Annotated in this window: 99 protein-coding genes (1 of these 99 running past the window's edge); 51 read left to right on the forward strand and 48 right to left on the reverse strand. The window is 71.8% G+C overall.

What is annotated here, in order from left to right; genetic code table 11:
* The first annotated feature begins 128 nt into the window (after nucleotides 1-128).
* The 4 genes from IE272_RS26645 to IE272_RS26660 all read left to right on the forward strand — a co-directional run bounded on the left by IE272_RS26645 (nucleotide 129) and on the right by IE272_RS26660 (nucleotide 5,280).
* Entirely contained in the window at nucleotides 129-1,103 is a 975-nt protein-coding gene (locus tag IE272_RS26645; protein WP_190008342.1) for an LLM class flavin-dependent oxidoreductase, read from the forward strand.
* Nucleotides 1,104-1,234: 131 nt separating this feature from the next.
* On the forward strand, nucleotides 1,235-3,268 hold the full coding sequence (locus IE272_RS26650) for an ATP-binding protein (RefSeq protein ID WP_190008344.1): 2,034 nt from the start codon (nucleotides 1,235-1,237) through the stop codon (nucleotides 3,266-3,268).
* Between the two features lie 88 nt (nucleotides 3,269-3,356).
* Nucleotides 3,357-3,860, forward strand: a complete 504-nt coding sequence (locus IE272_RS26655) for a GNAT family N-acetyltransferase (protein ID WP_190008346.1) — start codon at nucleotides 3,357-3,359, stop codon at nucleotides 3,858-3,860.
* A gap of 121 nt (nucleotides 3,861-3,981) precedes the next feature.
* Nucleotides 3,982-5,280, forward strand: a complete 1,299-nt coding sequence (locus IE272_RS26660; RefSeq protein WP_056708095.1) for a serine hydrolase domain-containing protein — start codon at nucleotides 3,982-3,984, stop codon at nucleotides 5,278-5,280.
* A 124-nt stretch (nucleotides 5,281-5,404) separates the two neighbouring features.
* Here the strand turns inward: IE272_RS26660 and IE272_RS26665 are convergent, their stop codons facing one another.
* Nucleotides 5,405-6,202 carry a PepSY domain-containing protein gene (locus IE272_RS26665; protein ID WP_079044125.1) on the reverse strand — a complete coding sequence of 266 codons (798 nt, stop codon included), beginning with the start codon at nucleotides 6,200-6,202 and terminating at the stop codon, nucleotides 5,405-5,407.
* Between the two features lie 197 nt (nucleotides 6,203-6,399).
* Here IE272_RS26665 and IE272_RS26670 point away from each other — a divergent pair, with 197 nt between their 5' ends.
* The 6 genes from IE272_RS26670 to IE272_RS26695 all read left to right on the forward strand — a co-directional run bounded on the left by IE272_RS26670 (nucleotide 6,400) and on the right by IE272_RS26695 (nucleotide 11,503).
* The gene (locus tag IE272_RS26670; RefSeq protein ID WP_057668036.1) at nucleotides 6,400-6,648 is read left to right on the forward strand and encodes a DUF6296 family protein; all 249 of its coding nucleotides are present in this window, start codon (nucleotides 6,400-6,402) and stop codon (nucleotides 6,646-6,648) included.
* Nucleotides 6,649-6,833: 185 nt separating this feature from the next.
* A complete protein-coding gene (locus tag IE272_RS26675) occupies nucleotides 6,834-7,595 on the forward strand; it encodes a DeoR/GlpR family DNA-binding transcription regulator (protein ID WP_050361640.1) in 762 nt (253 codons plus the stop codon).
* A complete protein-coding gene (gene pfkB, locus IE272_RS26680; protein ID WP_050361639.1) occupies nucleotides 7,592-8,539 on the forward strand; it encodes a 1-phosphofructokinase in 948 nt (315 codons plus the stop codon). The genes IE272_RS26675 and pfkB overlap by 4 nt, the downstream gene beginning before the upstream one ends.
* 111 nt (nucleotides 8,540-8,650) lie before the next feature.
* On the forward strand, nucleotides 8,651-10,693 hold the full coding sequence (locus IE272_RS26685) for a PTS fructose transporter subunit IIABC (RefSeq protein ID WP_190008348.1): 2,043 nt from the start codon (nucleotides 8,651-8,653) through the stop codon (nucleotides 10,691-10,693).
* Between the two features lie 47 nt (nucleotides 10,694-10,740).
* A complete protein-coding gene (locus IE272_RS26690) occupies nucleotides 10,741-11,010 on the forward strand; it encodes an HPr family phosphocarrier protein (protein WP_047174978.1) in 270 nt (89 codons plus the stop codon).
* 61 nt (nucleotides 11,011-11,071) lie between these two features.
* Nucleotides 11,072-11,503 carry a protein-tyrosine phosphatase family protein gene (locus IE272_RS26695; protein WP_050361637.1) on the forward strand — a complete coding sequence of 144 codons (432 nt, stop codon included), beginning with the start codon at nucleotides 11,072-11,074 and terminating at the stop codon, nucleotides 11,501-11,503.
* Here the strand turns inward: IE272_RS26695 and lepB are convergent.
* The 3 genes from lepB to IE272_RS26710 form a co-directional block, all read right to left on the reverse strand.
* A complete protein-coding gene (lepB, locus tag IE272_RS26700) occupies nucleotides 11,500-12,222 on the reverse strand; it encodes a signal peptidase I (RefSeq protein ID WP_050361636.1) in 723 nt (240 codons plus the stop codon). The two genes, IE272_RS26695 and lepB, sit on opposite strands and share 4 nt — an antisense overlap.
* 93 nt (nucleotides 12,223-12,315) lie before the next feature.
* Nucleotides 12,316-12,606, reverse strand: coding sequence for a hypothetical protein (locus IE272_RS26705; RefSeq protein WP_050361635.1), 291 nt, complete (start codon nucleotides 12,604-12,606; stop codon nucleotides 12,316-12,318).
* A gap of 111 nt (nucleotides 12,607-12,717) precedes the next feature.
* A complete protein-coding gene (locus IE272_RS26710) occupies nucleotides 12,718-13,227 on the reverse strand; it encodes a mycothiol transferase (RefSeq protein ID WP_050361634.1) in 510 nt (169 codons plus the stop codon).
* A gap of 82 nt (nucleotides 13,228-13,309) precedes the next feature.
* Between IE272_RS26710 and IE272_RS26715 the strand changes: the two genes are divergently transcribed.
* On the forward strand, nucleotides 13,310-13,675 hold the full coding sequence (locus tag IE272_RS26715) for a DUF1801 domain-containing protein (RefSeq protein WP_007458423.1): 366 nt from the start codon (nucleotides 13,310-13,312) through the stop codon (nucleotides 13,673-13,675).
* Nucleotides 13,676-13,703: 28 nt separating this feature from the next.
* On the opposite strand, the gene IE272_RS26720 is transcribed toward IE272_RS26715, so the two are convergent.
* From IE272_RS26720 to IE272_RS26750, 7 genes are all read right to left on the reverse strand, one after another.
* Nucleotides 13,704-14,732: an alpha/beta fold hydrolase gene (locus tag IE272_RS26720; protein WP_057660827.1), complete on the reverse strand. Its 1,029-nt coding sequence runs from the start codon at nucleotides 14,730-14,732 to the stop codon at nucleotides 13,704-13,706.
* 158 nt (nucleotides 14,733-14,890) lie between these two features.
* Entirely contained in the window at nucleotides 14,891-15,124 is a 234-nt protein-coding gene (locus tag IE272_RS26725) for a hypothetical protein (RefSeq protein WP_190008351.1), read from the reverse strand.
* 6 nt (nucleotides 15,125-15,130) lie between these two features.
* Nucleotides 15,131-15,805, reverse strand: coding sequence for a TNT domain-containing protein (locus IE272_RS26730; protein WP_056708076.1), 675 nt, complete (start codon nucleotides 15,803-15,805; stop codon nucleotides 15,131-15,133).
* 184 nt (nucleotides 15,806-15,989) lie between these two features.
* Nucleotides 15,990-16,505 carry a lytic polysaccharide monooxygenase auxiliary activity family 9 protein gene (locus tag IE272_RS26735; RefSeq protein WP_050361632.1) on the reverse strand — a complete coding sequence of 172 codons (516 nt, stop codon included), beginning with the start codon at nucleotides 16,503-16,505 and terminating at the stop codon, nucleotides 15,990-15,992.
* Nucleotides 16,506-16,779: 274 nt separating this feature from the next.
* Nucleotides 16,780-17,484, reverse strand: coding sequence for a DUF4230 domain-containing protein (locus IE272_RS26740; protein WP_057668039.1), 705 nt, complete (start codon nucleotides 17,482-17,484; stop codon nucleotides 16,780-16,782).
* A 132-nt stretch (nucleotides 17,485-17,616) separates the two neighbouring features.
* Entirely contained in the window at nucleotides 17,617-18,717 is a 1,101-nt protein-coding gene (locus tag IE272_RS26745; RefSeq protein ID WP_098891496.1) for a winged helix DNA-binding domain-containing protein, read from the reverse strand.
* Between the two features lie 68 nt (nucleotides 18,718-18,785).
* Complete coding sequence (locus IE272_RS26750) at nucleotides 18,786-19,355, reverse strand: DinB family protein (protein WP_057660833.1); 570 nt, start codon at nucleotides 19,353-19,355, stop codon at nucleotides 18,786-18,788.
* Between the two features lie 100 nt (nucleotides 19,356-19,455).
* Here IE272_RS26750 and IE272_RS26755 point away from each other — a divergent pair, with 100 nt between their 5' ends.
* The gene (locus IE272_RS26755; RefSeq protein WP_050361629.1) at nucleotides 19,456-20,478 is read left to right on the forward strand and encodes a helix-turn-helix transcriptional regulator; all 1,023 of its coding nucleotides are present in this window, start codon (nucleotides 19,456-19,458) and stop codon (nucleotides 20,476-20,478) included.
* Here the strand turns inward: IE272_RS26755 and IE272_RS26760 are convergent.
* On the reverse strand, nucleotides 20,451-21,248 hold the full coding sequence (locus tag IE272_RS26760; RefSeq protein WP_056708070.1) for a DUF4389 domain-containing protein: 798 nt from the start codon (nucleotides 21,246-21,248) through the stop codon (nucleotides 20,451-20,453). The genes IE272_RS26755 and IE272_RS26760 overlap by 28 nt on opposite strands.
* 112 nt (nucleotides 21,249-21,360) lie before the next feature.
* On the reverse strand, nucleotides 21,361-22,104 hold the full coding sequence (locus IE272_RS26765) for a VanZ family protein (protein ID WP_190008458.1): 744 nt from the start codon (nucleotides 22,102-22,104) through the stop codon (nucleotides 21,361-21,363).
* A 148-nt stretch (nucleotides 22,105-22,252) separates the two neighbouring features.
* Between IE272_RS26765 and IE272_RS26770 the strand changes: the two genes are divergently transcribed.
* The gene (locus IE272_RS26770; protein ID WP_050362214.1) at nucleotides 22,253-22,753 is read left to right on the forward strand and encodes a tetratricopeptide repeat protein; all 501 of its coding nucleotides are present in this window, start codon (nucleotides 22,253-22,255) and stop codon (nucleotides 22,751-22,753) included.
* 156 nt (nucleotides 22,754-22,909) lie between these two features.
* Nucleotides 22,910-23,593 (forward strand): YoaK family protein, encoded by a 684-nt coding sequence (locus IE272_RS26775; protein ID WP_073960532.1) that lies wholly within the window; start codon nucleotides 22,910-22,912, stop codon nucleotides 23,591-23,593.
* A gap of 223 nt (nucleotides 23,594-23,816) precedes the next feature.
* Here IE272_RS26775 and IE272_RS26780 read toward each other — a convergent pair whose 3' ends face one another.
* Together IE272_RS26780 and rpmG are read right to left on the reverse strand one after the other, a co-directional pair.
* Nucleotides 23,817-24,077, reverse strand: coding sequence for a type B 50S ribosomal protein L31 (locus tag IE272_RS26780; protein WP_050361626.1), 261 nt, complete (start codon nucleotides 24,075-24,077; stop codon nucleotides 23,817-23,819).
* 64 nt (nucleotides 24,078-24,141) lie between these two features.
* A complete protein-coding gene (rpmG, locus tag IE272_RS26785) occupies nucleotides 24,142-24,306 on the reverse strand; it encodes a 50S ribosomal protein L33 (protein ID WP_032794160.1) in 165 nt (54 codons plus the stop codon).
* 310 nt (nucleotides 24,307-24,616) lie between these two features.
* Between rpmG and IE272_RS26790 the strand changes: the two genes are divergently transcribed.
* Nucleotides 24,617-26,044, forward strand: a complete 1,428-nt coding sequence (locus tag IE272_RS26790) for a PP2C family protein-serine/threonine phosphatase (RefSeq protein WP_073960531.1) — start codon at nucleotides 24,617-24,619, stop codon at nucleotides 26,042-26,044.
* A gap of 51 nt (nucleotides 26,045-26,095) precedes the next feature.
* Here the strand turns inward: IE272_RS26790 and IE272_RS26795 are convergent, their stop codons facing one another.
* The gene (locus IE272_RS26795) at nucleotides 26,096-27,586 is read right to left on the reverse strand and encodes a DNA-binding protein NsdB (protein ID WP_056708052.1); all 1,491 of its coding nucleotides are present in this window, start codon (nucleotides 27,584-27,586) and stop codon (nucleotides 26,096-26,098) included.
* Between the two features lie 231 nt (nucleotides 27,587-27,817).
* Between IE272_RS26795 and IE272_RS26800 the strand changes: the two genes are divergently transcribed.
* The 3 genes from IE272_RS26800 (at nucleotide 27,818) to IE272_RS26810 (ending at nucleotide 32,482) form a co-directional block, all read left to right on the forward strand.
* Entirely contained in the window at nucleotides 27,818-28,954 is a 1,137-nt protein-coding gene (locus tag IE272_RS26800; protein WP_050361623.1) for an aminoglycoside phosphotransferase family protein, read from the forward strand.
* A 476-nt stretch (nucleotides 28,955-29,430) separates the two neighbouring features.
* On the forward strand, nucleotides 29,431-30,105 hold the full coding sequence (locus tag IE272_RS26805; RefSeq protein ID WP_050361622.1) for a transglycosylase SLT domain-containing protein: 675 nt from the start codon (nucleotides 29,431-29,433) through the stop codon (nucleotides 30,103-30,105).
* A 163-nt stretch (nucleotides 30,106-30,268) separates the two neighbouring features.
* Nucleotides 30,269-32,482 (forward strand): terpene synthase family protein, encoded by a 2,214-nt coding sequence (locus IE272_RS26810; RefSeq protein WP_190008353.1) that lies wholly within the window; start codon nucleotides 30,269-30,271, stop codon nucleotides 32,480-32,482.
* A 76-nt stretch (nucleotides 32,483-32,558) separates the two neighbouring features.
* Here the strand turns inward: IE272_RS26810 and IE272_RS26815 are convergent, their stop codons facing one another.
* The 7 genes from IE272_RS26815 to IE272_RS26845 form a co-directional block, all read right to left on the reverse strand.
* Nucleotides 32,559-33,116 (reverse strand): TetR/AcrR family transcriptional regulator, encoded by a 558-nt coding sequence (locus IE272_RS26815; RefSeq protein WP_050361620.1) that lies wholly within the window; start codon nucleotides 33,114-33,116, stop codon nucleotides 32,559-32,561.
* Between the two features lie 55 nt (nucleotides 33,117-33,171).
* The gene (locus IE272_RS26820; RefSeq protein ID WP_190008355.1) at nucleotides 33,172-34,419 is read right to left on the reverse strand and encodes an MFS transporter; all 1,248 of its coding nucleotides are present in this window, start codon (nucleotides 34,417-34,419) and stop codon (nucleotides 33,172-33,174) included.
* A 216-nt stretch (nucleotides 34,420-34,635) separates the two neighbouring features.
* A complete protein-coding gene (locus IE272_RS26825) occupies nucleotides 34,636-35,136 on the reverse strand; it encodes a hypothetical protein (protein ID WP_003971159.1) in 501 nt (166 codons plus the stop codon).
* A 76-nt stretch (nucleotides 35,137-35,212) separates the two neighbouring features.
* Nucleotides 35,213-36,379, reverse strand: a complete 1,167-nt coding sequence (locus IE272_RS26830) for a thiolase family protein (RefSeq protein WP_050361618.1) — start codon at nucleotides 36,377-36,379, stop codon at nucleotides 35,213-35,215.
* A complete protein-coding gene (locus IE272_RS26835; protein ID WP_190008357.1) occupies nucleotides 36,372-37,424 on the reverse strand; it encodes a thiolase family protein in 1,053 nt (350 codons plus the stop codon). Before IE272_RS26835 ends, IE272_RS26830 begins: the two co-directional genes overlap by 8 nt.
* Complete coding sequence (locus tag IE272_RS26840; protein ID WP_190008359.1) at nucleotides 37,425-38,372, reverse strand: Zn-ribbon domain-containing OB-fold protein; 948 nt, start codon at nucleotides 38,370-38,372, stop codon at nucleotides 37,425-37,427.
* A gap of 43 nt (nucleotides 38,373-38,415) precedes the next feature.
* Nucleotides 38,416-39,216 carry a crotonase/enoyl-CoA hydratase family protein gene (locus IE272_RS26845; protein WP_050361615.1) on the reverse strand — a complete coding sequence of 267 codons (801 nt, stop codon included), beginning with the start codon at nucleotides 39,214-39,216 and terminating at the stop codon, nucleotides 38,416-38,418.
* A gap of 166 nt (nucleotides 39,217-39,382) precedes the next feature.
* On the opposite strand from IE272_RS26845, the gene IE272_RS26850 reads away from it, so the two are divergent.
* A complete protein-coding gene (locus IE272_RS26850; RefSeq protein ID WP_190008361.1) occupies nucleotides 39,383-41,005 on the forward strand; it encodes an acyl-CoA synthetase in 1,623 nt (540 codons plus the stop codon).
* Nucleotides 41,006-41,311: 306 nt separating this feature from the next.
* Here IE272_RS26850 and IE272_RS26855 read toward each other — a convergent pair whose 3' ends face one another.
* Both IE272_RS26855 and IE272_RS26860 read right to left on the reverse strand, forming a co-directional pair.
* Nucleotides 41,312-42,583, reverse strand: a complete 1,272-nt coding sequence (locus IE272_RS26855) for an APC family permease (RefSeq protein WP_190008363.1) — start codon at nucleotides 42,581-42,583, stop codon at nucleotides 41,312-41,314.
* Nucleotides 42,584-43,333: 750 nt separating this feature from the next.
* A complete protein-coding gene (locus tag IE272_RS26860) occupies nucleotides 43,334-44,857 on the reverse strand; it encodes an alpha/beta fold hydrolase (RefSeq protein WP_190008365.1) in 1,524 nt (507 codons plus the stop codon).
* Between the two features lie 210 nt (nucleotides 44,858-45,067).
* On the opposite strand from IE272_RS26860, the gene paaK reads away from it, so the two are divergent.
* The 4 genes from paaK to IE272_RS26880 all read left to right on the forward strand — a co-directional run bounded on the left by paaK (nucleotide 45,068) and on the right by IE272_RS26880 (nucleotide 49,024).
* Nucleotides 45,068-46,363, forward strand: a complete 1,296-nt coding sequence (gene paaK, locus IE272_RS26865; RefSeq protein WP_056708019.1) for a phenylacetate--CoA ligase PaaK — start codon at nucleotides 45,068-45,070, stop codon at nucleotides 46,361-46,363.
* 134 nt (nucleotides 46,364-46,497) lie between these two features.
* Nucleotides 46,498-47,376: an ABC transporter substrate-binding protein gene (locus IE272_RS26870; protein ID WP_056708016.1), complete on the forward strand. Its 879-nt coding sequence runs from the start codon at nucleotides 46,498-46,500 to the stop codon at nucleotides 47,374-47,376.
* Complete coding sequence (locus IE272_RS26875) at nucleotides 47,373-48,254, forward strand: amino acid ABC transporter permease (RefSeq protein WP_190008367.1); 882 nt, start codon at nucleotides 47,373-47,375, stop codon at nucleotides 48,252-48,254. Before IE272_RS26870 ends, IE272_RS26875 begins: the two co-directional genes overlap by 4 nt.
* The gene (locus IE272_RS26880) at nucleotides 48,251-49,024 is read left to right on the forward strand and encodes an amino acid ABC transporter ATP-binding protein (protein ID WP_056708014.1); all 774 of its coding nucleotides are present in this window, start codon (nucleotides 48,251-48,253) and stop codon (nucleotides 49,022-49,024) included. The genes IE272_RS26875 and IE272_RS26880 overlap by 4 nt, the downstream gene beginning before the upstream one ends.
* A gap of 88 nt (nucleotides 49,025-49,112) precedes the next feature.
* Here IE272_RS26880 and IE272_RS26885 read toward each other — a convergent pair whose 3' ends face one another.
* Together IE272_RS26885 and IE272_RS26890 are read right to left on the reverse strand one after the other, a co-directional pair.
* Nucleotides 49,113-49,853 carry a response regulator gene (locus IE272_RS26885; protein ID WP_190008368.1) on the reverse strand — a complete coding sequence of 247 codons (741 nt, stop codon included), beginning with the start codon at nucleotides 49,851-49,853 and terminating at the stop codon, nucleotides 49,113-49,115.
* Nucleotides 49,850-51,157, reverse strand: coding sequence for a sensor histidine kinase (locus tag IE272_RS26890; RefSeq protein WP_190008370.1), 1,308 nt, complete (start codon nucleotides 51,155-51,157; stop codon nucleotides 49,850-49,852). The genes IE272_RS26885 and IE272_RS26890 overlap by 4 nt, the downstream gene beginning before the upstream one ends.
* 211 nt (nucleotides 51,158-51,368) lie before the next feature.
* Between IE272_RS26890 and IE272_RS26895 the strand changes: the two genes are divergently transcribed.
* Together IE272_RS26895 and IE272_RS26900 are read left to right on the forward strand one after the other, a co-directional pair.
* Nucleotides 51,369-52,076, forward strand: coding sequence for an ABC transporter ATP-binding protein (locus tag IE272_RS26895; protein WP_050361606.1), 708 nt, complete (start codon nucleotides 51,369-51,371; stop codon nucleotides 52,074-52,076).
* Complete coding sequence (locus IE272_RS26900) at nucleotides 52,073-54,421, forward strand: ABC transporter permease (RefSeq protein WP_190008372.1); 2,349 nt, start codon at nucleotides 52,073-52,075, stop codon at nucleotides 54,419-54,421. Before IE272_RS26895 ends, IE272_RS26900 begins: the two co-directional genes overlap by 4 nt.
* A 20-nt stretch (nucleotides 54,422-54,441) precedes the next feature.
* Here IE272_RS26900 and IE272_RS26905 read toward each other — a convergent pair whose 3' ends face one another.
* A complete protein-coding gene (locus IE272_RS26905; RefSeq protein ID WP_190008374.1) occupies nucleotides 54,442-55,941 on the reverse strand; it encodes an acyl-CoA synthetase in 1,500 nt (499 codons plus the stop codon).
* A gap of 154 nt (nucleotides 55,942-56,095) precedes the next feature.
* On the opposite strand from IE272_RS26905, the gene IE272_RS26910 reads away from it, so the two are divergent.
* Nucleotides 56,096-58,510 (forward strand): acylase, encoded by a 2,415-nt coding sequence (locus tag IE272_RS26910; RefSeq protein WP_190008376.1) that lies wholly within the window; start codon nucleotides 56,096-56,098, stop codon nucleotides 58,508-58,510.
* Nucleotides 58,511-58,682: 172 nt separating this feature from the next.
* Nucleotides 58,683-59,546 carry a phosphotransferase family protein gene (locus IE272_RS26915; RefSeq protein WP_190008378.1) on the forward strand — a complete coding sequence of 288 codons (864 nt, stop codon included), beginning with the start codon at nucleotides 58,683-58,685 and terminating at the stop codon, nucleotides 59,544-59,546.
* 62 nt (nucleotides 59,547-59,608) lie between these two features.
* Here the strand turns inward: IE272_RS26915 and IE272_RS26920 are convergent, their stop codons facing one another.
* A complete protein-coding gene (locus IE272_RS26920) occupies nucleotides 59,609-61,159 on the reverse strand; it encodes an acyl-CoA synthetase (RefSeq protein WP_190008380.1) in 1,551 nt (516 codons plus the stop codon).
* The gene (locus IE272_RS26925; RefSeq protein ID WP_190008382.1) at nucleotides 61,156-62,265 is read right to left on the reverse strand and encodes an NAD(P)H-dependent flavin oxidoreductase; all 1,110 of its coding nucleotides are present in this window, start codon (nucleotides 62,263-62,265) and stop codon (nucleotides 61,156-61,158) included. Before IE272_RS26925 ends, IE272_RS26920 begins: the two co-directional genes overlap by 4 nt.
* Nucleotides 62,266-62,489: 224 nt before the next feature.
* On the opposite strand from IE272_RS26925, the gene IE272_RS26930 reads away from it, so the two are divergent.
* Nucleotides 62,490-64,421: a serine hydrolase domain-containing protein gene (locus IE272_RS26930; RefSeq protein WP_190008384.1), complete on the forward strand. Its 1,932-nt coding sequence runs from the start codon at nucleotides 62,490-62,492 to the stop codon at nucleotides 64,419-64,421.
* A gap of 69 nt (nucleotides 64,422-64,490) precedes the next feature.
* Here the strand turns inward: IE272_RS26930 and IE272_RS26935 are convergent, their stop codons facing one another.
* Nucleotides 64,491-65,579, reverse strand: coding sequence for a LacI family DNA-binding transcriptional regulator (locus tag IE272_RS26935; RefSeq protein WP_032794174.1), 1,089 nt, complete (start codon nucleotides 65,577-65,579; stop codon nucleotides 64,491-64,493).
* A 226-nt stretch (nucleotides 65,580-65,805) separates the two neighbouring features.
* Between IE272_RS26935 and IE272_RS26940 the strand changes: the two genes are divergently transcribed.
* From IE272_RS26940 to IE272_RS26990, 11 genes are all read left to right on the forward strand, one after another.
* Nucleotides 65,806-67,077: an ABC transporter substrate-binding protein gene (locus IE272_RS26940; RefSeq protein WP_050361599.1), complete on the forward strand. Its 1,272-nt coding sequence runs from the start codon at nucleotides 65,806-65,808 to the stop codon at nucleotides 67,075-67,077.
* A 135-nt stretch (nucleotides 67,078-67,212) separates the two neighbouring features.
* Nucleotides 67,213-68,055 carry a carbohydrate ABC transporter permease gene (locus IE272_RS26945; protein ID WP_050361598.1) on the forward strand — a complete coding sequence of 281 codons (843 nt, stop codon included), beginning with the start codon at nucleotides 67,213-67,215 and terminating at the stop codon, nucleotides 68,053-68,055.
* Entirely contained in the window at nucleotides 68,042-68,971 is a 930-nt protein-coding gene (locus tag IE272_RS26950; protein WP_050361597.1) for a carbohydrate ABC transporter permease, read from the forward strand. Before IE272_RS26945 ends, IE272_RS26950 begins: the two co-directional genes overlap by 14 nt.
* Nucleotides 68,972-69,043: 72 nt before the next feature.
* A complete protein-coding gene (locus IE272_RS26955) occupies nucleotides 69,044-69,808 on the forward strand; it encodes an SDR family NAD(P)-dependent oxidoreductase (protein ID WP_056707997.1) in 765 nt (254 codons plus the stop codon).
* Nucleotides 69,796-71,589 carry a heparinase II/III domain-containing protein gene (locus IE272_RS26960; RefSeq protein ID WP_229897682.1) on the forward strand — a complete coding sequence of 598 codons (1,794 nt, stop codon included), beginning with the start codon at nucleotides 69,796-69,798 and terminating at the stop codon, nucleotides 71,587-71,589. The genes IE272_RS26955 and IE272_RS26960 overlap by 13 nt, the downstream gene beginning before the upstream one ends.
* 3 nt (nucleotides 71,590-71,592) lie before the next feature.
* Nucleotides 71,593-73,587, forward strand: a complete 1,995-nt coding sequence (locus tag IE272_RS26965; RefSeq protein ID WP_050361595.1) for a hypothetical protein — start codon at nucleotides 71,593-71,595, stop codon at nucleotides 73,585-73,587.
* 3 nt (nucleotides 73,588-73,590) lie between these two features.
* Nucleotides 73,591-74,232, forward strand: coding sequence for a hypothetical protein (locus tag IE272_RS26970; RefSeq protein ID WP_229897683.1), 642 nt, complete (start codon nucleotides 73,591-73,593; stop codon nucleotides 74,230-74,232).
* Nucleotides 74,229-75,311 carry a DUF1565 domain-containing protein gene (locus IE272_RS26975; protein ID WP_050361594.1) on the forward strand — a complete coding sequence of 361 codons (1,083 nt, stop codon included), beginning with the start codon at nucleotides 74,229-74,231 and terminating at the stop codon, nucleotides 75,309-75,311. The genes IE272_RS26970 and IE272_RS26975 overlap by 4 nt, the downstream gene beginning before the upstream one ends.
* Entirely contained in the window at nucleotides 75,308-76,459 is a 1,152-nt protein-coding gene (locus IE272_RS26980) for an SGNH/GDSL hydrolase family protein (RefSeq protein WP_190008460.1), read from the forward strand. Before IE272_RS26975 ends, IE272_RS26980 begins: the two co-directional genes overlap by 4 nt.
* Before the next feature lie 8 nt (nucleotides 76,460-76,467).
* Entirely contained in the window at nucleotides 76,468-78,885 is a 2,418-nt protein-coding gene (locus IE272_RS26985; RefSeq protein WP_229897687.1) for a polysaccharide lyase 8 family protein, read from the forward strand.
* 4 nt (nucleotides 78,886-78,889) lie between these two features.
* A complete protein-coding gene (locus tag IE272_RS26990) occupies nucleotides 78,890-79,864 on the forward strand; it encodes an acetylxylan esterase (protein ID WP_078961411.1) in 975 nt (324 codons plus the stop codon).
* A gap of 9 nt (nucleotides 79,865-79,873) precedes the next feature.
* Here the strand turns inward: IE272_RS26990 and IE272_RS26995 are convergent, their stop codons facing one another.
* The 3 genes from IE272_RS26995 to IE272_RS27005 form a co-directional block, all read right to left on the reverse strand.
* Nucleotides 79,874-81,493, reverse strand: a complete 1,620-nt coding sequence (locus IE272_RS26995) for a phytoene desaturase family protein (RefSeq protein ID WP_229897689.1) — start codon at nucleotides 81,491-81,493, stop codon at nucleotides 79,874-79,876.
* Nucleotides 81,494-81,645: 152 nt separating this feature from the next.
* Nucleotides 81,646-83,850, reverse strand: coding sequence for a serine/threonine-protein kinase (locus IE272_RS27000; protein ID WP_190008388.1), 2,205 nt, complete (start codon nucleotides 83,848-83,850; stop codon nucleotides 81,646-81,648).
* On the reverse strand, nucleotides 83,832-84,785 hold the full coding sequence (locus tag IE272_RS27005) for an oxygenase MpaB family protein (protein WP_050361589.1): 954 nt from the start codon (nucleotides 84,783-84,785) through the stop codon (nucleotides 83,832-83,834). The genes IE272_RS27000 and IE272_RS27005 overlap by 19 nt, the downstream gene beginning before the upstream one ends.
* A 269-nt stretch (nucleotides 84,786-85,054) precedes the next feature.
* On the opposite strand from IE272_RS27005, the gene IE272_RS27010 reads away from it, so the two are divergent.
* The 4 genes from IE272_RS27010 (at nucleotide 85,055) to IE272_RS27025 (ending at nucleotide 89,478) form a co-directional block, all read left to right on the forward strand.
* On the forward strand, nucleotides 85,055-85,888 hold the full coding sequence (locus IE272_RS27010; RefSeq protein ID WP_050361588.1) for a DUF8832 domain-containing protein: 834 nt from the start codon (nucleotides 85,055-85,057) through the stop codon (nucleotides 85,886-85,888).
* A 114-nt stretch (nucleotides 85,889-86,002) separates the two neighbouring features.
* Nucleotides 86,003-86,533 carry a carboxymuconolactone decarboxylase family protein gene (locus tag IE272_RS27015; RefSeq protein ID WP_056707988.1) on the forward strand — a complete coding sequence of 177 codons (531 nt, stop codon included), beginning with the start codon at nucleotides 86,003-86,005 and terminating at the stop codon, nucleotides 86,531-86,533.
* 80 nt (nucleotides 86,534-86,613) lie between these two features.
* A complete protein-coding gene (locus tag IE272_RS27020; protein WP_190008390.1) occupies nucleotides 86,614-87,888 on the forward strand; it encodes an MFS transporter in 1,275 nt (424 codons plus the stop codon).
* Between the two features lie 156 nt (nucleotides 87,889-88,044).
* Nucleotides 88,045-89,478: an MFS transporter gene (locus IE272_RS27025; protein WP_190008392.1), complete on the forward strand. Its 1,434-nt coding sequence runs from the start codon at nucleotides 88,045-88,047 to the stop codon at nucleotides 89,476-89,478.
* Nucleotides 89,479-89,543: 65 nt separating this feature from the next.
* Here the strand turns inward: IE272_RS27025 and IE272_RS27030 are convergent, their stop codons facing one another.
* On the reverse strand, nucleotides 89,544-90,299 hold the full coding sequence (locus tag IE272_RS27030; RefSeq protein ID WP_190008394.1) for an alpha/beta fold hydrolase: 756 nt from the start codon (nucleotides 90,297-90,299) through the stop codon (nucleotides 89,544-89,546).
* A 197-nt stretch (nucleotides 90,300-90,496) separates the two neighbouring features.
* Nucleotides 90,497-91,987 carry a SulP family inorganic anion transporter gene (locus IE272_RS27035; protein WP_190008464.1) on the reverse strand — a complete coding sequence of 497 codons (1,491 nt, stop codon included), beginning with the start codon at nucleotides 91,985-91,987 and terminating at the stop codon, nucleotides 90,497-90,499.
* Between the two features lie 445 nt (nucleotides 91,988-92,432).
* Here IE272_RS27035 and IE272_RS27040 point away from each other — a divergent pair, with 445 nt between their 5' ends.
* The 3 genes from IE272_RS27040 to IE272_RS27050 all read left to right on the forward strand — a co-directional run bounded on the left by IE272_RS27040 (nucleotide 92,433) and on the right by IE272_RS27050 (nucleotide 94,917).
* The gene (locus tag IE272_RS27040) at nucleotides 92,433-92,837 is read left to right on the forward strand and encodes a MerR family transcriptional regulator (RefSeq protein ID WP_179890835.1); all 405 of its coding nucleotides are present in this window, start codon (nucleotides 92,433-92,435) and stop codon (nucleotides 92,835-92,837) included.
* Between the two features lie 75 nt (nucleotides 92,838-92,912).
* Nucleotides 92,913-94,142 (forward strand): hypothetical protein, encoded by a 1,230-nt coding sequence (locus IE272_RS27045; RefSeq protein ID WP_190008395.1) that lies wholly within the window; start codon nucleotides 92,913-92,915, stop codon nucleotides 94,140-94,142.
* A 4-nt stretch (nucleotides 94,143-94,146) separates the two neighbouring features.
* A complete protein-coding gene (locus IE272_RS27050; RefSeq protein ID WP_229897697.1) occupies nucleotides 94,147-94,917 on the forward strand; it encodes an alpha-ketoglutarate-dependent dioxygenase AlkB in 771 nt (256 codons plus the stop codon).
* On the opposite strand, the gene IE272_RS27055 is transcribed toward IE272_RS27050, so the two are convergent.
* The 5 genes from IE272_RS27055 to IE272_RS27075 form a co-directional block, all read right to left on the reverse strand.
* Complete coding sequence (locus IE272_RS27055) at nucleotides 94,914-95,357, reverse strand: PaaI family thioesterase (protein ID WP_190008400.1); 444 nt, start codon at nucleotides 95,355-95,357, stop codon at nucleotides 94,914-94,916. The two genes, IE272_RS27050 and IE272_RS27055, sit on opposite strands and share 4 nt — an antisense overlap.
* A gap of 39 nt (nucleotides 95,358-95,396) precedes the next feature.
* A complete protein-coding gene (locus IE272_RS27060) occupies nucleotides 95,397-96,068 on the reverse strand; it encodes an enoyl-CoA hydratase-related protein (RefSeq protein ID WP_056707976.1) in 672 nt (223 codons plus the stop codon).
* A 37-nt stretch (nucleotides 96,069-96,105) separates the two neighbouring features.
* Nucleotides 96,106-96,684 (reverse strand): TetR/AcrR family transcriptional regulator, encoded by a 579-nt coding sequence (locus IE272_RS27065; protein ID WP_007446894.1) that lies wholly within the window; start codon nucleotides 96,682-96,684, stop codon nucleotides 96,106-96,108.
* A 173-nt stretch (nucleotides 96,685-96,857) separates the two neighbouring features.
* Nucleotides 96,858-98,954, reverse strand: coding sequence for a PP2C family protein-serine/threonine phosphatase (locus IE272_RS27070; protein WP_229897699.1), 2,097 nt, complete (start codon nucleotides 98,952-98,954; stop codon nucleotides 96,858-96,860).
* Between the two features lie 285 nt (nucleotides 98,955-99,239).
* On the reverse strand, nucleotides 99,240-99,980 hold the full coding sequence (locus IE272_RS27075; protein WP_190008402.1) for an SDR family NAD(P)-dependent oxidoreductase: 741 nt from the start codon (nucleotides 99,978-99,980) through the stop codon (nucleotides 99,240-99,242).
* Between the two features lie 259 nt (nucleotides 99,981-100,239).
* On the opposite strand from IE272_RS27075, the gene IE272_RS27080 reads away from it, so the two are divergent.
* Nucleotides 100,240-101,202, forward strand: a complete 963-nt coding sequence (locus IE272_RS27080) for a hypothetical protein (RefSeq protein WP_190008404.1) — start codon at nucleotides 100,240-100,242, stop codon at nucleotides 101,200-101,202.
* A gap of 144 nt (nucleotides 101,203-101,346) precedes the next feature.
* Here IE272_RS27080 and IE272_RS27085 read toward each other — a convergent pair whose 3' ends face one another.
* From IE272_RS27085 to IE272_RS27095, 3 genes are read right to left on the reverse strand one after another with little or no spacing between them, the layout of a single operon-like run.
* Nucleotides 101,347-102,093 (reverse strand): DUF4097 family beta strand repeat-containing protein, encoded by a 747-nt coding sequence (locus IE272_RS27085; protein WP_229897701.1) that lies wholly within the window; start codon nucleotides 102,091-102,093, stop codon nucleotides 101,347-101,349.
* A 24-nt stretch (nucleotides 102,094-102,117) separates the two neighbouring features.
* Nucleotides 102,118-103,485: an FtsX-like permease family protein gene (locus tag IE272_RS27090; protein WP_229897703.1), complete on the reverse strand. Its 1,368-nt coding sequence runs from the start codon at nucleotides 103,483-103,485 to the stop codon at nucleotides 102,118-102,120.
* Entirely contained in the window at nucleotides 103,482-104,183 is a 702-nt protein-coding gene (locus IE272_RS27095; protein WP_229897705.1) for an ABC transporter ATP-binding protein, read from the reverse strand. The genes IE272_RS27090 and IE272_RS27095 overlap by 4 nt, the downstream gene beginning before the upstream one ends.
* 195 nt (nucleotides 104,184-104,378) lie before the next feature.
* Between IE272_RS27095 and IE272_RS27100 the strand changes: the two genes are divergently transcribed.
* Both IE272_RS27100 and IE272_RS27105 read left to right on the forward strand, forming a co-directional pair.
* Entirely contained in the window at nucleotides 104,379-105,551 is a 1,173-nt protein-coding gene (locus IE272_RS27100) for a sensor histidine kinase (protein WP_229897707.1), read from the forward strand.
* A 33-nt stretch (nucleotides 105,552-105,584) separates the two neighbouring features.
* Nucleotides 105,585-106,253, forward strand: coding sequence for a response regulator (locus tag IE272_RS27105; protein ID WP_050361576.1), 669 nt, complete (start codon nucleotides 105,585-105,587; stop codon nucleotides 106,251-106,253).
* Between the two features lie 260 nt (nucleotides 106,254-106,513).
* Here IE272_RS27105 and IE272_RS27110 read toward each other — a convergent pair whose 3' ends face one another.
* Entirely contained in the window at nucleotides 106,514-107,140 is a 627-nt protein-coding gene (locus IE272_RS27110; RefSeq protein ID WP_229897711.1) for a potassium channel family protein, read from the reverse strand.
* A gap of 282 nt (nucleotides 107,141-107,422) precedes the next feature.
* On the opposite strand from IE272_RS27110, the gene IE272_RS27115 reads away from it, so the two are divergent.
* Together IE272_RS27115 and IE272_RS27120 are read left to right on the forward strand one after the other, a co-directional pair.
* Complete coding sequence (locus IE272_RS27115; protein ID WP_003971094.1) at nucleotides 107,423-108,046, forward strand: CBS domain-containing protein; 624 nt, start codon at nucleotides 107,423-107,425, stop codon at nucleotides 108,044-108,046.
* Between the two features lie 121 nt (nucleotides 108,047-108,167).
* A complete protein-coding gene (locus tag IE272_RS27120) occupies nucleotides 108,168-108,860 on the forward strand; it encodes a response regulator (protein ID WP_308433878.1) in 693 nt (230 codons plus the stop codon).
* A gap of 6 nt (nucleotides 108,861-108,866) precedes the next feature.
* On the opposite strand, the gene IE272_RS27125 is transcribed toward IE272_RS27120, so the two are convergent.
* The 3 genes in view from IE272_RS27125 to IE272_RS27135 are tightly spaced (at most 57 nt apart) and all read right to left on the reverse strand, a layout consistent with a single transcriptional unit that may run on beyond the window.
* Nucleotides 108,867-110,615 (reverse strand): sensor histidine kinase, encoded by a 1,749-nt coding sequence (locus IE272_RS27125; protein WP_190008408.1) that lies wholly within the window; start codon nucleotides 110,613-110,615, stop codon nucleotides 108,867-108,869.
* 57 nt (nucleotides 110,616-110,672) lie between these two features.
* Nucleotides 110,673-113,321 carry a cation-translocating P-type ATPase gene (locus IE272_RS27130; protein ID WP_308433879.1) on the reverse strand — a complete coding sequence of 883 codons (2,649 nt, stop codon included), beginning with the start codon at nucleotides 113,319-113,321 and terminating at the stop codon, nucleotides 110,673-110,675.
* A gap of 10 nt (nucleotides 113,322-113,331) precedes the next feature.
* On the reverse strand, nucleotides 113,332-114,179 hold the 3' portion of the coding sequence (locus tag IE272_RS27135; protein WP_190008412.1) for a universal stress protein. Its footprint extends 13 nt past the window's final position; only the last 848 of its 861 coding nucleotides appear in the window; its start codon lies beyond the right edge, outside the window — the gene reads right to left on this strand; its stop codon occupies nucleotides 113,332-113,334.

Genomic DNA, 114,179 nt, shown 5'->3' on the forward strand with positions numbered 1-114,179 from the left:
GACAGAGCCTCCCGGCCGCCGTCCCGTCGGCCTTGAGGTGGATCGCTATCTTCATCTCCTCAGCACCGGAACGGGGCGGCGGGCGCTCTGCTCGCCCTCGCCCGGCCGCCGACCGAAGGAGAACAGCTGTGCTTTCCCCCGCCACCGACCGGACCGTGGGCGTCCTGCTGCCGCGCGACCTGCCCGCCGACCGGATCCTGCCGTACGCGCGACGGGCCGAGGAGCTGGGGTTCGGCGCCCTGTGGGTGGTCGAGGACCTCGGATTCCGCGGGGGCATCGCCCAGGCTGCCGCCGTGCTGGCGTCCACCGACCGCATCCGGGTCGGCATCGGACTGCTGCCCGCCGGGGCCCGCAACGTGGCGTTCGCGGCGCTGGAGATCGCGTCCCTGGCCCAGCTCTTCCCCGGCCGCGTCGACGTCGCCGTGGGGCACGGCATGCCCCACTGGATGCGCAGCGTCGGCCAGTGGCCCAGGAGCCCGCTCACGCTCCTCCGCGAGTACGTCGACGCCCTGCGGGCCCTGCTGCGCGGCGAACTCACGCAGCGGCGCGGGCAGTACGTGCACCTCGACGGCGTACAGCTCGACCCCAGCGCACTGCCCGACGTCGTGCCCGACATCCTGGCGGGCGTCCGGGGTCCCAAGTCCCTGGCGCTCTCCGGCGAGGTGGCCGACGGAACGGTCCTCGCGGAGCCGGTCGCCCCCGAGTACGCGCGGGCGGCGCTCGGGCACATCGCCGCCGGCCGCCCCCACCGTCTGGTCGCGTACAACATCGCGGCCGTCGACGCCGATCCGCTCACCGCGCTGGCCGCCGCCCGCCCCGGTCTGGAGTGGATCGGCGAGTCCGACTGGCACGCGCACATCGCCCCGCTCCCGTTCGCCGACGAGCTGGCCGCGCTGCGGTCCGGGTGCGCGAGCCGCGAGGAGTTCGCCCGGCGCCTGCCCGACGACTGGGTCGCCCGACTCGCCGTGGCCGGGTCCCCGGAGGAGGCCCGTGCCCGTCTCGACGGGCTGCGGGCGGCGGGCGTCACCGACATCGTGCTCGCCCCGGTCGGCCCCGACCCGGTGGGGGCCCTGGAGTCACTGGCCACGGTTCTCGGCGCCTGAGGACGTAGGCACGCCATCCCCTTTCGGCGTATGCCACTTGCCGAACGAACAGGATGCATTGTCGGCCGTTTCTGACTGCTTTTCGCTATGAACGGAGGCGGTGGGTCACGGCGAGGCAGGATGTCCCCGTGATGGGCAACCTCCCCGTCGTGACGACCAGCTTCGTCGGACGCGACAACGAACTGGTCAGCGTCGAACGGGCACTTCGAGATCATCGGCTGGTCACGCTCACCGGCCCCGGCGGGGTCGGCAAGAGCCGGCTGGCCCTGCGCACCGCCGAGCGTGCCCGGGACGACTACGCCGACGGCGTCTGGTGGGCCGACCTTTCCCATCTGCACGACGAGCAACTGCTCGCCACGACGGTCTGCGACGGCGTCGGGCTCCTGGACCACAGCCCCCGTCGGCCCGTGGCCGCGCTCGGTGAATGGCTGTCCGGCCGACGCCTGCTCCTCGTTCTCGACTGCTGCGAGCGGATCGTCGGCCCCTGCGGGCAGCTCGTCGCCGAACTGCTCGCCTCGGCCCCGGGGCTGACGGTCCTGACCACCAGCAGGGAACCGTTGGGCACGGCGGACGAGAAGTGCGTCGAGGTGCCCCCGCTCTCCGCGGGCGACGACGGTGACGAGGCGGTCCGGCTCTTCCACGAGCGCGCGGCCGCCGTCGCCCCGGGCCTCTCGCTCGACGACCCCGGGAGCGCCGCCGCCGTCGCCGAGATCTGCCGTCGGCTCGACGGCATACCGCTCGCCCTCGAACTGGCCTGCGCCCAGCTCCGCGAGAACAGTGCGCAAGAGATCACCGGGCGGCTGGCCTCCCGGATGGAGGAGCTCACCGACGACACCCTCTGGCCCCGCCGGCACCGTGCCCTGCGCACCACGATCGGCTGGAGCCACGAGCTCTGCGCACCGCTGGAGCGGCTGCTGTGGGCACGGCTCTCCGTCTTCCGCGGCGTCATCACGGCTCCGGACGCGGAGGCGGTGTGCGCGGGCGGGCCGCTGGACGCCGGGGCCGTCGCCCCCGCCCTGGAACGCCTGGCCGACCAGTCCGTGCTCCGCCGCACCGGGGACGGCTACCGGATGCTGGACACGCTCCGCGAGTACGGGGCGATGTGGCTGGCGGAGCTGGCGGAGGACGCGCTCCTCACGGACCGGCACGCCCGGCACTTCGCCCATGTCGCCGTCCAGGCGTACGCGGGCTGGCTCGGGCCGTCGCAGGTCCTCTGGTACCACCGGATCGCCGACACCCACGCGGACCTGTGCGCGGCCCTGGACCACCTGCTGGCCGAGGACCCGGAGATGGCGATGGAGATGGCCGGGTGCGCCGGTCTCTTCTGGAGCTGCTGCGGCCATCTGCACCAGGCCCGTTCGTATCTGGAACGGGTGCTCGCCCTGCCGCTCTCCGCCGGTCCCCACCGCACCCGGGCACTGTGGGCCCTGGGCATCACGCTGACCCTGCAGGGCGAGCACGAGGCGGCCCGCCGCATCGGCGAGGAGTGCCGGCACGCGGCACAGCGCGACGGGGCCCCGGAGGCCGCGCTGCTCGCGGCCCACTCCATGAGCTTCACGTATCTGATGATGGGCCGGCCGCTCACCGCGTACGCCGTCAGCGACCGCGCGCTGAGCCAGCACGAGGGCGACCCCGCCGACGCGCCCTCGCAGCTGCGCTGCCGGGTGATACGCCTGTTCGCCCTGTCCGCGCTCGGCCGGCTCGACGAGGCGTACGAGGAGGCCATGCGGCTCCAGCGGATCAGCCTGCGGTTCGGCGAGCACTGGGCGCGGGCCTACGCCGATCACCAACTCGCCCTCATCCACCTGCTCCAGGGCCGTCCCCGTCATGCCGAGAGCCACGCGCGCGCGATGCTCGCGAGCAAGCACGAGCTCCATGACAGCCTCGGCATAGCGCTCGGCCTCGATCTGCTCGCCGGGTCCATCGCCGCGCAGGGGAACGGGGTGGCCGCGGCCCGTGCCTCCGGTACCGGACACACCTACTGGCGCATGATCGGCCACCCGCACCGGGGCACCCCGGAGCTCGGGGCGATCCGCGAGCAGTGGGAACTCCGGGCCCGGCAGGCCGCGGGCGACTCGGCGTACGAGCGGGCCTACCGGCGCGCCTCGGCCGACGACGCCGAACGCGGCCTGGCCCACGCGCTGGAGCGTGGACATCCCGGATAACCGGAGCCGCCCGGACGCCGGGCCGCGGCTGCGGCTGCCGCACGCCGGGCGCCGGACACCCCGACGAGACACCACTTAGCATCCCCGTATGACGTCCATCAGCCGGCTCCGTCCCGACCATGCCGAGGCCCTGCTCGCCTTCGAGCGGGAGAACCGGGCCTACTTCGCCGCGTCCATTCCCGACCGGGGCGACGACTACTTCGCCGCCTTCGCCGAACGCCACCGTGCACTGCTCGCCGATCAGGACGCCGGGCTGCTCCACTTTCACGTCATCGAGGACGACGACGGCGGAGTCCTGGGCCGGATCAACCTCGTCGAGGTGCGGGAGGGTTCGGCCGAACTGGGCTACCGGATAGCGGAGAAGGCCGCGGGGCGCGGACTGGCCACCTGGGCGGTCCAGCAGGTCTGCGTCCTGGCGGTCCGGGAGTACGGGCTCGTCGCGCTGCGCGCGGAGACAACGCTGGACAACACGGGATCGCGCGCGGTGCTGGCGCGCTCCGGGTTCGAGCCGCTGGAGGACGTCATGTTCGGCGACCGCCCCGGGCGACGGTACGTCCTGGATCTGAGCGGGGGCGCTCCCCCGGCCCACTGAGCGCCGTCGCCGAAGGAAACGGGGGCCCGGGGCGGTCGGGCGGTGCGTGGCCCGGCGCCGACGGTGTGGCGGTGATCGGCCGGATGGTCCACCTCGCGGGCAAACCCCGTACAGCCGCCCGATGCTGGGGCTCGTGGGAGCGGACCCCACCGCTCCGCCCGACGCCCACCGCCTTCAGGAGGCCCCCGTGCCCGTACGTTCTCATCCTGACGCCCCGCTCCCCCGCCGTCGGCCCCGGCGGCGAAGAGCTGTCGTCGCGGCCCTGGCGGCCGCATCGCTCGCCGGGCTGATGACTGGCCCGGCCCACGCGGGCGGGGACGGGGGCGACAGCCGGCACGGGCCGGTCGACCCCGCGCTGCGGCAGAAGCTCCAGGCGCTCGTGGACACCCCGGGAGGGCCGCCCGGCGCCATCGCCGTCCTCACGGCGGGCGGCCGGAGCGAGGTGTACCGGGCGGGTACGTCGCAGCTCGGCACCGGGCGTCCGCCCAGGACCAGCGACCACATGCGGATCGCCAGCACGGCGAAGGCCTTCAGCGGCTCGGTCGCCCTGCAGCTGGCCGAGCGGGGCGCGCTCGGCCTGGACGACACCCTCGGCCGGCGGCTGCCCCGGCTCCCCGCCGCCTGGCACCGGGTGACGCTCCGCCAGCTCCTGAACCACACCAGCGGGCTGCCCGACTACACCGAGGCCCCGACCTTCATCGCCGAGCTGACGGCCGACCCGCGTCGGCGCTTCGACTCGCGGCGGCTGCTGGACTACGTCGCCGGGGACCCGCTGCGGTTCGAGCCGGGCTCCACGTACCACTACTCCAACTCGGACAACATCGCCGTGGCGCTGATGGCCGAGGCCGTTACGGGGCAGCGGTACGAGAAGCTCCTCGCCGAGCTCGTGTACCGGCCGCTCGGCCTGCGCGACACCAGCCTCCCGCAGGGCTACCGACTCCCCGAGCCCTATCTGCACGGGTACGCGGTGGACCCGCCGAACGCGCCGGAGGACGTCAGCACGGTGCTCGGCGCGTCGGGCGTGTGGGCGTCGGGCGGCATCGTCTCCACACCCCGGGACCTGGGGGCCTTCATCCGTGGCTACGCCGGGGGGCTGGGCCTCGGGCCCGAGGTCCGACGGCAGCAGCTGTCCTTCGTGGCGGGCAGCTCCGAACCGGCCGGCCCGGGCCGCAACAGGGCCGGTCTCGGCGTCTTCTCCTACGCGACGCGCTGCGGCACCGTGTACGGCCACACCGGCAACTTCCCGGGCTACACGCAGTTGGCCGCGGGGACCAAGGACGGCAAGCGGTCGCTGACCGTCTCCCTCACCTCCCAGGTGAACAGCGCGACGAACCCCCGGCTGCTGGCGACCCTGCGCGAGCTGCAGGAGGACTTCGTCTGCCGGCTGCTCGACCGCCGGAAGCCGGGCGGCGCGTACTAGGGCGTGTTTCGAACGTTCCGCCTGCTCGGGGCGGAGGGCGCTGCTTTCGGAACACGCTCCGGACGACCGGAAGGGGTACGCCGGGCATCCGGCGTACCCCTTCGCGGGTCGGGCGGGGCGGCGGTCAGTCGTTGTCGGTCTCCTCGCGGACGATGGTGTCGTTCTTGGCGTCCACGTCGAAGGTCGTCTTCTTCCAGTCCGAGCCGACCACGTCGACCTGCCAGATGACGCCGTCGCCCTCGTTGTCGTCGAGGCCGACGGAGGTGACCGTCCCCTTCTTCTTCTCGGTGGCGACCTTGGCCGCCTGCTGCGGGGTCTGGGTGGCCTGGGCGAGCAGGTCGGCCGTCTGCTTCTTGTCGTCCGCGTCCTGATCCGCGTCGACACGGGCCTCGATCACCTTGCCGTCGACCGCGTTGATCCGGACGGTGTGGATGGTGCCGTCCTTCTCCGCGACCTCCGCGGCCCAGACCGGGCCGTCGGCGCCCGGACTCGCGCTCGGGCTGGACGTGCCGGTTCCGGTCGGGCTCGCGGATCCGGTCGGGCTGGCCGAGCCCGTGGGGCTGCCGGATCCCGTCGGGCTGGGGCTCTGGTCCTTGTCGTCGTCGTCCACACCCTCCAGGTCCAGGTCGACCAGCTTGCCCCCGGCCACCTCGCCGGTGGCGGTGGTGGCGGCGTCGTCGAAGGTGACCTTCGTGGCGTCGAGCACCTTCTTGCGCTCCTGCTGGTCCTCGGTCAGCTGGGCACTGGCGGAGGGCGACGTCGTCTGCTTCTGCGGGACGACCTTCGCGGCCTCGGAGGTGGCCGCGCTCGTCGCGCTGTCCGAGCTCTGACCGCATCCGGTCATGAGAACGGCCGTTGCGGCGGCCATGCCGAGGGCGCCGACCGTCTTGAGGGTGCGGGAACGGGAAGAGGAACTGTTCATTCGTCGAGGCTCAAGTCTCATGCACGCATGCCTAGCCCTCCGGACCATCGGTCATGTTGTCCTACCGGGGAGTCACCCGATCGACCGGACGGGTCCGCCCGTTGGCCGTCGCTCCCCGGGCGGTGGACGCCGGGGTGCGAAACAATGGCGGCAGGGCCGTATTCTCCGCGCCCGGCCCGGAGGCCGTCATGGATCACATGGTGCACACCGAGCGTTACGAGCTCATCTTCCAGATGTCCGGCGCCGCGGACGACGTGGTCCGCGTCCGGCTCACCGACCGGCTGGGGGCCGGCGGATTCCCGGTGTACGAGGACGAGACGGGGATCGTGCGCGCCGAGATCAGCGACCGGGGCGAGGTCCGCATGCTCGCCAGCGGCGGCCACCAGGTCCCCGGCGCTCCTCTGCTGGCCCGTCCCCTGAGCAAGGACGCACCCGGAACGCCGTGACCGGACCAGCAGGGCGGGGCGCCCCGTGCACGGGGCGCCCCGCCCTGCTGCGCACCCACGTCCGCACGCGAGCCCACCCTTCCGTTCATGCCTGCTCTTCGCCCGATTGTGTTTACATTCCCGCACCCCGGACGTAACCTGAGCGCGAAACCACAGACTCGGGCATGAAACGGAAACGAAACCACATGTACGCACCGGAGCGTCAGCAGGAGATCCTCCGCATCGCCCAGGAGAGCGGCCGGGTCGACGTGCTGTCCCTGGCCGAGGAGTTCCAGGTGACGGCCGAGACCGTCCGGCGCGATCTCAAGGCCCTGGACCGGGCGGGGCTGCTGCGCCGGGTGCACGGTGGGGCGATCCCCGTCGGGCGGCTCGACTTCGAGCCCGACCTCGCCGAACGCGACGCCGTCGCCGCCGACGAGAAGGACCGCATCGCGCAGGCCGCCCTCGCCGAACTGCCCGCCGACGGCAATGTGATCGTGGACGCCGGTACGACGACCGCGCGGCTCGCCGCCGCCGTACCGGTCGACGCGGCGCTGACCGTGGTGACGCACGCCCTGCCGGTGGCCGCGCGTCTCGCCGACCACCCCGGCATCGCCCTGCATCTGGTGGGCGGCCGGGTCCGGCACCGCACCCGCGCGGCGGTCGACGCCTGGGCACTGGGTTCGTACGCCGAGATCAACGCCGACGTGGTCTTCCTCGCCACCAACGGCTTCTCCCCCGACAGCGGCCTGACCACGCCCGACCTCGCCGAGGCCGCCGTGAAACGGGCCGTGATCAGGGCGGCCCGCCGGGTCGTTCTGCTCGCCGACTCCGGCAAGTTCGGGCAGGAGCACTTCGCCCGCTTCGGCGATCTCACCGATGTGGATCTGCTCATCACCGACACGGGCCTCAGCCCCGACGACGCCCGCTCCATCGAGAGCCGGGGCACGGAAGTAGTACGCGCATGATCCTCACCGTCACCCCCAACCCCAGCCTGGACCGGACCTACGAGCTGCCCGGTCTGACCCGCGGCACCGTGCTGCGTGCCACGGCGGACCGCGTCGATCCGGGCGGCAAAGGTGTCAACGTCTCCCGCGCGGTCGCGGCGGCCGGGCACCGCACCGTCGCGGTCGCCCCGATGGGCGGCCCGGAGGGCGCCCTGCTCACCCGGCTCCTCGGCGACCTGGGCATCGAGGCCGCCGGCGTGCCGATCGCCGGGAACACCCGGATCAACGTCACCCTCGTCGAACCCGACGGCACCCTCACCAAGGTCAACGCGGCGGGACCCGAGCTGAGTCCGGCCGAGGCGGAGGACGTCCTGGAGGCGGTGCGGGTCCACTCGTCCGACGCCGACTGGATCGCCTGCTGCGGGAGTCTGCCGCGCGGACTGCCGCCGCAGTGGTACGCGGAGCTGGTCGAGCGGAGCCACCGGGCCGGCGCGCGGATCGCGCTGGACACCTCCGGAGCGGCGCTGACCGCCGCCCTGGACCGTGGACCCGACGTGATCAAGCCCAATGCGCAGGAGCTCGCCGAGGCCGTCGGCCGGCCGCTCGCCACGGTGGGCGACGCGCTGAAGGCCGCCGAGGAGCTGCGTGGGCGCGGCGCCCGGTCGGTGCTGGCGAGTCTGGGCGCCGACGGGCAGTTGCTGGTCGAGGCGTCGGGCGCGTACTTCGCCACCGCTCCGGTGACCGCCGTGCGCAGCAATGTCGGCGCCGGGGACGCCTCCCTGGCCGGTTTCCTGGCGGCGGGCGGGCAGGGCCCGGAAGCGCTCGCCTCGGCCGTCGCCCACGGCGCCGCGGCCGTGCAGCTGGCCGGAAGCCTCATGCCCACCCCGGCCGACCTCGATCTGCCGTCGGTCGTGACGACCTCCGACGTGCCGCTGGACCGCGCGCTGGCGGAGCCCGCCCCATGACCCCCGTACCACCGTCACCTCCGCGACTCCCGTACGGACCCCACCCGTACGGGCCCGCCGCCCCGTCCCCCCGAGCCGCCGCACGGCGGTCCCCGAGCAAGGAGCACCGCGATGAGTGAGCTGATCACCGCGGAACTGGTCGACCTCGATCTGTCCGCCACAACGAAGGACGCAGCCGCGAGGTCGCTCGCCGAGCGGATGGTGGCCGCGCACCGCGTCACCGATCTCGACGGTTTCCTGGCCGACGTCGCCGCCCGCGAGGCGCAGATGCCGACCGGCCTCGACGGCGGCATCGGCATCCCGCACTGCCGCAGCGAGCATGTGAGCGCCCCGACGCTGGCCTTCGGGCGCAGCGGGGCGGGCATCGACTTCGGGGCGGCCGACGGTCCGGCCGACCTGGTCTTCCTCATCGCGGCCCCGGCCGGGGCCGACGACGACCACCTCACCATCCTGTCGGGCCTGGCCCGCAGGCTGATGGAACCGGAGTTCACCGCCGCCCTGCGCGCCGGAACGGATCCGCGGGCGGTGGCGGCGCTGATCCGGGGCGAGGAGGCTCCGGAGGAGCCCGAGCGGGAGAAGGTGGAGACGGGGAAGCAGGAGCAGGCGGAGACCGGGACGGAAGCCACTGGAGGCACCGGGGCCGCCGAGAGCGTCCCCTTCCGCATCGTCGCCGTCACCTCCTGCCCCACCGGCATCGCCCACACCTACATGGCGGCCGAGTCCCTGGCCGCGGCGGGCCGCGCCGAGGGGGTCGAGGTGACCGTGGAGACCCAGGGTTCGGCCGGCTTCAAGAAGCTGGACCCCGCCGTCGTCGCGGCGGCGGACGCCGTGATCTGGGCACATGACGTGGAAGTCCGGGAGAAGGCCCGCTTCCGCGGCAAGCCGCTGGTCGACGTCGGGGTCAAGGCGGGCATCAACCGGCCCGCCGAGCTGATCGCCGAGGCCCGCCGCAGGGCGGAACGCGGAGAGATCGCCACCGCAAGCGATTCCGACAAGGCATCCGGCTCCGGGGACGGGGACGGGTACGGCAACGGATCCGGTGCGGATCACGCGCACTTCGGCGTCCGGCTCCGTACGTATCTGATGTCCGGCGTGAGCTACATGGTGCCGTTCGTCGCGGCGGGCGGGCTTCTGATCGCCCTGTCGTTCGCCATCGGCGGTTACGAGATAGCGAGCGCCAAGTCGGTCGCCGACCACTTCGTCTGGGGTGAGGCGGACAGCTGGGCCGCGCTGCTCAACCAGATCGGCTCGGCCGCCTTCGGGTTCCTGGTGCCGGTGCTGGCCGGGTACATCGCGTACGGGATGGCGGACCGGCCGGCGCTGGTGCCCGGTTTCGTCGGCGGGGCCATCGCGCTCACGGTGAACGCCGGGTTCCTCGGAGGTCTGGTCGCCGGTCTGCTGGCCGGTGCGGTGGTGATGGCCGTCCAACGGGTCCCGGTCCACGCGACCCTGCGCGGCATCATGCCGGTCCTGGTGATCCCCCTGATCGCGTCGGCGGTCGTGGGGTTCCTGATGTTCATCGTGGTCGGCAAGCCGATCGCCTCGCTGCAGAACGCGCTCACGGACTGGCTGAACGGTCTGTCGGGCTCCAACGCGGTGATCCTCGGCGTCGTCCTCGGGCTGATGATGTGCTTCGACATGGGCGGCCCGCTGAACAAGGTGGCGTACGCCTTCGCGGTCGGCGGACTCGCCGACCCAACGCCGGGCAGCCTCAAGGTAATGGCCGCGGTCATGGCGGCCGGGATGGTGCCGCCACTGGCGATGGCGCTCGCCACCACCGTACGCAGGAGGCTGTTCACGAAGACCGAGCGCGAGAACGGCCGGGCGGCCTGGGTGCTGGGCGCCTCGTTCATCACGGAGGGCGCGATCCCGTTCGCCGCCGCCGATCCGCTGCGCGTCATTCCGTCGGTGATGGCGGGCGGCGCGGTCACCGGCGCCCTGTCGATGGCCTTCGGCGCGACCCTGCGCGCTCCGCACGGCGGCGTCTTCGTCGTCCCGCTGATCGGCGAGCCGTTCCTCTACCTGCTCGCCATCGCCGCCGGGACGCTGGTGGCGACCGCGCTCGTCGTCCTGCTCAAGGGCGCCCGCAGGACGGCGCCGGAGGCGGCCGGGGACGCCGGAGCCGACGGCTCCCGGGTCACCGTCGCCGCCTGAACCCCGCACACGCCTCTTCCCGCACATCCCTTCCCAAGGAGTGATCCATGCACCAGCAGACCGTCGCCATAGCCTCCCGCAGCGGACTCCACGCCCGTCCGGCGTCGCTGTTCGTCAAGGCCGCCGCCCGTCAGCCGGTCAAGGTGACCATCGCCCGTGAGGGCCGCGACCCGGTCGATGCCCGCAGCATGCTCGCGGTGCTGGCCCTGGCCGCCCCGCACGGGGAGAACGTGGTGCTCAGCGCCGAGGGCGACGGGGCGCGGGCGGCGGTCGAGGAGCTGGCCGAGCTGCTCGCGCAGGATCTCGACGCCACCTGATCTCCGGCCGACCGCCGCGAGTACGTGCCACCGCGAATGCCGGGTCGTTAGATTGGGACACGTGATCGAGACGTGGAACGCCGCCGACCCGGCCGTCCTGGCCCTCCCCTCCGGACGGCTCGTACGCGGCAGGGGACTGCGCAATCCCCTGCCGGCAGGCCCCGAACCGGACTTCGCCGTATACCTCCTCGGGCGCACCCCGCCCCCGGTCGCCTGGGAGTCGCGGTGGCTGCGGTGGCCGGACTTCCGGCTCCCGGCGGACCGTGCGGCGGCGCGGGACCTCCTCGATGAGGTGTGGGAGCGGGCCGCCGGGACGCGGGTCGAGGTGGCCTGCGGCGGTGGGATGGGCCGCACCGGTACGGCGCTGGCCTGCCTGGCCGTCCTGGACGGGGTCCCCGCCGACGAGGCGGTGGCGTTCGTGCGCGGCGGCTACCACCCGCGGGCGGTGGAGACGCCCTGGCAGCGCCGCTACGTTCGGAACTTCGCGCGCTAGCGAGCGGCGGGGCCACGGGGCTTGTCGGGCACGTCGTCGAAGGTGCCCGGCACCGGCAGGGTGCTCCAGCGGCCGACCGGCCAGGCGATGACGACGGCCCTGCCGACGACCTCGTCGACGGGGACCATGCCCTGGTTCGGGTCGTCCTGGTGGTAGCGGGAGTCCGCGGAGGCCTGGCGGTGGTCCCCCATCACCCAGATCTTGCCGTCGGGCACGGTGACCTTGAACCGGCCGCCTTCCTCGTCGTTGCTGCAGGGGGTGTTGCCGGGGAAGACGTACGGCTCGTCCAGGGCGGTGCCGTTGACCTTCACCGGCCCGTCGCCCTCGCACTCCACGGTGTCGCCTCCGACGCCGATGACCCGCTTGATGAGGTCCTTCTCCTCGGCGGAGGGCATCACGCCGACGAAGCTCAGCACCTTCTGCACGGTGTTGGGCGGGTCCACGGGCACATTGGCGAGCCAGTCCGCCGGGTCGTGGAAGACGATCACCTCACCGCGCTCCGGCTCCGACCCGAACCAGGGGGTCAGCTTGTCGACGAGGACCCGGTCGCCCTGCTGAAGGGTGTTCTGCATCGAGTCCGAGGGGATGGAGAAGGCCTGCACCAGAAACGTCTTGATGAGCAGGGCCAGCACCAGGGCGATACCGATGAGGAGCGGCAGCTCCACCCAGAACGGCCGGTTCTTCCGCGTCCTCGACCGCCGTGTGCCCGCACGCCCCATTGCACCGCTCCTCGCCCCGTGTACCGCCCGCCCGTCCCTGGGGGAACGGATCCGGTGATCCACTCTATGGGGCGTGGTGAGCGGTGAGGGACGTCAGGCGGGTCCCGCGCCGACCGGAGGGACGGTCGCGCCCTCGCCGGCGCGGACGGCTTCGACCACGCTCTGGTGGAAGGTGCGGCTCTCCTCCTCGGAGGGGCACGGCACGGGGCTGCCGGTGAGGGTGAACCAGTCCGACGACCCGCTGTACTGCACGGCCACCGACGCCTGACCGTCGGACCAGGTCGTATGCACCGTGAGGTCGCCGCTCAGGATGCCCGCTTCTTCGGTGCGCACCCCGCCGGTTCCCGCGAAGACACCGCTGGTCGTCCAAGATGCCCAGCTCATGACGGTCACCTTTCGGACGATGGCAAGCCTGTCCAGCCGACTTCTTCCGAGTATGGCACCGCCGATGGGACTACGCACGGGTGTGCGCGGGGCCCGTCTGGCCACTGGTCCTCAGCCGCGTTCCAGCATCCCTCGGACGAAGGCGGCCTGGCCCGCGTGCTGGAGGTCCTCCGCGATGACGCTGATCAGCCGGACCCCGAGCGTCACCGGGGGCGACCAGCCCTGGTCGACGATCCGGTCGAGGGCGTGGCCCTCCAGTCCCGCGACGAAGTCCAGGGTCCGCTGGTGCACGGCATCGAAGTAGCCGAGGAGGGGTTCGGCGGAGTCCACGCGGACGGCGGCGACCTCGGCGGAGCTGTGCCCGTAGCCGGTCGCCGTCGCATCGAACGGCAGCCCGAAGCGGTCCGCCCAGCCTTCGGTGAGCCAGATCTGTCCGGTTCCGGCGGCGTCGGCGATGTGGTCGTCCTGGACGCGGGTGAGATGCCAGATCAGCCAGGAGATGGAGTTCGCCCCCGCGTCGACGCGGGCGTTGAGGTCGTCGGGGGTGAGTCCCTCGACCGCCGCGTGGACCGTTTCCCCGACCCGGTCGAACGCTTCGGCCAGCATGCCTGCGGTGTTCATCCGTCCACCTTCGCCCGGGGACCCGCGGCTCCCGGGTGCGACACACCGCCGGTCCGCCGGTGTGTCGCCGTACGATCTGCTCATGGTCCGCAGCAGCGCGCAGAACGTCGATCAGTACCTCGCCGAGGCCCCGGAGGCCCGCCGGGCGGCGCTCACGGCGCTGCGCGCGCTGTGCCGGGAGGAGCTGACCGGGTTCCGCGAGGTGATGGCGTACGGCATGCCCGCCTACGAGCGGGACGGGACGGGCGAGATCGCCTTCGCCGACCAGAAGCAGTACATCTCGTTCTACCTGATGCGCACGGACGTCCGCGACGCGTTCACGGACCGGCTGGCCGCCCACGACATGGGCAAGGGCTGCCTGCGCTTCCGCAGCCCGCAGAAGATCGACTTCACGCTCGTCCGCGACCTGCTGCGGGCGACGGCGGCGACCCGCGGTACGGCCTGCTGACGCGGGGGCGTCGCGGGCCGGGCGTCCCTCAGCGCAGGCCGCGCAGCCATGCGGTGAGCAGGCGGTTGACCTCGTCGGGGCGTTCCTGCTGGATCCAGTGGCCGCAGCCTTCGAGGACATGGGCGGCGGACAGGCCGGGGAGGGTCCGCGGGTAGGCGTCGATGGCGTCGGACATCCAGGTGGTGGACGCGTCCAGGGCGCCGCCGATGAAGATCGAGGGCTGGGTGACGGGTGCTCCGTCCCAGGCGGCGAGGTCCTCCCAGTCCCGGTCGACGTTGCGATAGCGGTTGAGCGCGCCGGTGAGGCCGGTGCGTTCGAACTCCTCGCTGTAGACGTCGAGGTCCCGCTCGTCGAGCCAGCCGGGGAGCCGGCCGGCGGGGAACCGGTCGGCCATGCGCGCGCCCGGCGGTACGAAGAAGAGGCCGGGGTGGTCCGCGGGTGCGTGGGTGTCGCCGGAGAGGCCGGTGTAGAAGCCGGCGAGCCAGCCGCGGACGTCCGGTTCGATCTCCGCCTCGGCGCGGCCGGGGGTCTGGAAGTAGCTGACGTAGAACTCCTCCTCGCCTCCGATGCCCGCGAAGCCGTCGGTGGGGCGGGGGCCTCCCCTGGGTGCGTACGGGACGCTCAGCAGCCCGACCGCCGTGAAGACGTCCGGGCGGAGCAGGGCGCTGTTCGCGGCGATGGGCGAGCCCCAGTCGTGTCCGACGACCGTGGCGGTCTCCTCGCCCAGGGCGTGGACGACGGCGGTGTTGTCGGCGACGTGGGCGAGCATGCGGTAGGCGTCGGTGGCGGCGGGTGCGGAGGAGCGACCGTAGCCGCGTACGTCGATGGCGACGGCCCGGTGTCCGGCGGCGGCGAGGGCCGGGAGCTGGTGGCGCCAGGAGTACCAGGACTCGGGGAAGCCGTGGACGAGGAGCACGAGGGGGCCCGTGCCCTGTTCGACGCAGTGGATGCGGCCGCCGGGGACGTCGACCGTCCGGTGCGTCGCGCCGGGCAGCAGGGTGGAGGGGCGGGTGGCGCGGTCCTCGGACGGCGTGGGTACGGGGGTGGGCTCCGGCATGGCTCCTCCTCGGGCGCCCCGTGCGGGCGGGGCGGTCGTGACGTTTCTGCGGGCGGCCGGGCCGGGTGGCCCGGCCGCCCGTTCACGATCATTCGGCCGGTGTGTCCGCCCGGACAAGGATATTTGCCGATCCGGCAAAACATCGGTGCGGGCAGGGTTCAGACGAGCAGGCGCAGCAGGTGGGCGCAGGCGGCGGCCTCGTCCGGGTGGCGGGCGAGGACTTCACGGGTGCCGCGCTCGAACGCCCCGGTCTCCCAGCCGCCGTGCCCGCCCCGCCGGACGAAGAGGAAGTCCGGCGGGGTGGGAACGGGCTCGTGGACGCCCTCGATCCAGTAGTAGCCGCCGGGGATCCGTGCCTCGACGAGTGCGGCGTGCAATGCCCGGCGGTCCATGGCGGGTTACGCGCCCGCGGGCGTCAGGTAGGCGTTGTCCAGCAGCCACTTCACATTGAGCCGCTGCCCCGCGCCCGGGTCGAGGAACACGGCGTCGAGCTTGATCTGCTGGCCGCCGCCGGGCTGCTCGAACCACGGGGCGATGCCGCCCTGCCAGACCCAGAACGGCTTGGCGACCTTGTAGACGCGGTAGTCGCAAGGGGTGGCCGCGTCCCGGGTGTTCAGGTTCTGCGGAGGCAGGGCGCGCTCGGCGTAGGCGTCGCCGGCCGGGGCGAGGTAGCCGCCGTACTCCGAGCCGAAGCGGTCCAGGCGCTGGCCGGTGCGGAGCTTCACGGGCTCCTTGTCGATCTCGCCGTTCACCTCGGCGAAGCCGTCGTTGGGCGGGTACTTCCAGCTGCCGGTGTCCGCGGGCCCTTCCCAGTACTTCTTCAGGAAGTCGTTCGGCGTGAGGTCGCCGGTGCGCTGCCAGCCCTTCAGGAGCGGTCCGACCGGGGCGAGCCGCTTGTTCGGCAGCCACTTGGGGCCGAGACGGGCGTCGCCGCGGAACTCTCCGGTGCAGGGTTCGTGGCGCTCGGCGGCGGGCGCGGGCCGGGCGGGCCCCGGTGCGGCGCTCGCCGCCGGGGCGGAGATCAGTCCGGCGGTGATGCCGAGCGCGGCGAGTACGGTACGCATGCGGTTCATTCAGGAGTCCCCTCGAGCACTGATGATCAATCAGGACAGCTGACGTAGGGTAACCGCTCGACTACCCGAGGCTTCCGCGCCATGCCGTTTTCCGGCCACCGCGAACAGCGGCACGCCCCGGCCGCGACGATGCGCGACCGGGGCGTGCTGGACGGAGGGGTGTGGGGCCCGACCGACGGGGCTGCTAGCCGACGTTGACGTCGATGCAGGCGTAGAAGGCGTTCGAGGTGTCCGCGATGTTCCAGACGGCGAGCACCTTCTGCCGGCCGGTCTTGTTGCCGAAGTCGACCTGGTGGGTCACGGTCGCGCCGGGCTGCGCGCCGCCGTCGTCGAATTCGGCGATCTTCTCGCCGCCCACGAAGTACTGCCAGGTGCTGGTCGAGTGGCGTGCGGTGAGCTTCCACTCGAACTGCTGGGACCGGTTCACCGGGGTGACCGACCAGCCCTTGGAGTCGTCGTCCAGCTCGGCGAAGCCGCTGTTTCCGCCACTGCAGCTGGTGAGCCCCTTGGGGCCCTCGACGCTCTGCGGTTCGTACTTGATCGCACCGCAGCTGACCGTGCCGGCAGCACACTGCGCCTGCCTGCTGGGCGGGTTGGAGATGTAGCCGTGGGCACTGGCGGAGCTCGCCGGAAGGCTCAGGGCGAGGACCGGGGCGAGCATGGCGCCGACGGCGAGTGCGGTCTTCCTTTTCGTCTGCATGCTTCTCCTTCACATGAGACCGCACCGCGCGGTGGCGGGCCGTGGGGGGCCCGGCTTCGACGGCGAGGCCTCGCGAGTGTGGGGCCAAGAGGCGCGAAGGGCTGCAAGTCCCTTGCCGGACAAGCCTGATGGCAGGTGTCCGGAAAGGCCTTGCACTTGGACTAGACCATACCGACCGACGCGTTCACGTCAAGGGTGGTGCGCGGGGGCGGCCCGCCCCTCCGAGGCGCGCGGGCGGCCACGCGCAGCCCGCGCGGCCGCCCCGATGACGCGATCACCCCTGGTCGTCGCCGTAGCGGACCGTGACGCGCTCGAAGCCGAGGGAGCCGAGCAGCCCCTTCAGCATGTCGGCGGTGTTCTTCTCCGCGCGGGCGGTCAGCTCGCTCTTCTTCGCCGCTTCCGAGATGTGCTGGACGGCGAGCTTGTTGACCGCCTGCTCACTGCCGGGATTGTCGGAGAAGAGGTCGCCCACCCGGTCGAGGAGACCGCGCTGCTTGGACACCGCGTAGGAGCGGTCGGGGTCGAGGGCCGGTTTGCCCAGCACGGCGTGCGGCAGCCGGAGTTCGGCGGTGGTGCGGTCCTCGTTCACCACGACGCCGCTCCCGGTGACCTTGCCCAGGTCGACCGAGGCGCCGACCGTGCCCGCCCCGACGAACAGGGTGCGGGTGCCGCGCAGGGCGTCGGGGACGAATTTCGCGTCCTTCTCCAGGTCGACGACGACCTGGAAGTCGCCCGAGGCGGCCTCGTACGCGCTCATGTCCCGGACCGACTTGAGCACGGCGGGGCCCGACCGGTCGTGGGTCTCCTCACCGAAGAGGTCGCCGAGTCCGGGCAGCAGGCTGAGCCTGCTGCCCGCGAACAGCAGGACCAGGACGGCCGCGGCGAGGCCGAGGACCTTCGGCCACGCCCGGGAGGTGCGTGCGTCGCGCTTTCCGTCGCCGTGCGGCGTGGGCTCTGTGGTTACGTCGCTGGACGTCATGTTCTGCGTGTGACCCGCGTCCGGTGCTTTCAGTCCGCCTCCCACCACATCTCGTACAAACTCCCTGACGAAATAGGCCTGTTCCGGTACGGCCGGGCAGACGCGAGGGCGCTTTCCCGGCGTCCGGTCCGCTCAGCGCGGCGCGGTCTCCACCCGCACGCGATCGCTCTCCCCGTCGGAGAGGAACGAGGCGAGCTCCCTCCCCTGGTCGGCCACGGCGTCGCGGTCGGCCCGGGAGAAGGCGCGCAGGGGTTCCACCGTGACGACCTCGTCGGTGACACGCCAGGTGGCCGCCACACGGCCGTCGACCAGCACGACACGCTCGCCCGCGACCGAGAGGCCGCGGTGGGCGTCGTCGATGATCCGGCCGCGGTCCTGATAGCCGAGGATCGCGTTGTCGAAGGCCGGCAGGAACCGCACCGGGGCGGGAGTGTCCGGATCGGGGCGCGGCGCGTCGGGCAGGTCGAGCAGCTCCCGCCCCCGCTCGTCACGGAAGCGGACCAGCTCGTCGCGTACGGCGGCGACCGCGCCGGGCAGTCCGGCCAGCCCGGACCAGGCGCGCAGGTCGGCCGTGGCGGCGGGTCCGTGGGCGGCCAGGTAGCGCCGGACCAGTGCCTGGCCGACCGGGTCGGCGCCGTCGGGGGCGGGCGGGTCGACCGGGCGGCCCAGCCAGGAGGAGAGGGCGACATTGCGCACCCCGCCCTTCGCCCGCCACAGCCCCCGGGGCGGCGCCTGCGCCATCGGGACGAGAGCGGCGACCACCATCTCGCCCAGGGGGCGGGGCCCCGGACCGGGCCAGCGCCCGGCGAGCGCCCGCACGATCTCCGCCGCGGTACGGGGTTCGCCGTCGGCCATCAACTCCCGGGCATCCGCGGCAAGTGCGTCGAGGTCGACCCCTTTCAGCTCGTCGCGGTAGACCCCGAGCACCCGTTGGCGCAGCATCGCGTCGTGGCGGGCCCGCCAGGCGAGGACGTCGTCGGCGGTGACGAGGTGGACCGTGCGTCGCATCAGATGGGTGCGCACCACGCTCCGCCGGTTCAGCAGGTCCGAGAGGACCGCAGGATCGAAGGCGGCCAGCCGGGACCAGAGCCCGACGAAGGGCTCCTGCGGTTCCTGCGCCTGGAGTCCGCAGAGGTGGGCCACGGCGTCCACGACCGGCAGATCGGCCCGGTCGAGCAGCAACTGGCGGCCCAGCATGGCGCGGTTGAGCGCCCGGTTGTCGAGGACGGTCACCGTGTGGTCTCTCCTTCTCGGTTGCCTGCCGTCGGTTCTCCGCGCCTCCCCGCGCGGTGCGCCGCTGGTCAGGTCGCCTGCCGCCCGTCGAGCGTCTCGCGCAGGATATCCGCGTGCCCGGCGTGCTGGGCGGTCTCGGTGAGGACATGGGTCAGCACCCGCCGTACGCTCCACTCCCCGCCGGGTTCGTTCCAGGGCGCCTCGGGGAGCGGATGCGTCGCCGAGAGGTCGGGGACCGCGAGGATGATCCTCTCGCTGCGGGCGGCGACCTGCTCGTAGGCGCGGAGGACCCCGGCCGTCGTCTCGCCGGGCAGCATCCGGAACTCCTTCTCCCGCTCGATCGCCCACGTCGGGAACTCAGCGGCGGTGCCGGCCGCCAGGTCGTCCCAGGTGACTCCTTCGGGCAGCGCGAAGGACATCGCCGACGGGCCCTCGGTCACGAAGTTCAGCCAGCTCTCCTCCATGGCCGTGACGTGCTTGACGAGGCCGCCCGGGCACAGCGCGCTGACCGTCGGGCGCTCACCGGCCTGCTCGTCGCCGAGGCCCTCGACGGAGCGGATCAGGGCGGCCCGCGCGGTGGCCAGGGCGGCGAGCAGGTCCGTGCGCTCGGCGTCGGGGGAGGTGGAGGCCGTGTTCATGGTGATCGGGTTCCTTCCGGTGTTCCTGTCGTGCGGTACGGGTCGACCCTCGCAAAGGAAGAGGCCAGGATGTGGCCTCTTCTCGGCCCATACTGGAGTCATGCCGAAGACTTCAGCGCGCCTGCTGGCGCTGCTCTCCCTGCTCCAGGCGCGCCGGGACTGGCCGGGCCGGTTGCTGGCCGAGCGGTTGGAGGTCAGCCCCCGCACGGTGCGACGTGACGTCGACCGACTGCGGGAGCTGGGCTATCCCATCGCGGCGTTCAAGGGGCCCGACGGCGGATACCGGCTGGACGCGGGCGCGCAGTTGCCGCCGTTGCTGTTCGACGACGACCAGGCGGTCGCGCTCGCCGTCGCGCTGCGGACCGCCGCCGCGACCGGCGCCGGAATCGGGGAGGCCGCGGCCCGCGCGCTGACCACCGTCCGGCAGGTCATGCCGGCCCGGCTGCGCCATCGCGTCGACGCCCTGCGGGTCACCGCCGTCGAACGTACGGGAGGCCCACCGCGGCCGCAGGCCGATCCGCGTGTGCTCGTGACGTTGAGCGCGGCGGTGCACGCCCGCGAGGTGCTGCGCTTCGACCACTCCCCCGGGTACGCCCCGCCACCCGCCGAGGCCCCGCCCGCGGTGCGGCGGGTGGAGCCGCACCGCCTGGTCACCTGGGGCGGGCGCTGGTATCTCGTCGCCTGGGACCTGGATCGCGAGGACTGGCGGACCTTCCGCGCGGACCGGATCACCCCGCGCACTCCCACGGGCCCCCGTTTCACGCCGCGCGAGGTGCCCGGAGGCGATGTGGCCGCCTTCGTCGCCGCCCGGTTCCAGGGCTCCGACGCCCCCGGCGATTGGCCCTGCCGCGGGGAGGTGATCCTCGACGCTCCGGCCTCCGCGGTGGCCGGCCACATCCGCGACGGGAGCGTCGAGGAGTACGGACCGGACCGCTGCCGGGTGGTCCTGGGCGCCTGGTCCTGGGCCGGCCTCGCCGCCGAACTCGGCAGGTTCGACGCGGACATCGAGGTCGTCGGGCCCGACGCGCTCAGGGACGCCTTCGCCCGGCTGGCCCGCCGCTGTGCCGCCGCGGCGGGGGCGGGGCCCGGCGGCCCTCAGGGACCCACGAGCCGCGTGTCGTAGGTGTCGTCGATGTCGTCGCTCGTCGATGCGGTCACGGACGAGATGACGTGACCCGCCAGGCCCAGCACCAGGAACAGCACCACGAGCCATTTCGCGGCGCTGCTCAGGACCAGCGGGCGGGTGGCGGAGCGCGACCGCTCCGGGGCCACGGCGAGGTCGTCGTCGCCGAACAGGCCCTTGGGGTAGGCGGGGGTGAGCATCATGACGTACGCGGAGAACCGCATCCGGTAGCGCAGGGTGGCCGCCGTCGCCTCGAACAGCGGCCGGGGCATCCGGCCGAGACACAGCGTGATCAGCCACCAGACGAAGGCCAGTGCCCACCACCCGTACACGGCGAGACTCTGCACGATCGCCGCCGGGATCATCAGGAAGACGCGGAACAGCACCGCGAGCCGGTTGAGCGGGGTGGGCCGCACCTCGATCTGCACCGGATAGTCGGCCGGCGGGGTCAGGGCGAAGGGCGGGTAGCGGTCGATGAGCAGCATGTCGCTCGCCGAGACGCGCATGTCGTAGCCGAGGACGCCGGTCAGGAAGCGGAAGACGGGGTCGGGCAGCCGTCCCAGCACCAGCGCCGCGAACCATCCCACGATGACGGTGAAGAACGCCGCGATGTGCAGGACGAACAGCACGATGAAGTGCGGGATCAGCAGCAGGAGCCGCAGGAGGACGGTCAGCCGGCGCTGACGGGCCGGTTCGACGATGTCCAGGACGGGCCTGAACTCGTCCGCGTCCGCCTCCTGGCGGCCCGGGCTCCACTGGCCTTCGGCCATGTCGCTCCTCCTCGGCAGGGGATCCGGGCGCCATCCGCGCGCAGGACGTGTCCCCACCGTGCGTCCGCTCCGGGCCGCCCGCAAACGGCCCGGCCCGAACGGGTGCCCCTGCTCAGCGCCCGCGGAGGCGGTCGAGCAGGGAGCGGACGGCGCCGGACCCGGTGGCACGCTGGCCGCCGCTCGCCGCACCGTCGGTCCTCCCGGTACGGGCGCCGCGCTTCTGGGCCGAGGCCGCCGGCTTCGGCCGGTCCCGTTGTCCGGCCTTCGTACGGGCGGCCTTCGTAGCAGCGGCCTTCGTAGCAGCGGCCTTCGTAGGAGCGGCCTTCGTACGGGCGGCCTTCGTACGGGCGGCCGGCCCCGGCGCACGCTTCGGCTCGGCCTCGGGCTTCTCCGCCGACGGGCCGGGGGAGCCGGAGGCGTCGGTGTAGGTGTAGTAGCGGTGGCTGATCCGGCGGCCCAGCACGAAGTACCCCAGCAGCGCGCCCGCCGTGTTGAGGATGACGTCGTCGACGTCGAACGCGCGCCCCTCGACCAGGGCCCCCTGGATCAGTTCGACGACGGCCATGGCGACGGCGGTCAGCAGCGTCGTCCGGATCATGCGCAGGCGGCGTGGCACGAAGAACGGCAGCAGGAGTCCGAACGGCACGCCGAGCAGCAGGTTCCCGCCCGCCTGCTTGCACGCGGCGAGGAAGGTGTAGTCCTCGGCGTACTGGCGCAGCGAGCGGCCGGGGCGGAGATTCGCGGTGACGAGGTCCTCGGATGCCGGTGACGGCGTGAGCGTCACCTTGGCCAGGAGGACGGAGAACGCCACGAGTCCCAGCAGCACCACCGTCAGGACCGCCCCGCGCACCAGCACACGTACCCATGTCCCCCGGTCTGTACGGGGATTCGCCTCTGCTGTCATGGCCGACAGGTGCCCCCGCCCGGCCGGAACACACACCTGGACGGTCCCGTGGAGCGAAAATCTCATGCTGCCGTCCGCGCGCGCCTGCGACGATGTGCGCATGAGCGCACACAAGAAGAGGGACCTGCTGGACGAGGCCGACCGGTTGCGTTCGGAGGGCCGGCCCGAGGAGGCGCGGGAACGGCTCCTCGCCCTGACCGCCCAGTACCCCGACGACGCGGAGGTGGCCTGCCGGACGGCGTGGATCCATGACGTGCTGGGCCTGGAGTCGGAGGCGGTGCCGTACTACGAGCGCGCTCTGGCACATCCGGAACTCGCTTCGGAGGACCGGCACGGAGTGCTCCTGGGGCTGGGCAGTACGTACCGGATCCTCGGGCGGTACGGGCAGGCGGTGGAGACGCTGCGCCGGGGCGTCGAGGAGTTCCCGGACGACGGCTCGCTCCGGGCGTTCCTGGCGATGGCCCTGTACAACACCGACGAGCACCACGAGGCGATGCGCCTGTTGCTGGAGTTGACGGCCGCGACCAGCCAGGACCCGCGCGTCCAGCAGTACCGACGGGCCATCGAGCACTATGCGAAGGACCTCGACGAGACCGTGTGACCCGTGCGGGCCGGGGCGGTCGCCCGCGGCGCGCCGTATCACGCCGGACGCGCCGGTCCGGGAGCGGTGGATGCCGAGAATGCTCGGGTGCCCACCGCTCCCCCGGCGCCCCCGCCGTCCCCGTCCTCCTCCTCCGGTGCATCCCGGGCCGGTGATGTGCCGGGGCACGGCGAGGGGACGCTGCTTCTGCTGTCCGGGGCCTCCGGCGCGGCGGACGCGTTCGTCTTCCTGTGCGTGGGGCAGGTCTTCGCCGGGGTGATGACGGGAAACCTGGTGCTGCTCGGGGCTTCGGCCGCCGGTGCGGGCGAGGACGGCGTGGCGCTGAAGGTGGCTGTCGCTCTGGGGGCGTACTTCTGCGGGGTCGCGGCGGGCGCGCTGATGGCCGGGCGGCGAGGTCCCCGGGTCCGGGTGCTGCTGGGGGCGGAGGTCGTCCTGCTCGGGGCGGCTGCCGCGCTGTGGGGGCTGGAGCTGGTCACGTCGTACGGCGACCGGCTCGGGCTGCTGGCTCTGGTGGCGGTCGCGATGGGCGTTCAGGGGCGCGTCCGGGTGACGCCGACGAACTATTTCACCGGGACGCTGACGTCGCTCGCGGGTCGCGTGGCGCTGCGGGAGCTGCGCGGCGGGGACGGCTGGGTGCTGGGGCGGCTGGCCGCGGTGGTGGCCGGGGCGGCGCTCGCGGCACTGGCCGAGCGGTGGTGGAGTCCGGGGGCCGCGCTGGGCGCGGTGGTGATGGCCGCGGGCGCTCTGGTGCTGGAGACGGTCCCGTACCGGGGCGGCCGGCCGGGGCCGGGCAAGGGGAAGCCCCGGCCGGATCGGGGGAATCCAGCCGGGGCGGTCTGAGTGCGGGCGTGAAGGGCGGTCGCCTCTCGGCGGAGGGCTCCACGGGGCTTCGGCGGTGCGATCTTCCCCATGGGCTACAGGTGAGGCCCGGGGACACTGTCCCCCTCACTCCCACGTATAGATGAACGATAAACCATCCTGGGCCGTTCCCGGGAATCCGCCCCCGCGGATGTGATCCACGGCACGGATTCCCGGGCTTCCTCCCTGGTCAGGACTCGTTCGGTCAGCTCCCGGACGTCTCGCCGGTGCCGTAACGGCGCCGGAACCGCTCGACGCGGCCCGCCGTGTCGAGCACCTGGCTGCCGCCGGTGTAGAACGGGTGGCTCGCCGACGAGGTGTCCACGTCGATGACGGGGTAGCTGTTGCCGTCCTCCCACGTCACGCGCTCACCGGAGTCGGCGGTCGAGCGGGTCAGGAAGGCGACGTCGGCCGCGCGGTCGCGGAAGACCACGGGACGGGACACGGGGTGGATTCGGGACTTCATCGATGCGTTCCTTCCTCACCGCGGGCAGCGGTGACGTACACGGGGACAGGTCTCTTCCGGGCGGTCAGCGGACCTCGCGGAACAGGACGTGCCGGCCGGCGGCGGAGTCGAACTTGCGGAGCTCCAGCCGGTCGGGGTTGTTGCGGCGGTTCTTGCGTGTCACATAACTCCGGCCCGTTCCGACGGTGGACCGGAGGGTGACGACCGGCCTGGTCTCGCTGCGTGCCATGGGCGCCTCCCGATGTCTCTGCCGACCCCGCCCCCGTATCGGGAATGGGATTCGTTTTCGTTCTGGTGAGGTAACGCGAGCCGTCCGCTCGGCATTCCCGCTCCACAACACACCCCGAACCGCATGGTCAACTCGCCCTACACGTAAGCCTGTTCGGATACTCACCGCTCCGCAGAGCCGCTGGCATATGCCAGACGCAAGAACGCATCGAGTGTTGCCAAATCCCTTACGACCCGCCGTGGCCTGTGCGACAGTCGGTAGCGGTCCACCCTTCAGAACCGGCTAGGCCGCGCCTGTATCGGAGTACGAGATGCCGTCCCCCCTCTTCGCGGACCGCCCCGCACCACAGCTTCCCGCGCATGACGCCGTCGACGCCCTGATCCACCGGACGCGTCGGCTGCGCGGGGATGTGGACGCCGTGCGGCGGGACGCCGTCGTGTTCGACGAGGACGACCCCCAGCTGCGCTGGCAGCGCGCCCTGTGCGAGCTGGCGGTACAGCACCTGGACAACCTCGACCAGCACCTGGGCCAGCTCCGGGCGGGTCTGCCGGACCGGTGCGCCGACGACGCCCCCCGTGCTGCCGGGGCCCCGGACGACCCGAGGGCCGGTTCCCTGCTGAACCGGGTGGGCAGCGCCGAGTGGAACCTCCTCACCGACGAGTCCAGCTGGTCCGAGGAGCTGTACGAGATCTTCGGCAGGCCGCCCGGGTCCACACCCCTCTCCCTCGACGACCTGCCGTCCGTACTGCTGCCCGAGGACCAGCCGGTGCTGACCGCCATGGTGACGGGCTGCCTCGTCGACGGCCGGCCGATGGACGGCGAGTTCCGCATCGTGCGTCCCGACGGCCGCACGCGCACCCTGCACATGACGGGCGAGCCGGTCCTCGACGCCGAGGGCTGCACCGCCTCCATGTGGGCGGTCCTGCGGGACGTCAGCGAGCTGCGGCGCAGCGAGCAGGCCGTGAGCAGGAACCGCGCGTCGGTACGGCGCGAGGAGCACATCGAGCGCACCGAGCACCGCATGGCCGTGGAGCTCCAGGAAGCCGTCCTTCCCCCGTGGCGCGGATCGCTGCGGCTCCCGTCCCAGGGCCCCGGCGCCCTGGACATCGCCGCGCACTACCTCCCTTCCGAGTCGAGCGGCCTCATCGGCGGCGACTGGTACGACGCGATGGAACTGCCGGACGGGCGCACCCTGCTCACCGTCGGCGACCTCACCGGGCACGGCATTCCCGCCACCTCGGCGATGGCGATGATGCTGGGCGCACTGCGCGGCATGGCCGTCGCCGGCATCGAGCCGGGCGCGCTGATGGGACACCTCAACCAGGTGCTCGAAACGTCGATACAGCCCGCGCTGGGCAGCGCCCTGTGCTGCCGCTTCGACCCCGACACCTCCATCCTGTCCTGGGCGCAGGCCGGACACCCCGCACCGCTGCTCTTCCGCCACGGTTCGGGACGGCTGCTGCCCCCGCCGGACGGGATGCTGCTCGGCGCAGCGTCCAACGTGGTCTTCGAGCAGGACGAGGTACGGCTGTACCCCGGTGACGTGCTCGTTCTGCACACCGACGGCCTGACCCGACGCGGCGACCGGGGTGCGGGCCCGGAGGCGCTGTTCGCCCTCGCTCCCCGGTTCGCGGACGCCCGTACGGCACAGGAGTGCGTACGGAGCGTCGTCGAGGAGTTCGGCGGGGCCGAGCGCCTGGACGACGCGTGCGTGCTGGTCGCCCGCATCGGGGCATGAGGAAGCGCGGACGTATCGGGGCGTGACGGAGCGCGGAGCGGCGCTCCCGGGTCAGGTCTGCGTGCCCTTGGCCTTCTTCTGGCTGGGCGGCATCGAGAGCTCGATCTCCTCGCGCAGGTCCTGGATCCCCGCGTATCCGGCGAACTGCCCGGTGAGCCGGTACATTTCGCGGAGCCGGTCCCAGGTGCGGTGCGAGGAGGTCTCCCCCATCGACACCAGCGCGAGCCGGGCGTACCGATCGGCCTGATCGGGGTCGTTGGCGATGAAGCAGGCCGAGGCCAGCGAGATGTAGTCGAAGATCTTCGACCGCTGGCGCTCCTTGACCCGCAGCTCCAGCGCCTGCTTGGCATGGCGCTGGGCGATGATCGCGGCACCCTGGTCGTGCTCGGCCAGCGTCCGGAAGGCCAGCGCCTGCATGCCGTGCATATCGGCCTCGTCGAACATCTGCATCCAACTGGGCGGCGGAACATCGCTCTTGTCCGAGACGAAGAGCTCCTCGGCCTCGCCGAGGGTGCGCCGCATGGCCTGCCCCCGGCCCATCGACGCCTGTGCCCAGGCCTCGATGGTGCGCAGCATCGCCTGCGTACGCGGCAGGGTCTCGTCGCCGGAGCCTGACTTGGCGAGCTTCATCAGGTCGAGTGCGTCGTCGGGGCGGCCCAGGTGCACCATCTGGCGTGCCGCCCGGGAGAGCGCCTCCCCGGCGCGCGGCCGGTCGCCGCCCTCGCGGGCCGCGTGGGCGGCGATGACGAAGTACTTCTGGGCGGTGGGTTCGAGGCCGACGTCGTGGGACATCCAGCCCGCCAGGACGGCGAGGTTGGCGGCGACGCCCCACAGACGGCGCTGGAGATGGTCGGGGTGGCGGTAGGCGAGCATGCCGCCCACCTCGTTGAGCTGGCCCACGACCGCCTTGCGCTGGAGTCCGCCGCCCCGGGACGCGTCCCAGGCGCGGAACACCTCGACCGAATGCTCCAGGGCCTCGATCTCCTCGGAGCCGACCGGCGCCGCTTCGTACCGGTCGAGACCGGCTGGATCGGCGTGCAGAGGATCGTTGGTACGTGGAGCGTCGGCCACCAGAGCGGGGTCGCTGTGCAGCCAGTCGTACATGGGGCCGGCGATGGTTGAGCCGGCGGCGAGCGCGGCGCCCGCACCCACCAAGCCGCGTCGGTTGAGCATGAGGTCCATTCCCGTGAATTCGGTGAGGACCGCTGCCGTCCGTTCGGGCGCCCACGGCAATTGATCGGGATTGTGTTCCGTCCCGGAGTCACGCCGCTTCCCCACACGCCCGCGTCGGCCGAACCCGAGGTCCTCGATGGTCACGACACGGCCGAGCCGCTCGGTGAACAGAGCCGCCAGCACTTCGGGCACGGGATCACGGGGGGATTCCCCCATGTCGATCCAGCGCCTGACGCGCGAGGTGTCGGTGGCCAGCTGCGGGTGGCCCATGGCCGCCGCCTGCCGGTTCACCATTCTCGCGAGTTCGCCCTTGGACCAGCCGGCCAGGCCGAACAGGTCAGAAAGGCGGGTGTTGGGTTCTCCGGTCACTTCAAGCCCCCAGGTTCTCGGCTGACTTGACACTAACCCCCTGTCAGATGCGCTGTGACTATTCGCCAGGGTTCGCCAGGGTCCGCCAGATGGTCTGCCACCCGCGCTCCGGTGTCAGGTAGGAAAGCGCCACCCCGCCCGGCAGCCCTAGGTACTCCCCAGGGTGCCGAACGGCCGTCGGCCGGGTTGGCGCACGTAACTTGTCGGCGCACGAAGGGATCTGTCTCGCCCATGTACACAGCATCGTCCTCCGTGTCCGCCCCGCCCCGTCCGCTCCGCCCGATGGGCGCGGGCGGCGGGCCCTATCTCGCTCCTCACGCCGGCGCACCGGTGCAGGGTCCGGGCCGGGCCCGACGGGCCGCGGGTCCGGGCGCCGGACCGCTCAGCGGAAGGATCGACCTGTCCGGGCCCCAGGGCGCGCAGGTGCGGATGGCCATCGCCTCCGTACAGCGCATCTGCCCCGAGTTCAACCCGGTCCAGGTACTGCGCCGCAGCGGCCGTTCGGTCCTGATCGTCGGAACGACCGGGCGGGCCACCGCCGTCGCGAAGTGTTTACTGGACCACTCGCCGGCGTGGACCGAACGGTTCCGGCACGAAATAGCGGCGTACCGCGCGTTCGTCCGGCACCGCCCCCCTGTTAGGGCGCCCCGGCTGATCGCGGCGGATCCGGAGAACTGCACGCTGGTGATCGAGCGGATGCCCGGCCGGGTCGCCGCCCTCACCCGGCACCCGGCGGAGGCGCCGCCGCGGGCCGACATCCGGGCCGCGCTCGGAGCCATCGCCCGGGTGAACGCCTGGCGGCCGCCGCCCGGACTGTTCGAGGCGCCGCTCGACTACGCGTCGCGGATCGCGCGCTACCACGAGCTCGGTCTGTTCACCGACCGTGACCTCGGTGACCTGCAGAAGCTGCTGCACGGTCTGGCCCACGCGGGCGGCAAGCAGGGCATGGGGCAGTTCTGCCACGGGGACGCCCTGCTCTCCAACATCCTGCTGTCGCCGACCGGACCGGTGCTCGTCGACTGGGAGCACGCCGGGTGGTATCTCCCGGGGTACGACCTGGCGACGCTGTGGGCGGTGCTGGGCGACGCCCCGGTGGCGCGACGCCAGATCAGCCAGCTCGCCCAGGCGAGGGGGCCGGCCGCACGGGACGCGTTCCTGGTGAACCTGATGCTGGTGCTGACCCGCGAGATCCGCAATTACGAGACGGCGGTCCAGCGCACGATGCGCGAGGCGCCCGCGACGGGGGCGGGGGCCGACCGGCCCGGCTCTCTCTCCTCGGGCGAGGAGCAGCGGCTGCTGCTGCGGAGGCTGCACGACGACTGCGCCATGGCGCGGCGGGCGGTGCGGGCCGCGGTCGGTACCCGCTGAGACCGGACGACGGAGCGGGGATACGCCCCGCCTGCCGAGAACCACAGTGACCAGACCACTGTGAAGAAGAAGCGCGCTGCGGGACCGGTGCCGACACACCGGTCCCGCAGCGCGCTGTCGTGCGTTCCGGGCCGTATCTCCCCGTGACCGGGCGTTGACCCTGTGCCGCCCCGGGGTCGCCCGCGGGTGAGGCCCGCCACGAGACCCACGTCACCTACGACCTGCGGTAGTAGACGCGAGCCCTCCCGTACGGCGTAACGAACCGCCCATATGGCTCATAAATTGGCATCTCACGATGAAGAGTAGTAAAGGCGGTCATTGCTTCCTATGTCGGCGAGCGCTAACCATGGATCCCGGCAGGCACCGAGTTCGAGCCCGCGTCGATCGCCCTCCGGCGACCGCGGCCCGGACATCCCGGTTCCCGCCGACGCGGCGCGAAGGCCGCGAAGCCCGTCCCCCATAGGAAGAGCTCACGCATGCCCCGCATCTCCACCCTGCGCATCACCCGCTCGCACAAGATCGCCACCGCCGTGCTCGTCGCGGCCGGTTCCGTCAGCGCCATAGCCGCCACCGGCGGCACGAGCGAAGCGCAGACCACGGCGACCCGGTCCTCCATCTCCGTGGAGCCGGTCGCCGCCGCAGGCATCCCGACGGCGAAGGACGCGGCGGCCAAGAAGGCCGCCCAGGAGACCGCCGCCAAGGAAGCCGCCGCGAAGAAGGCCGCGGCCGCCCGCAAGGCCACCGCGGAGAAGGACGCCGCCGAAGAGCGCTCCGAGAAGCAGGCCGCCAACCGCTCCACCGAGCGCAAGGCCGTCACGCCCAAGAAGTTCGCGAACAACCTCGACGGCTGGATCCGCGAGTCGCTCGACATCATGAAGAAGAAGAACATCCCCGGCTCCTACGAGGGGCTGCACCGCAACATCATGCGCGAGTCCAGCGGCAACCCGAACGCGGTCAACGACTGGGACATCAACGCGCAGAACGGCATTCCCTCCAAGGGTCTCCTCCAGGTGATCCAGCCCACCTTCGACGCCTACCACGTCAAGGGCACCCCGAAGAAGCTCACCGACCCGGTCGCCAACATCACCGCCGCCGCCAACTACGCCGCGGACCGGTACGGCTCGATCGACAACGTCGACTCCGCCTACTGAGCGACCGACTTCCGAACGACCGCCTTCCGAGCGCGCACCAACGCCGCGATTATGTGACTAATCGCCACCGTGCGTGCTCCGTATGGCCGAAGGGTAGTGCTGCGCGGACACCACCGGTCCGCGCGATTCCCCGCGCGGAGGCTTCTGGAAAGGCCCCACGCACATGGCACAGCCCTTCTCACTGCCGGACTTCTATGTTCCGTATCCGGCGCGGCTCAACCCTCATGTGGAGGCGGCACGCACGCACACCCGCGCGTGGGCCCGCTCCATGGGGATGCTGGAGGGATCCGGCATCTGGGAGGAGAAGGACCTGGAGGCGCACGACTACGCCCTCCTGTGCGCCTACACCCACCCCGACTGCTCGGCCGAGGCCCTCTCCCTGGTCACCGACTGGTACGTGTGGGTCTTCTTCTTCGACGACCACTTCCTGGAACTGTTCAAGCGCACGCCCGACCGGGAGGGCGGCAAGCGGTATCTGGACCGCCTGCCGGCCTTCATGCCGATGGAGCGCGGCGCCCCGACGCCGGATCCGGAGAACCCGGTCGAGGCGGGGCTCGCCGATCTGTGGGCGCGCACGGTCCCCTCGATGTCGGACGCCTGGCGGGCCCGGTTCGCGGAGGCGACGGAGAACCTCCTCAACGAGTCCCTGTGGGAGCTCGCCAACATCCACGAAGGCCGCATCGCCAACCCCGTCGAGTACATCGAGATGCGCCGCAAGGTGGGCGGCGCGCCCTGGTCCGCGGGCCTGGTGGAGTACGCGGCGAACGCCGAGGTGCCCGCTCCGGTCGCCGACTCCCGCCCGCTGCGGGTGCTGCGGGACGCGTTCTCCGACGGGGTGCATCTGCGCAACGACCTCTTCTCCTACCAGCGTGAGGTGGAGGACGAGGGGGAGAACAGCAACGGCGTGCTGGTGCTGGAGAAGTTCCTCGGCTGCTCCACGCAGGAGGCCGCCGAGGCGGTCAACGACCTGCTGACCTCACGGCTCCAGCAGTTCGAGAACACCGCGCTGACCGAACTCGGCCCGCTCTGCGCCGAGAAGAGCCTGGACCCGACGCAGACCGCCGCCGTGCTGGCGTACGTCAAGGGGCTCCAGGACTGGCAGTCCGGCGGCCACGAATGGCACATGCGCTCCAGCCGCTACATGAACGGCGGCGGCGCGGGCGAGGCCGTGGCCGGCTTCGGCATGTCCGCCGCTTCCATCAGGTACACGTTCCGCTCGGAGACCTCGCGGGCCCGCGGCCGGAGCCATGTCCCGTACCAGCACGTGGGCCCCTCGCTGCTGCCGAGCTTCGACCTGCCGTTCGGGACGACGCTGAGCCCGCATCTGGAGGGGGCGCGGGTCCGGATCGTCGACTGGGCACGGCGGATGGGCATCCTGGAGGCCCAGCCGGGCGTGCCGGGTTCGAACATCTGGGACGAGGAACGGCTCGTCGCGATCGACCTGCCGCTGTGCGCGGCGGGCCTGGATCCGGACGCGACCCCGGACGAGCTGGACCTGTCCTCGGGGTGGCTGGCCTGGGGGACGTACGGGGACGACTGGTTCCCGGTCGTGCACGGGCGGACCCGGGACCTGGCGGGGGCGCGGCTGGCCAACGAGCGGCTCTCGCTGTTCATGCCGCTGGACGGCGAGGGGACGCCGGAGCCGGTGAACGCCCTGGAGCGGAGCCTGGGCGACCTGTGGCGCAGGACGGCCGCGCCGATGGACGCGGGCGGCCGGCGTACCTTCCGGACCTCGATCGAGTCCATGACCGAGAGTTGGCTGTGGGAGCTGGCGAACCAGGCGCAGAACCGTATCCCCGACCCGGTGGACTACGTGGAGATGCGGCGGGCGACGTTCGGTTCGGACCTGACGATGAGCCTGTGCCGGCTCGGGCACGGCAGGAAGGTCCCGGACGAGGTCTACCGCAGCGGTCCGATGCGTTCCCTGGAGAACGCGGCGGCGGACTACGCGTGTCTGATGAACGATCTGTTCTCGTACCAGAAGGAGATCGAGTACGAGGGCGAGATCCACAACGGCGTCCTGGTCGTGCAGAACTTCTTCGGCGTCGACTATCCGACGGGCGTGGCGATCGTGCACGACCTGATGAACTCGCGGCTGCGGCAGTTCCTGCATGTCGCCGAGGTCGAACTCCCGGTGCTGTACGACGACTTCGGCCTGGACGCCGAGGCGCGAGAGATCCTGGCGGGCTATGTGCGGGAGCTCGAGCACTGGATCGCGGGGATTCTGATCTGGCACCGGGGCTGCCGGCGCTACCGCGAGGAGGATCTGCGGCGCGGCCACGGCACGCCCTGGCACATCAGCGGTCCCACGGGGCTCGGCACGTCGGCGGCCCAGGTGACCCGGTTGATGGCCCGACTGGCTGGCAGCCCGGCGTAGTTCGCGAGGTCGCGGCCCGTCGTCCGGAGGAACTGCACGGCGGGCCGCGACCGGTGGCGGACCGGCCGGGCGGGGCTCAGAGCAGTACGTGCCGGAGCACCTCCTCGAACTCCGCCGCCGTCGGCGGGGTGTCGGTCAGCAGACCCTGGAGCAGCAGGCCGTCGATGACGCCCTTGAGCACCCGCACCCGGACCGGGTCGTCGGTGTAGCGGTGGCCGTACGCCGAGATGGCCTCCAGCCAGTGCCGGGTGGGGCCGCGCAGCTCCGGGCGGCGGGCCGCGAGCAGGTACAGCTCGTACTCCGCGAGCAGCCGTCCGGGACCCTTGACGACCTTCTCCATCAGCTCCGCCAGCGCGGTGACGCCCTCGGGGCCGCCGTCGGCCTCCTCGGCCAGCCGGAGCATGCGTTGCGCGTCCTGTTCCATGCAGCGGGTGAGCGCGGCGGTGAGCAGGTCGTCGATGCTCGTGAAGTGGTAGGCGGCGGCGGTGGCGGGCAGGCCCGCCTCGCGGGCGACCGCCCGGTGGCTGACGCCGGCGACTCCTTCCCGGGCGACCACCTGGAGCGTGGCCTCGATGAGTTCCTCCTTCCGTCGCTCGCCCTTGAGCAGACGTCCGTCGGTCTGCGGTGCGTGCACGGTGCCTCCGGGCGTCGTGGTGGATGGGGCGGCGGGTGTGCTTCGGCGCCGTCCGTCAGTGTGCGGCCCTTGCGGGGGCCTCGGCCGGTTCCTCGGCGTCGCGGTCCGCCCGCTCCCGGAGACTCCGCTCCAGCGGACGCCGGGCGCACAACGCCGTCAGCAGAGCGGCCGCACCCGCGGCTACGGCGACGACGAAGCCGCCGCCGGGGCCGAAGCGGTCGACGATCGCTCCCGACACCGCGGCGCCGGACGCGACGCCCACGCTGAGGCCGGTGATGGCCCAGGTCATGCCCTCGGTGAGTACGGCGGGCGGCACCGTCCTCTCCACCAGCCCCATCACCACGATCATGGTAGGCGCGAAGAAGAGTCCCGGGAGGAAGACGGCGGCGGACAGCGTGACGAGGTCCCCGACGAGCAGCAGGGGGAGGGTCGTGAGCGCGGTCCCGGCGGTGCCGAGGACGAGCAGCCGGGGCAGCGGCGTCCTGAGCCTGAGCGTCCCGAAGACCAGACCGGCGACGGCGGATCCGGCCGCGTAGACGGAGAGGACGATTCCCGCACCGGCGGGTGATCCCTGCTGTTCGGCGAACGAGACGCTCACGACGTCGACGGTGCCGACGATGGCGCCGCCGGCCACGAGCGTGAGGGCCAGCAGGCGGAGCGCTCCGCTGCGGATCGCCGAGCCGGTGTGCGGGTGACCGTCGGCCGGCCGGGCCACCGGAGGTTCGGTGCGCTTCTGCGGGACGAACATGAGGACGCCGAGCACCAGCAGCACCCCGGCGACCAGCGGCCCGGCCTCGGGGAACAGTGCGGTGCACAGGGCCACCGAGAGTGCGGGGCCCACGACGAAGGTGAGTTCGTCGACGACCGATTCGAGCGAGTAGGCGGTGTGCAGCCGGTCGGAGCCCTTGAGGGCGTGGGTCCAGCGGGCCCTCACCATCGCCGCCATGTTCGGCATCGCGCCGGCCACCGCCGCGCAGCCGAACAGGGTCCAGGCGGGGGCGTCGTACCGGGCGCAGAGCAGCAGCGCGCCGAGCGCCATCACGCTCAGCCCGGCGACGGGCGGCAGCACCCGGCTCTGGCCCCGCCGGTCGACCGCCCGGGAGATCCGCGGACCGCAGAGGGCCATGGACAGGGTGAAGGTGGCGGAGACGGCTCCGGCGAGGCCGTAGTCACCGCGCATCTGGGACACCATCGCGATGATGCCGATGCCCGCCATGGACAGGGGCATGCGGGCGACGAACCCTGCGGCGGTGAAAGCCCTCGATCCGGGCGTCCGGAACAGGACGCCGTAGGGGTTGGCCATGCGCGGACCTCCGGGGAGCAGACGTACGGGCGACCCTTCGCAAGGTGCGGTCGCCGAACTTGAACGATCACTTCAATTTGAACAGTCGTTTCGTTTTCTACCCTAGCCCTCCTCCCGGACCGCCGCCGACCCGGGCGCGGGGAATGGCCGGATCCCCTCCCCGGACAACAGAAAAGGCCGCCCGGACGGATCCGGGCGGCCTTGCGCAGGGACGTTTCAGCCCTGCTGGAACAGCTCTGCGGGCAGGGGCTTGAGCAGGGTGTACAGGTCGTCGGTGATCGGCCGGTCCCAGCTGGCGATGGTCACGAGGACACCGTCGCTGCGATCGAACTGGACGCAGGCGATACGGCTCTCGGAGAGCTTGACGCGGCGGACGATCAGCAGATTGTCGCCCTGCATGACGGGGACGTCCTCGGAGCTGACGACCTCGATCGGCTCGTCGTTCTCCAGGGCGAGGAGCAGTTGGGCCACCTCGAAGGGGACCTGGCCCTCCTCGGTCTCGCGGGCGGGCGAGCCTTCCGGCAGATTGCCGATGATCATCGCCGGGCCCCGGCCGCCGTACAGGTCGTAACGGAGGAAGACGCCCTGACAGCTGCCGTCGGGGGCGGGGAGCAGACCGGCGCCGAGGTTGCCGGGCCAGTCCCCGGGGTCCATGGCCAGGACGTCGAAGTCCGGGCCCGCGGGTGTTGCGGCGCTACGGCGGCGGAGGAAGGACATGCTGCCATGTTACGTGTCCCGGCTCACGTTGCGGAGCCGGGCCCGGGCCCCGTGGGCCCGGGCCGGCCGCATTCCCTCAGCCGGGCGGCGGCTCCGCTCCGACGAGCCACATGGCGAAGAACTGCGCCCCTCCGCCGTAGGCGTGGCCGAGCGCCCTGGTGGCCCCGTCGATCTGGTGCTCCCCGGCCCGCCCCCGTACCTGCAGGGCCGCCTCGGCGAAACGGATCATGCCGGACGCTCCGATGGGGTTGGTGGACAGCACACCGCCCGAAGGGTTGACGGGGAGGTCGCCGTCGAGTTCGGTGACGCCGGCCTCGGTGAGCTTCCAGCCCTCGCCCTCGTCGGCGAAGCCGAGGTTCTCCAGCCACATCGGCTCGTACCAGGAGAACGGCACGTACATCTCGACGGCGTCGATCTCCCGGCGCGGGTCGGTGATCCGGGCCTGCCGGTAGACGTCGGCCGCGCAGTCCTTGCCCGCCTGCGGGGAGACGAAGTCCTTGCCCGCGAACAGGGTCGGCTCGCTCCGCATCGCCCCGCCGTGGACCCAGGCGGGCGGGTGGGGCGAGCGGGCCGCGCCCTCCCGGTCGGTGAGGATCATGGCGCAGGCGCCGTCGGAGGAGGGGCAGGTCTCGGAGTAGCGGATCGGGTCCCAGAGCATGGGGGCGGCCCGGACCTTCTCCAGGGTGATGTCGTGGTCGTGGAGGTGCGCGTAGGGGTTCTTCAGCGCGTTGCGGCGGTCCTTGTACGCGACGAGCGATCCGACCGCGTCGGGCGCTCCGGTGCGCCTCATGTACGCCCGCACGTGCGGGGCGAAGAAGCCACCCGCTCCGGCCAGCAGCGGCTGCTGGAAGGGGACGGGCAGGGAGAGCCCCCACATGGCGTTGGACTCGGACTGCTTCTCGAAGGCGAGGGTGAGGACGGTCCGGTGCACCCGGGCGGCGACGAGGTTGGCGGCGACCAGCGCGGTCGATCCGCCGACCGAGCCCGCCGTGTGGACGCGCAGCATCGGCTTTCCGACGGCGCCGAGGGCGTCGGCGAGGTAGAGCTCCGGCATCATGACGCCCTCGAAGAAGTCGGGCGCCTTGCCGATCACGACGGCGTCGATGTCGCTCCAGGCCAGCCCGGCGTCCTCCAGTGCCCGGACGGCGGCCTCGCGGACCAGTCCGGCGATGGACACGTCGTGCCGGGCGGCGACGTGCTTGGTCTGGCCGATGCCGACGACGGCGACGGGCTCCTTAGACATGGGCACTCTCCCCTTCCAGGACGGCGACCAGGTTCTGTTGCAGGCAGGGGCCGGAGGTGGCGTGCGCGAGCGCCCGGTCGGACTCGCCCCGGTGGATGCGGGCGGCGGCCTCGCCGAGCCGGATCAGCCCGGCGGCCATCACGGGGTTGGCGGCGAGCGCACCGCCCGAAGGGTTGACGCGGACCTCGTCGCCGAGGCCGAGCGCCTTGCGCAGGATGACCTCCTGGGAGGTGAACGGGGCGTGCAACTCGGCTGTGTCGACGGGCCGTTCGAAGACTCCGGCGCGCTCTGCGGCGAGCCGCGCGGAGGGGCTGTCGGTGAGGTCGCGGACGCCGAGGGCGTGCGCCTCGATCCGGTGGTCGATGCCGCGGATCCAGGCGGGGCGCGCGCACAGGGCGCGGGCGGTGTCCCCGGCGGCGAGGACCACGGCGGCGGCCCCGTCGCCGATGGGCGGGCAGTCGCCGGTGCGCAGCGGGTGCACCAGGTAGTCGCCCGCGGGGACGTCGCCGGTGAGCTGGGCGTGCGGGTTGTCGGCGGCGGCGGTGCGGTTGCGGGCGGCGACCTCGGCGAGGGCTCCTTCGTCGGTGGCGCCCGCGTCGATGAGGGCCTGCGCCTGGAGGGCCGCGAGCGCTACGGAGTCCGGCCAGAGCGGGGCGAGGTAGTAGGGGTCGAGCTGGCGGGTGAGGACGTCGCGCACCCGGCCGGGCGAGGACTTGCCGTAGGAGTAGACGAGCGCGGTGTCCGCCTCACCGGTCTGGATCTTCACCCACGCCTCGTACAGCGCCCAGGCCCCGTCCATCTCGACGTGGGACTCGGAGATGGGCGGATGTGCCCCGACGCCGTCGAGCGCCATGGTGAAGGAGAAGGCCCGCCCCGCGAGGTAGTCGGCGGAGCCGGAGCAGGTGAACCCGATCTCGTTCGCCTTGAGGCCGGTCGCGCCCAGGACCTCGTGGAGGACGGGCATCAGCAGGTCGACCTCGGACAGTTCGTCGGTGCGCCAGCGGTGCGTGGTCTGGGCGAAGGCGACGATGGCCACGTCCCGCATCTACACCAGCTCCTTGTACGTGTCGTAGTCGGCGTCGGGCTCGCCGGTGGGCCGGTAGTGGTCCGGGTGGCGGGCTCCCTCCACCCAGACGGGCTCGACGCGCAGCCCCATGCGCACCTGGTCGTACGGGATTCCGGCGATGCGTCCGTGGAGGGCCAGGTCGGCGCCGTCGAGGGCGATGTGGGCGTATACGTACGGGACTTCGATGTCGAGGTTCTTCGCTTTGATGTTGACGATGCAGAACGTGGTGACCGTGCCGCGCGGGCCGACCTCGACCTGTTCGGCGGTGGCGACCCCACAGGTGGGGCAGGCTCCGCGCGGCGGGACGTAGACCTTGCGGCAGGCGGGGCAGCGTTCGCCGACGGTGCGGTGGCCTTCGAGGGCGGCGAGGTAGGCGCTCTGGGCGCGGCCCGGGGTGTGGACGTAGTCGAGGCGGGCCGGGGTGACGATGCCGGTGACGGGATCGGCGAACTCCCCTGTGTGCTCGGCTGGTTCGGTGGCTCCGGGCTCGCCGTCGTGCGGCTCGAAGCAGGCGATGTCGGCGATGGCTCCGGTGCGCGTCGCGGCCCAGCGGATGCGGACGCGCATTCCGGTGCGCACGGCGTCCGGTCCGGGCGCGTCGAGCGCGTGCAGGAGTGCGGTGCCGGCCCCGTCGAGGCGGACGAGCACCCAGGCGAAGGGGGTGTCGAGCGGCTGGTCGCGGCCCGGGGACGGGTTCCAGGCCCAGGTGGTGACGGTGCCGGTGGGGGCGACCTCGACGAGGTCGCGGATCTCGTTCGCGGTGACGGGGTCGTACTCCACGGGAGGCACGAGCACCGTGCCGTCCTCCGTGCGGACGCCGAGTACGGTGCGTTCGCGCAGTCCGGTGAGGAAGGCGCTCTGGACGGGCCCGAGCGAGCGGGTGAAGGGGAATTCGACCACCAGCGGGGCGCTGAGGACGTCGGACATGGCTACAGCCTCCTTGCATCGGGGCTCAGGGCGGGCTCGGCGCTCAGGCGCGCCGGTAGACGGGCGGTCGCTTCTCGGCGAAGGCCCGCGCCCCCTCCTTGGCGTCCTCGGTGGCGAACACGGGCCAGCCGCGCTTGAGTTCGGCGGCCAGCGCCTCGCTCTCGGTCAGCTCCGCACCCTCGTAGACCGAGGCCTTGACCGCCTCGACGGCGAGCGGCCCGCAGGCGTTGACCCGCTCGGCGACGACGAGTGCCTCCTCCAGTGCTGTTCCGTCGGGCACGACCCTGCCGATGAGCCCGATGGCGGCGGCCTCGTCGGCGGTGTACGGGCGGCCGGTGAGGAGCATTTCGAGGGCGTGGGTGCGGGGGATCTGACGGGGCAGCCGGACCGTGGAGCCGCCGATCGGGAAGAGGCCCCGGCGGACCTCGAAGAGACCGAAGGTGGCTCCCGCTCCGGCGATGCGGATGTCGGTGCCCTGCAGGATCTCGGTGCCGCCCGCGACACAGGGGCCCTCCACGGCGGCGATCACGGGTTTGCGCGGCCGGTGGTGGCGCAGCATCGCCTTCCAGTGGAGGTCGGGGTCGGCCGTCATCCGCTCCCGGTACTGCTCCCCCTCCATCCCTCCGCCCGCCAGGGCCTTGAGGTCCATTCCGGCGCAGAACGCGCCGCCGGCTCCGGTCAGGACGACGGAGCGGACCGTGTCGTCCGCGTCGGCCGCGAGCCAGCCGTCGTACAGACCGACGAGCATCGGCAGCGAGAGCGCGTTCCTGGCCTGTGGTCTGTTCAAGGTGAGTACCAGCGTGGCGCCTTCGCGCCGCACGGTGAGATGTTCCGTACCGCCCATGACCGACTCCTGTCTCCAGACCTGGAACAGGTTGCAGGAGGAGGGGGCGCAGTTCAATAGTTTTCTGACAGCTCGTCAGATTCTTTCGACGCCACCCCTTCCCACTTGTGCCGCCCGGCGCTCTAATGACGGCCGAGTCGCCAGTCACCCGGGGTCAGGAGGAACGGTGGAGTACAACCTTGCCGACCTGTTCGAGTCGGTCGTCGACGCGGTGCCCGACCGCGAGGCGCTCCTGTACGTCGACCATCCCGGTACGGGCGCGGAGCGACGGCTCACGTACGCGGAGCTGGACGCGGCCGCCAACCGGATCGCCCACCATCTGATCGACGCGGGGATCCGGCCGGGCGAGCACCTGGGGCTGCACCTCTACAACGGGGTCGAATATCTCCAGACGGTGCTGGGGGCCCTCAAGTCCCGGATCGTTCCGGTGAACGTCAACTACCGCTACGTCGAGGAAGAGTTGGTCTATCTCTACCGGGACGCGGACCTGGTGGCGCTGGTCTTCGACGGCGAGTTCGACGAGCGGGTCGCGGCGGCCGCCCCGCAGGCCCCGGGCCTGCGCCATCTGGTGCGGGTGGGGCCCGCACCCGCCGCTCCCCCGGCCGTGCCGGTCGTGCCGTTCACCGAAGCGGAGAGGTCGGGCGGGTCCGGGCGGGGCTTCGCCCCCCGCTCCGCCGACGACCAGTTCATCATCTACACCGGCGGCACGACCGGCATGCCGAAGGGCGTGATGTGGCGCCAGGAAGACCTGTTCTTCTCGGGCCTGGGCGGCGGAGCACCGACCGGCGAGCCGGTGAAGGCACCGCAGGAGCTGGCGGAGCGGGTCGCCGCGGGCGGGGACGGGATCACCTTCTTCCCCACCCCGCCGCTGATGCACGGGACCTCCACGCTGACCGCGTTCATCGGCTTCAACTTCGGCCAACGCGTCGTCGTGCACCGAAAGTTCGTGCCCGCCGAGGTGCTGCGGACGATCGAGAAGGAGAAGGTCACCAGTGTGTCGCTGGTCGGCGACGCGATGTTGCGCCCGCTGATCGACTGCCTGAACGGGCCGCTGCGCGGGACGGACTGTTCGTCGCTGTTCTCCGTCTCCAGCTCCGGGGCGATCATGTCGGACTCGGTGCGGGCGGAGTTCCAGGCGCTCGTGCCGACCGTGATGCTGCTGAACAACTTCGGCTCCTCGGAGTCCGGTTTCAACGGCACGGCGACGGCCGACTCGGGCCCTGAGCGTGGCTTCCGGGTCCAGGTCAACGCCCGTACGGCCGTGGTCGATCCGGTGACGTACGAGCCGGTGGCCCCCGGCGAGCCGGGCCGTATCGCCCAGCGCGGCCATGTCCCGCTCGGCTACTACAACGACCCGGCCAAGACCGCCGACACCTTCTTCCGCAGGGGCGAGGAGCGGTGGGTGCTGCTGGGCGACATGGCGACCGTGGACGCGGACGGCATCGTCACCGTGCTCGGCCGGGGCTCCCAGTGCATCAACACCGGTGGCGAGAAGGTGTATCCGGAGGAGGTCGAGCAGGCGCTCAAGTCCCACCCGGACGTGTACGACGCGCTCGTCGCGGGCGTACCCGACGAGCGCTGGGGCAACCGGGTCGCCGCCGTCGTCCAACTGCGGGAGGACGCGGAGGCGTTGACGCTGGACGCGGTGCAGGCGCACTGCCGGACCCGGCTCGCCGGCTACAAGATCCCCCGCGCGCTGGTACTCGCCGACCGGATCCAGCGCTCGCCGAGCGGCAAGGCGGACTACCGGTGGGCGAAAGCGGTGGCGGCGGGGGCCGGCCGGGGCTGAGCGGTGCGCGCGGGGGCCGCGTGGGTGTGAGTGCCGCTCCTGTCGGATCGGGTACCGATATCGGCACCCGGTATCCGACGCTGCACCGGCTGGAGGCGGACGGGCTGTTGGTCTCCGAGCAGTGGGTGTCGACGGTCGCACCCGGCGTGTCTACCGGGCGACCGAGGCCGGGAAGAAGCCCTGGACGAGGACCGTCGGGCACTCGGGGAGCCGGTGCGCGAGGTGCTGGGACGACGGGGCACCCTCGCGCCTGGCCGGTTCGGCGGCGCGCCGGCCGGCCGGGCGGGGCGACCGTCTGACCGCCGGTCACGCCCTGCGTGCGGCCACCGCGCGCCGGAGTCCGTAGACAGCCGCGCCGAGGGCCAGGACCGAGGTGCCCCAGATCACCGAGGACACCGGGAGGGCGAACGCCAGGACGAGGCAGCCGGCCAGCCCGAGGACCGGGATCGCTCCGGCCGGGCGGCCCTCGTCCGGAGTGAGGGTCCAGGCGGAGGCGTTGGCGATGGCGTAGTACGCCAGGACGCCGAAGGAGGAGAACCCGATCGCCCCGCGCACGTCCCCGGCCGCGGCGACCACGGCCACCACGGCGCCCACCAGGAGCTCGGCCCGGTGCGGCACCTTGAATCTCCGGTGGACCGCGGCCAGACCGCGGGGCAGGTGCCGGTCACGGGCCATGGCCAACGTCGTGCGCGAGACGCCCAGGATCAGTGCGAGCAGCGAGCCGAGCGCGGCCACCGCCGCACCGACGCTTACCACCGGCACCAGCCGGTCGGCACCTGCCGCCCGGGCCGCGTCGGACAGGGGCGCGGCGGCCTGCGCCAGCCCCTGCGGGCCGAGGACGCTCAGCACGGCGACGGCGACGACGGCGTAGACGACCAGGGTGATGCCGAGCGCGATCGAGATGCCCCGGGGGATGGTGCGCCGCGGGTCGCGGACCTCCTCGCCGAGCGTGGCGATGCGCGCGTATCCGGCGAAGGCGAAGAACAGCAGGCCCGCCGCCTGGAGCACCCCGCCGAAGGTCGCGTCGTCCCCGACGGCGAGCCGGGCCGCACTCGACGCGGACGAGGTGAGCGAGGCGACCACCACGAACGCCAGCACCGCCAGGACCACGGCCACCACCACCCGGGTCAGCATCGCCGACTTCCGCACCCCGGCGTAGTTCACCGCGGTCAGCGCCACCACCGCCGCGACCGCGACGGCGTGCTCCTGGCCGGGCCATGCGTACGAGCCCACCGTGAGCGCCATGGCCGCGCAGGAAGCGGTCTTGCCCACCACGAAGGCCCACCCGGCGAGGTAGCCCCAGAAGTCACCGAGCCGCTCGCGGCCGTAGACGTAGGTGCCGCCCGAGGCCGGGTAGCGGGCGGCGAGCCGGGCGGAGGAGGTGGCGTTGCAGTACGCGACCACCGCGGCCAGGGCCAGGCCGATCAGCAGCCCGGAGCCGGCCGCGCGCGCGGCCGGTGCGAGTGCGGCGAAGATCCCCGCGCCGATCATCGACCCCAGGCCGATGACCACGGCGTCGACCACTCCGAGCCGCCGCTGCAACTCCTGCGGCCCGACGTCCGTCGACGGCTTGCTCATGGATTCACTCCTCTGCGACACGACGCTTCTCTTACGGGCCTCGATATCGGCAGACGCTATATGAGCCGGTCGTAGCCGCCATCACCGCGCCTCGGGAGGTCGACCTCGACGAGGTCGCCCGTACGGTCCGGCGCCGGACCGTGCCCCCGTCCGCCTGTACCGGACGGTGAGTGAAGTGACCGTCGGGCATCCCGGGTCCTCTCCGGCCGATCCAGGGCTGTGGCAGGATGCCGCCCATGACTGATGTCCGAAGGGGCCGTGCCGCGTAGAACACCGGCTTCGCTTCGACCGCGTCAACGCGGCTGGGGACGGCCGTGGGTGCGCTACCGCGATGTCCCGAGACTGTCGGGAGCCGCGAACGCGGCCGTCCGCGCCCTCGAACGGGAGCGTCTGACCCCGGGCATCGTGTCGGTGGCGCTGAGCGTCTGGTCTGTCCGCGTCCACGGCGCCGAGCGCCGTTGGAGGCGTGGAGAGGCCGAGTTCACCTGTCCGTGCTGTGGTGAGGGCTGGGCTCGGGACACGCTGCAGCAAGCTCTGTTCATGCTGCCGGCGAGCGCCGCTGCCGAGCTCCGGGTGCAGGTCGAGAGCCTGGATGAGGTGCTGCTGAGGCGAACGCACCACGAGCCCCTGACAGATCCGGAGTTGTCGTGGTGGCATCGCAGATGCTGAGCGCGGCCACGCCGTCCACCGGTTCGTCGGCTCCGGTCCGAGCCCGTCCGTCGACGCCCGACCCGGCCGCCCGCGAGCGGGTCAGGCGAGCCCGAACGACCGGATCGCCGCGAGGAATTCCGTCGGCCGTTCGGTGTGGATCAGGTGCCCGGCGTCAACGGTGACCAGTTCGGCGTCCGGTATCGCCCGGGCCATCTCCGCGAGGTGTCCCTGGTCGATGTGGCTGGTGGGGCCGCCGCCGATGACGAGGGTGGGCGCGGTGATCTCCGGGAACCGCCTCCGGACGGCCGGGTCGGGGTCGTTGAGCTGGACGTCGGTGTCGGGGACGACGGACCAGTCGAAGTCGAGCGTGCCGTCCGGGCGGACGGAGGGCGGCCGGGGCGGGTCGAGCGGGTGGAGGGGCGGCGCGTCCTCGACGACCAGCCGTCCGATCAGGCCCGGTTCCCGCTGGGCCAGGAGGTAGGCGGCCACCCCGCCCATGGAGTGCCCGACGACGGTCGCGCCGGCCAGGTTGCGGGTCTCCAGGAAGGCGTGCACGTCGTCGCGGAACATCTCGAAGGAGTAGCGGCCGGGCCAGTCGCTCAGCCCGTGGCCCCGGAAATCGGGGGCGTACACGCGGTGGTCGGCGGCCAGGTCCTCAGCGATCCGGGTCCAGGTCTCGCTGGAGCCGGCCCGCCCGTGCAGGAGGACGACGGGCGGGGAAGCCTCCTCGCCCCATACCCGGTACGCCAGCCGGACCCCGCCCGCCTGCACCGTACGGACGTCCGGGTCGAGGAAGGCCTCCACCGCACGGGTGAAGGCTCCCGGGTCGTCCAGCCACGGGAAGTGCCCGGCGCCCCGCTGGACGACGAACTCGGCGCCCGGGAAGAGCGCGGCGAGCTCCGTGGCCCGGTCCGGGCTCGGGTGGCCGTCGTACTCCCCGGCGAGGACGAGGACCGGCACGGTCAGTCCGCGCAGGGCGGCGGCGGTGGCGGCCGGGTCGAAGGCCCCGTCCCCGGCGTAGTGGCCGCGTGCCTCCGCGTTGGTCTGTCCGGCGGACGCCTCGGCGTGGGCGCGGGCAGCCGCGTCCCAGCGGCCGTAGGTGAGGGGCCGGACGGCGGGCCACAGCTCGGCGAACGGTCCGCCGGCGAGCAGTGCCTCCTGGGCGGCCCTGGCCTCGGGGTACCAGGGCTCGTCGCGCCGCAGCTCGGCGGCCTCGCGCAGGTCCTGGTCGCTGATCTCGATGCCCACGGCCCGGGTGCTGGGTGTGACGAGGGTCAGGGTGCGCAGCCGGTCCGGGTGGCGGGCCGCGTACAGCAGGGCCAGGTCGGCCCCGGCGGAGTGCGCCAGTACGTCGATCCGGTCGAGGCCCAGGTGTTCGCGCAGTGCCTCCACGTCGTCGACCAGGTGGTCGCAGCGGTACGTCGAGGAGTCCTCGGGCACACCGGAGTCGCCGGTGCCGCGGAGGTCCAGCGACACGAGCTGCCGCCGGGCGGCGAGCCCTCCGAGGTCACCGAGATACGCGCTCGCCCGCATCGGCCCGCCGGGCAGGCAGATCAGCGGCTCCCCCTCCCCCACCAGGTGATAGGCGAGCGGTGTCGTGTCGTGCGCGGAGAAGATCGGCATGCTCCCCATCCAAACAGGAAGCCGTGAGCGGGCGCACCGGACTTCGCCGCGGGCTGATCCGCCGCGGACGCCGCGCGCCTCTTGCCAGCACCCCCGGCCTCCTGAATTACTGCTCCCAGGAAGATCGACCGAATGATCGGTCGCCCCCTTGCGGCCATTTCGTCGCCTTTTGGTTGCTTGTTGGTCGCCGGTTTCGGAAGGAAGGTCCTGATGACGGCCATGCTGGACGCGGCGGAACGGCTCGGCCGCGGCGAACTGGAGGCGCTGCAACTGGAGCGGCTCCGGTCCACGCTGCGCCACGCGTACGACAACGTCCCCTTCTACCGGAACGCCTTCGACAGCGCGGGGCTGCGGCCCGACGACTGCCGGACGCTCGCCGATCTGGCCCGGTTCCCGTTCACGGTGAAGGCGGATCTGCGGGACAACTACCCGTTCGGGATGTTCGCCGTACCGGAGCACGAGGTGCGCAGGATCCACGCCTCCAGCGGCACGACGGGGCGTCCGACGGTCGTCGGGTACACCGAACGGGACCTGGACACCTGGGCGGACGTGGTGGCCCGTTCGATCCGGGCGGCGGGCGGGCGGCCCGGCCACAAGGTCCATGTGGCGTACGGATACGGGCTGTTCACCGGCGGGCTCGGGGCGCACTACGGGGCGGAGCGGCTCGGCTGCACGGTGATCCCGGCCTCCGGGGGCATGACCGCGCGCCAGGTCCGGCTGATCCAGGACTTCCGGCCCGAGATCATCATGATCACGCCGTCGTACATGCTGACGCTGCTGGACGAGTTCGAGCGGCAGGGCGTCGATCCGCGGTCGACGTCCCTGAAGGTCGGGATCTTCGGCGCGGAGCCGTGGACCGAGGGGATGCGCCGGGAGATCGAGGACCGGTTCGCCATCGACGCGGTGGACATATACGGGCTCTCCGAGGTGATGGGCCCGGGGGTCGCGCAGGAGTGCGTGGAGACGAAGGACGGGCTGCACATCTGGGAGGACCACTTCTATCCGGAGGTCGTGGACCCGTTCACCGGTGAGGTGCTCGCCGACGGCGAGGAGGGGGAGCTGGTCTTCACCTCGCTGACCAAGGAGGCGATGCCGGTGATCCGCTACCGCACCCGGGACCTGACGCGGCTGCTGCCGGGGACGGCGCGGACGTTCCGCCGGATGGAGAAGGTCACCGGCCGCAGCGACGACATGGTGATCCTGCGCGGGGTGAACCTCTTCCCCACCCAGATCGAGGAGATCGTGCTGCGTACGCCTGCCGTCGCCCCGCACTTCCAGCTGCGGCTGACCCGGCACGGGCGGCTCGACGCGCTGACGGTGTTCGCGGAGGCGCGGGCGGACGCGACGGCCGACGAACGGGAGCGGGCGGCGCGGTCCATCGTGGCGGCGGTGAAGGACGGCGTCGGGGTGTCGGTGAGCGTCGAGATCGTGGACCCGGAGTCGCTGGAACGCTCGGTGGGCAAGATCCGGCGGATCGTGGATCTGCGGGAGTCCGGCACGGACTAGCGGGCGGCGGACTGTCGGAACGCCCCGGGCAGGTCGGAGCGCTCCGTTCACACCGCCGCAACACCCGTTCCCACTATGCGGACAGCTGCGGGGAAGTCTCGACAGAGAGGGCCGGGCACTGCGAGTCTCCCGCTATGCATCTCGTCAACCGGCCCCTGGTCACCGCCCTTTGCTCCGCCGTCACCCTCTGCGCCGCCCTCACCGGCTGCGCCCCGCAAGCGGAGGAGAAGGCACCGGACCGGGCCGCCGGTGCGACGGCGTCCTGTGCTCCCGGCAAGCTCGCCACCCAGGTGCCCGGCAAGCTGACCGTCGGCACCGACAAGCCCGCGTACGCCCCCTGGTTCTCCGACGACGAGCCGTCCAACGGGAAGGGCTTCGAGTCCGCGGTGGCGTACGCCGTCGCGAAGGAGCTCGGTTACGGCCGGGACGCGGTGGTGTGGCAGCACACGCCTTTCAACAGCGCGTTCGCGCCCGGCGCGAAGAAGTTCGACTTCGACATCAACCAGGTCTCCATCAGCGAGGAGCGGAAGAAGGCCGTCGCCTTCTCCTCCGGCTACTACGACGTACGCCAGGCCGTCGTCGCGCTGAAGTCGTCCAAGGCCGCGAGGGCCACGCGTGTGGCCGACCTCAGGGACGTGAAGCTGGGCGCGCAGGTGGGCACCACCAGCCTCGACTTCATCACCGACCTGGTGAAGCCGAGCGAGAAGCCCGCCGTCTACCAGCGCAACGACTTCGCGAAGTCGGCGCTGAAGACCGGTCAGGTGGACGCCATCGTGGTGGACCTGCCGACCGCCTTCTACATCACCGGGGCGGAGGTGCCGGAGGCCGAGGTGGTGGGCCAGTTCGCCGCTCCCTCCGGTGACCCCGAGCAGTTCGGTCTGGTCCTTGACCGGGAGAGCGTGCTGACCTCCTGTGTCAGCGGTGCGGTGGACGCCCTGCGGAAGGACGGCACGCTCGCGGCCCTGGAGAAGAAGTGGCTCTCCGAGGCCGTCGACGCACCGGTGCTCAAGTGACCCTGGACAAGGCTCCGGCCGTCCACGAGGACGCGTACGTCCCCTCCGAACGCCGGATCGCCCGCGAGCGGTACCGGCGTTCCCGTACCCGGCGGGCCACCGCGATCGCCGCCACCAGCACCCTGGTGACGGGCGCGGTGCTGTTCCTGCTGATCACGGGTTCGCCCGGCTGGACCCGTACCAAGGAGACGTTCTTCAGCGCCCATTACGCGCGCGTCGCCCTCCCGCAGGTCATGGAGGGGCTGTGGCTGAATCTCCGGCTGCTGGCCGTGTGCGGTGCGGCCGTCCTGGTGCTCGGCCTGCTGCTCGCCGTGGCGCGCACCCTGCGCGGGCCGGTGTTCTTCCCGGTGCGGGCCCTGGCCACCGCGTACACGGACTTCTTCCGGGGGCTGCCGCTCATCATCTGCCTGCTGATGGTGGTGTTCGGGGTGCCCGCCCTGCGGCTGGAGGGGGTGACCACCGATCCGGTGCTGCTGGGCGGCGGCGCCCTGGTGCTGACGTACTCGGCGTACGTCGCCGAGGTCTTCCGGGCCGGCATCGAGTCCGTGCATCCCTCGCAGCGGGCGGCGGCGCGTTCGCTGGGGCTGAGCGGCGGGCAGGCGCTGCGCTTCGTCGTGCTGCCGCAGGCGGTGCGGCGGGTGGTGCCGCCGCTGCTGAACGACCTGGTGTCGCTCCAGAAGGACACCGGGCTCGTCTCGATCGCCGGGGCGGTGGACGCCGTGTACGCGGCGCAGATCATCGCGAGCAAGGACTTCAACTACACCCCGTACGTCGTCGCGGGTCTGGTCTTCGTGGCGTTGACCATCCCGATGACCCGGCTCACCGACTGGGTGACGGCCCGGATGGACCGGCGGCGGGCCCAGGGAGGGATCGTATGAGCGTGACACCTGCCCCGGAACCGACCGCTCCGGTGCTGCGGATGGAGGCGGTCCGCAAGTCGTTCGGGGCGTCGCCGGTGCTGCGGGACGTGGATCTGGAGGTGGCCCCGCACACGGTGACCGCCCTGATCGGCGCGTCGGGGTCCGGGAAGTCGACCCTGCTGCGCTGCGCCAACCTCCTGGAGGAGATCGACGACGGGGCGATCTGGCTGGAGGGCGAGGAGATCACCGATCCGCGGGCCGACGCGGACGCGGTGCGCCGCCGGATCGGCGTGGTGTTCCAGGCGTACAACCTCTTCCCGCATCTGACCGTCCTGCAGAACATCACCCTGGCCCCGCGCCGCGTCCACGGGCTCTCCCGGCCCCGGGCCGAGGCGGAGGCCCGCGCGCTGCTGGAGCGGCTGGGGCTCGGGGCGAAGGCGGACGAGTACCCGGACCGGCTCAGCGGCGGTCAGCAGCAGCGGGCCGCGATCGTCCGGGCGCTGGCGGTACGCCCCCGGCTGCTGCTCCTGGACGAGATCACGGCCGCCCTGGACCCGGAGCTGGTGGGCGAGGTGCTGGGTCTCGTACGGGAGGTGAAGGAGGAGGGCATGACGATGGTCATCGCCACCCACGAGATGGCGTTCGCGCGCGAGGTCGCCGACCAGGTGTGCTTCCTGGACGCCGGTGTGGTGCTGGAGCGCGGCACGCCCGAGGAGGTGTTCGGCGCCCCCCGTGAGGAGCGCACCCGGCGGTTCCTGCGGCGGATCGTGGCGGCGGGACGGCTGTGAGGCGTGCCGGCGCCCCGGTGCGGGCCGCCCTGCCGTCGGCGTCGTGCCGCGTCCGGGAGACGGATCGCCGCCTCACCGGCCGGACCGTTCAGCCGGTCCGCCCGGTCGGCCGCTGGACATCCTCGTGCACGCCGGCGCTGACCAGTCCCGTCTCGTAGGCGACGATCACCGCCTGGACCCGGTCACGGAGTCCGAGCTTGGCGAGGATGCGGGCGACGTGCGTCTTGACGGTCGCCTCGGCCAGGTGGAGGCGGGCGGCCAGTTCGGCGTTGCTCAGCCCGCGGGCCAGCAGGCCGAAGACCTCCAGTTCGCGCGGGGTGAGCGAGGCGAGGTCGCGGTGGAGGGCGGCGGTGTCGCCGCCCCGCTGGGTGAACCGCTGCACCAGGCGGCGGGTGATGGCGGGCGCGAGAAGGGCGTCGCCGGTGCGGACCGTGCGGACGGCCGCGGTCAGTTGCTCGGGCGTGACGTCCTTGAGGAGGAAGCCGCTGGCCCCGGCGGACAGTGCCGCGTAGACGTAGCGGTCGAGGTCGAAGGTGGTGAGGATGATGACACGGGGGCTGTCGGGGAGCGGGACGCCCTCGGCTCGGACGGGGTCGGGGGCTCCGCGGTCGGCGAGGATGCGTCGGGTGGCCTCCAAGCCGTCCATCTCGGGCATCCGGACGTCCATCAGGACCACGTCGGGACGTGTGCGACGGACGGCTGCGACCGCTTCGATCCCGTTGGTCGCCTCACCGACGACATCGATGCCGTCGGCGCCGAGGATCAACCGGAATCCTGTGCGTACCAGGGTCTGGTCGTCGGCGACGAGCACACGCAGCGGCTCGGTCACGGTGTCTCCAAGGGGATCAGTGCCTCCACACGGAAGCCGCCGGTCAGGAGCCGGCCGGTGTTCAGGGTTCCGTCGTAGACGGCCAGGCGCTCCCGCAGACCGATCAGGCCACGACCGTTCCCGGCGGCGGCGACGGGGTGTCCTCCGGTGTCGGTGACTTCCACCCGGAGCCGGTCCGCACCGTACTCGACGGTCACGGCCGCGGTGGCGCCGGACGCGTGCTTGACCGTGTTGGTCAGGGCTTCCTGGACCACGCGGTAGGCGGCGAGTTCGACGCCCGGCGGCAGGGGGCACGACGGGCCGGTCACGGACAGGCCGACGGGCAGGCCGGTGTCCCGGACCCGTCCGACCAGCGCCTCCAGCTGGTCCAGGCCGGGCTGCGGGGCCAGCTCCGTCGCCGGGCCGGTCCCCTCCGCTCCCGGGCCCGTCCCCCCGCCCCCGTCGTCCGTGGTGAGCAGTCCCATCACATGGCGCAGCTCGGTCATGGCCGCCCGCCCGCCCGCCTCGACGGCGAGCAGCGCCTCGCCCGCCCGCTCGGGCGAGGTCTTCATGATCTTGCGGGCGGCGCCCGCCTGGATGATCATCACGCTGACGTTGTGCGTGACGACGTCGTGCAACTCGCGGGCGATCCTCGCCCGTTCGTGCTCGACGGCCCGGCGCAGCGCCTCGGCCTGTTCGCGTTCCAGGTCGGAGAGCCGGGTGCGGCCCTCGCCGGTCCGCAGTTTCCAGGTGCGCAGTCCGAGGGCGGCCCCCGCCATCGGGACCAGGATCAGCAGGGCGATGTACTGGTGGGGGACAACCGGTGTCACCGAGTTCCCCGAGGTGCCGACCAGCAGCACCGACACCGGCAGCGCCGCCAGGGTCGCCACCCGGTAGGGGCTGTACACGGCGGCGCTGTAGACAGCGATCACGAACGCGTAGAACGTCAGCCTCAGAACGCTCTGCGGGGTCGCCAGTACCGCGGCCGTCACCACGCACAGCACGGCGAGGGGACAGCGGCGGCGCAGCGCCAGGGCGCCCGAGGCGACGACGGCGAGCATCACCATGAGGGCCAGCCCGCCGGGGCCGGAGGGGCGTGCCACGACGTGTTCCACACCGGGTGCGATCTCACGCACAACGATGTTGTCCGCGTTGTCGATGCCGTAGTAGACGGTGGTGATGCCGAGCGCCAGTGCCAGCAGCACGTCGAACTGCCGGGCGCGGAGGCCGAGCCGCAGCGGCGGACCGGTCGGGCGCGCGGCGTCACCGATCGCCTCGCGGACCGGTGTCCTCAGCCTCTCCAGCGTCGTACGCGCGTTCGTCACCGGTTCATTGTCGCCGCCGCCCGGCCCTCCGGAACCCTCCTCAGCGGTCGTTCCCGGTGCTTCACCTACATCGGGCGGCTACATCGCGAGGATGACGTCTCGGCCGTTCATCCCGATGCGGTACGGCGAAGGGTTCGGGCGGCCGACGCGCGGCGACCGGGCCCGCTCCTAGCGTCCGGGGGGTCCGATGCCCGTACCCGAGGAGACCTCCATGACCACGCCCGTGATCGAACTGCGCGGGGTGAGCCGCCGCTACGACGACGGACCGCCCGCCTTGGACGAGGCGTCACTGACCGTGCGGCCCGGTGAGGCCGTCGCGGTCCTCGGCCCTTCCGGCAGCGGCAAGTCCACGCTGCTGAACCTGATCGCGGGCCTGGACCGGCCGGACGCGGGGACCGTCACCGTGGACGGGGTACGGGTGGATCAGCTGGGGGAAGCGGGCTCCGCGCTCTACCGGCGGTCGAAGATCGGCATGGTCTTCCAGTTCTTCAACCTGCTCGACGATCTGACCGTCGCCGACAACGTCGCCCTGCCCGCGCGGCTTGCGGGTGCGGCACGCGGCGCGGCCGCCCGACGGGCTGCCGAACTCCTGGAGGCCCTCGGCATCGACCGGCACGCCCGCGCCCATCCCGGGCAGTTGTCCGGCGGTGAGCGGCAGCGCGTCGCGGTGGCGCGGGCGTTGATGAACCGGCCGCCGCTGCTTCTGGCCGACGAGCCGACCGGGGCGCTGGACGCGGCCGCCGGACAGAACGTCAGCACGCTGCTCACCGACCTCAACGCCGAGGGTCAGACCATCGTCGTCGTCACCCACGACCTGGCTCTGGCAAAGGCATGCACCAGCCGCACGGTCCGGATCGCCGACGGCCGGATCGCCGAGGACGTCCGGCCCTCATCGGTCGCCCCGGAGGCCGTCCGATGAGCACGCTCGGCAGGGTGGTGCGCTCGGGGGTGGGGCGGCGCCGGGTGCAGACGCTGGTGATCGGGCTCACCTCGATGATGGCGGTGGCCGCCTCCGTCCTCGGCGGGTCACTGCTCGTGGTCTCCGGTGCGCCCTTCGACGACGCCTTCGCGGCGCAGCGCGGCGCGCATCTGTCCGTCCGGTTCGACGCGGGCGAGGTGAGTGCCGCCCAGTTGTCGGAGTCCGGGAAGGCGGACGGGGTGAGCGGTGCGGCCGGCCCGTTCCGCACGGCGACGGTCACTCCGCGGCCGGACGGGGCCAACCCCGGGTGGCCGATGACCGTGGTCGGCCGGGGTGATCCCGGCGGGGGCGTGGACGAGGTGGTGCTGCTCGACGGGCGGTGGCCCACGCGTCCCGGCGAAACCGTGCTGTCCGCCGGGTCCGCGCTCCTCCCGACGCCGGGCCTGCGGATCACCTTCCCCGACCTGCCCGGCGACCCGGCGCTGACGGTGGTCGGGGTGGCCCGCTCGGTCACGGGGACCGCCGACGCCTGGGTGGTGCCGTCCCAGATGGCGGCGCTCACCGCTCCCGGCAGCGGCGGCCACCAGATGCTCTACCGCTTCGCCGAGGCGGACACCGCCGCCCGGATCGCCGCGGGCCGCGAGGCGGTGACGCAAGCCCTGCCGCCGGAAGGGGTCGTCGGCGAACAGTCCTGGCTCACCGTCAGGAAGACCGCCGAGCGCGACACCGCCGTCTATGTCCCCTTCCTCGTCGCGTTCGGGGTCCTGGGCCTGGTCATGTCGGTGCTCATCGTCGGCAACGTCGTCGCGTCGGCCGTCGGTACGGGAACGCGCCGCATCGGTGTCCTCAAGGCCCTCGGCTTCACCCCGGCCCAGGTCGTGCGGGCCTATGTCGGCCAGGCGCTGATCCCTGCCGCCGGCGGCACGGCCCTCGGTGTCCTCGTCGGCCACCTGCTCGCCGTCCCCGTCATGGCCGAGGCCGAGGAGGTCTACGGCGCCTCGTCCCTGGCCGTCGCTCCCGGGGTCGACCTGGCGGTGGTCGCCGGGGTGCTGGGTCTGGTGGCGGCGACCGCGTGGGCGAGTGCCTGGCGGGCCGGGCGGCTGCGCACGGTCGACGCGCTCGCCGTCGGGCGTGCCTCGGCGGCGGGGCGCGGCCGGTGGGCGGCCCGCCTGGCCGGCCGGCTGCCGTTGCCCCGGCCGGTCGCCCTGGGGCTGGCCCGGCCCTTCGCGCGGCCGGGCCGCGCGCTGGCCATGGGCACGGCGACCCTGTTCGGCGCCGTCGCGGTCACGTTCACGGTGGGGATGGGCGCCTCGCTCGGCGAGGTGATGAAGGCCAGGGCCCACGACGCCGCCGATGTCGTCGTGCCCGCGCCGCCGCCGGACTTCGGGCCCCGAGGCCCTGTTCCCGGGAAGCGGCCCGCCGCCGATCCCGCCGCGGTGGCCACGGCCGTCGAGGCCGCAGCCGGAACGGGGAAGCACTACAGCGCCTCGACGGTGCGGGCGGCCGTGTCCGGGCTCAGCGGCACCGTCGACGTGATCGCCTTCACCGGTGACGCCTCCTGGGGCGGCTACACCATGGTCGAGGGCCGGTGGTTCGAGGGGCCGGGCGAGGCCGTGGTCCCCACCGCCTTCCTGGCCGCCACCGGCACCCGTATCGGCGACACCGTCACCCTGAACGGCCTGGCCGAGCCGGTCCCCGTCCGGATCGTCGGCGAGGTCCTCGACCCCCGCAAGGAGGGCAAGCAGGTCTTCACCGACGCCTCGCGCCTCACGTCGGCACATCCCGACCTGACGGAGACGAGCCACCACATCGCGGTCGAGCCGGGCACCGACGTGACCCGCTACGTCGCATCACTCAACAGGGACCTGGCGCCCCTGGAGGTCACCGCGCGGGCCGGCGGGCGCGAATCCGGCGGCGACATGGTCGACACGCTCAACGCGCTGTCCGCGATCCTCACGCTGCTGCTCGTCGCCGTCGCAGCGCTCGGCGTGCTCAACGGCGTGCTGCTCGACACCCGCGAACGCGTCCGGGAGATCGGTGTCCACAAGGCTCTCGGCATGACTCCCCGGGGGACCGTCGCGATGGTCATCACCTCGGTCGTCGTGACGGGCCTGGTCGCGGGCGTTCTGGGCGTACCGCTCGGCGTGGCCCTGCACGGCTGGGTCGTCCCCGCGATGGGCGACAGCGTGGAGCTCCGCTTCCCGGATTCCGTCATCGCCGTCTACGGGGCCGCCGAACTGCTCCTGCCGGCACTCGGCGGCCTGCTCATCGCCGTCCTCGGTGCGCTGCTACCGGCCGGCTGGGCCGCCCGGGCCCGCACCGCCACGGCGCTGCGCACCGAATAGGAGGCGGTGTCCGTAGCCCGTCAGGCCAGCTCGTCCCGCAGTTGCCGCTTGAGGATCTTGCCGCTGGCGTTGCGCGGGAGCGCCTCCACGAACACGACGCGCTTGGGCGCCTTGAAGGAGGTGAGCTTCTCGCGGGCGTGGGCGATGAGTTCGCTCTCGTCCGCCTCGCCGCGCAGGACGACGACGGCGGTGACGGCCTCGATCCAGCGGTCGTCGGGGAGGCCGATGACGGCGGTCTCGGCGACGGCGGGGTGGGTGTAGAGGGCGTCCTCGACCTGGCGGGAGGCGACGAGGACGCCGCCGGAGTTGATGACGTCCTTGACCCGGTCGACGACGGTGAGGAAGCCCTCGGCGTCCCGGACCGCGAGGTCTCCGGAGTGGAACCAGCCGTCGCGGAAGGCGGCGGCCGTCTCTTCGGGCTTGTCCCAGTAGCCGGAGCACAGTTGGGGCGAGCGGTAGACGACCTCGCCGGCGGTGCCGTCGGGGACGTCCTCGCCCTTCTCGTCGACGACCCGGGCCTCCACGAAGAGGACCGGCCGGCCGCAGGACTCCATCCGGCCCTCGTGCTCGTCGGGGCCCAGCACGGTGGCCAGGGGGCCGATCTCGCTCTGTCCGAAGCAGTTGAAGAAGGCCAGGTGCGGGAGGTGTTCGCGCAGTCGCTCCAGGACGGGCACGGGCATGATCGAGGCCCCGTAGAACGCCTTGCGCAGTCCGGCGAGGTCGCGGGTGGCGAACTCCGGATGGTTGGCGAGGCCGATCCAGACGGTGGGCGGGGCGAACAGGCTGTCGGCCAGGCCCGCTTCGACGAGGTCGAAGATCGAGACGGCGTCCGGGGCGTCCAGGATGGTGTTCTCGGCGCCGACCGCCAGATAGGGCAGCAGGAACACGTGCATCTGGGCCGAGTGGTAGAGCGGCAGGGAGTGCACGGGCCGGTCGGTCGCGGCGAGGCCGAGCGCGGTGATCGCGCTGACGTACTCGTGGACCAGGGCCCCGTGCGTCATCATCGCGCCCTTGGGCAGGGCGGTGGTCCCGGAGGTGTACAGCAGCTGCACCAGGTCGTCGGAGGCGGGCGGGCGCCGCGGGGTGAACGCCCGTTCCGTCTCCAGGGCGTCGAGCAGCGAGCCGGGCGCGTCGCGCAGCGCGCGCACCGGGAGCCCGGCGGGGAGCCGCCCGGCGGGGTCCGGGTCGGTCAGGACGAGGGAGGAGCCGGACTGGTCGAGGAGGTAGGCCAGGTCGTCGCCGGTGAGGTTCTGGTTGACCGGCACATGGACGAACCCGGCCCGTGCGCAGGCGAGGAAGCCGATCAGATAGGCGTCGGAGTTGTGCGCGTAGGCGGCCACCCGGTCGCCGGGGGCGAGCCCGTGCTCCTCGGTGAGGACGGCGGCGGCCGTGGAGACCGCGGCGTCCAGGGAGCGGTAGGTCCAGGCCCGGTCGGCGTACCGCACGGCGGTCCGTCCGGGGGTGCGCCGGGCGCTGCGGGTGAGGACTCCGTCGACTGTGCTGCTGCGTACACCTGTCATGGCGTGATCCTGTGCGTCCGGGCCCCCGGGGGTCAAGAGTCCGGATACCGACCAGACGGTTGACAGCTCCCGGGGCTCCCTGGCTGAGTGGCGCGTGGCTGTCCGGACGGTCCGGACAGGCCGCCGCGCCACCCGCACCGCTGGGAGGAACACCTTGACGTTACGCAACCGTCTGAGACTGCTCGGGGTCGCCGGTCTCGCCCTGTTCACCGTGTCGGCGTCGCTGCCGCCTGCCACCGCGTCCGGTGCCCAGGAGACGCGGCACCCGTCCGGGGGCGGTCTTTCGGCCGTCATCCGGTACACGGAGTACGGCATTCCGCACATCGTGGCGAAGGACTACGCGCAGCTGGGCTTCGGCACCGGCTGGGCGCAGGCCGCCGACCAGGTGTGCACGCTGGCGGACGGCTTCCTCACGGTGCGCGGGGAGCGGTCGAGGTTCTTCGGCCCGGACGCCGCCACGGACTACTCCCTCTCCTCGGCGGCGACGAACCTCTCCAGCGACCTGTACTTCCGGGGCGTCCGCGACAGCGGCACGGTGGAGAAGCTGCTCGAGGCGCCCGCGCCCGCCGGTCCGAGCCGGGACGTCAAGGAGACGCTGCGCGGGTTCGCCGCCGGGTACAACGCGTGGATAGAGCAGAACCGGATCACCGATCCCGCCTGCCGGGGCGCGTCCTGGGTGCGCCCGGTGACGGCGCTGGACGTGGCGGCGCGCGGCTACGCGCTGGCGGTGCTCGGCGGCCAGGGACGCGGCATCGACGGCATCACCGCGGCACAGCCGCCGACCGCCGCTCCCCCGGCGGACGGGGTCACGCCCGAGGAGGCGGCGACGGCGGCGGAGCGGCTGCTGTCGACGCAGAACGCGGACATGGGTTCCAACGCGGTGGCCTTCGACGGCTCCACGACGGTGAACGGGCGCGGGCTGCTGCTCGGCAACCCGCACTACCCGTGGCAGGGCGGACGCCGCTTCTGGCAGGCGCAGCAGACGATCCCCGGCGAGCTGAACGTGTCGGGCGCGTCCCTGCTGGGCGCGACGACGATCTCGATCGGGCACAACGCGGATGTGGCGTGGAGCCATACGGTCGCCACGGGCGTCACGTTGAATCTGCATCAGCTCAACCTCGATCCGGCCGACCCGACCGCCTATCTGGTGGACGGGAAGCGGGAGCGGATGACGAAGCGGACGGTGAGCGTCCCGGTGAAGGGCGCGGCCGACGTGACCCGCACCCAGTGGTGGACCCGCTACGGGCCGGTGGTCACCTCGATGGGCGCGGCGCTGCCGCTGCCGTGGACGGCGAGCACGGCGTACGCGCTGAACGACCCGAACGCGGGAAACATGCGGATGGCGGACACGGGGCTGGGCTTCGGCAAGGCCCGCTCCACGGGTGACGTCGAGCGTGCGCTGCACCGGTCGCAGGGACTGCCCTGGGTGAACACGATCGCGGCGGACCGGGCGGGGCACTCCTTCTTCTCCCAGTCACAGGTGCTGCCGAGGATCACGGACGAGCTGGCGGAGCGCTGCTCGACCCCGCTGGGCCGGGCGACCTACCCCGCTTCCGGTCTCGCGGTGCTGGACGGTTCGCGGACGGACTGCGCGCTGGGCAGCGACGCGGACGCGGTGCAGCCGGGGATCTTCGGCCCGGGCCGGATGCCGGTGCTGAAGAACCGGCCGTACGTGGAGAACTCCAACGACAGCGCGTGGCTGACCAACGCGGAGCGGCCGCTGACCGGGTACGAGCGGGTCTTCGGCACGATCGCGACGCCCCGGTCGATGCGGACGCGCGGTGCGGTCGAGGACGTCGCGTCGATGGCGGACCGGGGGCGGCTCCGGGTCGGGGACCTTCAGCGGCAGCAGTTCGCCAACCGTGCGCCGGCCGGCGATCTGGCGGCGTCCGAGGCGGCGGAGTGGTGTGCGGCGCTGCCGGGTGGCACGGCCGTGGGCACGGACGGGACGCCGGTCGACGTGTCGGCGGCCTGCCGGGTGCTGCGGCGCTGGGACCGGAGTGTGGACAGCGACAGCCGGGGCGCCCTGCTCTTCGACCGGTTCTGGCGGAAGGCGTCGTCGGCGCCCGCCGCCGAGCTGTGGAGGACGCCGTTCGATCCGGCCGACCCGGTGCGCACCCCGCGCGGCCTGAACACGGCCGCGCCCGTCCTGGGCAGGGCCCTGGCGGACGCCGTGGCGGAGCTGCGGGCGGCGGGCATCGCGCTGGACGCGCGGCTGGGCGATCACCAGTTCGTCGAGCGGAACGGCAAGCGGTTCCCGATCGGCGGCGGGACGGAGTCGCTGGGCATCTGGAACAAGACCGAGCCGAAGTGGAACGCGGCGGATGGCGGCTATACGGAGGTGTCGTCGGGCTCCAGCTACATCCAGGCGGTCGGCTGGGACGACAGCCGCTGCCCGGTGGCCCGGACGCTGCTGACGTACTCCCAGTCGGAGAACCCGAAGTCACCGCACTACAGCGACCAGACCCGGCTGTACGCGGGTGAGCGCTGGGTGACGCCCCGGTTCTGCGAGAGGGACATCGCGCGTTCGCCGGACCTGCGGGTGGTGCGGGTGCGCGAACGGCGCTAGAACCCCGCGAGCGGACATGATGCAAACGAAGGGCGCCGGCCACGTGATCCGGTAGATTCGCCCGTCCGCGGCGAGCGGACCCCGTCCCGGCGGGAGCCTGCTCGCCGCGGGTCGTGTCGATTCTCCCGGGGACGTCCTCTCCGGGCCTCCGAAGGGTCCCCGGGCCATTCCCGTGAACATCCGCGCAACGCGTCACGCTCTGCTGGCCCGCCTGTTGCCCGACGACCGGCCTGAGGAACTGACCGTACGTCAGGGTCAGTTCCACCAGGTGGTGATGGGATCGGAGCACGTCGTGTGCCTGCCCCGCACCCCGGCGGCGGCCGCCCGGCTGCCCCGGCGGGCGGCCGTCCTGCGCGCACTCGCCGGGCTCGGCCTCGGCTTCCGCACGCCCGAGCCGCTGGCGCGGGGCGGCGCACCCGGCAGCGACGAGGGGCCGTTCATGGTGCTCGGCCGCATTCCCGGGGAACCGTTGGAGCCCGCCGCGCTCCACGATGCCCGGGTGGCCGATGCCGTGGCGGCGCAGTACGCGGCGCTGCTGGCCGTGCTGGACCGCGCCGGGGCCGACCCGAGGGTACGAGCAGTTCTGCCGCACGCCCCGGAGGGCCGGTGGCGGCGGTTCGCGGGCGACGTGCGCGCGGAGCTGTTCGTGCTGATGTCCGGCAGCGGGCGGCCTCGGGCCGAGCGGGAACTCGCGGCGCTCGACGGCCTCCCCCACCTCACCGGTGCGGTGGTGCACGGCGACCTGGGAGCGGAGAACGTTCTCTGGGAGTGGGAGCACGGCCTGCCGCGCCTCGCCGGGGTGCTCGACTGGGACGATGTCGAACTCGGCGACCCGGCCGAGGACTTCGCAGCCGTCGGCGCCTCCTACGGCCACGACTTCCTGGGGCGCGTGCTCGCCCCGGACAGCGGGGCGGAGTCCGGTCTCCCCGCCCGCGCGGCCGCGATCCGCGGCACCTTCGCCCTCCAGCAGGCTCTCCACGCCCGACGCGACGGCGACGAGGAGGAGTTGGCGGACGGCCTGGCCGGCTACCGCTGAGACGCACCGGCCCGGTGCCGGGGCCCGGGAGGTGCGGCGATCCCTCCCGGACCCGGTCGCCGCTACAGCGGGCGCTCGAACCCCTCCCAGTACGGTTCACGCAGCCGCCGTTTGTAGAGCTTGCCGTTGGGGTCGCGGGGCATGGCGGTGATGAAGTCGAGGCTCCGGGGCCGTTTGTAGCCGGCGAGCCGCTCCTCGCAGTGGGCGAGGATCGCGGCGGCGAGCGCCGGTGACGGGGCGTGGCCCTCGGCCGGTTCGACGACGGCCTTGACCTCCTCGCCGCGGTCCGCGTGGGGGATGCCGAAGGCGGCGGCGTCCGCGACGGCGGGGTGGGTGAGCAGGGCCGACTCGATCTCGGCGGGGTAGATGTTGACGCCGCCCGCGATGATCATGTCGATCTTGCGGTCGCGGAGGAAGAGGTAGCCGTCCTCGTCCAGCACGCCGAGGTCGCCGACGGTGAAGAAGTCGCCGATGCGGTTGGTGCGGGTCTTGGTCTCGTCCTTGTGGTAGCTGAAGCCGCCGGTGCTCATCTTCATGTAGACGGTGCCCAGTTCCCCCGGCGGGAGGCGGTTGCCGTCGTCGTCGAAGACGGCCAGTTCGCTGATCGGCCAGGCCTTGCCGACGGTGCCGGGCTTCTTCAGCCAGTCCTCGGCGGTGGCGAACGCTCCCCCGCCCTCGCTGGCCGCGTAGTACTCCTCGACGCAGCTCCCCCACCAGTCGATCATGGCGCGTTTGACGTGGTCGGGGCAGGGGGCGGCCCCGTGGATGGCGTGTCGCATGGAGGAGACGTCGTAGCGGGCCCTCACCTCGTCGGGCAGCGCGAGCAGCCGGTGGAACTGGGTGGGGACCATGTGGGTGTGCGTGCAGCGGTGGGCGTCGATGACGCGCAGCATCTCCTCGGGCGACCAGCCGTCCATCAGGACCAGCGGGTGGCCGATGTGCAGGGCGGCGCCCGCGAATTGGAGTACGGCGGTGTGGTAGAGCGGTGAGCAGACCAGGTGGACGTTGTCGTCGAACGGCCGGATGCCGAAGATGCCGAGGAACCCGCCGAGGTAGGTCTCCTCGGGGCGTTTTCCGGGCAGTGGGCGCCTGATGCCGCGGGGGCGGCCGGTGGTGCCCGAGGTGTAGTTCATGACCCAGCCGAGGGTGCGGTCGTCGGGCGGGGTCGCGGGGTGGCCTACGAGGAGTTCGGCGTAGGGGCGGCAGCCGGGGACCGTGCCGACGCCGTAGCGGTGGGTCGCGGGCAGTTCCGCCTCGTCGGCGGCGGCCGTCGCGGTGGCCGCGAAGCGTTCGTGGGCGATCAGGACGCGGGCGCCCGAGTCGGCGACGATCCAGGCGATCTCGGGGCCGACGAGGTGGTGGTTGACCGGGACGAGGTAGAAGCCGGCCTGCGAGGCGGCGAGGTAGGCGGTGAGCAGTTCGACGCCGTTGGGCAGCACGACGGCGAACGCGTCGCCCTCGCGCAGTCCGGCCGCGCGCAGGCCGTGGACCATGCGGTTGACGTCGGCGTGCAGGCGGCCCGCGCTCCACTCCTGGCCGTCCGGGGCGATCAGGACGGTGCGGTCGGGGTCGGCGGCGGCCTGGGCCCAGAAGCCGTTGGGCGGCTGGTTCACGTGGCGCTCCTTCCGGCGATGCGGTTCATGCGGGTGACGGCCCGTTCGAAGCCGCGGGTCAGGTCGTCGACGACGGCCCGGACGCTGCGTTCGCTGTTCATCCGGCCGACGATCTGCCCGACGGGCGTGCCGAGCAGCTCGCCGACCTCGTACTTCTGGATCCGGGAGACGGCCTCGGCGACCAGCAGCCCCTGGAGCGGCATGGGCAGGGTGCCGGGTCCTGCCGCGTCGTCCCAGGCGTCGGTCCACGCGGTACGGAGCTGGCGTGCGGGTTTCCCCGTGAGGGCGCGGGAGCGGACGGTGTCGCCGGAGCCCGCGGCCAGGAGTTTCGCGGTGAGGGCCGGGGAGTGCAGGTCGGCCTCCTCGGTGGTGAGCCAGAGGGAGCCGAGCCAGACGCCCTGCGCGCCGAGGGCGATCCCGGCGGCGGCCTGTTCACCGCTGCCGATGCCTCCGGCGGCGAGCACGGGCAGCGGGGCGACGGCCTCGACGACTTCGGGGACCAGCACCATGGAGCCGATCTCGCCGGTGTGGCCGCCTGCTTCGTACCCCTGGGCGACGACGACGTCGATGCCCGCCTCGGCGTGCCGCCGGGCGTGCCGGGCGCTGCCGGCCAGGGCGGCGACGAGGACCCCGTGGTCGTGGGCCCGTTCGATGACGTCGGCGGGCGGGGAGCCGAGGGCGTTGGCCAGGAGCTTGATCGGGTAGTCGAAGGCCACGTCGAGCTGGCCCCGGGCGACCTCCTCCATCCAGCCGGTGATGCGCCAGCCGGACGCCTCCCCCTCGGCCAGTTCGGGCACCCCGTGGCGGGCCAGGAGCTCCCGCACGAACCCGCGGTGTTCGGCCGGGATCATCGCCTCGACGTCCGCCTCGGTGACGCCCTCGACCTTCTTGGCGGGCATGACCACGTCGAGGCCGTAGGGCTTGCCGCCGGCGAGTCCGTGCAGACGGTCCAGGTCGCGCGCGAGGTCGTCGGGAGCGGTGTAGCGCACCGCCCCGAGCACGCCGAAGCCCCCGGCTCTGGTGATGGCCGCGGCGACCTCGGGGAACGGCGTGAAGCCGAAGATGGCGTGCTCGATTCCCAGTTGCTTGCTCAGCTCCGTCTCCATGGGCGGCAGGATGCCGCAGCGGAGCGGCCGAGGGAAGAGCTTTTCTGATGCAGCGTCAGATTCTTTGCGGGCCAGGACGCACCCGGGAGCGCGGGGGTGACAGTAATCTCTGCGGCGGCAGGAACTTTCACTGCTCGGCGAGATTTCGGAAGTTACTTTCGCGCGGGCTCCGGCGCACGGGCACGCCCCGGTGACCGGACGTCCGGCACGGGAAGGAGTTGCGGATGACCGGGGACACGAACGGACGGGCGGCGGACGGCCGGAAGGGCGCACACGAAGGCCCGGAGCGGGCCGGGGGCCGCGGATCCTCGACCGACGCCCGCACGGCCGGGAGCGGCATCGACCGGCGGCGGGTGGGCGGCGGGATACTGGCGCTGGGCGGCGCACTCGCGCTGACGCCCATTCCGCTCGCGGGCGCGGCCGGCCGGAGCGGGCCGGGCGCGGGGGCAACAGACGGAGCGGCGGACACGGGAGCGGGCATGGAGTCAGGGGCGCACCGGCCCACGCTGCGACGCGGGAGCGCCGCACGAGCCGGGCTGCTCCAGGGGCCGCTGGACCAGCTCGTCCGGGACGCCGAGGCCTACCTCGCCGACTCCCCCGCGCACCCCTGGTACGCGGGCGCGGTCCTGCTCGCCGGGCGGGGCGGGACGGTGGCGCTGCACCGGCCGATCGGCAAGGCGGTGCGCTATGCCGCGTACGACGAGAAGACCGACACCGGGGTGGAGTTCCCGGCGGACCAGCAGATCGCGATGGCCGAGGACACCGTCTTCGACCTGGCCTCGATCTCCAAGCTGTTCACCTCACTCCTGGCGGTCCAGCAGATCGAGCGCGGCGCCCTGGAGCTGGAGGCCGCGGTCGCCTCGTACCTCCCGGACTTCGCCGGCGGCGGCAAGCAGGACGTCACGGTCCGTCATCTGCTGACGCACACCTCGGGTTTCCGCTCGTGGATCCCGCTGTACGAGGAGCCGACCCGGGAGGGCAAGCTCCGGAGGCTGTGGGAGGAGGTCCCGGCGAGCACACCGGGCAGCGCGTACCTCTACTCCGACCTCAACCTGATCTCGCTGCAGCTGATCCTGGAGAAGATCACCGGCCGCCCGCTGGACGCCCTGCTCCGCGACGAGATCACGGCCCCGCTCGGGATGCACCGCACCCGGTACAACCCGCCCGCCTCCTGGAAGCCGAAGATCGCGGCGACCGAGGACGCCCGGTTGCCCTGGTCCGGTCTCGAGCGCGGGCTGGTCTGGGGCGAGGTGCACGACGAGAACGCCTTCAGCCTGGACGGGGTGGCGGGCCACGCCGGGGTGTTCTCCTGCGCCTGGGACCTCGCGGTCCTCGCCCGGACCCTCCTCAACGGCGGGGTCTACGGCCGCGCCCGCATCCTGTCCGAGGAATCGGTCGACCTGCTGTTCACCGATTTCAACACCGCGTTCCCGGGCGACGAGCACGGCCTCGGCTTCGAGCTCTACCAGCACTGGTACATGGGCGCGATGGCGACCCCGCGCAGTGCGGGGCACACCGGATTCACCGGGACCAGCCTGGTGCTCGACCCGTCGACCGACACCTTCCTCGTCGTGCTGGGCAACTCCGTCCATCCCGTACGGAGCTGGCGCTCGGGCAGCGCGCCCCGGGTGGCGGCCGCCAACCAACTGGCGCGGGCCGTACCGGTCCGGCCCGAACGGGGGCGTACGGCCTGGTTCTCCGGGATGGCGAGCGCCTCCACCGCCACCCTCACCCTGCCCGCCCTGCGGCTGCACTCCGCACGGGCGCGCCTGGAGTGCGCGCTGTGGTGGGACACCGAACCGGCGGCCGACGCCCTCTTCCTGGAAGCGTCGGAGGGTCAGGACTGGCAGCCGGTGCCGTTCACCACGCTCGCACCGGGCCCCGGCCACCGCCCGGATCCGCAGCCGCACCCGGCGGGCTCGGTGACCGGCTGGTCGGGGCGCGTCTGGCACCGGCTGGAGGCGGACCTGGCAAAGTGGCGCGGCCGGGACGTACGCCTGCGCTGGCGCTACGCCACCGACCGGCTGTACGTGGGACGCGGCGCGTACGTGGACGGCCTGCGGGTCCGCGACGGCGTCCGCACGGTCTTCGACGCGGAACGGCCCCGGGACGCCGGCCGGATCGAGGCGACGGGCTGGGCGCCCTCGGCGGACTGAGCCCGCGCCCGGGCCGGGAGAGGCAACGGCCGCTTCGGCGCTGCTCGCGCCGCCGGAGCGGCCGCGCCCTCAGGTCACCGCGTTCACCTGCGGGTCCGCCTGCGCGGGCACGGACGCGGACACCGGCGCGGTCGACTCCCGGACCACCAGCCTCGGCCGGATCAGCAGGGAGCGGCCGGCCGAGGGCGCCGACTCGATCCGGGCGCGCAGTTGCTGGAAGGTCTCCGCCGCCATCTCCGTCAGCGGCTGGCGGACCGTGGTGAGCGGCGGCTCGAAGAGATCGGCGAGCAGGATGTCGTCGAAGCCGACCACCGACACATCGCGCCCGGCGGTGCGTCCGGCGTCCTTGGCGCCCCGGCAGATCCCGATCGCGCACATGTCGTTGATGGCGACGAACGCGGTGGGCGGGCGGGGCCCGGAGAGCAGCTCGCGGGCGGCGTTGCGGCCGAGCTCGGCCGCGTCCTTGTCGCCGAACTCGGTGGTGTCCGCCCCGGGCCAGACGATGGCGTCGGCCGGGTCGAGGCCGGCCTCCTCCAGCGCGGCGCGGAAGCCCCGCAGCCGCTCGCGGCGGTTGACGCTGTTGACCGAACCGGAGACGAAGGCGAGTCTTCGGTGACCGAGTTCGAGCAGGTGGCGGGTGGCCAGCTCCGCCCCCATGGCGTTGTCCACACTGATGCTCGCCAGTGACGGCGGGTCGCCCGCCTGGGCCGTGCGGTCGAAGGCGACCATCTTCAGCCCCCTGCTGAGCAGCGGCTCGACATGTTCGAGCGAGGGCAGCGAGGAGCAGAGCACCACTCCGCTGACCCCGTCCGCCAACAGCTCCTCGCCGTACTTGAGCTCCCGGGCGGGATCGCGCTCGCTGTTGCAGAGCAGCACGTGGTACCCCTCGGCGAGCGCGATGGCCTCCAGCTCCCGCGCGAGCGACCCCCAGAACGGGTTCGCCACGGAGGGCACGATCAGGCCGATCACCTTGATCCGGCCCGTGCGCAGCATGCGTGCCGCCCGGTTGGGCCGGTAGCTGAGGCGCTCGATGGTCTGCTCGACACGGGCCAGGGTGGCCGCCTGCATACGGTCGGTGCGTCCGTTGAGGACGTTGGAGACCGTGCTCGCGGATACCCCCGCAGCCGCCGCGACCTGATGGATCGTTACCCCGCTCATGCCACCTCCGGTTCGAAACTCCCTGACCACCCTAGTGTATCGATTTACTGAAGTCTCTCTACCGATACACCCGTTAACGTGGTCGAAAAATTGTTGTGCATCAGCTGTTGACGCCGCTCCGACGGCATTCCTAGTCTCAGTGCATCGATTTACCAGCACTTCCCAGCCATGGCTGGGACTGCATCACTGGATCGATCCACAAACTTCGCCTCAAAAGGGGTGCCTCATGGAACTCAACAGACGGTCGCTGCTCGCCGCCATCGGCGCGGGCACCGCCGCCGCGCTCACGGGCTGCGGCACCGGCACCGGCACCTCCGCGGCCGGCTCCGCCGACGGACCCGCCGAGGGCGAGATCACCCTCCTCACCCCGATCTACGAGGGTGCGAAGGGCAAGAAGCTCCTGGAGGGCGACATCCTCGGCGGGTTCCGGAAGAAGTATCCGGACGTCAAGGTGAACGTGGACTACACCACGTACGACCAGCTCAACGAGAAGATCACCACCGGGCTCGCGGGCGGCCTGCTGCCCGACGTGCTGATGATGGGGGTCGGCTGGATCCCGCCGTTCGCCGCCAAGGGAGCGATCGCGGAACTGCCGGAGAAGCTGGCCGAGACCCACGACTACGAGAAGCGGGTGCTGGAGCCTTCGCGCCACGACGGCAAGCTGTACGCCCTGCCCGTCGTGCTCGACACCCGCATCGTGGTCTACCGCAAGGACCACTTCGCCGAGGCCGGCATCCGCAAGACGCCAGCCAACTGGTCCGAACTACGCGCTGTCGCAAAGCAGTTGACGACGAAGGGCCGGGTCGGGTTCGACCCCTTCTCCATCAATCTGCGCCAGTGCTGGGAGACCTTCCTCTTCGCCAACGGCGGACAGCTGTTCAGCGCGGACGGCAAGAAGCCGCTGTTCACCGACGCCCGCGGGGTGGAGTCCCTCCAGTTCTTCAAGGACCTGGTGGCCGACGGTTCGGCGGACTACTCGCGCAAGACCGACACCGGAGCACCGTCGAACGTGCAGACCGGCCAGGGCTCGATGATGATGACGACCAGCGCGCTCTGGGTCCAGGTCAAGGAGCAGAACCCGGAGCTGATCGAACAGGACAAGCTCGGCGCGTTCGTGCTGGCCAACCGCAGGCCCGCGATGCTCCAGGGCGGCACGCTCGTCAGCCAGTCGGCGAGCTCCAAGCACCCGGCCGCGGCCCGTGCGCTCGTGGAGTGGCTGGCCACCCCCGAATCGATCCTCGGCGCGGCCCAGCAGCGCGGCTCGGTGCCCGGGCTGCGGGATCTCAGCGACACCCCTTACGTCAAGGAGAACCAGTTCGTCGACCTCTCCCTGAAGAACCTGCAGCACGCGGTGTCCGAGGGCGGCACCGCCGCCTGGATGGAGATCCGCGAGAAGATCGTGCCGACGCTGGAGCCCGCGATCGTGGGCGACCAGTCGGCGAAGGACGCCATCGCGGAGCTCGGCCGGCTCGCCGAGGCCGCCATCGGCCGGATGTGAGGACCCGTCACTGTGGGAGCGACATCCGTATTGAAGGCGCGGCCCGTGCGGCCGCCCGCACCTCCTGAATCGGCGCCGACCCGGCGCACCCGCCGGACCCCCACGGGCCCCGGACGCCGACGGCGCCGGGCCGGCATGCTCATGGTGGCGCCCGCGCTGCTGCACGCCTCGCTGTGGATCGGCCTGCCGGTGCTGGCAGCGGTGGTCCTGGCGTTCACGAAGTACGACGTACTGACCGCCCCGCAGTTCGTGGGTCTGGACAACTTCCGGGACATGCTGGACGACGCGGTCTTCCGCAAGTCCATCGTCAACACCGTCGTCTACACCTTCTTCACCGTGCCGTTCGGCATGCTGCTGGGCCTGCTGCTGGCCATGGCCCTGCACACCGGCCTCAAGGCACGCGGCATCTTCCGCACCGCGGTCTTCCTGCCCCAGGTCACGGCCACGGTCGCCATCGCCCTGGTCTGGCTGTGGATCTACAACCCGGGCAACGGCCTGTTCAACGCGCTGCTGTCGTTCATCGGCATCGACGGCCCGGCCTGGCTCTCCTCGACGTCGTGGGCGATGCCCTCGGTGATCCTGGTCGGCATCTGGCAGGGCATCGGCATGAAGATGCTCATCTATCTCGCCGCGCTCCAGTCGCTCCCCAGGGAGCTGTACGAGGCGGCGTCGGTGGACGGCGCGTCGAAGGTCCGGCAGTTCTTCTCCATCACGCTGCCGCTGCTGAAGCCCGCCACGTTCTTCGTGCTCATCACGTCGATGATCAGCGCGTTCCAGTCCTTCGACCAGATCTACATCCTCACCGACGGCGGCCCCGCCAACAGCACGACGATGATGACCTACGAGATCTACAAGTCCGCCTTCCGGGAGTTCCGCGTCGGATACGCCTGCGCCCAGTCCCTGGTGCTGTTCGTGCTGCTGATGGGCTTCACCCTGGTCAACCGGCGGATCATGGGAGGCACCCGTGGCCACAGTTGATACGCGGAAGCCGGTAGCCCCGAGCACCGCGAAGCCGCGGGAGCGCGGCGGCCGGCGGCCGGTTTCCCCGGGCCGGATCGCGCTCTACATCACGCTGTCGGTGATCTCGCTGCTGATGGTGGTGCCGTTCGTCTGGATGGTGATCACCTCCCTCAAGTCGCCGGTGGAGATCGCCTCCCAGGACGCCGGACTCCTGCCCAGCAGCTGGCAGTTCAGCAACTACGTCGACGCGTTCGAGGCGGCCCCGTTCGCCACCTACGCCCGCAACAGCTTCATCATCGCGATCAGCCACACCGTGCTGAACGTCCTGGTCGCCTCCATGGCCGGGTACGCACTGGCGCGGATCAGGTTCCGCGGCAGCGAGGTGATCTTCTACCTGTTCATCGCGGCGCTGATGATCCCGACGTACACGAAGGTGCTGCCGGAGTTCCTGATCGTCCGCTTCATGCCGCTGGCCGGCGGGAACGACATCCTCGGCCAGGGCGGGAGCGGCTGGCTGGACACCTGGTGGGCCCTGATCATCCCGGGTGCGGTGACGCCGTTCGCGGTCTTCCTCTTCCGCCAGTTCTACCTCGATCTGCCGGTGGAGCTGGAGGAGGCGGCCCGCCTCGACGGGCTCGGCGAGTTCCGCATCTACGCCCGGATCATGACGCCGCAGGTCAAGCCGGCGCTCACCACCGTGGCGCTGCTGACCTTCGAGTCGTCCTGGAACAACTTCCTGTGGCCGCTGCTGGTGACCCGTACGGACAGTCTGCGGGTCATCCAGGTCGGGCTCTCCGTCTTCAAGACGGAGAACGGCACCCAGTGGCACTTCCTGATGGCCGGCACCACGCTCGCCACCCTTCCCATGGTCCTTCTCTTCCTCATCGGCCAGCGCTACTTCGTGCAGGGCTTCGCCACCGCCGGTCTCAAGTGACCGGCCCCCGGCCCTCCGTGGCCGGGCACCGCATCCGGCCCTCCGCGGCCGGAAACCGAAAGGGCTTCACCCATGTCTGCTGATCTGCAGGGCTCCCGTGCGCTGGTGACGGGGGCGGGGCACGGCATCGGCCGCGCCATCGCTCTCGCCCTGGCCGAGGCCGGCGCCGACGTCGCCGTGCACTACCACTCCTCCGCCGACCGGGCCGCCGACACGGTCTCGGCGATCGAGGCGCTGGGCAGGCGCTCCAAGGCGTTCGCCGCCGACGCGACCGTGACCGCGGACGTGGACCGTCTGGTCGAGGAGGCGGCCGGCTTCCTCGGCGGACTCGACATCCTGGTCTGCAACGCCGGTCACCTCGTCGGCCGCTCGACCATCGCCGAGATGAGCGACGAACACTTCGACCAGGTGATCTCCACCAACCTGTCCTCGACGTTCCGCACGGTGCGGGCGGCGCTGCCCCATCTGAAGCGGTCCCCGGCCGGACGCGTCATCACCATGTCCTCGCTCGCCGCGCACAACGGCGGCGGCCCCGGCTCGGTGGCCTACGCCGCCGCGAAGGCCGGGATCCGCGGCTTCACCAAGGGCCTGGCCAAGGAGCTGGCCGGGACCGGCATCACGGTCAACGCGGTCGCACCGGGCTTCATCAAGGGCACCGCCTTCCACGACACCTTCACCGCGCCCGCGGCGCAGGAGGCCATGGAAGCGGGCATCCCGGTCGGCCGGGCGGGCACCCCCGAGGACGTGGCGTCCGCCGTGGTCCATCTGGCCTCGCCCGCGTCGGGCTTCCTGACGGCGACCACGATGGACATCGACGGTGGCGTATGGCCGCGTTGAGGCGGATCGCGCGGCAGCGCGGCGGCTGGTGGCACGCGTACGTCTGTCCGGCGCACGGGGTGGAGCTGGAGCACGGCGATCTCCTCGCCGGGGTGTTCCCCGAGGGCGGTGCGCGGTGTGCGCACGGCTGCCGGGTGGACACCGAAGCGGTGCGCGGCGCGTGGCTGGTCCTCTCGCACCAGGCCTGGGCCCGCCATCTGCGGGTGCTGGCGCACCGGGGCGAGCGGGCGGAGGCGGTGGAGCGGCTGGGCGAGTACGCCGGCCTGTACGCCGAGCTGGCCGCCGACCGGCACGGAGAGGCCCAGGCCTGGATGCTGCGCGGCCGGCTCTTCCACCAGGCGCTGACGGACGCCATCTGGGCGGTGAACGTCGGGCACGCGGTGATCACCCTCGCGGAGAAGGAGACCGGGGACCTGGCGGCGGTGCTGCCGCTGCTGGAGGCGCTGGAGGAAGCCGCGCTGGAGGCCCGGGACGTGCTGACCGCCCAGGGTCATCTGGCCTCCAACTACACGGCGTGGCTGAACGCGGCCGGTGTCGCGGCGAGCCGGGCGGCGGCAGCTGTCCGGTCCACGCCCTGGGAGGGCGCCGGGTGCTGGCTGGAGGGCGAGCACGGGCTGTACGCCCATCTGCGCGTGGCCGTCGCGGACGACGGCTGGGAGTGGGAGGGCAGTACCTACTACCACGGCTTCGTGCTGCGGGCCGCGCTGCTGGCGCTGCGCTCCACCGCCCCGTCCGCCCTGCCGACCGACGTGGTGGGCGTGCTGGCCGGGATGACGGACGTGCTGGCCTCCGTCGCGACGCCGGGCGGTGTGCTGCCCGCCCTGCACGACGGCCCCTACCGGCGCGACGCCCTCGGTCTTGAGTGGCTGGAACTGATCGCGCTGGCCCGGCAGTCGGTGCCGTCGGACGCGCTGGAGGCGGTGGCGGACCGGGTCCGTGCGGAGCTCGGCGAGGCGGACGACGCTCTCGACCGTGAGCTGGACGGCTGGTTCGCCGGGCCGCCCCTCCCCCGGCGGGCCGCTTGCGACCCGGTCACCGTGTTTCCTTCGACCGGGTACGCGGTGCTGCGGGCGGCGGGCATCCACGCCCTGGTGGACTTCGGCCCGCACGGCGGATCGCACGGCCACCGGGACAAGCTCTCGCTGTATCTGTACGGCGACACCACCGCGTGGCAGCCGGACCCGGGCCAGGTGCCGTACGCCCACCCGGAGTTCCGCGACCTGTACACCTCGACGGCGGCCCACCCCGCGTTCCGGGTGGACGGCGCCGAGCAGGCCGAGTGCGCCGGTGCGCTGACGGCGGCGGACGCCGTCTCGGTGACCGCCGAGGCGACGGAGGCGTACGAGGGTGTCCGGGCGGTCCGCCGGGTGACCGTCGGCCCGTGCTATCTGGTGGACCTCCTGACGGTGGAGGTCTCGGGCCGGGAGGACCCCCGGGTCACCGCCCAACTGCGGCCCGGCACCGCGCTGGACGTGCAGGTGCAGGCGGCGGGCCCGGTGCGCACCACCTGGTACGGGGACGAGACGCTGCACGGCTGGCACACGCAGAGCGCCGGGGTGCCGGTGCGCCCCCTCACGCTGCCGGGTCCCGGTCCGGCGGACGACCCGCAGCGCACCCGGACCCGGGTCGACTTCACGGCCGATGGAGCGCACGTCGTCTTCGCCTCGGTCTACCAGGCGGCGTCGGCGGGCCCCGCGGTGAGCGAGGTGCGGCTGGACGGTACGGAGCTGACCGTGGAACTGGCGGACGGTTCGATCGCCCGCTTCCGGACGGAGGGCTGAGACGTGCTGCTCTCGGCGACCCCGCCGCCCGGTCCGCGCCCCGCCCAGGAGACCCGGGTGCGGGAGGAGGCGGCCCGCCACCGCGGGCTGACCCCGCCCCGCACCCATCCGCTGGCCAGCATCACCTGGCTGGGCCCGGCCGCGTCCAACCCGGCCCTGGCCTACCGGATCGGCGGCGACCCGGCCGATCTCGCGGAGAGCGTGCGCTGGATCGAGGCGGCGTCACGGCTGCCGCACTGGGGCCGGGCCCATATGCCCGACCACGACCTGGACGCCGGCTGGCTGCTCCACCACCTGGCGCTCACCCTGCGCTGGATCGGGAACGACCTGCCGGACGACGTGGCCGCGCTGCTCCGGTACAAGCTGCTGATCCAGGGGCGCCGCCTGTACGACTTCGCGGTGGCGAGCGAGGGCCGCTGGTGGTCGTCCTCGTACTGGCAGAACCACAACTGGATCTGCTACGCGGGTCTGGCGACCGCCGGCTACGTGCTGGGCAAGGAGGCGTGGACCGAACGGGCGAAGTCGAACCTCGCCACGGTGCTGGACGTGATGCCCGAGGACGGTTCGCACGCGGAGGGGGTCGTCTACTGGCGTTACGGAGTCCCGTTCCTGGCGATCCACCTGGATCTGCTGGCGGAGGCCGAGGGCGTCGACTGGTGGGACCGGGGAGGCTTCATGGCGAACACCTTCGACTACCGGCTGCACCAGAGCGCGCCCGGCTTCGCGTTCACGGTCGACCACGGCGACTGCCACGACCGGCGCAGCGGCCACAGCGCCGGGCTCTACTACCGGCTGGCCGCGCAGTACGGCATCGCCGAGGCGCAGTGGCTGGGCGACCTCGCCTCGGGCGAGCTGCTCCGGGCGGAGGCGGAGCACAGCGGGGTACGGCCGGGCATCCTGCCGGAGGCGTACCTCGAATACCTCTGGTACGACCCGGCCGTCGTGGCGGCGCGGCCCACCGCGACCCGGGCGTTCTTCCCGGACCTGGGGCTGCTCGCGGCCCGCACCGGCTGGGACGCCGACGCCACCGCCGTGTCGTTCAAGGCGAGTCCGGGCGGCGGCCACCGGGCCTGGGAGACGAGTGCGAAGCACCGGGCGGAGCTGGGCCACGAGACCCTGAACCAGGGTCACCACCACCCGGACTCGGGCTCCTTCGTCCTGCTGTCGGGGGGCGCTCACCTCGCCGTGGACGACGGCTACAGCAACCGCAAGCGGGCGGAACACCACAATCTGCTGCTGGTGGACGGCCAGGGGTACGCGGACGAGGACCGCTACCACGTCTACGAGGGGATTCCCTTCGAGCGGCAGGCCCGGCAGCGGGACGTGCTGGTGGGCGACGAGGAGGGGTGGGCGCACGCCACGGCGGAGATCGCCGCGATGTACGACCCGGCCCTGGGGGTCCGCCGGCTGGACCGGACCCTGGTGTTCACCCCGGCGGGGCGGCTGGTGCTCCTGGACCTGGCGGAGTCGGAGGAGCCGCGGGAGTGGACGTTCCTGCTCCGGACGGACCGGCCGACGGAGGAACACGGCGACGGCAGCCGGCTGATCAGGGCCGGCGAGGCCACCGCCCGGGTGCGGCGGCTGGCCCCGGACGAGGCGTCGGTGCGTACCGGGGTCATGGAGGTGGAGGCCAATCCGACGTCCAGCACTCCGGAACTGCGGCTCACCCGCACCCTGCACACGCTGGACGTGACCACCGCGGCCTCCCGCGCGGGCCTGTTCCTCACCGTCATCACGCCGGACGCCGCATGCCCGGTCGCCGGGGCGGAGTCGGCGGAGTTGTCGGAGGGCTACGGCGTGCTGTTCGCGGACGGCGAGGAGAGCGTGTTCCTCTCCCCCGTCGCCCGCCGTATCCGGGGTGAGGGCCTCTCGGCGGACGCCGCCGCCGTCCTGCTCACCTCCGCAGGAGCCCCGTACGTCGTGGCGGCGACGCGGCTGGAGCTGGCGGGCCGGGTACTCCTGGACGTAACGGATCCGTACACAGGAAAGGTCGGGTAGATCATGGGGACCCCTCTTGCCGGGGCGGTGGCGTCGCCGCCCGTTCCGGAAGCCACCCCGTCGGGCTGGCCGACGCTGCTGCGCCGGCTGGAGTTCGTCGCCTACCCGGCCGCCGCCGGGGCCGCGTTCACCCTGCTGGCGCTGGGTGTGGTGACCTGGCTGCCGGCGCTCGCCGCGATGGGCCGCGCGCTCCAGCGGTGGCGGGTGGACGGGGACAGCCGCTGCTTCACCAACACGCTGGCCGCCTTCGGCGGGTACTGGCGCGCGCTGTGGCGGCACGGTCTGCTGTCCACGGCCGTCGCGGGCGTCCTGGCCGCCAACACCGTCTCCCTGCTCGGCCGTTCGGAGGCGTGGACCTTCCCGTTGCTGGCCGCGCAGGTGGGCATCGCGGCGGCGTTCGTGATCCATCATGTGGCGCTCGCGGCCATGGCGGGCCGGGACCCGGACGGCGGTGTCCGGTCCTGGTCGGCCGGGGCGCTGTCGCTCGGCTTCGGGTCCCCGGCCCGGGGCACCGCACTGCTCGGCGCGGTGATCTCCGCCGTCCTGCTCTCCCTCGTCGTACCGCTGGGGCCGCTGCTTCTCGGCCCGAGCGTTCCGGTACTGCTCGCCCTGTCCTTCGCCGATCCCAGGAGGCACACCCCGTGACCCGTCTTCCGCGCACCGCCCTGGCCGCCGCGCTCGTCGCCGGCCTCTCCCCGCTCGTCGTGACCACGCCCTCGGCCGCCGCCCCGGCGGCGAGCGCGTACTACGTGTCGCCGTCCGGCAGTGACGCCAACGCCGGTACGTCGGCGGGCGCCCCGCTGGCCACGATCCAGAAGGCGGTGGATCTGGCTCCGTCGGGCGCGGTGGTGAACCTGGCCGCGGGCACCTACCGGCAGGACGTGGTGACCGCGCGGGCCGGGGTCACCATCACCGGGCCGTCGAACGCCGTCGTCAAGGGCGCGGGCGACGCCCGGATCATCCAGGTCCGGCACGACAGCACGACGCTCAGCGGCTTCACCGTGGACGGGCTGCACGGGTCGGCCTCGGACGTGTCCGGCTACCGGCTCAAACTCATTTATGTCATGAGCACGACTCCCGGGAACGGGGTCGGCGGCCTGCGCGTCACCGGCATGACCCTCAAGAACGCGGCCGACGAGTGCCTGCGGCTCCGCTACCTCGTCACGGGCGCCGAGGTGGACGACAACACCATCACCGGCTGCGGGGTCGCCGACTTCGTGTTCGACGGGGGCGGGAAGAACGGTGAGGGGATCTACCTCGGCACGGCCCCCGAGCAGCAGGGCTCCAACGGGGCGCCGGACGCGGCGGCCGACGTCAGCCGGAACAACCGCATCCACCACAACACCATCGTCACGCGGGGCAACGAGTGCGTGGACGTGAAGGAGAACGCGACCAACAACTACGTCGAGCACAACGACTGCAGCGGCCAGCGCGACCCCAGTTCCGGCGGTCTCGACGCCCGGGGCAGCGGCAACATCTTCCGCTACAACACCGTCCACGACAACGTGGGCGCGGGCATCCGGCTCGGCGGGGACACCGCGACGGACGGCACCGCGACCTCCGTCTACGGCAACACCATCACCGGCAACGCGGGCGGCGGCATCAAGTTCATGCGCACCCCGCAGGGCCCGGTCTGCTCGAACACCATGAGCGGCAACACGGGCGGCGACGCCGTGGGCACCTACGGCAGCTCCTACGACCCGACCGGTGTGTGCCCGCAGTGAGCGGCCGGGGGCCCGCGAGACGCGGGGTTCTCTACGCGGCGGCGGCAGCCGGGGCCGCCGCGGTCGCCGCCACGGCGACGGACGCGCGCGCGGCGGGGACCACCGGCCCCGCACGTTCACGGTGGACGACGTCCTGGGCCACCGCCCAGACCGCACCGACCGCCACCGACCCGGTGGCGTACGCCGGGCTGACCGACGGCGACTGCACGTCGTTGCTGCGCCTGTCGGCCGGCGGCGCGGTCCGGCTGCGGTACGCCAACACCTTCGGGACCGCTCCGGTGCTGGTCGGCCCGGTGACCGCGGACGGCCGGCCCGTGACCTTCGCCGGGCGGGGCCAGGAGTGGCTGGCGGCGGGCGCGAGTCTGACCAGTGACCCCGTCGCGGGACTGCGGGTCCCGGACGGGGCGCGGCTGGAGGTGCGGACGCGGGTCCCCGGCCCGACCGGCCCGCTCTCCTTCCACCGCAACACCCATGCCTGGCACACCGTCGACGGGGTGCGCACCCGGTCGGTCCTCCTGCTGACCGGGGTGGAGACCACCGGGGCGCACGGCCCGGTGCTCGCGGTGTTCGGCGACTCCATCGCGGAGGGCGTCGGCACCCCCGACGACGCCGATCTGCGGTGGCCCGACCAGTTGGCGCGGCGGCTGCCCGGTTCGGCCGTCGCCAACCTCGGCATCAGCGGCAACCGGCTGCTGCTCGACGACGTCCGCTTCGGGCCCGGCGGCCAGGCCCGCTTCGACCGCGACGTACTCGGGCTGCCGGGGCTGCGGACGGTGCTGGTGCACCTGGGCGTCAACGACCTCCAGCAGCCGCCGGGGCAGAGCGGTCCGGACCAGGTCCTGGCCGGATACCGGCAGTTGGCGCTGCGCGCCCGGGGCGCCGGGCTGCGGGTCGTGGGCGCCACCATCACCCCGTTCGAGGGGTGGACCCGCTGGTCGCCCGAGCTGGACGCGGTCCGCGGGCACATCAACCGGGCCGTGCGCACCGGGCGGATCTTCGACGGCGTGGCCGACTTCGACGCCGCATTGCGCGACCCGGACCGCCCTTCCCGGATGCTTCCCGCGCACGACAGCGGCGACGGTCTGCATCCTGGCCCATCCGGTCACGCGGCGCTCGCCGCCGCCGTCGACCGCCGACACCTTCTGTGAGAGGCGCTATGACGAACCGAGACACCACCCGGCGCACCGTCCTGACCGGTGCGGCCGCCCTGGGCGTGGCGGCGACGCTGCCCCTGGCCCTCGCCGGTCCCGCCCACGCGGCGTCCGGCACGGCACGGACCGCGGCCGAGGACGCCGCGGCGCTGCGCACCCGTTGGCACACGCTGCTCACCGGCGGCCCCGACCTCGACCGGGACGACGAGCGGATCGTCGCCGCGACCGCCCGTGTGGGGCGGGCCGGGGCGACCGCCGCCACCGGCCTCGACCCGTCCCGGACGGACGGGCTGTTCCCCGACCTGACCAGCACGACGCTCTCCAACCACGTCACCACCTCGTTCAAGCGGCTGGCGACGGCGGCCACCGCCTGGGCGGTCCCCGGCACCCCGCAGCACGGCGACGCGGCGCTGCTGGCGAAGCTGCTGGGCGGCGTCGACTGGATGCTGACCCACCGTTACGGTCCCGAGCACACCCGGTTCGACAACGACTGGGACTGGGAGATAGGCGCGGCGCTCGCGCTCAACGACACGGCGGTGCTGCTCCACGACCAGCTGGGCGCGGAGCGCCTGGCACGGGTCACGGCCGCCGTGCACCACTACACGCCGGACCCGAACCTGTGGCGGGTGAACCGGCAGATCGCGACCGGCGCCAACCGGGTGTGGGTCTCCACCGTGGTCGCCGTCAACGCGGTGCTGCGTGGCGACGGCGACGCGCTGGCCCGGGTCCGCGACGCTCTTTCGGATGTCGAGGGTGCGGGCGCCAACAGCGTCCTGGCCTTCAACGACACCGGCGGCGCGGCGGCCGGCACGGGCGAGGGCTTCTCGTCCGACGGCTCGTTCCTCCAGCACTACAAGCACCCGTACAACGGCGGCTACGGCAAGGAGCTGCTGGGGAACCTGTCCCGGCTGCTCAACCTGCTGGCCGGAACAGCGTGGACGGTGACCGATCCCGACCTCGACAACGTGCGGGGCTGGGTGGACGACGGCTTCGACCCGCTGATGTTCCGGGGCGATGTGATGGCGTCGGTGTGCGGGCGGGAGATCGCCCGGCCGAGCAAGCAGGGGCACGCGTCGGCGCAGACCGTCATCGAGGCGGTGCTGCGGCTGATCCCCTGCTTCCCGGGCGAGCCCGCCGACCGGTTCACGGCGCTGGTGAAGCAGTGGATCGCCGAGGACGGCTACCGGGACTTCCTCGCGGTGACCGACCTCGCGTCCCTGGTCGCCGCTCAGCGTGCGATCGCCTCCGCCGTCCCGGCCCGCGGCCCGCTGGTCGCCCACCAGCAGCACCCGAGGATGGACAAGGCGGCCCACCACCGCCCCGCCTTCGGCCTGGGCATCTCCGCGTACTCGACCCGGATCTACAACTACGAGTCGATCCAGAACGAGAACCTGCGCGGCTGGCACCTCTCCGACGGGATGGTGCTGCTGTACACCGACGATCTCGGCCACTACAGCGAGGACTACTGGCCCACCGTCGATCCGACCAGGCTGCCCGGCACCACCGTCCTCGCCGGACGTCCGGCCGACGCGGCGGGGCAGCGCACCACCAGCACCGCCGACTGGGCCGGCGGCACGGCGCTCCCGGACACGACGCTGGGCGCGTACGGGATGGAGCTGCGGGCCTTCGGCAGCACGCTGCACGGGCTCAAGAGCTGGTTCTGCCTGGACGACGTCATCGCCTGTGTCGGTTCGGGTATCACCGCGGAGGCGGGGACCGCCGAGACCGTGGTGGAGAACCGCAAGCTGCGCGACCCGCGCGCCGCGCTCCTCGTGAACGGCTCCGCCGCCCCGGACGGCCCCGGGTGGTCCGACGAGCTGGCGGACGTCCGGTGGCTGCACCTGGCCGGAACCGGCGGGTACGTCTTCCCCCGGCCCGCCTCCGTGCACGCCCTGCGCGAGGAACGCACCGCGACCTGGCGGGAGATCAACCTCAAGTACGGCACCGACACCCCGGTCACCCGCCCGTACCTGACGCTCTGGCACGACCACGGCCCGGCTCCGAGCGGGGCCGGCTACTTCTACCTCCAGCTCCCCACCGCCTCCGCCGGGCGCACCCGGCTGCTGTCGGCCGCGCCGCCGGTGGAGCTGATCGCCGACTCGACCGCCGTGCACGCGGTGCGGCGCGGCGCGGACGGGCTCCTCGCCGCCAACTTCTGGCGGGCGGGCACGGCGCGGGAGCTGAGCTGCGACGGTCCGGCGTCCGTCCTGGTGCGCCCGAAGGGGCGGAACGTGGGCGTCGCCCTGTCCGATCCCACCCAACTGCGGTCCACCGTGGTGGTCGAGCTGGCCGGGCGCGGGCTTACGCTCGCCTCGGGCGGCCCCCGGGTGAGCGCGGCACGCACGCCGGGCGGCATCCGGATCACCGCAGACACGTCGGGGCTGCGCGGCACGACCCTCGACCTCACCCTGAAGAGGAGCTAGAGCCTTGCTGTTCGACATGGATCTGGAGCGGCTGCGGGAGTACCGCCCCGAGCCGCAGGAACCGGCCGACTTCGACGCCTTCTGGGAGAAGACCCTCGCGGAGACGGCCCGGCACGACGTCGACGCCCGGTTCGTGCCGTACGAGACGGGACTGGCGACCGTCGACGTACTCGATGTGACGTTCAGGGGCTGGGACGGGCAGCCGGTGAAGGCGTGGCTGATGCTGCCGAAGCAGCGCTCCGGGCCGCTGCCGGCCGTGGTGCAGTACATCGGGTACAACGGCGGGCGGGGCATCCCGTACGCATGGCTGACCTGGAGCGCGCTCGGCTACGCGCACCTGGTGATGGACAACCGGGGGCAGGGCGGCGGCGGCAAGAACACCGCCGACACCCCGGACATCGGGCCCGAGGGCCACGGTTCGTCCTCGCCCGGTTTCCTGACCCGGGGCATCGAGGACCCCCACCGGCACTACTACCGGCGGCTCATCACCGACGCGGTCCGGGCCGTCGACGCGGCGAAGGCCCACGACGCGGTGGACGCCGAACGGGTCGCCGTCCTCGGCGGCAGCCAGGGCGGCGGACTCGCGCTGGCCGTCGCCGGACTGCGGGACGACGTGGCGGCGGCCGTCGCCGACGTGCCGTTCCTCTGCCACTACCGGCGGGCCTCGCAGATCACGGACGCCGGACCGTACGCGGAGATAGCCCGCTGGCTCTCTGGGCACCGCTTCCGGATCGAGGAGGCGATGGAGACCCTGTCCTACTTCGACGGGGTCAACTTCGCCGCGCGCGCGAGCGCGCCCGCATGGTTCTCGGTGGGGCTGATGGACCGGGTCTGCCCGTCCTCCACGGTGTTCGCCGCCTACCACCGCTACGCGGGACCGGCCGAGATCGAGGTGTTCCCGTACAACGGGCACGAGGGCGGCGCCGAGTACGACCTGCCGCGCAAGCTGGGCGCGCTGCGGGGGGTGTTCGGGGCCTGAGGGACGGCGTCACCGGCCCAGCGCGGCCATCGCCGCGTTGTGGCCGGGGACCCCGCTGACGCCGCCGCCGCGCACCGCGCCCGCCCCGCAGAGCAGCACGTTGGCGTGCGCGGTCTCCACGCCCCAGCGCCCGGCGCCCTCCTCCGCGTACGGGAAGGAGAGGTCGCGGTGGAAGATGTGGCCGCCGGGCAGTCGCAGGTCCCGCTCCAGGTCGAGCGGGGTCTTGGCCTCGATGCAGGGCTCGCCCCGCTCGTCGAGGGCGAGGCAGTCGGTGACCGGCTCCTCCAGGTGCGCGTCCAGTTCGGCGAGGGTCGCCTTCAGCAGGGCCGCGCGGGCGGCGTCGTTGTCGGCGGCGAAGAGCCGGGCCGGGGCGTGCAGGCCGAAGAGGGTGAGGGTCTGATAGCCGCGCGCGGCGAGGTCGGGGCCGAGGATCGACGGGTCGGTCAGCGAGTGGCAGTAGATCTCGGAGGGCGGGGCGGCGGGCAGCCGTCCCGCCGCCGCGTCCCGGTAGGCGTCGGCGAGCTGCCCGTACCCCTCGGCGATGTGGAACGTGCCGGCGAAGGCCTGCCGGGGGTCGACGGACCGGTCGCGGAGCTTCGGCAGCCGGGTGAGCAGCATGTTCACCTTGAGCTGTGCGCCCTCGGCGGGCGGCGGCGGGGTGTCGCCGAGCAGGGCGGCGAGGGCCTGCGGCGAGGCGTTGACGAGCACCCGGCGGGCGGCGACGACGTGTTCCCCGTCCGGGGTGCGGACGGTGACCTCGGCGTGGGTGCCGTCGGTCTCGATCCGGGTCGCCTCGTGCCGTACGCGGATCTCGGCGCCCGCCGCCCGGGCGGCCCCGGCCAGCGCGTCGGTGAGCGCGCCCATGCCGCCCACGGGGACGTCCCAGTCACCGGTGGAGCCGCCGATCACGTGGTAGAGGAAGCACCGGTTCTGGAGCAGCGAGGTGTCGTGGGCGTCGGCGAAGGTGCCGATCAGGGCGTCGGTGAGGACGACCCCGCGTACCAGGTCGTCGGTGAAGTTCTCCTCGACGGCCACCCCGAGCGGTTCCTCGAACAGCATCCGCCAGGCGTCGGCGTCGTCGATCCGCTCGCGCAGCGTCTCCCGGCTCGGCAGCGGCTCGGTGAGCGTCGGGAAGACCCGTGTCGCGAGCCGCTGCGTCATGGCGTAGAACCGCTGCCACGCCGCGTACTCGCGCTCGCCGCCGGTGAGCGCGGCGAAGGACTCCCTGGTGCCGTCGCCCGCGACGAGCAGCCCGGTGGGGCGTCCGTCGCGCACGGCGGGGGTGTAGGAGGAGACGGTCCGCTTGCGTACGGCGAAGTCGAGGCCGAGGTCCCGGACGATCTTGTCGGGCAGCAGGGACACCAGGTACGAGTAGCGCGAGAGCTGGGCGTCGACCCCGGCGAAGGGGCGGGTCGAGATCGCCGCTCCCCCGGTGTTGCCGAGACGTTCCAGGACGAGGACCGACTGCCCGGCACGGGCCAGGTAGGCGGCGGCGACCAGGCCGTTGTGGCCGCCGCCGACGATCACGGCGTCGTAGCGGTCGCGGGCGGGCGCGCCGGGGCCGGAGGACCCCCGGGCGGCGGGCTGACCTGCGGGTGACCGGGGTGCGGGTGTCTGGGGTGCGGGCATGCACCTTCGTAACACGCCGGCTTCCGTCCCGGCCAGGGGTGGCGCGACGGACGCGGGGCCGGGACCGGCGCAGCCGGGCCGGACCAGGTGCGGTGCGGGCCGGACCAGGTGCGGTCCGGATCAGGTGCGGTCCGGATCAGGTGGGGTGCGGATCAGGTGGGGTGCGGTCCGGCGGCCTCCGTCGACCGTCCGAGCCGCTCCAGGCAGTGCGCCTCGTCCTCGCGGGCCGCCAGCGTCTGGGGGTGGTCGGGGCCCAGCACCCGGGCGCGCGCCTCGGCGACCTCCCGGTACGCCACCAGGGCCTCGCTCCACCGGCCGAGCCAGCCGAGCCCCGCGGCGACCTCCCGGCGGCTGATCACCGTGTCCGGGTGATCGGGTCCCAGGGTGCGTTCCCGGAGCGCGCAGACCTCGCGCGCCTCCGCGAGCGCCTCCGCCCAGCGGCCCGTCCGCCCCAGGTTGACCCCGAGGCCGTGGCGGGCGCGCAGCGTCTCGGGGTCGGCGGCGCCCGCGGTCCTGGTGCGGTCCGCGACCAGGGACCGGTACAGCTCCAGTGCCTCCGCGTCACGGCCGAGCCGGCCGAGGCTGATGCCTGTCTCGTAGCGGGCGGCGAAGGTGTCGGGGTGATCGGCCCCGAGGGTGCCCGCACGGGCCCGGGCGACGTCCTGGAAGGTCTCCAGCGCCTCCGCCCAGCGCCCCAGCCTGCCCAGGGTGTACGCCACTTCGTAGCGGGTCGTGAGGGTGTCGGGGTGCGTCGGGCCGAGCAGCCGGGAGCGGGCGTCGGCGACCTCCCGGGCCAGCTGCCAGGACTCCTCGGGCCGCCCCAGCCTGCAGAGGTTGAACGCCAGGTTGTGGCGGCAGCGCAGGGTGTCGGGGTGGTCGGGGCCCATGACGCGTTCACGGACGGCGAGGACCGCCTCGTACACCTGGTGGGCCTCGGCGTGCCGGCCGAGCCGGCCCAGCGCGTGGGCGGTCGCCTGGCGGGCGGCGAGCGTCTGCGGATGGTCGGCGCCCAGGGCGCGTTCGCGGCCCTCGGCGACCCGGGCGAACTCGCGCAGCCCTTCCTCGGCTCGGCCCGTACGGCTGAGGGTGAGGCCGAACTCGTAACGGCTGGCGAGGGTGTCGGGGTGGTCGGGGCCGAGGACGCGGCCACGCTGGGCGGCGACCTCCCGGTGCACCTCGCCCGCCTCCTCCCAGCGGCCCAGGCGGCCGAGGTCGATGCCCGCGCCGTGGCGGCCGTCGAGCGTGGCGAGGAGGTCGGGGGCGGCGGGCCCGGCCGGCCCGGGGACGGCGGAGCCGGAGGGCTGGACGGTGGCGGTGGCGGTGGTCCACTGGCCCGTCAGCCCGGCGGCCGGGTCCGGCCGTTCGGCGGCGGGGCCGCTCGTGCCGGTGGCCCGGTGTCCGGCGGTCATGGACCGGGTCCAGGCGGGCAGGGCCCTCGCGCGCGGGGCCGGCGGCCGCCCGGCGCCGGACAGGGCGAGGGGTCCCGGGCCGAGCGCGGGCTGTTCCCCGGTCCGGCCGAGGACGATGCGGCGGCGCAGGTCGCCCGCGTCGGCGGGCCGCTCCTCGGGGGTCTTGGCGAGCAGGTCGAGGACGACGCGGTCGAAGAAGCCGGGCAGGTCGGCGCGGTGGGTGCGCAGCGGTTCCGGCGGGGTGTCGCGGTGTCCGACGAGCACGGCCCAGGCGTCGTCCTGGTCGAACGGCGGTACGCCGGTGGCGATTTCGTACAGGACGCAGCCCAGCGAGTAGAGGTCGCTGCGGTGGTCGACCTCCTTGCCGCTGATCTGCTCGGGCGACATGTAGTGCGGGGTGCCCATGGCGAGGCCGGTGGTGGTGAGGCGGGAGGTCATGCCGATGTCGTGGCCGAGGCGCGCTATGCCGAAGTCACAGATCTTCACCGTGCCGTCGGTCAGCCGCATGATGTTGGCGGGCTTGAGGTCGCGGTGGACGATGCCCTGCCGGTGGGTGTAGCCGAGGGCGTCGGCGACCTGTTCCGCGATGTCGACGACATGGTCGACGGGCAGCGGGTGCTGCTGGTTCTCCTCCAGGAGCTGGCTGAGGTTGTGCCCGTCGAGCAGCTCCATGACGAGGTAGAGCACGCCCTCGTGCTCGCCGAAGTCGTGCACGACGGTGACGCCCCGGTGCTGGAGGGAGGCGGCCACCCGGGCCTCGCGCCGGAAGCGTTCGCGCAGGATGCGGGTGAACGCCCGGTCGTGCTGGGGCCCCATGGGTTTGAGGCATTTGACGGCGACCTGACGGCCCAGCGACTCGTCGCGGGCGCGCCATACCTCGCCCATGCCGCCGCGCCCGATGAGTTCGAGCAGTCGGTACCGGCTCTGGATCAGCCTGGTGTCCGCCATCTGCCGCTTCCCGCCCCCGTTGTTCCCCGCTGCTGACGCTGTGCCCTCCCCGGCCCGTCCAGTATGGCGGCCGGTCCGCGGAGTTTGTACGCGGCGGGGCGGCTGCCGGGCCCCAGCCGTGCCATCGCCCCGAGAATGTGACCGGGCGGCAGCTGCCAGCGCAGCCGGTCCGGGATCGCGCGCAGAACGGCGCCGGTGGCGCGCAGCCGCCGGTCGACGGTGGCCGGCGGCGGGGCCGGTCTGCCGTACAGCTCGTGGGCGTACGGGGGCAGGGACTGGTAGGCGAGCGCCGCCACCCGCCGCCACACCAGGGCCCGCGCCGGAACGAGCCAGGGGCGCACGGGCGGGCTGCGGAGGAAGTCGTCGACGTCGGCGGCCTCGGCTCCGGCGGCGAGGTCGGGGCGGACGCGGTCGAAGTACGCGGCGAGTTCGGCGGTGGTGGCGGGCACCCGCTGCGGGTCGAGGCCGACGAGGCGGGCGCCGGTGCGGTGTTCGTCGACGTACCGGTCGGCCTGGGCGTCGGTGAGGGGGAAGCCGGAGCGGCGCTGGACCTGGAGGTAGGAGTCGACCTCGGCGCAGTGCACCCAGAGCAGCAGTTCCGGTTCGTCGACGCCGTACGTCTCCCCGGTGTCCGGGTCGGTGGCCTCGATGACGCGGTGGATCCGGCGGACCCGGGCGCCCGCCTGTTCGGCGGCGTCGGTGGTGCCGTAGGTGATGGTGCCGACGAAGGAGGCCGTACGCATCAGCCGGCCCCAGGCGTCCCGGCGGAAATCGGAGTTCTGGGTGACTCCGCGCACGGCGCGCGGGTGGAGTGCCTGGAGGTAGAGGGCGCGGATTCCCGCGATCCACATCATCGGGTCGCCGTGCATCTGCCAGGTGACCGACCGGGGCCCGAAGAGCCCGGGGTCGGGTCGTAGGGCAGCGACGTCGTCCATCGGCGGGTATCTCCGGCTCGGCGGTGCACGGGGGCGGTGCCGGTACGCGTACGGACCGGGACCGCGATCGATGGTACGCCGGGGAGAGGTGTCTCCGGCAGGGCGGGGCGGACGGCGACCGGGGTCGGGTTCGCGGTGGCCAAGCAGCTCATGGACCGTGCGACGCCTTGTTCGGCGCGCCCCTTGGAATACCCCCTGGGGGTATGTTGTTATAGCGGGTGTCCCAGGACGGAAGACACCCGAAGGCACAGCACAGAGGTGGAGTCACGATGAACAGCAATTCCGGCCACGACATGACCGGCCACGGCGCAGCCCGTCCCGGCGGGCTGTCGGTCTCCGAGGGCGGGTACACCCTCGAACTCGACTCGACGATCTTTACGGCCGGGGTGCGGACGGTCACCTTCCGGGTGACCGGTCCCGACGGAAGCCCGGTGACCGAGTTCACTCCCGAGCACGAGAAGAAGCTGCACTTCATCGCCGTCCGGCGCGACACGACCGGGTTCCAGCACGTGCACCCGGTGATGGACGGGAAGGGCACCTGGAGCATCGATCTGACGCTGGAACCGGGAGACTGGAGGTTCTTCGCCGACATCCACCCGACCGGCCACGGCCGGACCATCACGCTGGGCATCGACGCCTCGGTCGCCGGGCAGTACGACCCCCAGCCGATCTCCGAGGGCTCGCGCAGCGCCCACGTCGGCGAGTACACCGTCGCCCTCGACGGCGACCTCCTGCCCGGCACGGCGAGCGACCTGACGCTCACCGTCAGCCGGAACGGGCGGCCCGTCACCGATCTGCAGCCCTACCTGGGCGCGTACGGGCACCTGGTGGCGCTACGGGTCGGCGACCTGGGCTACCTCCACGTCCACCCGGACGGCGAGCCCGGCGACGGCATCACCGAGCCGGGGCCCGGGATCACCTTCATGGCCGCGGCGCCGTCGGGCGGCGTCTACCGCCTCTACCTGGACTTCCAGCACGACGGTGTCGTCCGGACGGCGGAGTTCACGGTGCGGACCACCGAGGCAGCTCCCGGTCCGGACGCGGCGCCCCGGGCCGCGTCCGAGCACACGGGCCACCACCACGGCGGCCACGCACACCACTGACCGACCGCCGGAACGTCACCGGCCGGGCCGGGTCACGCACGGCCCGGCCGGGGGCGCTCGATCCGTCGAGCGCCCCGCCACCCTCCAGCACAGCCTCCCGTCGGAAGGACCGCCATGCCCCGCCTGACCCGACTCACCCCCGACACAGCGGTCGGCGCGTCGCGCGACCTCCTCGCCGAGCTGGTCTCCCGGCACGGCGAGGTCGGGGACATGGTCTCCACGATGGCGCACTCGCCCGCCGTTCTCGGCGGCTATCTGCAGCTCAGCCGGGCCATGGGGCGAGCCAAGCTCGACCGCGGCATCAGCGAACGGATCTCGATCGCCATCCAGACCCGGCAGGGCTGTCGGCTCTGTCTCGACGCCCATGTCGGAGCCGCCCGCAGGACGGGAGTGGACGAGGGTGAGATCGAGCGCGCCCGCACGGGCACCTCGGAAGACCCCGGGATCGCCGCGATCATCGCCCTCGCCCTCCAGGTCTACCGCGAGCCGGCGTCGATCACCGACGCGCAGGTCGTCGCGCTGCGCGAGCACGGCTACAGCGACCGTGCGATAGCCGACGTCGTCGGCGTCGTCGCACTCAACATCCTCACCGGCGCCTTCAACCTGCTGGCCGGCCTCACTCCGGAGAGCGGCGCCGATGCGTAGAGACAGCCCCGCCTCCCCCTGCGGGGCGCGACCTCCGGCGCGAGGCCGCGCCCCGCCGCATGGACACGGAAGGACACGCCATGCGCCTGTTCGCCAACCGCGACTACCGCCGCCTGTTCAGCGCCCAGATCATCGCCCTCTTCGGCACCGGACTCGCCACCGTGGCCCTCGGGCTCCTCGCCTACGACCTCGCCGGTCCGAGCGCCGGCGCGGTCCTCGGCACCGCCCTGACCATCAAGATGGTCATGTACGTGGTGATAGCCCCGATCGCCGCCGCGTACGTCGACCGCCTCCCCAGAAGAACCCTCCTGACCCTCCTCGACGCGGTGCGCGCGGTCGTGGTCCTGGCCCTGCCGTTCGTCACGGAGATCTGGCACATCTACCTCCTGGTCGGCCTGCTCCAAGCGGCGTCCGCGGCGTTCACCCCGACGTTCCAGGCCGTCATTCCCGACATCGTCACCGAGGAGTCCGCCTACGTACGCGCCCTGTCCGCCTCGCAGGTCGCCTCCACGATGGAGAGCCTCCTCTCCCCCGTACTGGCAGCGGTCGCCCTGGCGTTCCTGAGCTTCGACCGACTGTTCCTGGGCACCTCCGCCGGATTCCTCCTCTCCGCCCTGCTCGTGCTGTCGACGCGCATCCCCGAAGCCCGCCCCAACACCCACACCCGGGTATGGGACAGGGCGACGGCAGGCATCAGGACCTTCCTCCGGACACCGCGACTGCGCGGCATCATGGCGCTCAATCTCGCGGTCGCGGCGGCGGGCTCGATCGTCGTCGTCAACACCGTCAACTACGTCCGCGACGAGCTCGGGGGCTCGCAGTCGGCCGTCGCGTGGATGCTCGCCGCCTCCGGTGGCGGGACTCTTCTGGCCGCCCTCGCGCTGCCCCGGGTACTCGACCGGGTCGCCGCCCGGACGGTCATGGTGACCGGCGCCGGAGTGCTGGTCGGCGGCACGGCCGCCGCGGTGACGCTCGTCGCGGCCGGCCTCACCACGTGGACCGGCACGGCGATCGTCTGGGCCCTGATCGGCATCGGCATGGCGCTGGTCATCACCCCGACCGGCAAGGTCCTGCGCGCCTCGGTCGAACCGAACGCGATCCCCGGGGCCTTCGCGGCCCAGTTCTCCCTTTCGCACCTCGCCTGGCTGATCACCTACCCCATCGCCGGATGGCTCGGCACGAACGCCGGCTTCGCCGCCGCGTGGTCCGCCCTCGCGGTGCTCGCCGGGGCGGGCGCGATCGGCGCCCTCCTGCTGTGGCCGCGCCACGACGGACGAGGAGCCGCGACCGTGCCCGTGGCGCCCGTCCCGGGCGGGCGCCCGGCGGACCGGTCCACCCTGTCCAAGGCCGCGTAGAACGCCCCTGCCGGCAGACGCCGCGCAAGCCCGGCGACGGAGCCCGGCAACCCACGAAAGACGCATTCGATCGGCCCCGACCGCAGATCGGAATACCCCTGGGGGGTATATTGCTCACTCGAAGCGAGATACCCCCCTCCCGTATAGGAGACAGCTATGTCAACCCCGTCCGCTCCTCCCAGTCCACGCCGCTGGACGGCACTCGTCCTCATAGCCCTGGCCCAGTTCACCGTCATCATGGACACGTCCATCATTGGCGTGGCCCTCCCCAAGATGCAGGTGGACCTGGGCTTCTCCCCCGAGGGCCTGTCCTGGGTCTTCAACGCCTACGTCGTCGCCTTCGGCGGGCTCCTCCTGCTCGGCGGGCGGCTCTCCGACCTGTTCGGCGCCAAGCGGATCTTCGTCGCCGGCTGGACCGTGATGGCCGGGGGATCCCTGGTCGCCGGCCTCGCCTCGGAGGTCTGGGTCGAACTGACCGGGCGCGCCCTGCAGGGCGTCGGCGCCGCGCTGATCGCCCCGTCCGCCCTGACGCTCCTGATGATGCTCTTCGGCGCCCGCCCCAAGGAGCTGACGAAGGCGCTGGCCCTGTACGGCGCCGCGGCCCCGGCGGGCGGCACCGCCGGCGTCTTCCTCGGCGGCGTGATCACCGAGTACGCCAGCTGGCCCTGGGTGTTCTACATCAACATCCCGATCGCCCTGGTCGTGCTGGCCTTCACCCCGGGGGTCATGCCCTCCTCCCCCCTCCGCCGCGGATCCGTCGACTTCGGCGGAGCGGCCACGGTCACCGTGGGACTGGCCACCGCCGTCTACGCCATCGTCCGCGCTCCCGAAACCGGCTGGGGATCGGCCGAGACCTGGCTCGTCCTGCTGGCCGGCCTGGCGCTGATCGGCGCGTTCGTCGCCATCCAGTCGAAGCGCCGCGAGCCGCTGATGCGGCTGGGCATCTGGAAGTCCCCCAACCTCGCCGGAGCGAACATCGCGCAGCTGTTGATGGCCGCCGCGTGGATCCCCATGTGGTTCTTCCTCAACCTGTACCTCCAGCAGGTCCTGGGGCTGGGAGCGTTCGCCTCGGGCGCGGCCCTGCTGCCCATGACGGTCGCCATCATGATCATGATGATCGTGCTGGCGCCCCGTCTGATGGCCCGCTTCGGGAGCAGGCCGCTGATCGTCACCGGCCTGCTGGCCCTGGCGGCAGGCATGCTGTGGCTGTCCTTCGCCCGGGCGGACGGCACCTTCTGGGTCGACGTCCTGCCCGCGTCCCTGCTGGCCGCGGCCGGCATGTCGCTGGCGTTCATTCCCTCCCTCGGCACCGCACTGTCCAGTGCGCGCCCCGAGGAAGGCGGCCTGGCCTCCGGCATCGTCAACACCAGCTACCAGGTCGGCTCCGCCCTCGGCCTGGCCGCGATGACGGCCGTGTCCGCGGCGTACGGTGCCCGCGAACTCGGCGACCCCGAAGCTCTCACCAACGGGTTCTCCGCCGCCTTCATCGGAGCGGCGGCCCTCGCCGCCGTCGGCGCGGTCGCGTCACTGCTCACCCTGCGCGGGGCCCCCTCGCAGGATTCCGCCCCCGGCGAGAAGCAGCCCGTCTAGGCGGGCGCTGCCCGAACCCGCGGGGGCCGGCCCGTCCGGGCCGGCCCCCGCGCGGCGCGGTCGGCTCAGGCGCGCAGGAACGTCTCGACGCTGGCCGCGAGGGCCAGCGGAGTCTCGTACATGGGGTAGTGGCCGCTGTTGGGGATCTCCTCCAGTTCGGCGTTCGGATAGTGGCTGAGCCACGTGGCGCGCATGACATCGGCCGTCAGGGCGAGATCGTGCTCACCGACGATGACCTTGACCGGGACGGGGTTGCCGGTGATCCGTTCCGTGAGGTCGGCGGTGACCCAGTCCTTCACGTAACCGCCGAACGCCTCGCGGGTCGACCACTCCAGCGAGCGGTCGACCATCAGGTCGAGCCATACCCGGGGCGCGCGCCGGCCGGTGACCAGGTCCACGATGGCCCGTCGCTTGTCGCGGTCCTGCGCGGCACCGTAGAACAGTGCCTCCCCGTCGCGGTCCAGCGGATAGACACCGGCGGGAACGGGCGCCAGGCCGACCAGCTTGCGCACCCTCCCCGGAGCCTGGGCCAGCACCTGTTGGGCCGCCTTGCCGCCCATGGAGTGCCCGATGAGGGAGAAGCTCTCCCAGCCGAGTTCGTCGGCCAGGGCGAGCGCGTCGTCGGCGATCTCGGCGAGCGTGTACGCGCCGCCGACGGTCTTGCGATCGCCGTAGCCCCGGTAGTCGAGCAAGGCGTAGCTGAAGGCGTCGCCGTCCAGGCAGTCCAGGACGGGGCCCCAGCCGGAACTGGTCCCGAACCAGTCGTGGAGCACCAGCACTTGGTGGTCGCCGGAACCGATCAGACGGTGCGGCATGCTCATAGCGGGTTCCTCCCGGGTCGCGGACGATCGGGCGCGCGGGGCGGCGCGCGCTCCGGATCCCTTCCCCCGGCCGGGTCCGCGAACCGGTTCGACGGGGGCGCCACCGACTGTTCGGTGGCGCCCGGCCCGGCCGCCCCCGGCCGCCGCGCGGCTGCCTCGCCCGCTCGCCGACGCGGCCGGTTCCCGGGGTCGTTCGCTCAGTGGCCGGCGGCCAGTTCTCCGCTGAGCCTGTCGTGGAGGCGCGCGCTCGGGCCGTCGAGGCCGGTGATCTCGACGGTCTTGCCGCGCTGGGCGTACTTGGTGCCGATGGCGTCGAGAGCGGCGACGGAGGAGGCGTCCCAGACATGGGCCGAGCTCAGGTCGACGACGACGCGGTCGGGGTCGCCCGCGTAGTCGAACCGGCCGACGAGGTCGTTGGCGGAGGCGAAGAAGAGTTCGCCGGTGACCCGGTAGACGGCCGTGGTGCGGTCGGGGTCGATGACGGCGGTGACTTCGGCGTGGTGGGCGACGCGCCGGGCGAAGACGGCCATGGCGGTGACGGAGCCGACGACCACGCCGACGGCGAGGTTGTGCGTGATCACGACGCAGGCGACGGTGATCAGCATGACGGCGATCTCGCCGACGGGCATCCGCCGGAGGGTCCCGGGCGCGATGGAGTGCCAGTCGAAGGTCGCGAAGGAGACCATGACCATGACGGCCACCAGCGCGGCCATGGGGATGTCGGAGACGACCGGGCCGAAGACGATGCACAGCACCATCAGGAACGCGCCCGCCAGGAACGTGGAGAGGCGGGTGCGGGCACCGGACACCTTTACGTTGATCATGGTCTGGCCGATCATCGCGCAGCCGCCCATGCCACCGAAGAATCCGGTGACAATGTTCGCGATGCCCTGCCCGAGGGATTCACGGGTCTTGTTCGAGTGGGTGTCGGTGATGTCGTCGACCAGCTTCGCGGTCATCAGCGACTCCATCAGGCCGACCAGTGCCATCGCGAACGCGTAGGGGGCGATCGTCGTCAGCGTGTCGAGGGTGAACGGCACGTCGGGCAGGCCCGGCACCGGCAGGGAGGACGGCAGGGCGCCCTGGTCGCCGACGGTCGGCACCGCGATGGCGGCGCCGACGGTGATGGCGGTGAGGACGACGATGGAGACGAGCGGGGCCGGGACCACCGTGGTGACCCTCGGGAGGAGCACCATGAGCGCCAGGCCGCCGAGGATCAGGGGGTACACGGGCCAGGGCACGTCGGTCATCTCGGGAATCTGGGCCATGAAGATCAGGATGGCCAGGGAGTTGACGAAGCCGACCATCACCGACCGCGGAATGAACCGCATCAGCTTCGCCACGCCCAGCGCCCCCAGGACGATCTGGAAGACGCCCGCGAGGATGACGGCCGCGATGAGGTGGCCGAGGCCGTGGTCACGGTTCAGCGGTGCGATGACCAGGGCGACGGCGCCGGTGGCCGCGGAGATCATGGCCCGGCGCCCGCCGACGACGGAGATCACCACGGCCATGGTGAAGGAGGCGAACAGACCGATCGCGGGATCGACTCCGGCGATGATCGAGAACGAGATCGCTTCGGGGATCAGCGCGAGCGCGACGACCAGTCCCGCCAGCACCTCGGTACGCCAGACCTTCGGGTCGGACAGCCAGTCGGGCTTCAGGCCGCGCAGGCGGGCGGCCGGGGACAGGGCGGAGTCGGCGGAAGACAAGGGAGGAGGACCTGTCCTGCTCGGGCGCGCCCGGTCGACGGGCGGGTGCGCGGAGATGACGGGGCGCCGGGCGGCCCCCGCGGACGGCTCCGTGAGCGCGGAGCCGGAAGACCGGGGTGGAGATGGATGTGGAGCCGCACTTCGGCGCGGCCGGAGTCACGTCCGGGGGCGGGGCGTCACGGCGGACAGAGGGCGGTGCCGGGCGTCATGGGCTCGCGCACGCTCTTCTCCTGCGACAATCGGACCTTCGCCGGAGGCTTCATCGGCCCCGCCACGGCAACGGGCAGCGGAACGCGGCCTCACCTCCGGCAACTCTACCCTGACGTAAGGGTAGAGATCGACGGAGGGGCACCCGCCCCAGGGGCGGTACCCGCGGGGACGACCCGGGATCGTTCCGGGAACGAGAGAGGCCAGAGGCACGGGCGTGGACGGCAAGCACATGCAGATCGGCGAGGTCGCCGCACGGACCGAGCTCTCCCTGCGCACCATCCGCCACTACGAGGAGACCGGCCTCGTCGCCCCCTCCGCCCGCTCCCAGGGCGGCTTCCGCCTCTACACCGAGACCGACGTCGCCCGCCTCATGGTCATCCGGAGGATGAAGCCGCTCGGCTTCACCCTGGACCAGATGCGCGAACTGCTCGATGCCACCGACCGGCTCGACGGGGACGACCAGCTCGACGCCGGCGAGCGCGAGGAGCTGCTGGCCCGGGTGCGCGCCTATCAGCAGGCCGCCGCCGAGCAGGTGGAGAAGCTCCGCGTCCAGCTCGCCCGGGCCGAGGACTTCGAAGCCACTCTCCGCGCCCGCTCGGACGCCGCCGCCACTCCGTAGCAGGAGACGGACCGTTGCCATGTCTGCCGCTTTGAGCAGATCATCGAGTTCCGCGAAGAGGACAGGTACCGGCTGATGCACCCGACAGAGCTCACAGAGGCCCGCATCGAGGATGCGGGCAACCTCTTGGTCGCGCCTTCGGCGTTGCACGACCATGAGGCCGTCGAGGACTTCTTCGGTTCCGTCATCACGCCTGAGGATCTTGCTTCCGGCCCGCCCGGCCCCGTACGGGGGACTGTCTATCTGTGCGGCGACATATCCGCGATCGACCGCCGTCAACTGCTCTCCGCGGCGCGGGTGTTCGTTGTCAGTGAGCTGTCGCACGGCTATCACGGGGACATCGGCGAACCGTGGACCCTCATCGGCCTCGGACGCGTGCCCGTCCGCGTACACGGTGTCGGCGTGTACTACCGCCGCTTCTTCGGACCCGACGCCGATCACTTCGAAGGGATCCGCGCGGAGCACGCGTTCCAGTCCCTGACGGAGTCCGACAAGCCAGGAACGGCGCATCGCAGCGGAATCTATCTGACGCCCGTCACCCAGGACGGTGACGAACTGCGCTTCCGTCTGCTTCGGTGCTCCACGAACCTCTCGGGGCCGACCGAGAACTTCCGCCCGACCGACACGCACATCGTCGAGGCACTGAACCGCGAGGCCGCCACCGTCTTCCGGGACCGGGCGCCGCTGAATCACGTCCTCGCCCAGATCTACCACAACACCCTTGCCACGGCAGAGCGCAAGCAGTCCAAGGCCAAGATCTCGGCCCATGCCGACAAGACCAAGGACATGCCCGTCAACGGCATCATGGCCTTCTGCACGTTCTACGACGGGCTCGACCGTCTGCGCCCCCTGGCCGATGACGCCTTCGACTACGGCGTGAAGGGCTCCAGCGGGCTGACCAGTCTCCGTTTCCGCCTCAAGGATCCGACCGAAGAACACGACGGGGTCGCGCTCCCCCCGCAGTTCGGCGTGACCCTCTATCCCGGCTCCGTGTTCTTCATGCCGCTGTCCACCAACCGCCTGTACACCCACGAGATCCGGCCCTCGACGCTGGACGCCGCACTGCTCCCGACCCGCCTCGGGTACGTGGTGCGCTGTTCGAGCACCGAAGCCGTGCACAAGAACGGCCAGACGTTCCTCGACAGGGCCGGGGACCTGGTGAGGCTGGAGCCCCCCACAGCGGCCGGCATGGACGATCTGCGCAACCTGTACGCCGAGGAGAACAGAACCTCGTCCTTCATCGACTACGGCGACAGGTTTCTCTTCAGCATGAACACGGGAGACTACGTTGCCCCGCGCGTCTAGGACCTTGGACGAGATCCTCACGTTCACCGTGCCGACCGAGGCCGATCTCTACGCGGAACTGTCCACGTCGGCGCACCTGGAAGTCCTGGGAAAGGGCCGGCGGGGCGCCGTGCTCACCCGGCCGGACGAGACGAACGGCGTGCCGCTCGTCCGCACGACCACGCAGTACAGCGGCCCGGCCCAGCACTTCAGGCCCGTGCACGAGCAACTGGCGCGGCGCATCCAGGAACACGCGGCGTTCCCGGCCGGCTTCAACAACGCTCTCATCGAGAGCTACACGAACGCCTACACGAAAATGGGCAGTCATTCCGACCAGGCTCTCGATCTGGCCGACGATTCGTTCATCGCCGTCTTCTCCTGCTATCAGCATCCCGAAGCGGGCCGGCCGAGGAAGCTGATGGTCGAATCGAAGGACTCCGGTGACGAGAAGGCCGAGATCCCGTTGGCCCACAACGGTGTCGTCGCGTTCTCCGTCGACGCGAACAGACGGCTGAGGCACAGGATCGTGCTGGAGAATCCCTCCGGGGCGGCTGACAACGTTTGGCTGGGCGTAACGTTTCGTACCTCGAAGACCTTCGTCCGGTTTCGCGACGGACAGGCACACCTCCCGCAAGGTGCGCGCCTGATGTCGGCCGACGAGGAGCAGAGGAGCGAGTTCTACCGGCTGCGACGCCGTGAGAACAAGGAGACGGACTTCGTCTACCCCCTGCTGACGTACACCGTCAGCGACAGCGATCTGGTGCCGCCCGTCCGATACCCCGGCCGTGACCTCTAGAGGATCATGCAGGTCGTGGTGGCGTGGGCGATGAGCTTGCCCTGCTCGTCGAGCACCTTGCCCTCGGCTGTCGCGACGCGGCGGCCGGCGTGGATGACCGTTCCCTCGGCGGTGAGTTTCTGCCCGTCGGTCCGGGCGGTGCGGATGTAGTTGACCTTGAGTTCGAGGGTGGTGTAGCCGGCGCCGGCGGGGAGCGTGGTGTGGACGGCGCAGCCCATGACGGAGTCGAGGAGGGTGGCGGCGATGCCGCCGTGGACGGTGCCCAGGGGGTTGGCGAAGTCGGGGCGGGTGTCGAGGGAGATGACGATACGGCCGTGGTCGACCTCGTCGAAGCGCATGCCGAGCAGGCGGCCGATGGAGGGTATGTCGGCGGGGAGTTCGGTCTGCACCCAGCGCATCAGTTCCAGGCCGGTCATGGTCGTGGGGTCGGCAGTGGTCATCGTCGTTCTCCTCGGGTGGTGCGGTCGTTGCGGTACGGGTCAGCCGAGCGGTGCCGTGGTGTCGCGCAGGGTGGCCAGGGCCGGGGCGTACATTCGGGCCTTGATGGTGCCGAGGGTGTCGCCCGCCTTGTCCACCAGCGCCTGGGCGGTCTCGAAGGCGGTGGAGCGCACGGCGTGCTCGTCGACCGCCCGGTCGACGATGCCGGCGGCCGCTGCGTCGGCACCGCCGTAGCGGCGGGCGGTGAGCATGGCTTCGTGCGCGGTCCGCGGGGCCAGCCGCGACTGGATGAGGGCGGACATGCCGGGCGTGAAGGGGATGTTGATGTCCGCTTCGGGAAGGCACCAGTAGCCGCGGTCGGCGCGCATGACACGGACATCGTGGGCGAGGGAGAACATCGCACCGGCGGCGAAGGTGTGTCCTTGCAGCGCGGCCACCGTGATGACCGGCAGCGACAGCATCCGCGCGAGCAGCTCATGGACCGAGACGACGTAGTGCTGGTGCTGGTCGGCGTGGGCGAACAGCCAGTCCAGGTCCAGTCCGTTGGAGTAGAACTTGCCGGTGGCGGTGGTGACCAGGGCGCGGGGGCCGTCGGCCTTCTCCACGTCGTCGAGCGCGGCATCGACCGCGGCGAGCCAGTCGGGGTGGAAGCGGTTCTCTCCGTCTCCGAGGTCGAGGGTGAAGACGTTGTCCGTACGGTCGAGCGTGGGCATGGCGACTCCTTCGAACGGGGCTGACCAGGTCAAGTGGCTACGGACGGGGCTCGGGGCGGGTGCCGGTGGCCTCGCGCAGGGCATGGAGGAGCAGGCCGTGGATCTCGGCGGCGGCTGCCTCGATCGGGGCGGTGCTCCGCTCGGCACGGGACATGATCACCGCGCCTTCGACCGAGGCGATGATGAAGGTGCCCAGGCGGCGGCTGCGCTCCTCGGTCAAGCCGTGCCGGAGAAGCAGCGCCGCGAGACCCTCCCGCCAGCGGTTGAAGACGGCGGCGGCGGACCGGGCGAGCTGGGGCGCGTCGTCATTGGTCTCGACGGCCACGGCCACGATCGGGCAGCCGGCGCGGAAGTCGCTCTCCACGAGCCGGTCGCGCCACAGCGCGAAGAACGCGTCGATGGCTTCCAGCGGGTCCTCGGCCTGCGTCGCGGCGTCGATCAGGCCCGCGATGAAGTCCCCTGCCAGCGCCACCGCCTCATCGATGAGCTGCGCCCTCCCGCCCGGGAAGTGGTGGTAGACCGAGCCGCGAGGAGCTCCGCTGTGTGCCAGCACCCGGTCGATGCTGGTCGCGCTCGCCCCGTGCTCACGCAGCAGAGCCGCCGCACTCAGAACCATCCGATCCCGGCTGTCACTCCTGCGCGGACTCACCCGCCCACCACCTCTCCGACGACCGGACGGCCCGGCACTCGGGCTACCTCTCGGTAACTTATGGTGTATGCCATAGAACATGCAAGAGGGGCGGCGGAATGCGGGTGCACCGGCCCGGCTCGACCTCCCCGCTCCTCCTCCTACCGGGTGCCGATCCGGCGCAGGGCGAGGAGTGTCGCGTCGTCGGTGCGGTGCGGGCCGTCCAGGCGGGCCACGAGCCGTTCGACGTAGTTCTGGAGCCCGGCGTGGCCGGCGTCCGGTCCGGCTTCGGCGCAGCAGTGCTCCGCCGCTTCGAGGAAGCGGCCCATGTCCTGGTCCGGGTCGGTCGGACGGCGTTCGATCAGGCCGTCGGAGTACATCAGGACGATGTCGTCGACCTCCAATGGCGTCTCGGCGGCGGTGTAGGTCACGTCGGGCAGGACGCCCAGCGAGATCCCGGGTCCGCCGTCGGGAGCCGGGAGTTGAGTGGCGCGGCCGCCGCGTACGAGGACCGGGCGCGGATGCCCGGCGCAGGTCCAGCGGAGCAGGGAGCGCTCGGGGTGGTAGCGGGCGATGACGGCGGTGGCGGTGGACTCGTCGCCGTCGGCGCACGCCACTTCGTTGAGCCACTGCGTCAGCCGCTCGACGGGTTCCTCGGTGTAGGCGAGACCGGCGAGCGCGTACCTCAGTTTGGCCATCAGGGTCGCCGCTTCCAGACCGTGTCCACGGGCGTCGCCCAGCGCGATCAGGAGGCGGCCGTCGGGCAGTTCGCGGGCCTTGTACCAGTCGCCGCCGACTCCGGCCTCGCGGGCGTCGGGGCGGTAGACGGCCGCCGCTTCGAGGCCGAAGGCGTCCAACTCGTCCTGGAAGTGGGGCAGGACCGCCTCACGCAGGACGTCGGCGATTTCCGCGACGGCCTCGACACGCTCGTGTTCACGGCGCGCCTCGCTCGCGGAGTGCTGTGCCGCCTCCCGTCTCCGCCGGTCCGATGTGACGTCGATGAAGACGGCCCGCACGGCCCACACCAGGCCGCCGGGAGCGATGCGCACGGGCTCCGCGACCATCCGGAACGTGCGCTCGCTGTTGCTGCTGAGGCGCAGTTCGCACTCGGCGGTGTACTTGCGCAGGATGACGTCGTACAGCGTCTGATACAGAGTGGGCAAGCTGTCCGGCGTGGCCGCGGTGGCCAGGTCGAGAAGAGCGGGCACCGCGATGTCGTCGGCCAGGCCCAGCACCTGACGGAAGCCTCGGGAGGGCTCGACACCGTGGTCGCCGAGGTTCCACTCCGCCCAGCATGTGCGCACCAGGCGTTGCGCGGCACTGGCCATGTGGAGGCGGTCGCCGCGTTCCCAGGTGAGCAGGACGTGGTCTCCGCACGGTGCGACGCGGACCTCGTCGTTGATCCGCACCGGCCCTGACCGGGTGTTCATCACCCACTGCACCATTTCGGGCCCCTGCGGCGTGCGCAGGCGAAACGCGTCGGCCAGCATGCGGGAGACCGCCGTACCGGCCAGGGAGGGGAAGCGCTCGAACAGCGGCACCGGCCCGGCCCACGGGGGGACGGAGCCCGGGGGGAACCGGGAGGCCGCGTAGGCACGGGCCGAGGCGTTCTGGGCCACGTAGAAGGCGTCCCGGAGTTCGCCGTGCTCGCCGAGAACGGGGGCCAGGAGCAGAGCCGCCACCGGGAGGGCGTCGAGCACCTCCTGGCCGGAGGGTGGGAGTGACGGAGCCACGGGTGGCGGGGGCGAGGGCGTGGTGGCGGCGGAAGAGCCGGCCCGGGAGAACTCGGAGTAGGCCGTGATCCTTCGCCGCTGGGACTCCAACAGGGCCTGGATCGCCCGCAGTTTCAGACGGAACCGTACGCCGCCCGCCGAAGGGGGATCGTCCATGGGCATAGCGGGCCTCTCGGTGTGGTCGCCCGGGCCGTGGCCGCACCGGGGAACGGGTACGGCGAGCGGTGCGGAAGCACGATGGAGGCAGGCCGCCGGCAGGACGACGCGGTCGGTCGCCCGCAGGGAGGCACCGAACGGGATGCCGTAGCCGACCCGCCGCCTCTGCGCCGATCCGGCGAGCGGGCCGTACCGCGCACCCGCGCATGCGCCGTACGCCCAGGGGCTGGCGTTGTCGAGCGACCGGGCCCACCGGGCGGGCACCTCACACGGGAACAGGCCCTCCACCGGCCGGCGGCCGGCCTGGGCCGGAGCCGGAGCGTCCTTCCCGTCCTGGACGGAGGCCGCCGACCGCCGGGAAGCGAACACTCCTCGCCGCCTGCCCGCCGGTAGCGCAGGTGCAGCAACGCGTCCATCGCGAGCATGCCGGCCGCGCCCGCGAGCATTCCACGGGCCACGGCACCCAGCGGTGTTGTCCTGGCCATAATCCGACCATACCCACAGTTGCGTATCCCGCACTTACAGTGACGGGCGAGCGGTGGTCCTGGCATGTCGTCGTCATGGCCCACGACTGTGGGACCGACGGAGGCATCAGGTCGCCCGCCGCCGGGACCGGGTGTCGGCCCTGCCCCGGGGCGGTGGAGCCGCCCGTGGTCACATCCCGCCGGCGATCCTCATCACCGTGCCGGTGGCGTAGGAGGCGTCGTCCGAGAGCAGCCAGGCGACCGCTCCGGCGATCTCCTCGGGCCTGCCGGCGCGGCCCATGGGGGTGATCGCCGCCACCTTGGCGGGCCGCTGCGGGTCGGCGTGGAACTCGGTCCAGATCGTGCCGGGGGCGACGCAGTTGACCCGGATGCCGTCGGCCGCCACCTCCTTGGACAGCCCGACCGTCATCGCGTCCACGGCGGCCTTCGCCGCCGCGTAGTGGACGTAGGTGCCGGGGCTGCCGAGAGTCGCGGCGGCGGACGAGATGTTCACGATCGCCCCGCCCGCCGTCATGTCGCCGATGGCCCGGCGGGCGCACAGCAGGTAGCCCAGGACGTTGACCTCCAGGGCCTGCCGCATCCCGTCCGGGTCAGCACCGGCCAGTGGTCCGACCGGCCCGCTCACCCCGGCGTTGTTCACCAGTCCGGTGACCGGACCCACCTGCGCGGCGGCGGTGTCGAACAGCCGGTCCACGTCCGCCGCGTCGGCGGTGTCGACCGCGATCGTGACGGCCGCCCGGCCCAGCGCGCGCACCCCTTCGGCCACGCCCTCGGCCGCCTCGGCGTCGGACCGGTAGCCGATGGCGACGTCGTGTCCCTCGGCCGCCAGTCGCAGGCAGATCGCCGCGCCGATGCCCCGGCTGCCGCCGGTGATCACAGTCACCCGCTGCCGCTCTCCCTGTTCCGCCATGACCGGTCCTCCGAGCTGGGCATATGAATGATCGACTCGGTCAGCCACACTACCCGGACGGCCTCCGCGGCGATCCCTGCCCTCAAGGCCCGCTGCACGGCGTTCACGCAGGTGAGCGCGGGTTCCACGGCCGAGGGCCCGTCGGCCCCGCAGCCGTGGAACCCGAGGGAAATGCGTTTCGGTCACCAGAGGTCCGCTGAGTATTCTCCGGTCCTGCCCGCTTGCGCGCCCAGCCGCCGTCCCCCTCAACGGAGAACGCATGACCGAAGCCGACAGCACGTACGTCAACGCCGCGGAACTCCTGGCACTCTCGCTCCATCACCTCGACGACGCCGACACCCGTCGTCCGATCATCGAGATCCCGACCCTCGACGACTCCCCCCTGCCCTTCCGGCCGTTCCCGGCCCTGGCGATCGCCATGGCCGGGCATGTCCTCTCCGCGTGGGAGGTGAGGATGTTCCGGGTCGAGCGCGCCAAGCGGGGTGAGCGCATACGGTTCTTCACCGCGGCGGGCGGCGAACCCGGGCGGGCGTTCCGCGCATGCACCGTCTTCGACCCCGAGCTGGGTACCCAGCGGGTGGTCGAGCTGTGCGGGCACGCCTTCTGCTCCAACGAGGCACCCGCGTCCCCGGGAAGCCGCTGCGCCGGCCACCTCGGCGATCCAGTACCGGACGGCTGCGGCCCGGACTACTGGCTGCACGTGGCCGGCGAAGCCGCCAGGTCGGTCGAGCACGCCCGCGACGGTCTCACCGAGACGGAGGCGCTGGCCGTGCACGCGATCCGCGCCGGTGTGCCCATGGCCCAGGTGGGCCGCGCGAGCGGGATCCCCCGCTGGACGGTGCACGCGCTCGGTGAGGGATCCGCCGGAGTGCCTGAGGACGTCGACAGCTCCGACGACCCCGCGTGCTGGCCGCTTGTGCTCACTCCCGTGCGCGACATCACCGCGGCGGACGTCCGCCGTGTCTACGACTTCACGGGAGACGATGTCGCTGGGCCCGCCCCGGACAGGGTGCTCGCCCGGAAGGACCACTGGTACGAGTTCGAGCCCCTGCGCGGGAACGGCCCGTTCCTGGTCCACGCGGAGGACGAGCACGGCTTCACGCTGGAGTGGTGGCAGATGCGGGAGCACCTGCCGGAGCATCTTCTCGCCCGCTGTGGTGACGAGCGCCGTAGACGAGACATGTACGAGCCCCCCTGGCAGTGCGACGACTGCGACTACTGATGGGGCGTCCGCCATGTCATGGGAGCCGGAGTTGTGGACGGGCAAGGGTGACCATGGGTGCGCTCGAACCTCGGCAGCCGTGCGGAGTACCGGGTCAGCGGCCCCAGCAGGTCGGCGATCCAGGCTCACGACCTCACACGGTCCCTAGGACGACTCCCCCTCACTGATACGGATGTCGCCGTTACGCGTCTGCACATTCACGCTGTGGCTGCTCGTGCTGTCGTCCGCGACATCCACGGTGACGTCCCCCTTCTTCGCCGCCGTACGGACCGCGTATGCCGAGGCGGGCAGGCCGAGTCGAACGTTGCCGTCCTGGCTCCGCACATCGACACGATCGGGTACGGAGGTGAGGTCGAGGTCGGTGTCGCCGTTTCGCGAGACGACGCTCACCGACGTCGCGGAGATCCCCTCGCCCCGCACGGTTCCGTCGTGTCCTTCCAGGTGGAGGGCGGCGCCGCCGAGGTTCGACAGCTGCACGTCGCTGTTGCCGTACTCGGCCGTGACCGCGACATCGCGCGGCACCTTCACGGTGTACTGCGCATGGCAGTTGACGGAAACACCGTCACAATCCACCGAGAGCGTGAGAATCCCGCCGTCGAACTGCCATCCGGCAGCTATCTCACCGCCGATTTTCGTGCCGCTGACCCGGCGTTCCACTTCGACGTCGTCGACGTCGGAGGCGATGAGGTGGAGGTCGGCGGAGTTCGACTTCACGGTCAGGCTGTCGCCGCTGAAGCCGAAGGACTTCGATTCCGGAGTGGTGTTCGCCTGGTCGACATCCGGGTCGCAGCCGGTTGCTGCGAGAGCGAGGAAGGCGGCTGTGCCGAGGGCAAGGATCGTGCGTGTCCGGCTGTCGTTCATTGTTTCCGTTTCCTGGTGATCGAGCTGCATGTTCGGTGGTCGTCCCGGTTCGGTTCAGGAGCGCAGGGCGCGGGCCGGGACGGTGCGGGAGACGCGGGCGGCCTGGAGTCCCAGGGCGAGGCAGGTCGTCACGAGCGTCACGGCAGCGAGTGCGCCGAGCGTCGCCCACGGGAGGCCGTCGAGCACCTGGCCCACGCCGACCCTGGCTCCCACGGCGATGGTGGTGCTCGCCACCGCGAGGAACACCGCGCTGAAGACGATCGCCGTGCCTGCGTAGATCACGCCCTCGTAGACCGTGGACCGCGTGGTGACGCCCGGCCGCGCGCCGGCGACGGCAACGACCGCGGAATCGCGGGTGCGCTCCCGCCCGACCAGGGCGATCACCGCGAGGCCACCGGACCAGGACACGACGAAGACCCAGCCCAGAACGGTCATGACATCGCCCAGCCCTGCGGTACTTCCGGGCATGACGTTGCCCATCGTCATGAACAGCGCGATGAACGACAGGGAGAGCGCGAAGGGCAGCACCGTGGTGACGCTTCGGGCCGCGCGCGTTCGGCACGACTGCACGGCGAGGTGCCAGGCGACACCACGCGACGGGACGAGAACGGTCCACAGTCTCATCAGAGGCGTGAGCACCCACGGCCCCATCAGCAGCAACAGGCAGATGAGGAAAAGGTTTCCGGCGAAGGCGAAAGCGGTCCGCTGCTCGATGCCCCCTTCAAGTTCGCGGCCGAGGCCGGGAATCCACATCCCGAGCACACCGGCGAGAAGACAGAGGGCGAGAACGCTCCGCGCGACACCGGGCCGTGCCGGCGGATCGGCGTGGTCCCGGAAGGCACGCATCTCCGGCGTTCTGGCGGCTCGGCGTGTGACGCCCCAGCCGCCGAGCAGGCACGGGACCACTCCGGCCGGCAGGATCGCGCCGATGTACCAGAGCTGGAGTCCGGCGGTGGCTCCGTGCAGGTCGAGTCCCGTCGCCGTCCACTGCGCGAGGGCGATGTTCGCGACGAAGGGGGCCACCGGTACGGCCAGCGCGCCGGCCACCGTGCCGAGAACCACCAGCTCGGCGCGGAGGACGGACCTGACGCGGCGGCGCGGGATCCCGAGGATCACCCACAGGGCGTGTTCGCGTCGCTGGGTCGTCAAGGTCAGACCGACGGTCGAGGCGACGACACCCACGGTGGCCAGCACGGTGAAGAAGACGATGTTGCCGCCGAGCGCGATCGACGCGGAGACCATCCGTGCGTCGCCCGCCGTCCGCGCCGCCGAGACGGCGGTGAACATGGCGATGACCGAGCCCGCCGAGCAGGCCGCGCCGACGACCGCGCACACGAGCGTCCACACCCGCATCGACGCCTGCATGCGGATGTCCGACAGGACGAGCCGCGACATGCCGCTCGTACCGCTCCCGCCGCTCACGCCGCCGCCTCGTCCGCGTCGTCCGCGTCGTCCTTCGACTGCGCCGCGAGGACGGCGTCGCTCACCGTGTGCGGGTCGCCGCCGGAGATGACGGCGTGCACCCGCCCGGACCCCATCACCACGACCTGGTCGGCACGCGCAGCCGCATGCGGGTCGTGCGTGACCATGACCACCGTCGATCCTTGTGCGGGCAGTGCCTGCAGCCAATCGAGCACGACGTGACCGGACTTGAGATCGAGCGCGCCGGTCGGCTCGTCGGCGAAGACGATCCGTGGCTGATGGGCGAGAACCCTGGCCACGGCCACGCGCTGGCGTTCGCCTCCGGAGAGCCGGTCGGGTCGCCGCCTGGCGTGCTGGGCGATGCCGAGCCGCGACATGGCCTCGCGGACCCGTGACTCGGGCACCCGGTGGCCGGCGAGTCTAGACGGCAGACAGATGTTGTCCTCGACCGTGAGCGAGCTGACGAGGTTGTACTCCTGGAAGACGAAACCGATGTTCTCGCTGCGGAACGCGGCTTGCTTGCGTGGGCCGAGCGACAGGACATCCGTTCCGAGAATCTCGATGGAACCTGCGGTCGCTCGCTCCAGGCCGGCCATGCAGAGCAGGAGCGTCGACTTTCCCGATCCGGAGGGTCCGACGATCGCGGTCAGCCGGCCCTCGGGAATGTCCAGATCGATATCGTGCAGTACACGTGTCATTTCTCTTTTACGGCCGGGAATGGGGAATTCCATATGGAGGCCGCGCATACGTATACATGGTGCGGAAACAGGGGCTGCGATAGGCATATGACAACCCTAGGCAGCGCCTAACACGCTCCGCACGGGAGTCAGCACTACTTCGAGGTAGACCTAGGTCTACCTTCTTGAGATCCGCCGTATGCCATAATGCTGGCCATGTCGCAGATTCGCGTCGCCCGAAGGGTGCTGACGGAAATCATCGCAGCAATGGCCTTCCCGATTCTGCTGCTCTCCCTTCTTGTCGCGCCGGCCTCGGCGGCCGTGCTGACGGAGTGGGACCGCTCGAGAGCGCGGTGGTGCGGCGTCGGCACGATGCCGCTGCGGCCCGCGGACCAGAGCTGGAAGCAGTGGGTGGCACGCCAGCTGCGATCGCGGTCGATGTGGCGTACCGGCCTCCCGGTCCTCGTCGCCGCCACGCTCCTTTCCGCGCTTTCACTGGTGGTGGCATTCTTCGGGTTCATCGGTGCCGCCGCGCTGATTTTCTCTCCCGTTTTCTGGTCGTTCGGTATCGCCGCGCAGGTCGGCCCTTTCACTCCATCATCGCTCACGGAGTCCTTTCTGGCGGTGCCCGCAGGGGTACTTCTGGGTGCGGTCACCACAGGTCTTCTGACCGGAATTTCCCTTCTCCGGGATCTCGTCCTGCGCGCTTTCTCAAGAAGCCGGGACCCGGATCTGCTGGCGAAACTGGAGGAACTCCGCACCAGCCGGGCCTCGTTGACAACGGCCTTCGAATTCGAGCGCCGACGCATCGAACGTGATCTGCACGACGGCGCTCAACAGGAGCTGGTCGCCGTCGTGATGCGCCTCGGGATGCTGGAGGCCGCAGCCTCGGCGAGCGGCGAGGAACGCATCGTGGAACTGGCACGTCAGGCACAGGAACAGGCAGAGCATGCGCTGGAACGGCTCCGGGAGACAGTGCGCGAGATCCACCCTCGCGAATTGAGCGACCTCGGCCTCGTCGCCGCCGTCCGCGAGCTGGCCGCGCGGTCACCGCTGCGGGTCGAGCTGAACAGCACCGGAGATGATGCCCAGTTGTCGTCGCCGACTGCGACAGCGGCCTATTTCACGGTCTCCGAGGCGCTCACGAACATCACGAAGCACGCAGGCGTGGGCAGCGCTCGGATCGACCTGCAGTGCGACTCAAGTGGCGTACGCGTCCGTGTGCGTGACGACGGTGCGGGCGGCGCGGAGATCGACGCGGGTTCAGGCCTTGCCGGACTGCGCGAGCGGATGCGAAGCATTGGTGGGGAGCTCGAGATCCGAAGCCCCGCGGATGGCCGCGGAACCGAAGTCGTGGCATCCGCTCCCGGCCAACCCACGTGGGAATGAAATGAATGAAGGCGAACAGGTGAGGCAGCGGCCATGAGAATTGTCCTGGCGGATGACAGCATGCTGATTCGTGCCGGAATCCGGGAAATCCTGACCTCCCACTCCCACGAGGTGATCCGCGAATGTGAGGACGCTACCGAGCTGGTCTCCGCCGTCGACGAGTTCGCGCGTTCCGGGGCCGCACCGGACCTGGTGATCACCGATGTCCGCATGCCCCCGGGAAACACCGACGACGGACTCCGCGCCGCCATCGACCTGCGATCACGCCATCGGGATCTGCCGGTTCTCGTCCTCTCCGCCTACGTCACCGGCCCGTACGTCCAAGAGCTGCTGAACGGTCCGGGCGCGGACGGGGCCGTCGGGTACCTGCTCAAGGAGAAGGTCGGCAGAGTCGTCGACTTCCTGCGCGTACTCGATACGGTTTCCGGTGGCGGCGTCGTGATCGACCCGGAAGTCGTCCGCTACGTCACCCACGCGGACGCACCCCAGGGCCCGCTCGCCCGGCTCACCGACCGCGAACGCGAGGTGCTCGCCCTCATGGCGGAAGGGCGCTCCAACGCGGAAATCGCATCAGCCCTGTTTCTTTCCGGAGCGTCCGTGAGTAAGCACGTGGCCAATGTGTTCGTGAAACTCGGAATGCCCCCGAACGAAGACAACCGCCGCGTCAAGGCCATTCTGACCTGGTTCGAGTACAACTACTGAGTTCAGGCCCGAGGGGTCTCCTCGGCTGATCGAGCTGCCGCAACCGCTGCGTCAAGGCCCATCCCCTGTGACCAGGATTCTTAGCTGGCATCAGGAAACCTTCCTGACCTGCACTGATGCCAACTAGGTTCAGCTCCCGTCGGTACGAATCAGAGAGATAGTTGGCATTTTGGTACAGCGCGGGTAACGGAGCGTTCTCCGCCGCCGGGTGCCGACGTCTCCGCCTCGAGCCGTGGTTGAAGCCACGGGTGCCGTCGCGGTCAGGCCTCCGGATTTTCCCCTGGCATCGTTTTTGCGCGAGCCGGATCCATCGGCTCCCGGTGCTGGCGGTTCAGCCCCGCCTGCACGGCGCTCGCCAGCACCCGGGCGGCGACACCGACGAGCAGCAGTCCCCCTGCCATCTGCGCCATCGTGAGCACCCGTCCCGTCTGGGAGCATGCCGTGATGTCGCCGAAGCCGACAGTGGCGAACGTGGTCAGGGTGAAGTACAGCGCGTCCGTCCTGTTCAGCGCCTCGCTGAACGATCCGGGCTCGGAGCGCTCCAGCAGGTAGTAGGAGACGGCGAAGAGGACCAGGAAAAGCACCAGTGTCGCAGCCAGACCCTCGACGGCTCTTAGACGCGGAAAAGGAGAACGCGTGATGGCTCGCACCTCCCAGCAGAAGACCAGCAGGACGACGAGCAGGCCGGACACCAACAGCACTGCCGTACCAGCCGTGAGTCGCTCGTCCAGAGGCAGCAGGTAGTAAGCGGTGACAAGCCCAACCGCGACGGACACAGCACGCACAACCGCTACTACCGCTGCCCCTCTGCGAGAACGATGCTCACCATCGGGCATCGGCCCTGACGAGGTGCCGCCCCGGCTGCCTCCAGAGGTCTCTTCGCTCATCTCATGTCTCTTCGTCTCGTCCGGGCCTGATAAGCGCATGTTCCCGAATCCCACCTCCCTGCCTCGCCGACGGCACAGGATCACCCCTGACGGGTGACCCCGACCCTCAAGGGCGCCCCCGAAAGTCGACATACCCCCGCGACACTTCGGAAGGAAGCAAGCGCCTCCGTCCCCGAGATCGGAACGAGGCCGCAGCCGACTGGTGTGCGGCAGGGGCCGATCGGCCCCTGCCGCACACCCCGGGGACAGCAGAGACTGGACACTGAAGAGGAGGAGGTCATCGTGCCTGTCACTCCGCACACAGTCAGTGACGTCATGTCCCACACCCCCGTCGCAGTAGGCAGCCATGCCTCTTACCGACAGGTGGTGGAGCTGATGTCGGAATCGAAGGTCAGTGCGCTGCCGGTGCTCGCGGGCGAAGGACGTGTTGTCGGAGTGGTCTCGGAAGCGGATCTGCTTCCCAAGGAAGCGTTTCGCGAGGGTGGTCCGCCTGCCGCCGCGCAACTCGACGAAGCTTTCAAGGCCGCTGCGGTGCTGGTGGAGGACCTCATGTCCAGCCCGGCCGTCACCGTGCATCCGGACGCCCCGATCGCCGAGGCAGCCCGCATCATGGCGCGCAAACACGTCAAACGTCTCCCCGTAGTCAACTCCGAAGGCCTGCTGGAAGGAGTTGTCAGCCGAGGCGATTTGCTCAAGGTCTTCCTCAGACCGGATGAGGACCTCCTCGCCGAGATCAGAAGTGAGGTACTCGAGCCGATCTCACCACCGTCGGCTCTCGACGCCACGGTGGAGGAAGGCGTGGTCACTCTGAGGGGCTCTCTGGCGGACCGTTCCATGGTGCCGATCCTGGCCAACGCCGTTCGGGCGGCCGAAGGAGTGGTGGACGTACGAATGGATCTTGGCTAGCCGCATTCCCCGCGCGGCTGTGTGACCGCGAAGGGCCGGTCCACCACATGCACCCGGACCGGCACTCCTGGGACAATGCCCAGGAGAGGCGCAGCAGACGCATCCGAAGCAAGGACCGCAGATGGGCGATACACCGAGTGACACCGGCACCGCCGTGACGCGCATTTTTCTGCTGGACGACCACGAGGTCGTTCGCCGCGGAATACGGGACCTGCTGGAGGCCGAGCAGGATCTCGTCGTCGTTGGCGAGGCATCGACGGCTGATCAAGCCCTGGCCCGCGGGCCGGCGCTGCGACCCGACGTAGCGGTGCTCGACGTCAGGCTGCCCGACGGGAACGGCATCACTGTCTGTCGGGAACTGCGATCACGTATGCCCGACCTCGCGTGCCTGATACTCACCTCGTTCGACGACGAGGACGCCCTTCTCGACGCCATCATGGCGGGCGCGGCCGGATACGTGCTCAAGCAGATCAACGGTTCGGACCTGGTGTCGGCCGTACGGACTGTGGCATCGGGTCGGTCGATGCTCGACCCGTCGACCACGGCCAGGCTCATGCGGTCCCTGCGCGAGGCCGAGGCCGATTCGCCGCCGGAGGACGAGAGGCTCGCGGTCCTCTCCGAGCGCGAGCGTTCCGTTCTCGATCTCATCGGCGAGGGACTGACCAACCGGCAGATCGCCAAGCGGCTTTATCTGTCGGAGAAGACCGTCAAGAACCATATTTCCCGTCTGCTCGGGAAGCTCGGGGTCGAGCGCCGGGTGCAGGCAGCTGTCATTGCGGCCGAGGTCCGGGAGCATCAGCAGCGCGAGCAGTGAATGCCCTCACTTCGAAAGTCGGTCAGGTGCGGCCGGGGCAATAGGTACTCGCCATTCCAGCACTGTGCCTCTCCGCGGGTGCGGCTTCGCGTGGAAGGACAGGGTGCCTCCCAGCCGCTCGGCCCGTTCTGTGAGGTTGCGAATACCGCCGCGCCTACTACCTTCGGGCCCACGCAGACCGACCCCGTCATCGCTCGTCGTCACGGTGAGAACACCGTCATCGGCGATGACCGAGACCTCGGCCCGACGGGCCCTTGCGTGTCGGGCGACATTGCTGAGAGCTTCCCCGACAACCGCGACCGCGTGATCGGCCACCACCCGGGGGACATCTGTGTCAATCAGCCCCTCCATACGGAGGGCGGGCGTGAATCCGAGCGCGGGCGTGGCAGCGTCCACCGCCTGGACTACTCGGGAACGGAGTTTCGACCCCTGGCCTGGTGTCTCGTGCTCTCTGAGGCCGAAAATGGTGGTCCGGATGATCTTGATGGTGGTGTCCAGATCATCAATGGCACGGCCCAGCCGCTCGGCCGCTTCCGGGTGCTCCACCAAGGGGCGGGCGCTCTGCAGCGTCATTCCGGTGGCGAACAGCCGTTGAATGGCCAAGTCGTGCAGATCTCGGGCGATCCGCTCACGATCGGCCAGCAGGCTCATCCGCTCGGAGTCGCTGCGGTGGTCGGCCAGTTCGAGCGCCAAGGCTGCCTGCCCGACAAATCCGGGCAGTGCAGTGATCTCCGCGCTCACGAACGCCGTCCTGTTTCGGACGCGCGCGAGGATCATGACTCCGTTCAGCCGTTCCTTGGTCCCCAGCGTGACAGCCACTGCGGGCCCGAAACCCTCCCACCGCTCGCGCTGTACCTGCACCCGCGGGTCGCTGCTGACATCCGCCACCGTGACCATGCCGTCTTCAGCGAGCGCTACTGCGGCAAGCGTGCCCCGGCTGCTCGGGAGGACCACGCCCCGATGGCGCTCGGCCTTCTCCCCGAGAGCCAGTGAGCCGGTCATCTCGCCGTCTGTGCCGATGAGGTAGAAGACCCCAAGGTCCGCCCTCGCTATGTCGATCGCCTGTTCCAGCATGTCTTCGAGCACCTGCGACTCGGCCTCGCCCGAGAGCAATGCGCTGGTGAGATCGGAACTGGCGGTGAGCCATCGCTCTCTGATTCGCCCCTCTTCGTAGAGGCGGGCGTTCTCGATGGCTATCCCGGCTGCGACGGCCAGGGTGGAAACAACGGCCTCGTCCTCCGCGTCGAAATCTTCTGCCCCACGCTTCTCCGTGAGATAGAGATTGCCGAACACTTCGTCGCGCACGCGGATGGGCACTCCCAGGAAGGAGTGCATCGGCGGATGGTGGGGTGGGAATCCCGCCGAGGCCGGATGGTCGGAGAGCTCGGGCAATCTCAGAGGTTCCGGGTGTCTGATCAGCTCGCCCAGGAGTCCGTGCCCTGTGGGGAGGCCGCCGATCTGTTGCCGCTTCTCCTCGTCGATGCCGATCGGAAGGAACTCGGCGAGTTTCTGGTCGCTCCCCACCACTCCGAGGGCTCCGTATTCGGCGTCAACGAGGGAGACCGCGGATTCCACGATGTCGCGCAATACCTGGGGCAGGGCCAGTCCCCGCCCCACCGCCATGACTGCGTCGAGCAGGCCGTTCAACCGGTCCCGGGCCCCCCGGACCTGGTCGATGTGCACCTGAAGCTCGTCCAGCAGTTCGTCGAGTCTCAGCCGCGGGAGCCGGTGATCGTCGTTACCGACACCGCCCATGGAGCACCTCCGACGGCTGCGAGCGACTCACGCGCGTGAACCCGATGCGGTTCCAATCTAACCCTCGGACTCGATCACCTCATGTCGGGCAAGGTCGGCTCCGCGCTCGTGAAGGTGACGAGGATTCCCGGGACGGAAGGTGGCACGTGCCAGCCTGGCCGCAAGGAACCCGGCTGGGGCGCAGACAGTGGCCAGGCCGGCGGCCCTCCACCCCAAGGGCTCGGTGTCCAGTACGGCGCCCAGCGGCGGGAAGTAGAGAGCAGCCGCCGCCAGCAGGGCTGAGGCCATGACGGAGGCCAGAAGGAACGGGTTGTCCAACGACATCGGCCGATCCCGGAGGCCGAGGACCACTCCCAGCTGGGCGGCGAGCAGGGCCAGGAAGAGCACGCTCTGCCACGGCTCGTCCCATGCCTGAGCTATCAGTCCGGCACTGAGACTGACCGCTGTGACGACAGCTGCTGTCAGCAACAGCTGTTGCCAGGCGCCACCTCCCAGAATGTGCTGATCCGCGCGACGCGGAGGGCGACGCATCACACCTGGGGAAGCCGGCTCCGCTCCCATGGCCACGCCGGTCAGCCCGTGGGTCAGGAGGTTGATCCAGAGGATCTGGCCGGCGCGCAGGGGCAGAGGGAGGCCCAGCAGCGGGCCGATCAGCATGACCAGAATCTCCGCCGCACCGCCCGCCATCCCGTAGACGAGGAAGCGCCGGATGTTGTCGAAGACCCTGCGTCCCTCTTCGACCGCGGCAACCACGGTCGACAGTTCGTCGTCCGTGAGCACCAGGTCCGCCGCCTGGCGGGCGACTTCGGTGCCCCGGCCGCCCATGGCGATGCCGATGTCGGCTTGGTGGAGTGCCGGGCCGTCGTTCACGCCGTCGCCGGTCATCGCGGTGATCGCGCCGCGGGCGCGCCAGGCGGCCACGATGTCGAGCTTCTGTTGCGGGTCCGTCCTGGCGAACACCCTCACCGCCGTAAGGTCGGGAACGCGGCCCGCGGCCACGTCCTTTCCGGTGACGACGTGGTCGGCGGTGGTGTTCGGTCCGAGCAGTTCGACGCGGTCGGCCACGGCGCTCGCGGTGGCGGGATGGTCACCGGTGACGAGTATCGGTGTGATGCCCGCGGCTCTGCACGAAGCCAGCGTGGCAGCCGCGTGTGGTTTGGGTGGGTCGCTCAATGCCACGAGGCCCAGCAGCCTCAGGCCCGACTCCCCGGCTGCGGCCGGTCGGGGCGTCTCCTGGCGCAGGCCCGATGCGACTGCCAGCACGCGGTAGCCGCCCGCCGCGAACCGTGCCGCTTCCGCACGAGCGAGACGTAGCGTCTCCGGGGAGTCGGTGAGGACCGTCGCAGCAAGGACGGCCTCGGGAGCGCCCTTCAGGCATACCAGGACGCCGCCGGAAGGCAGCGCATGCACGGTGGTCATCCTCCTGCGGAGGCTGTCGAACGGTGCTTCTGCGATTCTGGGATGGGTGGATGCCAGCTCCGTGAGATCCGGGCACCCTACCTTGATGGCTGCCGTGAGGAGAGCGCCCTCCATGGGGTCGCCGATGGCCTCCCAGCGGCTGTCGGGTGACGCGGAAGGCGGGGGCCGTAGGGCGGCGTCGGTGCACAGGGCCGCCGCTGTGAGCACTTCCTGTACCTCATGCCGTTCCGCGGGGCCCACAGGCCTTCCCTCGGTCAGAACGTCCCCCTCCGGTTCGTAGCCGACCCCCTGGAGTTCGACGGTGGTCCGGGGTGTCCAGACGTGCTGCACGACCATGCGCCCCTCGGTCAGCGTGCCGGTCTTGTCGGTGGCGAGCACAGATACCGAGCCGAGCGTCTCCACTGCGGGTAGCCGACGCACCAGCGCGTGGCGGGCTGCCATACGCCGGGCGCCAAGGGCCAGGGCAAGGGTGACGACGGCGGGAAGTGATTCCGGCACCGCGGCAACAGCGAGACTGATGGCGGTCACTGCCATGGTTCCCGCGGGCAGCCCCCGTACGAGTCCTTGCGCCAGAACCAGTGCACACAGGACCAGCGTGACAGCCGCGAGCACACGTCCCAGGGAGGCGAGCCGCAGCTGAAGAGGCGTGGGCCGACGACGGTCGTCGAGAAGGGCGGCGATCCGGCCGAGGGCGGCGGCTCTTCCGGTGGCGGTGACGGTCGCGACCCCCCTGCCACGGACGACGACCGTTCCGGCGTGCAGCGATGCGGTCGCGTCCTTGTCCACGGGTACGGACTCTCCGGTGAGCATGGATTCGTCTACCAACAGCGCAGCTGCTTCGTCGATCGCGGCGTCGGCAGCGACGATGTCCCCCTCTGCCAGGAGGAGAACGTCTCCGGGCACGACGGTGGCGGCCGGGACGTCACGGTCCGCATCTTCTCTGCGGACCCGGGCGTGGGGCGCGGAGAGCGCCGACAGAGCCGCCACGGCGTTGTCGGCTCTTATCTCCTGAGCGACACCCACGGTGGTGTTGACCACGATGACGAGTCCGATGACCACGGAATCGGCGTGATCACCGATCGCCAGGGTGAGGACGACGGCTGCGATCAGCACCATCATCAGCGGGTCCCTGAGCTGTGCGAACACTCTCGAGTACAGCGGGCGCGTCTTCCGGACGGCGACTTCGTTCCGTCCCACCTCGGCGAGTCGACGGGCAGCCTCGTCCTGGGTGAGTCCCGGCATCCGACGGCGAAGGGCGGCGCCTGTCTCACCCTCTGCAGGAAACATCACGATCGGCTCACAGGGCGGGGACCGTGATGACGGGACAGTGGGCCCGGTGAAGGAGACCGTGCACGACGGATCCGACCCTCATCCCCGTGTACCCGCCCTCACCCCGCCGGCCCACCACGATGCCCAGAGTGTGCTCCCCCGCTTCGGCCAGGACTTCTACCGGGGAGCCGATCTGCATCTCATGCTGCAGCCGAACATCGGGGTACTTCTTCTCCCACCCCGCGACTGTCTCGTACAGGAGGCGGCGCTGGTTGTGGAACAGAGTGTCGCCGGTACGGAGGGAGAAGACCGGCGGCTGCCAGACAGCTAGGGCGTGCACCGCGCAGCCTCGGAGATCCGCTTCCTCGAAGGCCAGAGCCAGCGCGGCTTTGGAAGGCTCGCTGCCGTCGACGCCCACCACGAGACAGGGCCGATCCTGACCGCCCCCCTCGGGATGACCCACGACGACCACCGGGCAGCGTGCCTGAGCGGTGACGGGAATGACCACCGAGCCGGAACTGAGAATCTCCTCGGCACGGTGCAGGTGCCGCGAGCCCAGCACCATCAAGCGCACCTGGAGGGACAGAAGCGCCAGTTGCCGCCCTGGAAAACCGTCGAGGAGCGAACCGGTGATCTCGGTTTCGGGCCATCGTGCATGCGCCCACGAGATCGCGGCCTCCAGGGTTCGTCGGCCGTCCTGCTCGAGTCTCCGGTGGTGCGGGGCGTCGTCGACGTGCTGGGTGTCATGCCGGGGAGGGACCGAGAGAGCGAGGCGGAGGTGGAGTCCACGGAGGCGAGCCTCGTCGGCACCCCAGGCGACGGCCGGGTGCCAGTCACCACGAGGGTCGACACCCACCACGATCTCCTGACGGATCT

The sequence above is a fragment of the Streptomyces anulatus genome, from assembly GCF_014650675.1.
Classification (GTDB): domain Bacteria; phylum Actinomycetota; class Actinomycetes; order Streptomycetales; family Streptomycetaceae; genus Streptomyces; species Streptomyces anulatus.

Bases quoted from the DNA above. Each gene is read 5' to 3' on its own strand.
- IE272_RS26835 (WP_190008357.1), bottom strand. From the start codon at position 37,424: ATGCGGGACGTGGCCATCGTCGCCTTCGCCCAGACCACGCACCGCTGG.
- IE272_RS27010 (WP_050361588.1), top strand. From the start codon at position 85,055: ATGAACAGCAATTCCGGCCACGACATGACCGGCCACGGCGCAGCCCGT.
- IE272_RS26675 (WP_050361640.1), top strand. From the start codon at position 6,834: ATGTACGCACCGGAGCGTCAGCAGGAGATCCTCCGCATCGCCCAGGAG.
- IE272_RS26720 (WP_057660827.1), bottom strand. From the start codon at position 14,732: ATGCCGGAGCCCACCCCCGTACCCACGCCGTCCGAGGACCGCGCCACC.
- IE272_RS26725 (WP_190008351.1), bottom strand. From the start codon at position 15,124: ATGGACCGCCGGGCATTGCACGCCGCACTCGTCGAGGCACGGATCCCC.
- IE272_RS27005 (WP_050361589.1), bottom strand. From the start codon at position 84,785: ATGGACGACGTCGCTGCCCTACGACCCGACCCCGGGCTCTTCGGGCCC.
- IE272_RS26985 (WP_229897687.1), top strand. From the start codon at position 76,468: ATGACGAACCGAGACACCACCCGGCGCACCGTCCTGACCGGTGCGGCC.
- IE272_RS26750 (WP_057660833.1), bottom strand. From the start codon at position 19,355: ATGAACACGGCCTCCACCTCCCCCGACGCCGAGCGCACGGACCTGCTC.
- IE272_RS27065 (WP_007446894.1), bottom strand. From the start codon at position 96,684: ATGGTTCTGAGTGCGGCGGCTCTGCTGCGTGAGCACGGGGCGAGCGCG.
- IE272_RS26740 (WP_057668039.1), bottom strand. From the start codon at position 17,484: ATGACGTCCAGCGACGTAACCACAGAGCCCACGCCGCACGGCGACGGA.
- rpmG (WP_032794160.1), bottom strand. From the start codon at position 24,306: ATGGCACGCAGCGAGACCAGGCCGGTCGTCACCCTCCGGTCCACCGTC.
- IE272_RS27105 (WP_050361576.1), top strand. From the start codon at position 105,585: ATGAGAATTGTCCTGGCGGATGACAGCATGCTGATTCGTGCCGGAATC.
- IE272_RS26845 (WP_050361615.1), bottom strand. From the start codon at position 39,216: ATGGGCGGTACGGAACATCTCACCGTGCGGCGCGAAGGCGCCACGCTG.
- IE272_RS26880 (WP_056708014.1), top strand. From the start codon at position 48,251: ATGAGCGTGACACCTGCCCCGGAACCGACCGCTCCGGTGCTGCGGATG.
- IE272_RS26790 (WP_073960531.1), top strand. From the start codon at position 24,617: ATGCCGTCCCCCCTCTTCGCGGACCGCCCCGCACCACAGCTTCCCGCG.
- IE272_RS27045 (WP_190008395.1), top strand. From the start codon at position 92,913: ATGCACCCGACAGAGCTCACAGAGGCCCGCATCGAGGATGCGGGCAAC.
- IE272_RS27130 (WP_308433879.1), bottom strand. From the start codon at position 113,321: ATGTTTCCTGCAGAGGGTGAGACAGGCGCCGCCCTTCGCCGTCGGATG.
- IE272_RS27000 (WP_190008388.1), bottom strand. From the start codon at position 83,850: ATGGCGGACACCAGGCTGATCCAGAGCCGGTACCGACTGCTCGAACTC.
- IE272_RS26860 (WP_190008365.1), bottom strand. From the start codon at position 44,857: ATGCCGATCTTCTCCGCGCACGACACGACACCGCTCGCCTATCACCTG.
- IE272_RS26805 (WP_050361622.1), top strand. From the start codon at position 29,431: ATGCCCCGCATCTCCACCCTGCGCATCACCCGCTCGCACAAGATCGCC.
- lepB (WP_050361636.1), bottom strand. From the start codon at position 12,222: ATGGGGCGTGCGGGCACACGGCGGTCGAGGACGCGGAAGAACCGGCCG.
- IE272_RS26655 (WP_190008346.1), top strand. From the start codon at position 3,357: ATGACGTCCATCAGCCGGCTCCGTCCCGACCATGCCGAGGCCCTGCTC.
- IE272_RS26770 (WP_050362214.1), top strand. From the start codon at position 22,253: ATGAGCGCACACAAGAAGAGGGACCTGCTGGACGAGGCCGACCGGTTG.
- IE272_RS26995 (WP_229897689.1), bottom strand. From the start codon at position 81,493: ATGCCCGCACCCCAGACACCCGCACCCCGGTCACCCGCAGGTCAGCCC.
- IE272_RS26780 (WP_050361626.1), bottom strand. From the start codon at position 24,077: ATGAAGTCCCGAATCCACCCCGTGTCCCGTCCCGTGGTCTTCCGCGAC.
- IE272_RS26905 (WP_190008374.1), bottom strand. From the start codon at position 55,941: ATGACAGGTGTACGCAGCAGCACAGTCGACGGAGTCCTCACCCGCAGC.
- IE272_RS27020 (WP_190008390.1), top strand. From the start codon at position 86,614: ATGCGCCTGTTCGCCAACCGCGACTACCGCCGCCTGTTCAGCGCCCAG.
- IE272_RS26945 (WP_050361598.1), top strand. From the start codon at position 67,213: ATGCTCATGGTGGCGCCCGCGCTGCTGCACGCCTCGCTGTGGATCGGC.
- IE272_RS26755 (WP_050361629.1), top strand. From the start codon at position 19,456: ATGCCGAAGACTTCAGCGCGCCTGCTGGCGCTGCTCTCCCTGCTCCAG.
- IE272_RS27060 (WP_056707976.1), bottom strand. From the start codon at position 96,068: ATGCCCACGCTCGACCGTACGGACAACGTCTTCACCCTCGACCTCGGA.
- IE272_RS26830 (WP_050361618.1), bottom strand. From the start codon at position 36,379: ATGTCTAAGGAGCCCGTCGCCGTCGTCGGCATCGGCCAGACCAAGCAC.
- IE272_RS26710 (WP_050361634.1), bottom strand. From the start codon at position 13,227: ATGAACACCGCAGGCATGCTGGCCGAAGCGTTCGACCGGGTCGGGGAA.
- IE272_RS26870 (WP_056708016.1), top strand. From the start codon at position 46,498: ATGCATCTCGTCAACCGGCCCCTGGTCACCGCCCTTTGCTCCGCCGTC.
- IE272_RS26665 (WP_079044125.1), bottom strand. From the start codon at position 6,202: ATGAACAGTTCCTCTTCCCGTTCCCGCACCCTCAAGACGGTCGGCGCC.
- IE272_RS27080 (WP_190008404.1), top strand. From the start codon at position 100,240: ATGACCGAAGCCGACAGCACGTACGTCAACGCCGCGGAACTCCTGGCA.
- IE272_RS26955 (WP_056707997.1), top strand. From the start codon at position 69,044: ATGTCTGCTGATCTGCAGGGCTCCCGTGCGCTGGTGACGGGGGCGGGG.
- IE272_RS26960 (WP_229897682.1), top strand. From the start codon at position 69,796: ATGGCCGCGTTGAGGCGGATCGCGCGGCAGCGCGGCGGCTGGTGGCAC.
- IE272_RS26970 (WP_229897683.1), top strand. From the start codon at position 73,591: ATGGGGACCCCTCTTGCCGGGGCGGTGGCGTCGCCGCCCGTTCCGGAA.
- IE272_RS26895 (WP_050361606.1), top strand. From the start codon at position 51,369: ATGACCACGCCCGTGATCGAACTGCGCGGGGTGAGCCGCCGCTACGAC.
- IE272_RS27075 (WP_190008402.1), bottom strand. From the start codon at position 99,980: ATGGCGGAACAGGGAGAGCGGCAGCGGGTGACTGTGATCACCGGCGGC.
- IE272_RS26660 (WP_056708095.1), top strand. From the start codon at position 3,982: ATGCTGGGGCTCGTGGGAGCGGACCCCACCGCTCCGCCCGACGCCCAC.
- IE272_RS26900 (WP_190008372.1), top strand. From the start codon at position 52,073: ATGAGCACGCTCGGCAGGGTGGTGCGCTCGGGGGTGGGGCGGCGCCGG.
- IE272_RS27085 (WP_229897701.1), bottom strand. From the start codon at position 102,093: ATGCAGCTCGATCACCAGGAAACGGAAACAATGAACGACAGCCGGACA.
- IE272_RS26690 (WP_047174978.1), top strand. From the start codon at position 10,741: ATGCACCAGCAGACCGTCGCCATAGCCTCCCGCAGCGGACTCCACGCC.
- IE272_RS27055 (WP_190008400.1), bottom strand. From the start codon at position 95,357: ATGACCACTGCCGACCCCACGACCATGACCGGCCTGGAACTGATGCGC.
- IE272_RS26810 (WP_190008353.1), top strand. From the start codon at position 30,269: ATGGCACAGCCCTTCTCACTGCCGGACTTCTATGTTCCGTATCCGGCG.
- IE272_RS27100 (WP_229897707.1), top strand. From the start codon at position 104,379: ATGTCGCAGATTCGCGTCGCCCGAAGGGTGCTGACGGAAATCATCGCA.
- IE272_RS26705 (WP_050361635.1), bottom strand. From the start codon at position 12,606: ATGAGCTGGGCATCTTGGACGACCAGCGGTGTCTTCGCGGGAACCGGC.
- IE272_RS26820 (WP_190008355.1), bottom strand. From the start codon at position 34,419: ATGGCCAACCCCTACGGCGTCCTGTTCCGGACGCCCGGATCGAGGGCT.
- IE272_RS26935 (WP_032794174.1), bottom strand. From the start codon at position 65,579: ATGAGCGGGGTAACGATCCATCAGGTCGCGGCGGCTGCGGGGGTATCC.
- IE272_RS27025 (WP_190008392.1), top strand. From the start codon at position 88,045: ATGTCAACCCCGTCCGCTCCTCCCAGTCCACGCCGCTGGACGGCACTC.
- pfkB (WP_050361639.1), top strand. From the start codon at position 7,592: ATGATCCTCACCGTCACCCCCAACCCCAGCCTGGACCGGACCTACGAG.
- IE272_RS26840 (WP_190008359.1), bottom strand. From the start codon at position 38,372: ATGTCCGACGTCCTCAGCGCCCCGCTGGTGGTCGAATTCCCCTTCACC.
- IE272_RS26760 (WP_056708070.1), bottom strand. From the start codon at position 21,248: ATGGCCGAAGGCCAGTGGAGCCCGGGCCGCCAGGAGGCGGACGCGGAC.
- IE272_RS26930 (WP_190008384.1), top strand. From the start codon at position 62,490: ATGACCGGGGACACGAACGGACGGGCGGCGGACGGCCGGAAGGGCGCA.
- IE272_RS27110 (WP_229897711.1), bottom strand. From the start codon at position 107,140: ATGAGCGAAGAGACCTCTGGAGGCAGCCGGGGCGGCACCTCGTCAGGG.
- IE272_RS26735 (WP_050361632.1), bottom strand. From the start codon at position 16,505: ATGCAGACGAAAAGGAAGACCGCACTCGCCGTCGGCGCCATGCTCGCC.
- IE272_RS26670 (WP_057668036.1), top strand. From the start codon at position 6,400: ATGGTGCACACCGAGCGTTACGAGCTCATCTTCCAGATGTCCGGCGCC.
- IE272_RS27120 (WP_308433878.1), top strand. From the start codon at position 108,168: ATGGGCGATACACCGAGTGACACCGGCACCGCCGTGACGCGCATTTTT.
- IE272_RS26925 (WP_190008382.1), bottom strand. From the start codon at position 62,265: ATGGAGACGGAGCTGAGCAAGCAACTGGGAATCGAGCACGCCATCTTC.
- IE272_RS27030 (WP_190008394.1), bottom strand. From the start codon at position 90,299: ATGAGCATGCCGCACCGTCTGATCGGTTCCGGCGACCACCAAGTGCTG.
- IE272_RS26685 (WP_190008348.1), top strand. From the start codon at position 8,651: ATGAGTGAGCTGATCACCGCGGAACTGGTCGACCTCGATCTGTCCGCC.
- IE272_RS26730 (WP_056708076.1), bottom strand. From the start codon at position 15,805: ATGAACCGCATGCGTACCGTACTCGCCGCGCTCGGCATCACCGCCGGA.
- IE272_RS26940 (WP_050361599.1), top strand. From the start codon at position 65,806: ATGGAACTCAACAGACGGTCGCTGCTCGCCGCCATCGGCGCGGGCACC.
- IE272_RS26715 (WP_007458423.1), top strand. From the start codon at position 13,310: ATGGTCCGCAGCAGCGCGCAGAACGTCGATCAGTACCTCGCCGAGGCC.
- IE272_RS26650 (WP_190008344.1), top strand. From the start codon at position 1,235: ATGGGCAACCTCCCCGTCGTGACGACCAGCTTCGTCGGACGCGACAAC.
- IE272_RS26855 (WP_190008363.1), bottom strand. From the start codon at position 42,583: ATGAGCAAGCCGTCGACGGACGTCGGGCCGCAGGAGTTGCAGCGGCGG.
- paaK (WP_056708019.1), top strand. From the start codon at position 45,068: ATGACGGCCATGCTGGACGCGGCGGAACGGCTCGGCCGCGGCGAACTG.
- IE272_RS27015 (WP_056707988.1), top strand. From the start codon at position 86,003: ATGCCCCGCCTGACCCGACTCACCCCCGACACAGCGGTCGGCGCGTCG.
- IE272_RS26825 (WP_003971159.1), bottom strand. From the start codon at position 35,136: ATGTCCTTCCTCCGCCGCCGTAGCGCCGCAACACCCGCGGGCCCGGAC.
- IE272_RS27125 (WP_190008408.1), bottom strand. From the start codon at position 110,615: ATGGGCGGTGTCGGTAACGACGATCACCGGCTCCCGCGGCTGAGACTC.
- IE272_RS27095 (WP_229897705.1), bottom strand. From the start codon at position 104,183: ATGACACGTGTACTGCACGATATCGATCTGGACATTCCCGAGGGCCGG.
- IE272_RS26800 (WP_050361623.1), top strand. From the start codon at position 27,818: ATGTACACAGCATCGTCCTCCGTGTCCGCCCCGCCCCGTCCGCTCCGC.